Below are 115,343 nucleotides of genomic sequence, written 5' to 3' on the forward strand. Positions count from 1 at the left end.
ATGCTGTATGTAACGATGGCCAGCGCCACCACAAATACAATCAATTTTTTCCGCAAACCAAACTTCACACGACTTTCCATACAATTCCTCCTCTAATGCCATTTTTCTACGATCACATCAATCAGCTTTGATAACTCTTTAAATGTTTCACGATAAATTGCGGTCGAACCACCGTAAGGATCACTTACATCCCCGTCTTGGTCTAGCGCATATTCCTTCAGTGAGAACGTTTTATCTGCTACATGAGGATATGCTTGAAGAAGACCATTTTTATGTGATACGGTCATCGTTAAAATTAAATCGGCCCATGCTAAATCATCTGGCGTAACGGCTGATGTTGTGTGTGGCATCCACATATTTTCCTCTTGTAGTACTTGTGTCGTACCTGTAGACATCACACCTCCTGGCATTGCGTAAATTCCTGCTGATTTTACTTCAACACCTTCTAATTTTTTGGCTGCTAAAATCGCGGCAGCCATCGGACTTCGACATGTGTTTCCCGTACAAATGAAATAAATATTCATTGTCTTCTCCACCTTTCTTTCATCGTTCTAATTACATTGATTATAAGCTATTTTAAGTCAAAAATCACAAAAAAGAGGCCTTAACAGTAGGCATATGAAATGGCAACTGTCAAAACCTCTCTTTTTCTATTCTAAGGATTAGCCTTCGTACCAATGACCGCCTGCTGATTTTTCAAGACGGTTCATAATCGCTGAACCCATATCATTTTTATCCGTTACCGTCGCCAAAACGACATCGGCATTGGTCGCATTACACGCGCGCAGTGCATCATATAAATGGGCCGCCATCTGCTCATGTGTCCCATCACCGAATGTGAAGAACCAATCCGCTTCAAGTTTTCCAAAATGGTCGGGTGCAAGAAGTGCTACCTTTTTGCCGTCCGCATGAAGCGCTGCTAGTGCCTCTTTTACTTCTACTTCATCGTTATCGATTAAAAGCACAGGTGCATCTGGCGCGTAATGTGTATATTTCATACCTGGCGCTTTTGGGGCACCGGCTTTTTGCTCGATATGCGTTGGCTCATTGACTGGGCCAATGACCGCTTCGAACATTTCTTTCGTAATACCGCCCGGACGTAAAATCGTTGGGGTATCGAGTGTTAAATCGATAACCGTTGATTCCACACCAATGCCTGTCGCACCGCCATCTAAAATCAGTGGAATACGACCTGTTAAGTCTTCCTCAACATGAACGCCCTCGGTCGGACTTGGTTTCCCACTTGTGTTGGCACTTGGCGCAGCCACTGGTTCATCCAATTGTCGTAATAATCGTAAGGCAACAGGATGATTTGGCATACGAATGCCTACTGTATCAAGACCAGCTGTTACTTTTTCAGATAGCGCACCAGGCTTCACATGACAAATGACCGTTAATGGACCCGGCCAAAATGCATCCATACATTTTTTCGCCTTTTCTGAAATGTTATCAACATAACGCTCCAGTTGGTCAAAGGCGCCAATATGCACGATTAGCGGATTATCCGACGGACGACCCTTCGCAGCATAAATTGCGGTTACGGCCGCATCATTCGTCGCAATACCACCAAGGCCATACACGGTCTCGGTTGGAAATGCGACAACCTCGCCTGCTTTTAATAACGCCACTGCTTCGTCAAAAGCAGGGTCTTCTGTTACGCCATCTACGATTACTCGTTTCGTTTCCATGTTGTTGATTCCTCACTTACTTAGTTAATTCGCAAAATACCATACGGTCCTGCCCAAACATATCTTTCACAACTTCGACTTTTGCATGTTCAACATGCTGACGGAAGAAGCCGGCTACTGCATTCCCTTGTAGATAGCCAATCTCAACGCCAATTAGTCCAGGTCGATTCATCAGTGCTGGTAGATTCTCTGCTAGCTTACGATATAAAATCAATCCATCTTCCTCTGCAAATAATGCAGTATGTGGCTCATGCTTAATGACGGAATCATCCATGACAGCCACTTCTGACTGTGCGATATAAGGTGGATTCGACAATACGACATCCCATTTTTGATGTGCAATCGGCGCCGTTAAATCCCCTTCTAGAAACTGAATATCCGCCTCTAGTGCCTCAGCGTTACGCTTTGCTACCGCTAGTGCTGCCGCTGAAATATCCGTTGCTGTCACATGAAGCTTCGCACATTCTTTCTTCATTGAAATCGCAATCGCACCACTGCCTGTGCCGATATCTGCCACCTGAATATCATCATGACCAAATAATTTACGCATACGCTGCAATGAATAATGAACAAGCTCCTCCGTTTCCGGACGTGGAATTAAGACATTTTCATCGACATAAAATGAACGACCGTAAAATTCCTCATGATGTGTAATGTACTGTACAGGCATACCACCAATATGTGTATGCACAGCCTCTTCAAATTTTTGCAGGTCAGCCGCCGCTACCTCATCTTGCATCGCCATCACTAAATGCGTATAATCCACATCCAACACATACTGCATCAGCAGCTGACCGACACGCGTCTCACAATTTGCTTCCTCTAAAATAGAAGAAGCCCAATCAAGGGCCTCAAAAACTCGCTTAGAATCGTTGTTCATTTAGAGCATCCAATTTTTTAGCTTGTTCTTCCATAATTAATGCATCGATAACGTCATCTAGTTTACCGTCAATAATTTGGTCTAATTTTTGGATTGTTAATCCGATACGGTGATCCGTTACGCGGTTTTGTGGATAGTTGTACGTACGGATACGTTCTGAACGATCACCTGTACCAACAGCTGATTTACGTTCTGCATCGTATTTTGATTGTTCTTCTTGTTGTAATTTATCGTAAACACGTGCGCGAAGGATTTTCATCGCTTTTTCACGGTTTTTAAGTTGTGAACGCTCATCTTGCATTGCAACAACAACGCCTGTTGGAATATGTGTCATACGAACAGCTGATGCCGTTTTGTTGACGTGCTGACCACCGGCACCTGATGCATGATAAATATCAACGCGGATATCTTTATCTTGTAAATCAAGTTCAACTTCAGCAGCTTCTGGCATTACAACAACCGTTGCTGTAGATGTGTGCACGCGACCTTGTGATTCTGTTTCCGGAACACGTTGTACGCGGTGTGCGCCACTTTCGTATTTTAATTTAGAGTAAACATCGCTACCTGAAATCATAATAACGATTTCTTTATAACCACCAAGCTCAGTAGGGTTAGCAGAAACGATTTCTGTTCTCCAACCTTGTGTTTCAGCATATTTGCTGTACATACGGAATAGTGAGTTTGCGAATAAAGCCGCCTCGTCGCCACCCGCTGCACCACGAATTTCCATGATAATGTTTTTACCATCATTCGGGTCCTTTGGAATTAATAAAATTTTCATTTTTTCTTCTAAATCAGGAATTTGCACTTCAAGTTCTTTTAATTCCTCTTGTGCCATTTCCTTCATTTCAGGATCATCTTCCATATCAATTAAATCTTTCGCATCTTGGATTTGTTCTTTAATTGATTTATATTCACGATAAACAGTTACGGTTTCTTGAATATCCGATTGTTCCTTTGAAAATTGGGCTAATTTTTTTGAATCAGATACGATATCTGGGTCACTAAGAAGCTCGTTTAAACGTTCATAACGGTCTTCTACTGCTTGTAGGCGATCAAACATATACTTTCACCTATTCCTTTCTGTTCTATCTATTATTTATTTTTCATTAAAGTTAAATTACTTCCTCAATTAGTATAAAGAAAAAGAGTAACACATGCTACTCTTTTCAAAAATTGCACTTTCTTCATTTTACTACGAAAGCGTCTTTTTAGGTCATTATTTTACTTCATCTAATTGCGTTGCACCGGTTGGTACATAGTGATGATGACGACAACGTGGCTCGTAGGCTTCTGAAGCACCTACTAAAATAACGGGATCATCTGCTTTCGCAGGCTCACCATTAATTAAGCGCTGTGTACGGCTTGCAGGTGACCCACAAACACTACATACTGCTTGTAGTTTCGTTACTTGCTCCGCAATCGCCATTAAGAATGGCATTGGCCCAAATGGAACCCCTTTAAAGTCTTGGTCTAAACCAGCTAAGATAACACGGAAGCCGTGATCTGCAAGTTTTTGAACCGTTTCGATAATATCTTCTCCGAAAAATTGTGCTTCATCGATGGCGATTAAATCGTACTCATCATCAATATAAGACCACATTTCCTCTGTTTTTTCGATTGGATGTGCAATAACTGTCGTACCGTTGTGACTTACGACCGCTTCCTCGCTGTAGCGATTGTCAATCTTCGGTTTGAATACCGCAATCTTTTGTTTTGCGAATTGGGCGCGGCGCACACGGCGGATCAGTTCTTCCGATTTTCCAGAGAACATACTGCCGCAAATTACTTCAACCCAGCCATTTTGAGACATAACGTACATGGTGTATAGGCTCCCTTCTAAAAATATCTACTCTCTATCATAACAAAAAAGAGCTCACGTACTGCTCTTTTTTTAATAATTATTTGTTATGTACGAACGAAAATCTTTAAGTAATAACGGAATTTATACTACACGATTTTCGTATCGCAGGCAAGAAAAATACCTGCTACGCAACATGTGCATAGCAGGCATATTTTCTACTTAAATAAAAATTATTTAAGGTTGTATTTTTTGTTGAAGCGATCAACACGACCGTCAGCAGATGCGAATTTTTGACGACCTGTGTAGAATGGGTGACATTCGTTACAGAATTCGACGTTAATAGTTTCTTTTACTGAACCTACAGTGAAAGAGTTACCGCATGAGCATGTTACAGTTGCTTGTTTGAAATCTGGGTGGATACCTTGTTTCATAGTTAATGTTCTCCTCTCGCCCTGAACCATCTGGAACAGAGTTAGTATATACGGTTGCCTTACACGACCCATTGAAACGCCGTATATGCAACACACAATATTTGCATTATGAAAATATGATAACAAATTTCTTTAGTCAATGCAATGATTATTTCTTTTCTAAATTAAGCCGCGACCATTTCGTTGCTCTTTTGATTTATTGTTCAGTGATTCGAAAAACTCCACATTCGATTTTGTTGAGCGTAGTTTTCGTAAAAACTTCTCTGTGAAATCGGATGAATCTGAAAACGTTTTACGAATCGCCCATAATTTATCAAGCTGGTCTTTTTCAAGAAGTAGTTCTTCTTTACGTGTTCCTGAGCGACGAATATCAATCGCTGGGAATATACGACGCTCTGCTAATGAACGATCTAAATGAAGCTCCATATTCCCCGTACCTTTAAATTCCTCATAGATGACCTCATCCATGCGCGAACCTGTATCAACAAGTGCAGTCGCTAAAATCGTTAAGCTACCGCCCTCTTCGATATTACGCGCCGCACCGAAGAAACGTTTCGGACGGTGGAATGCTGCCGGGTCAATACCTCCTGACAGTGTACGACCACTTGGTGGCACAGTCAAATTGTATGCTCGCGCTAAACGCGTAATCGAATCCATTAAAATAATGACGTCACGTTTATGCTCGACAAGACGCATCGCACGTTCAAGCACAAGCTCGGCTACTTTCACGTGATTCTCTGGTAGCTCATCAAATGTCGACGATACGACGTCTGCATTTACAGAACGCTCAATATCGGTTACTTCTTCTGGACGCTCATCAATTAATAAGACGATTAACTCCGATTCCGGATGCAATTCTGTAATGGCGTTCGCAATTTCTTTTAATAAAGATGTTTTCCCTGCTTTTGGCGGTGCAACAATTAAGCCACGTTGACCAAAACCAACAGGTGCCACTAAGTCCATAATGCGCGTTGATAATTTATTTTTTGTTGTTTCAAGCTTAATTTGACGCTCTGGGTATAGCGGTGTGAGTGCGGGGAAATGCACACGTTCTTTCGCTGTTTCAGGGTCCTCTCCGTTCACCGCATCTACATGTAGTAAGCCGTAGTAACGTTCGTTTTCTTTCGGTGGACGTACTTTCCCTGCCACCTTGTCACCGTTACGTAGGCTGAAGCGACGAATTTGTGAAGCGGAAATATAAATATCCTCCGAGCTAGGCGAATAATTAATGGGACGCAAAAAGCCGAAGCCTTCTTGTTGAATGATTTCTAACACGCCATCCATATAGAAATAGCCTTCGCGTTCTGCGCGCACTTTTAAAATCGCGACAATTAATTCTTTTTTTGTGAGCTTGCTATAGTATGACACTTTATATTCGCGTGCAAGCGCATAAAGCTCTTTTAGCGTCATATTTTCAAGCTGTGACATTGTTAAATTAGCCATCTTGAGTACACCACTCTTACATTGAATTTTTCTTTATCGAAATGTGTATAGTTTTGGTAAATTTTAGTTGTACATATACTTCCCTATTATACGATTTACACACCGAAAAAGAAACTTATCTTTGCATGCAAAAAAAGAGGTCGCCCATACAGGCAACCTCTTTGTTATCGTATATAAAATTAAATTAGTCTTTGATGTAAAGATCTGGTTTTTTATCTAAACGGTGACGTCCTTCTACGAAGCGAACAGTTCCTGATTTAGCACGCATAACAACTGATTCAGTTGTACAGTGACCACCTTTAAATTGAACACCTTTTAAAAGTTCGCCATCTGTAACACCCGTTGCTGCGAAGATTGCGTCATCACCTTTTACAAGGTCATCCATGTTTAACACAGTGTTTACTGCGATACCCATTTTTTCGCAACGAGCTACTTCTTCGTCATTAGACGGTACTAAACGACCTTGGAAGTCGCCGCCTAAGCATTTAAGTGCTACAGCTGCGATAACGCCTTCTGGAGCTCCACCAGTACCGAACATAATATCCACGCCAGTTTCATCAAATGCAGTGTTGATAGCTGCTGCTACGTCGCCATCGTTGATGAATTTAATGCGAGCACCTGCTGCACGAATTTCATCGACGATACCTTGGTGACGTTCGCGTTTTAATAAAGTTGCTACAACGTCCTCTACATTTTTGTTTTTCGCTTTAGCTACTGCTTTTAAGTTGTCTGTCACAGAAGCATCGATGCTAACCATGCCCGCTGCTTCAGGACCAACTGCGATTTTTTCCATGTACATGTCAGGTGCATGAAGTAAGTTACCACGGTCTGCAATTGCTAATACTGTTAAAGCATTCCCGCTACCTGCAGCAACGATGTTTGTGCCTTCAAGAGGGTCAACTGCGATATCCACTTGTGGACCGTTTTTATCAGAACCCAATTTTTCACCGATGTAAAGCATTGGCGCTTCGTCCATTTCGCCTTCACCGATTACAACAGTTGCGTCCATAGGAATTGAGTCGAATACTTGGCGCATTGCAGTTGTTGCTGCGTCATCCGCTTCCATTTTAAGACCGCGACCCATCCATCGAGCTGATGCGATTGCTGCTGCTTCTGTTACACGTACTACTTCCATTGATAAACTACGTTTCATGTTTTACTGTTCCTCCCGTTTGCCACTCTATACCGAGTGGTTGTGGTTTAAAAACCAAATCTATTGTAGCACAGTTTATATACAATTTATGTGTTTTTTCACAATGTTAGCAAATGAAAAAATATTTCATCAGTCTTTGATTTCGACTTTACGAATATCTGCTCCAATAGCGGTTAATTTCTCTACAATATGACTATATCCGCGCTCAATATGATAAATATCATGAATAATTGTTTCACCATGTGCAATTAAGCCTGCAATAACAAGTGCCGCACCTGCACGCAAATCTGTAGCAGTAACTGTAGCACCCGTTAGCTCAGTTGGACCCGTAATAATTGATGTACGCCCTTCAACTTTGCCTGTTGCCCCCATACGATTGAGCTCTGCAATGTGTTTAAAGCGCGCAGAATAAATCGTATCCGTAATGACCGCCATCCCGTTCGCCTGCGTTAAAAGTGCCGCAAATGGCTGCTGAAGGTCTGTTGGGAATCCAGGATACACAAGTGTCTTAATATCGACAGCCTTCATCTGTTCGACTTTCGGAATCGTAATGCTTTCCTCGTCTTCAATTACTTCAATGCCCATTTCACGCATTTTTGCCGTCAATGAATCGACGTGCATTGGAATGACATTATCAATGACAACCCCATCGCCAATCGCCGCAGCCAGTAGCATGTATGTACCTGCTTCAATACGGTCTGGAATAATCGTATGGGTCGTACCATGTAAGCTTTCCACACCGTCAATACGAATGACATTTGTCCCAGCGCCTTTAATACGCGCACCCATGCTTGTAAGCAGTGTCGCAACATCAATGATTTCAGGCTCTTTTGCCGCATTTTCAATGATTGTTTGTCCTTCTGCAAGAACTGCTGCGAGCATAATATTAATCGTTGCACCGACACTTGAAACGTCCAAATAAATTTTTGCACCCGTTAATTTTTCAGCACGTAAATAAATCGCGCCATGCTCATTTGTCACGGTCGCACCAAGTGCCTCGAAGCCTTTAATGTGCTGGTCAATCGGGCGTGGTCCAAGATAGCAACCACCCGGTAAACCAATGACAGCCTGTTTAAAGCGGCCAAGCATTGCACCCATTAAATAATATGAGGCACGTAGTTTTTTTACATTGCCATTTGGAAGCGGCATATCGATCATCTTCGTTGGATCGACGGTCATATCGCCGTCCTCAAATGTCACTTCACCGCCAATTTCTTCTAGTAACGATTTTAAAGTCCACACGTCTAAAATCTCTGGTAGGCCCTCAATCGTCACTTTTGAATCTGCTAAAATTGTAGCCGGAATTAAAGCTACTGCACTATTTTTGGCACCGCTCACTTTAATCGTTCCTTTTAAACGGTTGCCACCATTTACTTTAAATACGTCCATAGAAGTCAAAATCTCCTTAAATACAAATTTGTCCCGAAACCACACGCAAACAAGCGCGCAGCTTCAGGACTAAATTGTTATAAATTATTGGAACAAATTATTTGTCTTTGTTAGCCCAATCTTTCATGAATCCGTCGATTCCTTTGTCAGTAAGTGGGTGTTTAAATAATTGTTTTAATACTTTGTAAGGTGTTGTTGCAATATGTGCACCTGCAAGAGCTGCTTGTGTCACGTGTTGAGGGTGACGGATTGATGCAGCAATGATTTGTGAATCGATTTCATGAATCGCGAAGATTTCAGCGATTTCACGAATTAATTCAACACCATCGATACCAATATCATCAAGACGGCCGATAAATGGTGATACGTAAGTTGCACCAGCACGAGCAGCCATTAATGCTTGGTTCGCTGAGAAGATTAATGTAACGTTTGTTTTAATGCCTTCTTTTGTTAAAGCGGCACAAGCTGTAAGACCAGCTTCAGTCATTGGAAGTTTTACAGTGATGTTCGGGTGGATTTTAGAAAGTTCTAAGCCTTCTTTAATCATACCTTCTGCATCTAAAGAAATAACTTCGCCAGATACTGAACCGTCAACTAATTCAGCGATTTCTTTTAAACGGTCGTGGAAAGAGATGTTTTTTTCTTTTGCTACTAATGATGGGTTTGTTGTAACACCTGAAAGGATACCCCATGCATAAGCTTCTTTGATTTCGTCAAAGTTTGCTGTATCGATGAAAAATTTCATTGTGGATTGTTCCCCCTAATTTATAAAACGATGGCTAGTTGCCAAATTATATGTGATTATGCTTGTTGATTACTACCAAAGTCACGGATTTTGCCGATAACTGTTGCTTTAATTGCTTCACGGCCAGGACCCATATATTTACGTGGATCGTAAACTTTTTTGTCGTTTTCTAACACTTCACGAATTGCTGCTGTTTGTGCAATTTGGTTTTCAGTGTTTACGTTAATTTTAGCAGTACCTAAAGAAATCGCTTTTTGGATGTCTTTTAATGGAATACCAGAACCACCATGTAAAACTAATGGTAAATCAGCTAATTCAGAGATTTCTTTCATTTCTTTGAAGCCTAAGTTTGGCTCACCATGGTAAGGACCATGAACTGAACCTAATGCTGGAGCTAAGCAATCGATTGCTGTAGCTTCAACCATTTTACGGCATTCTTCAGGATCCGCGTACATGATACCGCCGATAACGCCATCTTCGTCGCCACCTACTGTACCAAGTTCCGCTTCTACAGATACGCCATGTGCATGCGCGTATTCAACAACTTTAGAAGTAATTTCGATGTTTTCTTCGAATGGGTGATGTGAAGCATCAATCATTACTGATGTGAAACCAGCATCAACTGCTTCTTTACATTTTTCGAAGCTTGAACCGTGATCAAGGTGAATCGCTACTGGTACGGTAATTTTGTAGCTTTCGATTAAGCCTTTTACCATATACACGACAGAAATAAAGCCGCCCATATATTTACCCGCACCCTCAGATACACCTAGGATTACTGGAGATTTTTCTTCTTCTGCAGCTTGTAGAATCGCTTGGACATATTCAAGATTGTTAATGTTGAATTGTCCTACCGCGTATTTACCCTCTTTTGCTTTTTCTAGCATTTCTTTCATAGAAACCAAAGCCATAATATGAATCCTCCTCATGAAATCAAGCATAATTTATTTATTATTCTTAAACAGTACAATCATATCAAAAAGTGACACAATTTACTACTTTAAGTCGTTATCTTTTAACAATTCATTAATTGTTTCGCGCACTTCGATAATTTCAAATGGCTTCTTGAAAAAATGAGCTGCACCAAGGCTTTTCGCCTGATCTACAAGCTCTTGCTCGCCATATGCTGTCATCATCATGATGACGAATTTTTTGTTCAAATCAGCCGCATGCTGAAGAATTTCTACACCATTCATTCCAGGTAATTTCATATCCGTAAGTAGCGCATCAAAATCTTCATTTTTGATTAATTCAATTGCTTCTAGCCCACTGCCTGCTGTTTGAATTTCGTAGCCTTCATTTTTTAATACTTCTTGTAGCACAATGCGAATCCCAGGTTGGTCATCGACGATTAAAATTTTTTTCATAGCTTCCCTCTCCCTTTCCTTCATAGTATCATATCTTCCCTTTACAACTGTTTAAAAAAATCCTTATAATGAGCATCATGAGGTGAAAAAAATGTTAAAAATGTTAACAACACAATTAACGGGCTTATTACAACGTATTGCTTCTGACCAGGAGGAAACGATTGAGGAGGCTGCGCGCCTACTTGCACAAGCAGGCATTACAGATGGCAAGGTATATTTTGCCTGCTTTGGTGAGATGAAAGCACTTGAATATAATGCGGCACATGCCGAGGAGCCATTTGCGAAAATGACGCCTTGGACAGACGATGCTGCTATCACAGATATGGACCGTGTACTTATCGTGACGCGCCATGCTAATGACGAAGAAGCACTTACACTTGCTCAAACGTTATACGATCAATTTATTCCATTCGCGGTCATTACAAGTGAAAAGGAAGCAGACGCTGGAAAAATGGCGGACCTTGCGTATGTGTACGTGTCACTAAAAATGAAACAAGGATTAATTCCAAATGATATCGGCGAACGCATCGTTGTGCCGCATCTTTTAGCAGCGCTTTATCTTTACGAAGCCATTAAGGTGCACTATGACGACATGCTATTTAATGACGAAGAATAATGTACCGAGCCGCCTCTGTGCGGTTTTTTTTATGTGCAATGAAAAATCGTTCATTCCCTCAAGAAGCGTGTTTTGGCTACGACATATTTTTAACTAAGCGACACGTACAGGTCAAAGAGCACGTTGTTTTTGTATATATTTGCGCAGCGGCTATCCTATGACAAAAAAGCAACATGATTTTTCCTATTTTTTTGCGCGTTGACAGATGCTTTTTTAATAAAAGGCTCCCTTAAAAGGGATAAAAACCGGGCGTTTTTGTCCCAAAATGCGCTTTTTCGGGTTCAAAAAGTGGTTGCCATTCTCCTTTTTACTAGTAGTGAATAAATGACAGCCGATTTTCTTGAAATATCGATTTTTCTCGGTCGTGCTGTGTTGAAACTGCCCCTCGGAGCGCCCGAATCGACCCTTTTTTGGTGATTCAGAGCGATTTTCGGCACTTTTTCAGGCTGCATCTTTTGAATAAATGACAGGTTTTTCGTAAACATCTCTGCTTTTTAGCGAAAATGCCTAATTATTTGCGCGAATGGCACATATTTTTAAGTAAGTTGTAGCCAAAACACGCTTCTTAGCAAAATCTTTCATTTAAAAGAGGCTGGGACAAAATACATCATGTTGCTTTTTTAACGTTCGCAATGAAAAACCGGAACCGCGCCACCGCGCGATTCCGGTTTTTCTTATGCTCATAGGAGCGTTTCTTTTTACACGTATTTTACAACTTCGTATACGCGATATTTTTTTCTTCTAGCATATCACGGTAAAACGTATCCTCGCCGATCAGCACAATATTATCTGTGAACGCTTCGATTTCATCTAGTAAGTGCGTCGTTAACAGTACCGTACACGTCGCTGATAATTCATGTAGTACATGCTGAATTTCGGTACGTGATTTTAAATCAATGCCTACAGTCGGCTCATCTAAAATTAAAATCGTTGGCTTTGCGAGTAACCCAATAATTAAATTCACCTTACGCTGCGTACCACCGGACAATTTTTTTACGACGGTTTTGCGCTCCTGCTCTATCGAGAGCTTTTTTAAATAATACGCGATTAATTCATCATCAATCGTTTCTTTCAATAGACCTTTAAAGAACGCCAGATTTTCATCGACGGTCATATGCTCCCACAACGCAATTTCCTGCGGCACATAGCCAATACGTTTTTTTCGTTCATTCGCACTCCACTGCACACCATCATATAAAATGGTGCCAGCGTCAGGCTTTTCAATACCTGCAATCATTTTAAGTAGCGTGGATTTCCCGATACCATTTTGGCCAATAAAAAGTGTCATACCAGCCGTCGGAATTTCAAGTGAACACTTTTCATATACGGCTTTTTTTCGGTAATGTTTCGTGACATTTTGTAGCGTAATCATGCCACCCCTCCTAACTGTAGCAAGATGATAATAACAGCAAGCGTCATCGCGAAAATAAGTGCCATAAATAATTGATGACTCCATGTGCGCACATGCGTCAGTAGCAATGCGACGCCAATTTCAAAAACAACGGCGGCCGCAAGTAATACGAAAATGGCTGTAGCAGATACCGATAGGCCAATCAGCATCATCAGACCAAGTGCTCCGACAACTAATACGAAGCTATGCGCCGCGACATACACCATATAAAACTTGCGATAATTCGTCTCATAAATACGCACCCTCGCCAATGCTTGTGGCTGGCAAAGTGCGCGATTAAGACCAATTTGTGCGACACCAACAAGCAGCATCACAATAATGACAGCTGCTAAGCCAAGTGACTGCGGCGATGAGTCGACTAATGAACGCATCGTTAATTGCCCCTTTGGCTCCACCTTTTTATATTTTGCGAAAACATCTTCAAGCGCGATGTTTTTAACTTTTAAATGCTGTGCGACGATATATGGTAGCTGCTGTTTATAAGCGGTTTTACTAATTGTTTCTGTTACAATATCGCCAACCATATTATGTTGTACATAAAGCGTTAATACGCCGCTTGTCTGTCTTGCTGCTAAGCGTTTTTCATAGTCATCTGGAATGATCACAACCGCAACAGCACGCTGCTTCGCTACTTCATCCTCAGGATAGCGCTCCTCTGTTGATAAATTTGTGACGTGGAAGCGTGGCTGTTTTTTTAATGCTGTCATCAATTGTTTTGACGATTCACTATCGTCAAAATTTTGCACAGCAACGGGTAATTCAATGAGACGATTTTGCTCTGCAATCAGCAGTTTTAGAACGCCTCCTAATACAAGAAAGGCCGCGAATAAAATCGCATAAGTGCGCCAGTTTTTAACAACAATCAATTGAAAGAAAGACTTCATGCGCGCCCCCTCCTTCCAATGATTACAAGCAGTAGCACGAGTAATATACCGATACTAAGCCAAATCGACAACGCGTAATCGATAACATAATTGTTCATAAACAACTGCAACAGCGCATCAAATAATGGCGCAAATGGGTTGTAATATAGCCATGTGCGCTGGAAGTATATCGTCGGAATAATCGCACCTGAGCCGAGCATAATGAATAGCGTCACAATTATTTTCACGATGCCCGCTAAACGGTTTGCACACAATAAGTCAATGACGACATACACGAATGCCATTAAGACGACAAGGCTACTAATTGTGATCACTAAATACGATAGATTATACGTTTCAAATGCGGGCTGTACGAAGTGATACAGCGCAAATATACTAATAAACGCAAACGCAAGTGTATAAACCGTTGCGAGTGCATAGCGCGCAAGTAAAAGTTTTTCCTTTGCAAATGGATACATTTTTAGCCGGTCGCGCATTGCTCTTGGCATATTCATCTGGAAAATTGTGAGCAGTGCTAAAAAGAAGCCTAGCAATACGAGTACATACGCCGATACGACATAGTAATCGGCAAACGGAATCGTTTCTATTTGATGGGCATCAAAAATTGCGCCACGATTTAAGCCATTCGCTAATAAATCCATCATCATCGCAATAATTTCATCATTCGAGGCATCGCGGTAAAAATGACCATACGTCAAAATTCCTGCCTCTGAGACCATCAAGCGGTCATATACAGATAAAGTCAGTTGATTAATAAGAAGTCCTTGCAGCGAGCGATCATCGTATGTCACGACCTCAATGGGCAATGAACCATTTTTATAAAATGCCTTAGTCATGCCTTCTTTCAAAATGATATAGCCATTAATTTTTTTATCGCGCACGCCTTGCTCTGCTGCCTTTTCATCGTATTCCTTTAAGTGAAAGCCATTCGCGAAGCCATCACCTTGTTGTATGGATTTTAAAATCATACGTGTCTCTGCTGTTTCATCGTTATCTACGACGCCAATATGAATCGTTGACTCAGCTGACTGTTTTTGAATGCCGACAATCGTCGCAAGTATAATAAAACAGGCAAACACTAAATACGGAATGATGTACCACTTTTGCAATAAAAAAGAGTGGTACGCTTTCAGTATCTTCATAAAAGCACCACCCTTCTTCTTATTTATTCAAATGATTAAGCGCCAAACTGACTAAATAGCATCTCCATATTCGTTTCAATTGAATCTTGAAGTTCTTGTAGTTCAGCATCTGATAATGTATTTAAATCAACAGCGCCGTCTGCTTTCACATTTAATTTTTCTTTTACATTTGTTGTTGTATCAATATTAATTTTAATTGGTTCGCCGTCCACATCAAAGCTAATTGTCCCTTTTGATGTTTGTTTATTATTCTTCACATCTGAATCAAGCGTACCTTCATATTTTGCGTTGTACGTTTCACCTGTTTGATCTGTAATCGTAAAGTCGATATTATTCGTACGTTTATTACCATCTAATTTTTCGTCGTTTTTCATGTTAATGGCAAACTCTTCGCCTTCAGTAATTGATGTCACTGTGTAATCATCTTTTACTGTGCCTTTACCTTTTGATGTACCTTCTAAACGGAAGCTTTCAACCGCTTGGTCACTACTTTTAAGCTCTGCTACTACTTGTACATCATCGTCCACTTTTTCTGTCATCGTAAATAGCATGTTGTTGTCTTCTTTGCCATCTGCACCTGACCAATTGATATCACGTTTTACGATTGTTTTACCGTCTAGGAAGTTTTTCGCAACAATTTTACCAAATTTCTCATCATCGATGTCCTTCAGTAAATCATCAATTGATTCCTCGTATGATTTTGTTGTTACGCTTGTGATAGATGAACCAAACATTTTTTTGATTTTTTCATCTTTCTTCAGCTCAGCGCCAACATTTTTTAAGACACGTTTAATATCTGCATCTTCTAATGTCATCGTTACTGTATTTAGCTCTTCTTTTTTACCGAATACATCTGTCGTTTCTTTTCCTTTTTCAAACTGCTCATCTTCTAAAGAATCCATTACGACTTTTAAATAACGGTATTGCATTTCTTCCGCTTCTTCTTGCGTCATATTTGATGCCATTAATTCATTTAAGTTCAGCATGCTCGGATCGAAATCCTCTGGTGCTGGCTCGCCTGCAATGCGTTCATATACTTTTTTCATATCAGCATTTTTAACCATTAATTTATCATTGAATAATGGTGCTGCAATGTACTGTGCATCTTTGTCAGCTGTCCACTCAAATTTATCTATTTCTGTACCCGCAAAAGTTGGTACAAATGATAATTCTGATTGTTGATTCTTTTCGTCATGACCTGCGTTAAATACAAGATTTGTTGATTCGACCATTGATGCCGGAACACCAAGTGATGATAGTAATGAGTCTGAAACTTCTGCACTCAATTTAACCGATCCACGGTATGATTCATTAACCATTTCATCTTGAAGTGCTACCTCATTTTTGAAACGTTCATCGAAATAGCTACCCCATGTTTCCATTGATTGCTTTTCACTTAATAAATATTTGTTCTTTGGTGTATTTGTCATGTAATAATAAATGCCGCCTGCTGCTGCTAATAATAAAACAAGTACACCTATGATAATCCCTACTTTTTTACCCATATCCACACTCCTTTTCTCTTTAATTCCATTATATAGGAAATTAACATCTATCTCTATGGTCTGTATTTCCTTCATTGTTTTAACACTTTTTCACTATATTTCACTATTTAAATATAGAATAGGTGAAAAAAATGAGGGCTCCTCAAGAGGTAGCCCTCATTTACTAGTACCGATTATTTTACAGAAGCACCAATGAAGTCACGGAATAACGGTTGTGGACGTTGTGGACGTGACACGAATTCTGGGTGGAATTGTGCCGCCACGAAGAAGTCTTTTTCTGGTAGCTCAATGATTTCTGCTAAACGGCCATCTGGTGATAAGCCTGAGAAGACAAGACCAGCTGCTTCCATTGCTTCACGGTATTCATTATTGAATTCATAACGGTGACGGTGACGTTCGTACACTAAATCTTCTGCATAGATTTCACGTGCGCGAGAGCCTTCTTTTAATTTACATGGGTATAAGCCAAGACGTAATGTCCCGCCAAGATCTTCTACGTCTTCTTGGTCTGGTAATAAGTCGATGATTGGGTATTGCGTTTCAGCCAACTCCGTTGAGTGCGCGCCTTCTAAGCCTAGAACATTTCGTGCAAATTCAACGGCCGCCATTTGCATCCCTAAACAAATACCTAAGAATGGTACATTGTTTTCACGCGCAAATTTGATTGCTTCAATTTTCCCTTCGACACCACGGTCACCGAAGCCACCTGGTACAAGGATGCCGTCTACATCTGACAGTAATTCGTTCACATTTTCAGCGTTGATGTGTTCCGCATTGATCCAGTCGATATCGATATCGGTATCATGCGCGTAGCCTGCGTGTTTTAATGCTTCTGCTACAGAGATGTACGCATCTTGCAGCTCAACATATTTCCCAACAAGTGCGATTTTTGTTGTTTTCGAAAGGTTTTTCACGCGTTCCACAAGTGCTTTCCATTCGGTCATATCAGCAGCTGGTGCTTGGATACCGAAGTGGTCAAGTACGATTGAATCTAACCCTTGTGCTTGAAGTGCTAATGGAATATCGTACAAGCTTTCTGCATCGACACATTCCACGACTTCATTTGATTCGACGTCACAGAATAACGCGATTTTATCTTTCATGCCCTGTGGTACAGAACGGTCCGAACGTAATACTAGTACGTTTGGTTGAATCCCTAACGAACGTAATTCTTTTACTGAGTGCTGTGTTGGTTTTGTTTTTAATTCGCCTGACGCTGCGATATACGGTACAAGTGTACAGTGTAGGTAAAGCACGTTGTCACTACCTAGATCACGTTTTAATTGGCGAATTGCTTCTAAAAATGGTAGTGATTCGATATCACCAACCGTACCGCCGATTTCCGTAATCACGACATCCGCATTTGTTTCACGGCCTGCGCGTTGGATACGGTCTTTGATTTCATTTGTGATATGAGGAATAACTTGTACCGTACCACCATTGTAATCACCGCGACGTTCTTTACGTAATACTGAGGCGTATACGCGACCAGAAGTGACCGTTGAATGTTTGCCTAAGTTAATGTCGATGAAACGTTCATAGTGACCTAAGTCTAAGTCCGTTTCTGCGCCGTCATCTGTAACGAATACTTCCCCATGTTGATACGGGCTCATTGTCCCTGGGTCAATATTGATGTACGGGTCAAATTTTTGTGTTGTGATTTCTAGGCCACGGTTTTTTAATAAACGGCCAAGTGATGCTGCAGTGATCCCTTTACCAAGTGATGATACAACGCCGCCTGTTACGAAAATATATTTAGTCAAAATAATTCCTCCTCAGTAATTCTTTCTTTCCCAAAGCACTAAAAATACCTTTAGAAAAAACAAAAAAACGCTCCGCCCGCAACTAATTGCAGGGGGAGCGTGAATTTACACGGTCATACTCCTTTTTTAAGGAGCCCATATAAAAGGTTAAACGTTTTGTTATTTAATGTCAAGAGTGAAGATTATTTTTCGTCTTCGTCCTCTTCGTCTTCGTAGTCTAAATCGTCTTCATCGTCTAAATCGATGTCTTCTTCAACAACGTCAAGGCCAGCTAATTCGTCGTCCTCTTCGTCTTCGTTTAAATCGCGATCAAGATCGTCATCTGATTCATCGTCGAAGTCATTTTCGTTATCTTCTAACACTAATTCTTCGTCGTCATCTTTGTCGATTTCTAAATCAATTTCTTCATCTTCATGGTCGTGAACTTTTACAGTTGGAGCAGTTTCTTCTTCAACTTGGTCAATTGCGTACCATTCACGTAGACCCCAGCGGCTTTCACCTAATACTAGGAAACGACCGTCGATGTTCATATCTGTATAGAATTGTACGATTGCCTCTTTTAGTTGCGCTTCTGTACGCGCGCCTAAAGCAATAATTTGGTCAGTAATTTCGTTAAATGGAATCGCTTGGCCTTTTTCAACTAAAATACGATGTGCTAAGTTAATTAATGATTCTTGGGTTAATTGTTCTGATGTTAAATCACGAAGGTTCAATTCGTGCACGTCCTTTCTCTACTTAAACATACTAATTATTATATACATATTGTGCTCTGTTACGCCACATTCAATTGTCTTTTTTCTGACGTTTGACACTACGATAAACGTAGTAAAATAAATATAGGGCTAAAATTAAAAGTGGAATCGCGCCCAATTGTTTATTATACAACAAATACGTCGCAATGGCGCAAGCGATTATAATTAAATAGTGTATGATTCTCTCCATATACCTTGGTGCTCCTCAGCATAGCTTTTCCCTATATTATACAGAAAAAACCATAAAAACACGTCTATGAACCTTCTTTTATTACATATTTCGACGATATTTACCGCCAACTTCATATAAAGCATTTGTGATTTGTCCCAAACTTGCGTATTTAACCGTCTCCATTAACTCATCAAAAATATTATTTCCTGATTTCGCAACTTCTTGCAGACGTTTCAGCATTTCAGCAGATTTCCCTTCATGCTTCGCTTGGAATTTACGTAAGTTCACAATTTGCGTTGTTTTTTCTTCTGTCGATGCACGCGCAATCTCCATATTATCGAATAATTCTTCATCATTGGCATTTGGATTTAAGTACGTGTTCACACCGATAATTGGTAGCTCACCAGAATGTTTCAAATGCTCATAGTACATTGATTCTTCTTGAATTTTTGCACGCTGATACTGCGTCTCCATTGCGCCAAGCACGCCACCACGGTCATCAATACGGTCAAATTCTGCAAGTACCGCTTCTTCCACTAATGTCGTTAACTCATCAATAATATAGGAACCTTGTAATGGATTTTCATTTTTTGAGAGGCCATGCTCTTTCGTAATAATTAACTGAATGGCCATCGCGCGGCGAACAGACTCTTCAGTCGGTGTTGTAATCGCTTCATCGTATGCGTTTGTATGCAGTGAGTTACATTGATCTTGCAGTGCCATTAATGCTTGCAGCGTCGTACGAATATCATTAAAATCAATTTCCTGTGCATGGAGGCTACGACCTGACGTTTGTACATGATATTTCAATTTTTGACTACGCTCATTCGCACCGTATTTATCACGCATCGCAACTGCCCAAATACGACGTGCCACACGGCCAATCACTGTATATTCTGGGTCTAAGCCATTTGAGAAGAAGAACGATAGATTCGGCGCAAAGTCATCAATATTCATACCACGGCTTAAATAGTATTCCACAAATGTGAAGCCATTTGATAACGTGAACGCTAGTTGTGAAATTGGATTCGCACCTGCTTCTGCAATATGGTAGCCAGAAATCGACACTGAGTAATAATTACGTACATCGTGGTCGATGAAGTATTGCTGAATATCGCCCATCATACGTAGTGCAAACTCTGTCGAGAAAATACATGTATTTTGCCCTTGGTCTTCTTTTAAAATATCCGCTTGTACCGTACCACGCACGACATGTAAGGTTTCTGCTTTTACCGCTGCATGTTCTTCTTCTGTAAGCCCACGTCCAAGCTCTGCTTCCTTCTGCGTCACCTGCTGATCAATCGCTGTGTTTAAAAACATCGCTAAAATAATCGGCGCTGGTCCGTTAATTGTCATCGATACCGATGTTGACGGTGCACATAAATCAAAACCGGCATACAGCTTTTTCATATCCTCTAGCGTACAAACACTCACGCCTGATTCACCAATTTTCCCGTAAATATCTGGGCGCTCATTCGGGTCCTCTCCGTAAAGCGTCACCGAGTCAAAGGCCGTTGATAAACGTTTGGCATCATCGCCCGCTGATAAATAGTGGAAGCGTTTATTCGTACGCTCTGGTGTGCCTTCACCTGCGAATTGACGTTTTGGATCTTCTCCCTGACGCTTGAATGGGAATACGCCTGCTGTATACGGGAACGAGCCTGGTACGTTTTCGCTATACGCAAACTGTAAAATTTCGCCGTAGTCCTTCATTTTTGGTAGGACGATTTTCGGAATTTTTGTACCCGATAAAGACTCGCTCACTAAAATCGTGCGAATTTCCTTATCACGTACTTTTGTCACCATAACATCCCCTGAGTAGCTTTCTTTTAGCGCCTCCCAGTTATCTAAAATCTTCTTCGATTGTGGTGTCAGTTCAATTTGAAGCGCTTTCAATTTTTCCGTTAAAATCGCTTGTGTCGGTGCATCATCCACTAATGAAATCGCACCCTCTAGCTGGAAGATTTTACGCGCAATATCGACCTGCTGTGCGGTTGTCTTTTTGTAGCCACGTACCGTATCGGTAATTTCACGTAAATAATAGCGGCGGTCATTCGGGATAATAACATGGTCCTTTTGCGTTTTTACAAATTCACTATAAGATGTTTCCCAGTTAAGACCTGCTTTATCACGTAGCACATGCAACAGTGCCGCAAATAATGAATTCGTTCCCTTGTCGTTAAATTGACTCGCAATTGTACCATAGACGGGCATATCGTCTGGTGATTCATTGAAGCGATTATGACTACGCTGATATTGTTTTTTCACATGCGTCATCGCATCCTCTGACCCTTTACGCTCAAATTTATTGATGACAATCAAATCGGCAAAATCAATCATATCGATTTTTTCTAGCTGTGTTGGCGCACCAAATTCACTCGTCATCACATACATCGATAAATCCGATACTTTTGTAATGGCCGCATCCCCCTGACCAATACCGCTCGTTTCTACGATAATTAAATCAAAGCCAGCTGCCTTCACTACGTCTAATACATCATCGAGATTATCTGAAATCTCTGAGTGTGACTCACGCGTTGCCAGTGAGCGCATATAAATACGATTATTAAAAATGGCATTCATGCGAATACGGTCACCAAGTAAGGCCCCGCCTGTTTTTTGCTTTGTCGGGTCAATCGACACAATCGCAATACGTACATCTGGTAGTTCTTGTAAGAAGCGACGAATTAATTCATCTGTGAGAGAGCTCTTACCTGCACCACCTGTACCTGTAATACCTAAAACTGGTGTGTTTTTTGAACGTCTGCGTGCCTCCGCCATAAATTCCTCAGACGCTTTATTTTCAGCAATCGTAATCGCCTTTGCAAGCGCTAGTTGATTATCTGGTGACATAGCATCAAGCAGGGACACATCTTCTTGCTCAACCGTTTTGAAATCACTGTTTTCAAGCATTAAATTAATCATACCTTGAAGGCCTAATGTGCGCCCATCCTCTGGTGAGAACAGATGATTGACACCATATGCGTGAAGCTCCTTCGCCTCGGACGGTAAAATAACCCCGCCACCTCCGCCAAAGATTTGAATATGCTCAGCGCCTTTTTCTTTCAGTAAGTCATAAATATATTTAAAGTATTCGACGTGACCACCTTGATAAGAAGAGACCGCAATCCCTTGTGCGTCCTCTTGAATCGCTGCATCGACAATTTCTTCTACAGAACGATTATGCCCTAGGTGAATGACTTCTGCACCGCTTGCTTGCAAAATACGACGCATAATATTAATTGTGGCGTCATGCCCATCGAATAAACTTGATGCTGTCACAAAACGTAATGCATTTTTCGCTTGGTATACCGTTGCTTCCATAATAGAACTCCCCCTTTTAGTAAAAAAAGAGACTACCCGCTGATGCGTCCTCTCTTTATAGAAAATGTTCTCTATAGGATCGAATACAACTAACGAATAGCCTCAACATGAATCATATCTGTACTATCAAAATTATGCTTTTTGTAATGGACGCGTATTTTCTAAACCACGCGCAATAACCATACGTTGAATTTCTTGTGTACCTTCATAAATTTGAGTGATTTTTGCATCACGCATGAAACGTTCCACAGGATATTCTTTTGTATACCCGTAGCCACCGAATACTTGAACCGCTTCAGTCGTTACGTTCATTGCTGTATCCCCAGCCATCAATTTCGCCATTGCTGACGCTTGACCGTATGGTAGTCCTTCCGTTTCTAACCACGCTGCTTGGTAAGTTAATAGACGAGAAGCTTCGATTGCTGTCGCCATATCTGCTAGTTTAAAGCTAATGCCTTGGTTTGCAGAAATTGGTTTACCAAATTGAACACGTTGACCAGCATATTCTACTGCTGCATCAAGTGCGCCTTGTGCGATACCAACAGCTTGTGCTGCGATACCGTTACGGCCGCCATCTAATGTTTTCATTGCAACTTTGAATCCTTCACCTTCAGCGCCAAGAATATTTTCTTTTGGCACACGGCAATTTTCGAAGATGATTTCCGTAGTAGCAGATGCACGAATACCCATTTTGTGCTCTTCTTTCCCTACTTTGAAGCCTTCGAAATCCGATTCAACGATGAATGCTGTTGTACTACGACGATCTTTCGGGTCTAGTAGTGCAATTACGATATAAATATCTGCTACCCCACCGTTTGTGATGAAGATTTTCGAGCCATTTAAGATATAGTCATCGCCATCTTTCGTTGCGATTGTTTTCATACCACCTGCATCACTACCTGAACCTGATTCTGTTAAGCAATACGCGCCAATTTTTGCACCTTCAGCCATCGGGCGTAAGTATTTTTGCTTTTGCTCTTCAGTACCAAATTTGAAAACAGGCCAACCTGCTAATGATGTATGAGCTGATAACGTAACAGCTGTTGAGCCACAAACGCGTGCTAACTCTTCAACTGCGATACAGTATGCTAAAAAGTCCATACCTGCACCACCGTACTCTTCAGGCCATGGAATACCTGTTAAGCCAAGCTCTGCCATCTTATCGAAAATCTCGCGATCAAAACGTGCTTCTTCGTCGCGCTCTGCTGCTGTTGGTGCCACTTCATTTACGGCGAAGTCGCGTACCATCTTACGTAACATTTCGTGTTCATCTGATAATTTGAATTGCATGTTGTTTTCCCCCTATTTCTAAATAACTAATTTTGCAGCGTGTTCTAACCTTAATCTTCAATGCAAGCTCGAACACAAATCTATGGTGCTACTTCAATCATGATGGCGTCTCCTTGTCCGCCACCCGAACAAATCGCTGCGATGCCGATACCGCCACCGCGACGCTTTAATTCTTTTGCGAGTGTTAGCACGATGCGCGCTCCACTAGCGCCAATTGGATGCCCAAGCGCAACTGCGCCTCCATTGACATTCACCTTTTCAGGGTCGAGACCCGCAAGTTTATTCGCTGTTAATGCCACGACTGAGAAGGCTTCATTTAGTTCAAATAATGCAATATCTTCTAATGTCTTGCCTGTCTTTTTAAGAATTGTTTCAATGATTAGGCCCGGTGTTTCTGGGAAGCGCTCCGGCTCAATTGCGATTTCTGCATGACCAATAACAGTTGCTAATGGTTCAAGCCCTCGCTTTTGTGCCTCGTCCTCTGCGACAACGACAACGGCCGCTGCACCATCATTAATCCCTGGTGCATTGCCGGCTGTCACTGTGCCATCCTTGCCAAATGCGGGCTTCAGCTTCGCCAGTGACTCCGCTGTTGTCCCTTTACGTGGTGCTTCGTCTGTATCGACAACGACGGGCTCACCCTTACGCTGTGGAATCGTTACAGGAACGATTTCTTCCGCGAAAATACCGGCCTCAATCGACTTCACAGCAAGCTGCTGACTACGCGCCGCAAATGCATCTTGCTGCTCGCGCGTAATCGTAAACTTATCTGCTGTCTCATTGCCGTAAACACCCATATGCACATGATCCGGATGGAATGCACAGGTTAGGCCATCGTGAAGCACGCCATCGACTAGCTTGCCATCTCCCATACGTAATCCCCAGCGTCCTTGTGGTAAGTAGTACGGTGCATTGGACATCGACTCCATACCACCAGCAACGATAATGCGCTCGTCACCTAAGCGAATCAGTTGGTCTGCTAACGTAATACTGCGTAGACCTGACGCACATACTTTGTTGATTGTCTCGGTCTTTACCGTATACGGAATGCCTGCTTTATGCGCTGCTTGTCGTGACGGGATTTGACCTTGCCCCGCTTGAAGTACCGTCCCCACGATTACTTCGTCGACTTCTTCCGGTTTAATATTCGTTTGCTCAAGTGCACCTTTAATGGCGATACCACCTAAGTCGCTCGCCGTTAAACTACTAAGTGCACCTCCGAATTTACCGAATGGTGTTCTTGCTCCTGCTACAATGACTGATTTCACTATTCAACACCTCTTTACTTAGAATAAAGTTGGACCTAAATCATGAAACGGACAGAAGAAAAACGCGGAATCCCACGTTTTCCCTAACGATTAATTTAATAAGCTTGCTTCTTCTACGCCCGCTGCTACAGGTTCTTCAGCAGCAGGTGGTGCATCACCGAAAATCGATTTTTCTAGTAATTCTGCTACGTCGTATGTGCCAACAGAATCCTCTACCTCTTTCGCCTTCGTACCATCTGATAACATCGTTAAGCAATATGGACAACCAGCTGAAATTACCGTTGGATTTGTTGCAAGTGCTTGCTCTGTACGCGCGACATTGATACGGTTGCCGACATGCTCTTCCATCCACATCAGACCACCACCAGCGCCACAGCACATTGCCTCGTCACGATTACGTTCCATTTCAACAAGCTCTACACCTGGAATCGCTTTTAAGATTTCACGCGGTGCATCGTATACATTGTTGTAACGGCCTAAGTAACATGAATCATGGAAAACGATTTTTTCGTTTACTGCATGTTGCGGCTTAATACGACCTTCTTGTAATAATTTGAATAAGAACTCTGTATGGTGATAAACTTCACCACTCCAGCCGAAGTCAGAGTACTCATTTTTGAACGTGTTATACGCATGTGGATCGATTGTAATAATCTTCTTCACTTCTGCTTTATCAAACTCTTTAATATTCGCTTCAACAAGCTCTTGGTATAAGAACTCATTACCTAAACGACGTGGTGTATCACCAGAGTTTTTCTCTTTGTTACCTAAAATTGCGAACTTCACGCCTGCTTCATTTAACAGATGAGCAAATGATAAGGCGATTTTTTGTGAACGGTTATCGAATGATCCCATTGACCCTACCCAGAATAAGTATTCAAATTCTTCGCCAGCTTTTTGAGCTTCTTTCACAGTTGGGATGTGAAGTTCTGGACGAGCTTCGCGCCATTCTTCTTTTTGCTTACGGTTGATACCCCATGGATTCCCTTGACGCTCGATATTGTTCATTGCGCGCTGTGCATCCGAGTTTACTTTACCTTCTGTCATCGTTAAGTAACGACGTAGGTCGATAATTTTTTCTACGTGCTCGTTCATTACCGGACATTGGTCCTCACAGTTACGGCAAGTTGTACATGCCCAAATTTCTTCCTCTGTGATAACATCGCCGATTAATGACGGGCTATAAATATCTTCAATTACTGCACCTTCAGCGCCCGCTGCAGCTGCTAATTGATTGCCTTTTGCATTGTTGAAAATAAAGCTTGGTACCCACGGCTTTTGCTGTGTTTGTACCGCGCCTGTAAATGTTAAGTGGTCACGTAATTTTGTCATCAAATCCATTGGTGATAACATTTTACCTGTGCCTGTTGCGGGACACATGTTTGTACAACGACCACATTCCACACAAGCGTATAAGTCGACGAGCTGTAAGTCAGTGAAATCGGTAATTTTACCAACACCAAATGACGCTTCGACTTCTTCTTCGCCTTCTGCCTCATCATCTTCTTCAAATGCGCTGAAGTCGATTGGTTTTAGCTTCCCTGGAGGCGTTAATGGATTTAAATATACATTCGCCGGTCCTGCGATTAAGTGCGCGTGTTTTGATTGTGGAACATATACTAAGAATGTTAGAAGCACTAATAAGTGAATCCACCACATAATATAAAATACTGTGATTGCTGCGGCTTGTGGTAAGAATGAGAATATTGCGGCAATTGCAGATGCAACTGGTTCCGTCCATACCCAAGTCGTTTCACCGTGCCAAATGAGGCCCATACCGTTACCAACTAATACAGAAACCATTAGTGATCCGATAAAAATGAGCACAAGCCCCGCTTTTAGACCGCGTTTTAAACGGACAAGTTTTTCAATGTATCGACGGTAGAATGCGCCGATTACCGATACTAAAATCATTAGTGTAACGAGCTCTTGGAAGAACGTAAAATATGGATATAACGGTCCAAGAGGTAAATGTGATCCTGGTGCTAAACCTTTCCAGATAAAATCGATTGCACCAAATTGAACTAAAATGAAACCGTAGAACATCATAACGTGAAGAATACCACTCTTCTTATCCTTCAACAGTTTCTTTTGTCCAAACACAAACACCCAAATTTTATTCAGGCGCTCTTTCACATTGTGATCGAATTCCTCTTTCTTACCCATCTTAATGAATTCGATTCTTGTCTTAATTAGGTATGCAAATAAATACACACCATACGCGATAACTAGAATCGCCAAAATCCAGTTTGCGATTAATAATGGACTCATGCCTTTTCCCCCCTAAAGACTGATTTTCCTTTTTGTATAGTATTTGGTTACATTTGGAATTAGTAATATTCTACTTTATGAATCATCACTCAGTCAATAATTTTCCGCAATATGTTTTATTTTTTCGTAAAAATACATATTTTTCTTTAAAAACAATATTAAAAAAAGATATAAGGTATGCACGTTATGTGATACCTTATATCTTTTTTGTGGTTTTATTGGAATATTTTACTACAAAATGAATTTTACTTTTATGGATAGATGTACATCGACATCTACATGTAATATTACTTTTTGTCCTTTTTCTTACTAGTCGTAAACACATTTGCACTACGAACATACTCATTGTTTGGTACACCAAGACGTGCATTCACAACAAGTGCTGCTGCGAATAAATAGTCTGATAGACGGTTTAAATAGCGCTGTACAACAGGTGATACATCGCCCTCTTCGGCATTTTTTAGTAGTGTCACTGTCAGACGCTCTGCGCGACGTGTCACTGTGCGTGCGATGTGTAAGGTTGCTGCTGCTGGTGAACCCCCTGGCAAGACAAATTTTTGAAGCTCTGGTGCCTCGCTCATTAACACATCGATACGCGCTTCCATCTCTTCAATCGGCTCGTCTGCTAATTTATAATGGCGCTCTTTCATAACATTCGCTAAATCGCCGCCACCATCAAATAATTCATTTTGGATTTTTTCTAAATCATCTAATAAATCCTTAAATTTTTCTGCGTCTAATTCCGTCATTGCCTTCCCGATAATCGCATTTAATTCATCAATTGTGCCATATGCTTCTACGCGGAAATCATCTTTATCAACGCGTCCTCCGATAATGCTCGTTTTCCCTTTATCCCCTGTACGTGTATAAATGTTCATTGTGCCAGCCCCTTTTTTAAAATTTCTGGAATGCCATACCAAATACGCGTAATCGTCGTCGCCTCTTTAAAAAGCAATTGATACAATCGACCACATGTATCACGTAATTGGCGTTGTTCTTTTTCAAGCGGTACAACACCGCGTCCCATATCCGTTAAAATGACAACCAACTCGTCGCTTTGTGCATCGAGTAAACGGATTTTTTCAGCAATATCGGACGCAACTTGCTCCTCTTCTTCTTCGAGATGCGCCTGTAAAATTCCTTCTATGTTAGCAAGAACTATATTGCCCGCGACCTTTTCAGGTAGTTCTCGCTCATACCACGTCGCATCAATTAATTGTTTGACGTAGGCTCGTTTGCCATTAAAGGCGCCACCGATAATGATGTGCATCGTTGTCCCTCCTCAAAAGCCTGACGCGTCGCCCATGCGAGTACAAAGCGTGTGTCATGCCCTACTTGCCAATCCCAAAAGGCACTTGGCTTTGGCCCAAATTGCACAAGGATCGCACGAATCGTGCCACCATGCAGCACCGCATATTGATGCCGCTTCGCCTCTAGTTGTTCCATACCCGCTCGTACGCGGCGATAAAGCGATACCAGTGTTTCTCCATTTGGCGGCGCTAATTGCTCCGGCCTATTAATCCAGTTGCGATACGCCTCATTATTTTTTAATTGCTCATACGTTTTCATCTCAAAATCGCCAAAATGACTTTCACGAAATGCCGCAATACAATACGGTTTCGCCTGTGGAAAATACTGCGCAGCCGTTTCAACTGTACGTTTTAAATCACTGCAAATCACTTGTGAAATGGTGTCATTTAAAATAGGAAGTGATGTCTCCGCAATCGATTCATCTGTCCAGCCAACATAGCGATGCGCGATATTCCCTGGCGTTCTCGCATGACGTACTAACTCAAGCACAACAGCGTAATCCATAACAGCGCCTCCGTTCCCTCGATGAATGCACCGTATAAATCACCAGATGCTCCGCCAAAGTTTTTCTTCGTCCACATTTTATAACATACTACAGCGATTAGTGTAATGCCGACAAGTACTGCCGGAATCCATGTGTGTGCCCAGTACATAATGAGCGCTGTGCCGATAAGTAATGACACTACGGTAAACAGTAAATACTGCGTTAAGTGAATATGTGTGCGGAAGAAAAAGCCGATGCCCTTATCTTTTGATGGCTTCGTCCATACAAGGTAAAAGCCGAGTGCTGTGCGCGCTAAAAAAGGCACGAAAATCAGCCAATAGCTTGCGAGGATGCCTTGTGTTACGAGCTCTGTCAAAAAGATAATCTTCGTCAGCACTAAAAATAACAGCGCCATTGCACCAAAGGCACCAACGCGCGGGTCATCTAAAATTTCCTGACGCTTCTTCACATCCTGATACGAAAAATACGCGTCGCCCATATCTGTAAAGCCATCTAAATGAAGCCCACCCGTCCAAATAATAAAGGCCATCGCCATCAGGAAGCCAATTAGAAGCGAACTGCTATTTGTTAGCTGCAAGCCTTCAAAAATAAGCGCAACAACTGCTCCCATAAAGGCACCTAGCCACGGTAAAAACTGAAACATGCCCGTTACCGTTTTATGATTCAAATCGATATTTTTAGTTACTGGCACAATCGTAAAAAACTGAAAAGTCAGCAATACACTAGCTAAAATAGTTTTCAAAAACGTCTGCCCCCTTCCATATTTTTTTATAGCCATATTCCATTTCAATCGCAATCGTTGCCTCCGCCGCAAACCATTGATGCAATTCACCAAGCGTTTGCGTATAGACACGCGTTTCATCATAATGTGGAACCGGCGAATCAAGCATCTCATTTGAAACGATGACGAGTGGAATGCCCCTTTTGCGAAGTGTCCAAAGAGCCTCCTTCATCGCCTCAATTCGAGCCTGCAACCTCGCTTGGTCCTGCCACGCATTATCGTCATAGCACTCATTGCCAAGCCATGTCGTCGCACAGTCCCAGAGTACAACCGCATTGTCTGGGATATGTGGTGGCAGTGTCGAAAAATTAGTCGGATGCTCAATTGTTTGCCAGCCCTCACCAGCGCGAAGCTGTTGATGATGCGCAATGCGTCGCGCCATTTCATCATCAAATGCTACACCGGTCGCAATGTATACGAGTTGATGCGTTGGCTCACATAATTGCTTTGTTAGCGCTTCTGCAAAATGACTTTTGCCGCTACGCACGCCACCGGTTATAAAAATAAGGGGTGCTACTGCTGGCTCCATGCAATCATCCCCTGTTCAAAGGCTTCCATTTGTGGGCGCGCCTTGATACCAACGCGGAACCATGAGCCATCCATTCCTCGGAAATTTTTCGAATGACGTAGCACAAGCCCACGCGCTAGCATAAAGTGATAAAATGCCTCGCTTTTTTCAACTTCCGCAAGCTGAAAACTCATATAATTCGTTTGGCTATTCGTCACAACACAGCCCTGTCCCTCTAAAAACGTGCGTAATGTTTCACGTGAAACCGCTACTTCACGAATTGATTTTTCTCGGTAATTATGTAATTTAAGCATTTCGGCACCAAGTGCACTTGCGACACCGTTAATATGCCAGTGTGATGCAAATCGTGCTAGCGAGCGAATAAGCGACGCATTGCCTACCGCATAGCCTAGACGTAACCCCGGCATTTTATACATTTTTGTCATCGACCGGACGACAAGCACATGATCATAGTTAGGTGCATCTGTAATAAATGTGTGCTCCTCCCCAATCCAATCTAAAAATGCTTCATCGAGCACAACAAGTGTCGCTGTTCTCTGTGCCCAGTCAATCATTTGCTGAATCTCCTCACGCGGTGGTAGCACACCAGTCGGATTATTTGGCGTACATAAATAAATTGCGGAAGCATATGGGATTTTTTCCTGTAAGGTCTTCATCGGTAATTGATACGTAGCGATGTCCTCAACAAGCACACGCTCAAATTCAACATGATGCGGTGCAAGCGTCGCCTCGTATTCAGAAAAGGTCGGATGCACGACAAGCACCCGTTTATTCGCTAATACATTCCCAAGCAACGCAAAAATTTCTGCCGCGCCGTTGCCAAGTAAAATCGCCTCTTTCTCAATCCCATGATACGCCGCCACTGCACTTAAAAATGGTTCGCCATCTGGATGGGGATACGCCGTAATGACCGGCAATAGTTTATCGATATCTAAATTTAACGGAAACGGTAAATGATTCACATTTTCACTGAAATCAATTAACGTCTCAGGTTCCTTCAAATTCATTGCCTCATATACTTGTTGTGGATTTGCTCCGTGATTAGGTAACAATGAAAATTCCTCCTATCATGATGCCAATCAATAAAAATGCGATTGTTGTCACCTGCATTTGTACAACCGCCTCATCAATATGTTTTGCTGATAATACAACATGCGGCTCGCCCATCTCCTGACGATGAGAAGCGATGCCACCATAGTAATTTAAACCACCTAATTGAATGCCTAGCTGATAGGCTGTTGCCGCTTCTAAATAACCACTATTGGGACTTGGATGTTTTTTTGCGTCCACATGCCACTTCTGGAATCTTTCTTTAAACGGTAAACCATAATGATTTTTCGTAACAATTAATAGTAAAAATCCAGTAATTCGGCTTGGGATAAAGTTGGCGATATCATCGACTTTCGCCGCAAAAAATCCGAAGTCTCTGTATGTCTCATTTTTATAGGCAATCATCGAATCTAATGTGTTAATGGCCTTGTAGCACCATAGACCAGTGGCCCCAAATAATAAGGCGTAAAATAGCGGCGCTGTCACGCCATCACTCGTATTTTCAGAAACGGTTTCGACAACACCTCGCGTAATATTGGCTTCATCTAAATGCTTGGTATCACGTCCGACAATCCAGCCAAGCTTCGTACGCGCCTCGTCTAAATCACCGGCAACGAGTGGCTTATAGACATCTTGTGCCGCCTGCTTTAAGCTTTTCTGCGCAAGCCCAAGTGCTATTAATATACTTTCGGCTGCGACACCTAAAAATACATGCAGCTGATAGCTACCATAGACAATGAAAAAAGCGATGAGCGTCGTCACAACAATCGTCATCACCGCTGCCATCGCTCCTTTTACTTTACGCTGATTGCCGTGATTTAACTTTTTCGTTAACCATGCAATGAAATTCCCAATTAAAATAACAGGATGCTTTATATAGCGTGGCTCACCGTAAATGCGGTCGATGATTACACCGATAACGCAGGCGATAAGATGATTCAAAATCATTGAATCCACCCTTTCGCACGCTTATAGTCATCTAGCGCAATAATCATCGTTTCATACACACCACGACCAATTAATTTGCCGATGTCTGTAATCGTTCCCGCATACTCATAATTTTGCCCGCTTTGCGTTGAAGCAATTAGCACACTATCTGTTGATGTTCCCGTCGCAATCGTCCCTGTTTGGGTATCATAAATTTCGCCATCTTGCATCGCCTTTACTTTCGCCTCAATGGTCGTCATCATCGCCTGCATGAATGATTCATCACTTAATACCCCATTGATAATGACCCATAAATTAATCGTGCCAACACGCTGTGGCTCCGCATGTAAATGGCCGCGTGCCGCATCGACAGCATTGCCGACACCGGCTGTGACCATCACAAAGATTTCATGGTCTTCCTCTTTATAACGGCGAATCACCGCATGCTTTACATCTACCGCTGTCATCATCGCAACGGTTTGCTCAATTGGTAAATGATGATTTTTAATATAATTTTTCATTTCTGCATGTGCATCATCACACATATACTGCGCATCGACAGTGCGATTTAAAAAATGACGGAACCAGCCAAAACCCGGATTATGCAGTGCCGCAGATAATGTACGAAGCGGTTTTGTAGCCTTTAAATGAACAAATTCATTTTCCACTCGGAACTGCTCGAGCGTCACGCGATTTTGTGCTATTTCAATATTCGGCAGCAGTGCCATTTGCGGCGTCGCTAGCTGTGGATGTGCAAAGCGTGCGACCGCCGTATGATACACTTGTGCAATCTCGTCTTCAGTCAAGACTTCCGCAGGCGCACCGTATGCGCGTACGCGTCCATTTTCTAGTAATAGAAGCTCATCGCAGTACAACGCCGCTAAATTCATATCATGAAAAATCGACACAACCGTTAACTGTCGCGTTGCTACCTCATGCTTTAGCATGTCCATAATTTGACGTTGATGTTCTAAATCTAAATGATTTGTCGGCTCATCTAGCAGTAAAAGCTCCGCCTGCTGGGCAAGTGCCTGTGCAATAAAGGTCCGTTGCTGCTCGCCGCCTGATAAATATTCCAGCTCCTCATCGCGGTACTTTGCGACACCCGTTTGAGTCATTGCCTCCGTTGTCGCTGCCTCATCTTCTGCTGACCACTGTGAAAATAAGCCGCTTTGATGCGGGTAACGCCCAAGCGCGACTGTTTCCGCGACGGTATGGGAAAAAGCATGAGCATGAAGCTGTGGTAGCACGGCCATCTTGCGAGCTAATTCCTTTTGTTTGTAGCTTGTTCGAGGCTTGTTATCGATTAAAATATCACCGGCAGTTAGCGGTAAAATGCCACTAATCATTTTTAAAAGCGTCGATTTCCCGCTACCATTTGGCCCTAAAATGCCGAGCATTCGCCCCTTCTGTAATGAAAAGCTCACATCTCGAACAATTTCTTTTTTATCATAGCCCCCTGTTAAGCCGTGAATCTCTAACATGTTTAACGCCCCTTTCTACGTTGTCTAAAGAAAATATAAGCAAATACTGGCGCACCAATAAATGATGTAATGACGCCAATCGGTAATTCCGATGGTGCAATAATCGTGCGCGCTACTAAATCACAGACGATAAGTAGCGTGGCACCATTAATAATTGATAGCGGTAGTAAATGACGATGATCTGCACCGAAAAGTAGACGTGTCATATGCGGTACAACTAAACCAACAAAGCCAATTGTCCCTGACACCGCTACGGCACAGCCTGTTAAAATCGAGCCGCCCACTAAAATCATCCACTTGCTGCGCTTCACATTGACCCCTAAATAATGCGCGCGCTCCTCGCCAAATAATAAGGCATTTAGTTCCTTGCGATTCATCCATAGCATCAAGGCACCAACAAGTAAAAATGGCCAAATCATTTTAATATACGGCCAGCCACGCATCGATACGCTCCCCATGAGCCAGTTTAAAATCTGACGCAGTTCCTCACCAGTTAGTGCAATCATAAGTGAAATAACGGAGCTTAAAAAGGCACTAATAATAATCCCTGTTAAAATCAATGTTTCCATTTTCATCGAACGATCGACAAGGCGTGAAAAGCCAAGCACTAACACCATTGCGACCATTGCACCAATCATACTAAAAATCGGTAATGTGTATAGGCCAAGCGCGGATGACGAAATACCGAAGAAAATCGTCATCACCGCTCCGACCGATGCCCCAGAAGAAACCCCCAGCGTATATGGATCAGCCAGTGGATTTTTCAATAAACCTTGAAAGGCAGCACCTGCCATAGCAAGTGCTGCCCCTACAAGACCGGCTAAAATCACACGTGGCACGCGGATTTTCCATATAATATTTGCCGAGGCTGCATCCGCTGATGATGGATTCCACAATACAGATAGTGGAACCTTCACCGAGCCAATACTAATCGCAAACCATGCTGCTACAACTAATAGCGCAAAGGATACGGTATACCCGACAACATGTTTTTTCATTATTTAAATGCCTCAGGATAGACAGCTTTCGCGATTTCTTCTAAGCCATCTGCTAAACGTGGACCTGTACGACTTGTTAAATTGTCATCGACTTGCACAATTTGGTCTTCTTTCACCGCTGTAATGGTATCAAAGCCATCACGTTTTTTAATTTTCTTCATGATATTTGGTACGTAATCATACTTCACGATAATGACATCTGGGTTGCCTTTTACAATCGCTTCTGGGTCGATTTTATACCAATTTTCGCCGCCATCTTTGGCAATATTATTCGCACCAATTAAGTCGAACATTTCTTGCATATACGAGTTATTGCCCGCTGTATAAATGTCTGGTGCATCTGATGTTTCGACAAATACAGAACGTTCTTTCACATTGGCATCTTTAATTTTCTGTTGTACATCCGCTACTTTTTTCTGCATATCTGCAACAATTTTTTTCGCTTCAGCTTCTTTATTTGTCACCTTACCGATTAGTTCGATATTGGCATACGTTTCATCAAATGAATTTGCTGTTGGCACAACAAATACAGTGATTCCTGCATCACGTAGCTGCTCTAAACCTGCTTCAGCCGTACCTAATGATGACGCATCAATTAACACGAAATCAGGTTCTAACGAAATGATTTTTTCGATATTTGGATTCATATCGCCAACCATTGTTTTTTTAGTCGCTTCTTTCGGATAATCATCATTCGTTGTAACACCTGTCACCTTATCTCCTAAGTCAAGTGCGAATAATGATTCCGTAATGCTTGGTGATAATGTAATAATTTTTGAAGGCTCTTGCTTAATGCTAATTTCTTTACCTGTCGCATCCTTCACTGTTAATGGGTACGCATTTTGCTGCGCTGACTGTGTTGTTTTTTCCTTGTCATTTGTCTGATCTGCTGTACCGCAGCCTGATAATAATATTGCTGAGACCGCTAATGCGGAACCCCATGACATCCATTTTTTCAAAATCCATTCCCCTCTCATTTCCCGAGAACATAAAAAGGCCCCCTGTACATACAGAAGCCCCCTAAAAGTTGACTATCCTCGTAGCACATTCAAGAACATAGTAGGTAATCTGGCTTTGGATTGCTCCGTTACAGTGGCGGGACCGCATGAGATTTCCACTCATTTCCCCTACTATCTCTGTGTGTTTAATTGCCCCTATTATACAAAACTTCAAGGAGTTAAGAAAGCATATTCGGAATAGTGTGTCATTTTTATGTAATTACGCACTGATTTCGTGCTTACTTTATTTTAAAATGTAATTTAATTTCTTTTTAAAAAATATTTTAAACAAAAAATGAAATTTTATTACTTTTAGATTACATTATTTGTAAATAAACGAAAGTGATTCCATCCATGTTAGGGTTTTCTTTTTTTAAATAATTCGGAAAAAATGTCATTACCCATTCAGACATTCATCTGATTACAACACTGCTTTCTGCTAACCCAGAAAATAAAGTACTTGTGCTTATTTCAAATTCTGGTGAAAAAACGCAAATCGAGCAGCTAGAAAACATTGCGAAGAGCCTACAAATTCCTGTCATTGCGGTGACCGGCAATCAAGACTCCGAGCTTGCAAAACAAGCCACGGTGACACTTTTACACAGTGCATTAGAGGTTAGCGGTAAAATCCGCACAGCCGCGACAGCGTCACTTATCGCGCAGTTGTATGTCGTTGATATGCTCTACTATTACTTTTTAACATCGAATTATACGAAGTATTCGGAGCCTATTTTACGTACACATGATGCAACCAATTTATTTTTAAATTGAACTACCCCCACTTAGCCGTTTTTACGAATGCGCTTGAAGTGGGGGATTCCTACGAACAGTGCTTGCTTGTTCCGACAGCTCGAACAGTGGCTTCACTTCTTTAGTAGGCGAGCCCCGTAGTCCCTACGGTTGTTGGGTTAACAGCGTGAGTCCTTCGGCTAAAATGTTCCGACTTGCGTTAAGGTCTCGGTCTAGCGTTTCACCGCAAGATGGGCAAACCCACTCGCGAATGTCGAGGGACTTCTTGCCATCTCGATGCCCACAGACATGGCAAAGTTGGCTCGATGGATAGAAGCGTGAAATCTTTACGATTTCTCGGCCATACCACTTCGCTTTATACATCAGTTTTTGCACAAACGAAAACCAAGAAACGTCATTAATGGCTTTTGCTAGTTTATGATTTTTCAACATGCCTTTGGTGTGTAAGTCTTCTAGGCAGATGATGTCGTACTGGCGAATGAGTTCCGTTGATAACTTATTTAAAAAATCTTCCCGCTGAAACGCGACACGTTCACGCAAGCGCGCGACTTTACGACGTTGCTTTTGGTAGTTCATACAGTCACGTAAAACGCGGTTCTCTTTTTTTGCTTGTTCGTAGCGACGTGATAACTTGCGTTGTTCCCGCTTTAGCTGCTTCTCCATCTTCACCGTAAAGCGTTGGTTATCCACTTTACGTCCATCAGACAGCATCGCAAAATCGGTGATACCTAAATCAATCCCGACAGATTGATTGGTTTTCGGTAACGGCTGAACGTCCGGTACTTCACATGCAATCGATACGTAAAAATGGCCACTTGCATGATATTTGATCGTTGCGCGCATGATACGTCCTTCTATCTCACAAGACTTCGCAAACTTCACAAGCCCAAGTTTCGGTAGTTTGATGTGGTTACCGACAATCGCGATATTGTTATTTGTATTTTTGGTTGTATAGCTTTGTACGGGATTTTTTTTGCTTTTGAAACGAGGGTATTTATTCTGTTTCTTAAAAAATCGATTGAAGGCATCGATTAAATATTCATAAGAGGCTTGTAATGCCACACTGTCTACGTTTCTCAGCCAAGCTGTTTCATCTTGTTTCTTCATCTTCGTGAGGACTTTAGACATCAAGCTACGATTTAAGCTTTTGCCTTCTTCTTTATAGGAAGTGTTCCAAAGTTCAAGAAAATGGTTATAGACAAAACGACAATGACCGTGCGTTTGATGGATGCGTGCTTGTTGGTCCTTATTTGGATATAACCTAAATTTGTAGGCTTTATTTTGTGACAATACGTTCACCTCTTCCGTTAATTATTTTTTGCTTTGAGATTGAAGCTATTTTTTAATCGTTTCGATTGAAGTACCGTCAGTAGAAATCCGACAGGCGTTTTTAGAGCAAAACAGTTCTAGTCTTTCCATACCCTTTTTCAATCAATAGCAAGCCCTATTAACGAGTATTTTAACGAGCATCTCTTGAAACGCGCTGTTCGCCAAAAGCATAGCATGCATCGCCCACCTACTCACTTCGCTCCTTGAGGTGAGCGTCTTCTGCTACAGACATAATAAAAAAGTGACTGAGACAAAACACGTCATTTTCTTTTTTTAACGTTCGAAACGAAAAACCGGAACCGCGTCACAGCGCGATTCCGGTTTTTTTATGCTCATGGGAGCGGCTTTACACGTATGTCAAAGCCTCTTTTTATTTAGCTAAATTACATTTTTTCAGGAGCAGCTACGCCTACTAATTTAAGCGCATTTTTAATTGTTTGTGCTACTGCTGTGATCATTGCAAGACGTGCTGCAGAGCGTTCTTTATTGTCAACATCTAATACTTTTTCAGCATTGTAGAAGCTGTGGAATGTAGCAGCTAATTCTTGTACGTAGTTTGTGATACGGTGCGGTGCGCGAGCGCGTGCAGCATCTGCTACCACTTGTGGGAAATCCCCAACTTTTTTCAGTACATCGATGTCTTTTTCTGTAGATAATGTTTCAAGCGCATCTGTTGAAGGTGCGAAACCTTTTTCTTCTGCTTGACGTAGGATTGAGCAAATACGTGCATGTGCATATTGTGCGTAGTATACAGGGTTTTCGTTTGATTGCTTCACAGCTAAATCTAAATCGAAATCTAAGTGTGTATCACCGGCGCGCATTGCGAAGTTGTAGCGTACTGCGTCTAGACCTACTTCTTCTACTAATTCACGTAATGTTACTGCGTTACCTGTACGTTTAGACATTTTCACTTTTTCGCCGTCACGTAATAAGTTAACCATTTGGATAACTTCTACTTCCAGCATGTCGCGGTCATAGCCTAACGCTTGAATTGCAGCTTTCATACGAGGAATGTAACCGTGGTGGTCAGCACCCCAGATGTTGATGATTTTATCGAAGCCACGTTGTAATTTATCTTCGTGGTATGCGATATCTGGTGTTAAGTAAGTGAATGAACCGTCTGTTTTACGTAATACACGGTCTTTATCATCACCGAATGTTGTAGAGCGGAACCATACAGCGCCGTCTTCTTCGTATACGTGACCATTATCTTTTAATGTTTGGATGGCTTTTTCAACTTTACCATCTTTGTATAAAGAAGTTTCAGAGAACCATACGTCGAAATCAACGCGGAAGTCTTTTAAGTCTTTTTGAAGTTTACCGAATTCATGTTTTAAACCATGTGTACGGAAGAATTCAAAGCGTTCTTCGTCTGATTTATTTAAGATGTCTTCGCCAAATTCATTTGATAATGTTTCCGCAATCATGACGATGTCTTTACCGTGGTAGCCGTCTTCTGGCATATCTGCTTCTTGACCTAATGCTTGACGGTAACGAGCTTCTAATGATTTTGCTAATTTCGTAATTTGGTTACCCGCATCATTGATGTAGTATTCACGAGATACATCATAGCCTGCTGCATCTAAAATATTACATAATGAATCCCCGATTGACGCACCACGCGCATGACCTAAGTGAAGATCACCAGTTGGGTTCGCAGAAACGAATTCTACTTGTACTTTTTGGTGTTCACCTGCCTCAGAGTGACCGTATGCTGCTTGTTGGTCTAAAACAGTTGTGACAACTTTTGTTAAGTAGTCTTTTGCTAATGTGATGTTCATGAAACCAGGACCCGCGATATCGATTTTTTCGATATTTGTGCCAGCTGTTTCTAAATTATCTAAAATAGCCTGTGCGATATCACGAGGTGGTTTTTTCGCTAATTTCGTCATTTGCATCGCGATGTTTGTTGCGTAGTCACCGTTTTCTTTACTACGTGGTGTTTCTAAGTGGATATTTAAAGCACTTGGGTCTTCTACAAGCTCAGCTTTTGTAATAGCTTTTAATAAAGCGTCTTTAACTGACTGTTGGACTTGTTCTACTGCGTTCATTATTTTCCCTCCGTATAGCTATATTCTAACGTATAATCACCGACTGAATTTCCGCCTACGATTAGTTCGTAGTGTACCAAAAGTGTACCTTCTGCTGCTTGTTCTGTAAGTGGTTTATTATCGATATGATGCGTGCGTACAATGATTGGCATTGTCCCAAAATCCGCTTCGTAATGGCCTCGTTGGTCAAGCCCCTTCAAAAATGGTAAGCGCATTTTTATGTCTCCGTTACGCATAATAATACCATCGGATTCATCAAAACGTAACGTTGTACGCATCTTTTTATCATTTAATAGTTCTTCATATTGAATGTACACTTTTTTACCGTCTTTCAACATATAAGAAGCGTCCACAAAAATTTCCATGATTTCAGGTAGTTCACCTTCATGTTTAATGGTCGTCTTAAATTTTAGTTGAATCGGCATCGCATTATTACTCAAAAAAGCTCCTCCGCTCTTTGTTAATATAACCTTATTATTATAGGCTAAGATATAAGTTTTTTTCAAGGATGTAGAGAAATTTCACTGCGCCTAAACGACTCTAAATAATTTAGTGTATAATAGAACCACTATTAGCTAGGAGAAATCAAATGATACTGAGCCTTATTATAAACTTTTCAATTTTATTTACGTTTATCGTATTAGCTTATTTTTTATATGAATTCTTTGGCGGCTTTAAAAAAGAATATCAGCCTTATTATCCTATTCTCGTTGGATGTGGCGCAGGAATCATCGCAATTTTAGTAATGAAAACTTCCTTACATTTATCCAGCGAAGTGATTGGTGATACACGCTCTGCCGTCTTGTTATTGGCGATTATTATCGGTGGTCCACAGGCAGGGTTTATTACGGCTGTAATTGCGGGGCTCTTCCGCATGATTTCCGCTGACTTTTCAATGAATACGATGATTTTTGGTCTTAATACGATAGTTGTCGGTAGCGTCATGTCACTAATTGCGATGAAAATTCCGATTACCTCTAAAAATGTACATGCCTATATTTGGCCATGCGTGCTAGAATTTTTATTTTTCATTATTATTGTGACACCCGTCACTTGGGATGATCCATCACTTTGGACATTAACATTCATGAGTGCCTTTGCCTTTTATGCAACCTATGGCGTGTTATACATTTTCAAAAAACAATTCGCTTATACACGCGCTGTTGAAAAACTGGCTGATACAGATTATTTAACAGGTGTCCCAAATAATCGTATTTTCCGCGAAGAAATAAATCGCCTGACAAACAACCGTCTGGCATTTGCACTTATTTTAATTGATATTGATCGTTTCCGCGCAGTTAATCATCATTATGGTCATTTATACGGGGATGAAATTTTAAAGCAACTCGCAAAAATTTTAGATGATTACGCACAAGAACATAATAGCCTTTTAACACGCGTAAGCGGCGAGGAATTTTATTTAATTTGTTATGATGCAGCGCCCGCTATTGCATTAAATTATGCATCTGAGCTACGTATGCTCTTACGCGAGCGTGCATTTATTTTATCTAATTTCGAAGAAGTACATGTAACTGCATCGTTTAGTATCGTCAACTACCCAGACAATGCAATCACAAGTGAATCACTCGTCAGATTAGCAGACGATATTCGCCAATCTCAAAGTAATTCAAAACAATTAAATTCCATTCTTCATGCCAATCAACTAAAAAAAGAACATTAAAAAAGCTTCCAATATCGCCATTGTCCGTTAGGCGCATTGAAAGCTTTTTCTGCTTGTTTTATGTTTAAGACAAGGCATCTGGCTTGGGTTTAGGGTTTCAAATACCTGCATAAACACAAAGTATACAAGACTGCTGTCCAAAGTCTAGTGTTAGACTTTATATTTTAGTGTACTTCCTTTTTAGGTTAGTTTCAACCTTGGGGGAAGAACTTCATATTTTGGTCACTTATGCGAGCTCATTACGTAATTGTTCATCGCTACGATTCCACATTGCCTCATCAAAGCCTCTTAAGAAATCAGCCAAAACGTGTTTTGACTTCTCGTCCATATTGTCGACCATAATTTTACGTTTCATTGATTTGTCCATGCGATTCACGTGGTCTGCTAAAATTTTATAGCCACGACGTTTTTCGCGATTGACGACCATTTCACAAGCTGTCACCCCCGCATAGTAGCCGCCTTCTGGTTTTTGTTCAATCGTTACCCAGACAAGCCAGTAGTTTTTACCACCCTCTGAGTCTTCACGATTGGTTGTAAATTTAATGCCTTTTTCAACAACGCTACGCGCATGCATCGCACCGATGTCAACAGCAGCAGTGCCCTCTTCTACATCAATAATAACAGGTGATACATTTTCTAATGATAACGAACCAATCCCGTATCCTTTATGCCCATCTGTAGGTGCATTTTTTATAATATTAAATTCCATTTTTTTCTTTTCAGCCATTCCAAAAATCCTCCGTTCTGATATGATTAACTAAGATTCACTATATCATTATAAACGAGGAGTGTCACAAATGCCTGTAGTAACGATTAAAATGATTGAAGGTCGTAATGATGACCAAAAACGTGCGCTTGTAACAGAAGTTACGGATGCAATTTCTCGCACAGTTAACGCACCAAAGGAAAACATCACCATCATCATTGAAGAAATGAAAAAAGAGCATTATGCAAACGGTGGCGTACGCGCGTCTGATAAATAGTTTGAATAATCTAACAAGCAGAAATCGCAGTAAAATGCGATTTCTGCTTTTTTATGATTATTTTTTTCATTACGTCATCGCCTATCGCCGTTCAAATGAAACCAAAAGGTGCCTATAGCACAAAAAAGTACGTACCGAAAAAAAGGATAGGACAAGAATTTGACGGCGACTCCTAGGGAAGCCCTAGCCCTTAGCATGAGTGGAAGACCCCGCAGTGAGCTTGCGAGCGAGGAGGCTTCCGCCATGCCCCGGGAAAGCGTCCGTCAAATTCAGTTGAAAAATATTGTCTTTTTCTTTGTCTCACTTTCGTGGGTCAGTTCCTTTAAACGATTCCTTTTTTGCTATGACTTTAATTGTCGTAATTGCGCCGTCAATCGGTGAAACTCCTCATCAAGCTCCTCATACTGCGCGTCCTTTGCTGTCAAAAAGCTTAGCTGACCGAGCACATCTTGTAGACGATTTTCGAGTTGCATACGCTCTTTATCATCTGCTGTCTCTACGTCCTGTGCTGGTGTAATTAATTGATGATTTTCAATAAAGAAACGTGTTGTCGTCGTTTTTTCAACAAAGTAGGCATCATGCGATACGACGATAATCGTACCATTATAGTCGCCCAACACCTGTTCAAGCTGCTCACGTGATTCCAAATCTAGATGATTCGTCGGCTCATCTAAAATAAGCACATTTTTCTTTGCTAAAATAAGGGCCATCAGCTTACATTTCACACGTTCCCCCATACTCATTCGTGCAATCGGCTCCTCCCACTGCGCACTCGTAAAACCGAGGTGAATCATCAGTGTCTGTACAAGCCCACGCTCTTCAAATGTGGGGCGCTCAAATAGTTCACTCGGTGTTTGATCGTCTGGCAAATCAAAAACCTGCTGTGTTAAATAGCCAATGTCTGCAGCCGGCGAACGCCAAATTTCACCGTCATAGCTTTCTTGATTCAACAGCATACGTAGTAGTGTCGTCTTGCCCGCACCATTTGCGCCAACGAGTGCAATACGCTCACCGTAGCCAATCGTCGCATTCACATCATTAAAAATGACCTGCTCACCAAATTTTTTCGATACATGCTTCAGCTCTAGCAAATGCTTTCCTGTTGGATCACTTTGCTGAAATTCAAATTGCACCGCGTACTTCTTTTTAGGTTGTTCGATCTGATGCTTATCAAGCTCTTTTTCGAGGCGCTTTTGCTTCGATTTCACTTGTGCATCCATACGCTTGGCCTTCACACGATAAAATTCCTTCGCAAATTCATGCTTCGTTGAATCGGCATGCGCTTGCTCACTCCATGAGGTGATTTTCGCCATTTGATGTTCAATACGCGCCACCTCTTGTTGCTGCTTGTCATATTCTTTTTGCTGACGTAGAAGCTTTGCCTCGTACTGCTCACGATACGCCGCATAATTGCCCTTATAACGCGTTACCTGTTGCTCCTTGATATGCCAAATTTCATTTACAACATCATTTAAAAAAGCACGATTATGTGATACGACAATGACTGTGCCGCGGTAGCGCTTTAGCTGCTTTGTGAGTAGTGCTAGGCTCGCTGCATCAAGATGATTGGTTGGTTCATCGAGTAATAAAAGCTGTGGCTTATTTGCAAAGGCTTCTGCTAAACGTAACTTCAGCTTTTCCCCACCACTTAGCTGCTCATAACTACGTGCTGGCACCTGCCAAACTTGCTGTACATTTTTCGCCACCTCTCGCTCAAACGTCTCCTGCTCCTGCTCTACTAAAAAGGTCGACGCTTTTTTGAACCATTCTATATGCCCCTCTGTCGGCTGTATTTTCCCTGCTAAAAGCTTTAATAATGTTGATTTCCCTGCACCGTTTACGCCAACGATGCCAATGCGCGCACCTGCCTTTATCGATACAGTATTATTCGTTAAAATTTCTTTATATGAAAGTTGATGTATACGACATAATTCTGTCATGGGGTTGTCCTCCTAAAGAGGGACTTTTCACTATATAAAAATCCCTCCAAAAAATTTTGGAAGGATTAGTCAGAGAGTGTTTCCTGAAATTCAGGCATACTCCGCCACTCTAGCGGTTGTATAAGAAAGCCATGCTGATGACGTTTCTCTGTATAAATTGAATTTGGGCAGACTAATCCTATTTTTTACGCAAAGTTTTGTTCACTTCGTTCGTTAAAAAATAAGACTACTTCATCGGCCACCCTCATTCCTTTCGTTTATAGGATAGTGTTATTATACACCGTTTTAATTATTTTTAAACTGATTTAGTTTCGTCATAAACGTAAAAGCATGCTCGAACTCTTCATCTGTAAAGTTTAATTTTGCTTTTACGGTACGTACTTTTACTATTTGCTGCTCGCGTGAAAGCTCGTCGAAATAAAGCAGAGACGATACTAATTCTAAGAAGCGCGCACTTTGTGTATTCAGCTCTTCAATGATTTGCGGCAACCCGCCCGCTTCCTTACAAAAGCTCTCTGTAAATGTCGTTCCTTTATCCGTTACCTCATAACGATACTGTTGATAAGAGCCTTTATCTTCCTTGCGTTCTGTTAAAAAGCCCATCGTGCATAATTCTTCCACACGCATCGTTAATTCTTCGGAATAAGGTCCATACATATGAAAATGATATTTTTCATGGAATGGATAATTCAATTTTTTCGCGATATAGACGATTTTTTGTAACTTCTTTCGACCTGTTACTTCACCGGCTAATGATACAACACGTACGACATTGGCATGTTCTTCTAACACAAGTCGCTCCCCTTTCAAACTATCGATTTAATACTTCTAATATTTGTTTACGTAGCATACGCTTTTTGCCATTTTCTAATAATACGTCTTCTGGAAAATAAATTTTATGATCAAAGCGTCGTTTCCCTGAAATCGACTCAACCACCTCTGAACTACGAGATAGCTCAGATAATTCACCATTCGAGCGCAGTAAATGAATCGGCAAGCGCCCCTCTTCTTCACCTGGACGGTAAAAATCATACGGTAGGTCTGATGTCGAATCATGCACTAAATAATAATTCGCATTCAGACCGGCCTTTTTATATAATTCCTCTAACTCTAAAACCTTTTTAAAATCTGCACCTGGGTCATACTCAATATATTTGAATAGACGACGATTTAAAAATCGACTACTTAAATCACTTAAAATCGCATCTTCTTCATGCGTCCAAAAATGGAAGTACGTCATAATGATAGTTTCATCTAGCTCAATATATTGTTGAAGCTCAATATTACCATCAAAAAATGATTTAAATGGCGTTGGTTCTACTTTAAATGTGTAGCCCTCATGATATAACTCCTGCGCACGCTCTAATGTCTTACGCAAAATCACCTCTGCGCTGCGTGATACCGGGTGGAAATAAACTTGCCAGTACATTTGATAGCGGCTCATAATATAGTCCTCTACGGCATGCATACCACTCGATTTAATAACGATTTGGTCCTCGCGCGGACGCATAACACGCAAAATGCGCTCCATATCAAAATGACCATAACTAACACCAGTAAAATATGCATCTCGCTGTAAATAATCCATGCGGTCTGCATCAATTTGACTTGAAATTAGACTGACCACCTGTTGATTCTCATATGTTTTTTCAATAACATCTGACACTTTCTGCGGAAAGTCCTCTGCGACACGACGAAGCACTTCATTGACTTCTGTATCCCCTAAAATAATGGCACGTGTATACGCCTCGTGGTCCAAATTAAAAACATGTTCAAACGCGTGTGAAAACGGCCCGTGACCGAGGTCATGTAAAAGTGCCGCACATAGCGCCACAAGACGCTCTGAATTATCCCACTCTGGATAATCGACAAATACATCATCGACAACACGACGCGTAATTTCATACACCCCTAATGAATGGCTGAAGCGGCTATGTTCCGCACCGTGGAATACTAAATAGGTTGTACCGAGTTGTTTAATTCGGCGTAGGCGCTGGAATTCACGCGTTGCGACTAAATCCCAAATCACCTGATCTCGCACATGCACATAGCGATGGACGGGATCTTTAAATACCTTTTCTTCTGCTAGCTTTTTCGTTGCATAACTCACACGCATTACCCCCTTATTCCATTGTACGACCATCTCTATTTTCGAAACAAGATGGCTTTTGTCCTTTGTCTTTTAGAGAAAAAAATAGAGCAGGTCGACTGCGCAACCTGCTAAAATACTTATTTTTCTTCTGCTTCTACTGGCGTCCATTTATCGACAAAACCTTCTGGAAGCTTTTTCTGTGATTTTAATTTTTTGATGATTTTCGGCATTAATTCTTCTTCTGTATGTGCCGCGCATGGACGGTTATTAACGATCGTAAATGTTTTACGAAGTCCCGGCCCACAATATGATTGGCATTTGATGTCAATCTCTGCATCCGGATCGATTTCCTTTAATTTTGGAATCAACGTTTTTAAATTAACGGCCTGACATTCATCGCAAACTCGAAATTCGTTTGCCATTCGTAAATGCAACCCTTTCTATACTTAAATATATACCCATTTTAGTGTACGGAAATCTACTGTGACATTCAAGTGTCTAAAAATTTACGATTCGATTAACAATTTTTTATTACGCTCAAAAACGCGCTTTAAATAATACATATATTGTTCCATCTCATCTTCCACGAAAGGCCCCATACGTAATTCATCTGAATGTGTATACAAAAATTGCTGCAAGCGTGCATTTACCTCTTGTACCGTCAATGACTGGCCAATGATTTCCGATAATGATGCCATCACTTCTGGACGTACTTTTGGATACTCAAACTTTGTTGGCTCCTGCTGAAGTGCACGTTCATAAAAATCACGAATCAATTCAGCTCGTTCGCCACCACTTCCCTCAACAGATAAATAAATCTGAACGGCAATCCCACCGCGAATACGACGCTGTGCAATGCCCGCAAATTTTTTACCATCCACGCTTAAATCATATGACCCCGGGCAATAAGAGCCGACGATTTCATATGCTTCAATACGCGCTGCAATTTCTGGAAATAGCGCTTTAATCAAATCCACCATCATGTCATAGCCTGTATTAATATCGATATGTCCTTCTTTTTCGCTAATGACAATCGAAATATTAAGCACACCCTCATCTAATACAACCGCTAACCCACCTGAGTTGCGCACGATTGGATGATAGCCGCGCTCTTCTAGTAAATCCATCCCTGCTTGTACATACGGCAGACGATGATCCTGGATACCCATTACGACTGATGCACTGTGCACCCATGTTCGTACTGTCGCAGGTGAAAGCCCTGCACCGATTAAATGGCAAAGCGTATCATCCGCCGCAAATGATTCTAATGGAGAACGACCGATACCACTAACCGATTGATCGATGTAGCGCCATGTTTTTTGCGTTAAAAAATCCTTCATAATTGTTATCTCCCGTACTCATAATCTAATTCTTACTCAGTGTACACGAATTCGTCATTTTTTGAAAATGTCGTTACCTGTTCAACGGACGAATTTCAGAAGTTGTGCTAAAATTGCATGGAAGAAGATTCTTACTTAATAAGGAGTGTTACACATGATCGAAGCAGCACAAACATTAGATGGCTGGTATGTATTACATGATTTCCGCGCAATGAACTGGACAATGTGGAAACAGATGGATGAGGACTTCCGTAAAGAAGCTACCGATGAATTTATCGCATTCCTTGCCGAATTAAATAAAGCAGATGAAGCAAAAACAGGTTCTCATGCCTTTTATTCAATCGTTGGTCAAAAAGCAGATTTCGTGCTTATGACATTACGCGAAACAATGGAAGAATTAAATGAAATCGAAACAAAATTTGCGAAACTTACAATTGCTGATTTCACAATCCCAACATATTCTTACGTATCCGTTGTTGAGCTTTCAAACTATCTTGCAAAGGCAAAAGCTGGCGACGAGCCTGCTCAAGATCCATATCAAAATGAACATGTACGCGCTCGCCTATATCCTGAGTTACCTCGCTGGGAACATATTTGCTTCTACCCAATGGATAAACGTCGTGAAAAAGGCGCCAACTGGTACATGCTAGAAATGGACGCACGCCAAGCAATGATGCGCTCTCACGGAATGATCGGACGCAGCTATGCAGGCAAAGTGAAACAAATCATCTCCGGTTCAATCGGCTTCGATGACCACGAATGGGGCGTTACCCTATTCGCAAATGACGTACTACAATTCAAGAAATTAATTTATGAAATGCGCTTTGATGAAGTATCTGCTCGCTATGCAGACTTCGGCGAATTCTTCGTTGGTAATATTTTAAATGAAGAAAAATTACGCAACTTATTAGCACTTTAATCGCACGAAAAAGAGGCTGGATATCCAGCCTCTTTTTTATACCGTATATTTCTTCGATAACTCATAGCATTTATCAATAATATGTTTTTCTACTTTTTCATCATTTGGTAAACGAGACTCCGCATAATGCGCGAGCTCCATTGTAAAACCAATCATCGACGCGTGCTCAGCATGCTCTAGCACCGCTAAATCGGTTAAGTCTGAACCAATCGCAACATAGTTTTTTTCAGATACACCTAATTTTTGTAGTGCATGCCATTTATTGATGCGCTTTGGTGTAATGAGAAGCTGGGGATTTTCTTGCCCCTTACTTTGAACATTAAAACCCTGCTTTGATAATTCTAAGCGCATGTCTTCGATACCATCTGCAGCTAAAATTGTTATATGTGAAATAGGCCCAACTTTTTTAAGCGAGACATTTTGTCCAAGCTTTGCCGGATCAACTGTCGGTGCAATCGCATGATAGTCGCCACCTGTATAACAGTAATCCCACTCACCCTCCATTAAAAATGTCGCATCATATTTTTCAATTAATTGTTGTATTGTTTCGAAATCCATTTGATCAAATGTTGATAATTGCTCTAGTGCACCTTCTTTACAAATAACCGCGCCTTCTAAGCTAATCATTGCTTCATTATGAAAGCGTCGATCTAGCTTCAGCAACATATTGCGCACTGCTCCTGTTGATGTAAAAATCAATTGATGTCCATTATCCTTCAAAAAATCAAACATATATTGTAAGTTCAGTGATACGGGTTGGTTATCGTAAGAAATGGCTTGGTCTAAGTTAAAGACAAATTGCATACGTTCCACTTCTTTCTGTATTAATATGGGCTTAGTGTATTAATACCCTCCATATAGTGAAAACAAGCCTCTTTTATACGATTCGCGAAAATAGCATTAGTTATGACGAGAATCATTATGTCATTTTAATATTTTTTATAGAAAAATCGTTTATTCCAATGAATATGTATTACCTATATCATCATTTTTCCACATAATCATGCTAAAAAAGGAACATAACTTTTAACGTCAATTAAAAAAGGAATCACCAATAATGTGATTCCTGCTTATCTACCCTTATTCTTTAATATGCTTGGCTGACATCACAATGGCAATCCAACCAACTAAAAAGGCTACGCCACCAATCGGTGTAATCGCACCTAATACCGTAATTTTTGTAAGCGCCATAACATACAGGCTACCAGAGAATAAAATCGTTCCGATAAGCATAGCTGTTCCGGCAACACGTAATGATTTTACATTGCCGATGATATTTTTACTCATTAATACACCAATGACCATAATCGCTACTGCATGGAACATTTGATAATGCACACCTGTTTCCCAGATATCCTCATAACCGTTTTTCACAAGCAAATCTTCTAGTGCATGTGCGCCGAACGCGCCTAGTGCAACGGCTAAAAAGCCAAATACTGCACCGATAATTATATTCTTTTTCATTGTTTTCTCCCTTATCTAAAAATCAAATAGCGAATCACCATTCGCATCTTCTTCATGGATTTTCTTCGTTGGTAAGCTAGGAGCCGCCTGTTGAATCACGGCAGGCTCTACTGGTACATACTGCATTTGTTGAACAGGCTGCTGTGGTACTACCGTTTGAGTAGGCGCAGCGGTATGATTATCTGCTAATGCTACATCACATAATGCACGAATTGCGGCTAACTCCTCACGAATTTTCGCATCACTACCAGTTGCTACACCTGCATGTTTTTGAATTTCTGTAATAATCGTTTCATAGGAAATCATACAACTATCCTTTCTGCTTCGGTGCGAATTTTAAACAATCCATACCAGATGAGTTTTTTACAACAACGGAAGGTACGGCTCTCGATTTAAAGCCATATGCACGACAAGCACGTGGTGATGCTTGGTCCCACGTCACCTGGAAATATTGGCATTTAAAACAATTGGGCTTCATCGGAAATCCTCCTTATGATTTTGTTAAATCAAAATCGATTGGTGCCGTACCAAAAGATGCTAGTTGCTCATTAATTTGTGAAAATGGTCGACTGCCAAAAAAGCCTCGATGCGCACTTAACGGACTTGGATGCGGCGCTTTAATAATCGCATGACGCGACGTATCAATAAGGCGCTCTTTTTGCTGTGCTGGGCGGCCCCATAGCACAAAAATAATCGGCTCCTCGCGCTCAGATAGCTTTTCAATGACACGATCTGTGAACTGCTCCCAGCCTTGATTTTTATGTGAATGTGCTTCATGCGCACGCACAGTCAGCACCGTGTTCAGTAGTAACACACCTTGCTTGGCCCATTTCGTTAATGTTCCTTGCTGTGGAATCGGCACACCAATATCTGCATGCATTTCTTTGAAAATGTTTTGCAGACTCGGTGGATGCTTGACGCCTTCCTTCACAGAAAAGCTCAAGCCATGCGCCTGACCTGGTCCATGATAGGGATCCTGTCCTAAAATTACGACTTTTACCTCTGGATAATCTGTGTAACGAAAAGCATTCCACATATCTTCCATCGGCGGATAGACGGTCTCGTTAAAATATTCCTGCTTTAAAAATTCACGTAGTTGTAAATAATACGGCTTGTCGAATTCTTCCCCTACAACTTGCTGCCATGTATTATCAAAAATTTGCTTCGTCATAACCTACTCCTCAAATTTGACCTCTACTTTATAGTTTACTAAACCAAACATATTTTTCAACGATTCCTCTGCATTGTCTTGGGCTTTTGTTAAAAGCCCCTCTGCCTCTACTTCTTTTAGCATTTCTTTCTGTGCCTGATTTGCTAAATCATAGCCCTCTTTAATCGTCGCCTCGTCGCGGAAAATCCCTTCGCTCGAGAATACTTTTACTTTATCTAATGCGAGTGATGGTGTGCCTAAAATTGCAGGCTTTGGTAGCGTAATCTCTAATGTTTTTTGTGATTCATCCACACGCACTTGTTTTTCTGTTAGCTCACTTAGATCAACGCCTGCTCGCACCGTTCCTGGCACGACAACGAGCACCTTTTGCTCCGTTCCTGGAATGGCGATGCTAATTTCTTGTCCAAAAATTTTATTATTCGTACGTTCAATTAATACTTTTGTATAGGCTTCTGCTGTGGTTAGCTCATTCAAATCATTCATGCGCTCAACTAATACAGCGGTTTCAATTTTTTCGTTACTTCCTGTTAGTGCTTTCCAAATGGCAAACGGCGCAATAATCGCCGCAATAAATAGAACAATGGCTGACGTCACTAAAACGCGGCCTTTTTTCATGTGTTTATTCCTCCTAAATACAATCTCTGAATTATTATAAGAGAGTTTTACGTTTTTTGCATACTCTGTAATCTGACCTTATAAAAAAAGCATTTTTTGACCATTTTCAAACAATCAGTTTCGGCGCATAATAGACAGTACTTACTATTTACTGAAAAATATGATAATGAAGGAGTTTTCCATTATGGCATTACCAAAAACCTTAACAATTGCAGGCTCAGACGCTTCAGGTGGCGCTGGTCTTGAGGCAGATTTAAAAGCATTCCAAGAGCATAACACATACGGCATGGCTGCAGTATCGGTTATCGCTACAATGGACCCTGATAATAACTGGGCACACGGTGTCTATACATTACCAATCGACGTCCTTGAAGCACAACTAAAAACAGCGTTTTCAACGACGATTGACGCTGTAAAAACAGGCATGTTATCAACTGAAGAAGTAATTATAACAGCCGGTAAAGCAATCGCAGAAGCTGGTGTCAAAAACGTCGTTATTGACCCTGTGATGGTTTGTAAGGGTGAGGATGAAGTGCTGAATCCTGGAAATGTGACAGCAATGGTACAATATTTATTACCACATGCGCTTGTCACAACACCAAACCTTTTTGAAGCCGGTCAACTTGCAGGTATTAAAACACCAAAGACCATTGCTGAAATGCAAATTGCCGCTGAAAAAATCACACAATTAGGTGCGAAAAATGTTGTTATTAAAGGTGGCCGTGGTATTGCACATGACCAAGCTTTCGACTTATTCTATGATGGTGAAAAGCATTACTTATTAGAAACGGCAAAAATCGATACAACGTATAATCACGGTGCTGGTTGCACATTCGCAGCCTCTGTCACTGCAAACTTAGCGCTTGGCCTATCTGTCAAAGAGGCTGTTTTTGAAGCGAAGGAATTTGTCGCAGCAGGTATTGAGCATGGCTGGAAATTAAATGAATTCGTCGGCCCCGTTCATCACGGTGCTAAATCACGCTTTGGTGCGCCAAAAGTGACGCTAACAGAATTAGAACCAATCACTTATTAAGCTATCCAAAAAGAAGGAATCGCCAACGCGTAAGGATCTAAAAATCTGAGGCAACATAAAAAGACACTTTCAAGGAGAAAAATCTTTGGAGGTGTTTTTTGATGGGCAAAAAATAGACGTATTCATATGAAATAAAAGTTAAAGGCACATCATATGAGTATCAGCAAGTGGTCAAAGAAAACGGCGTTATCATGAGTATGTCCTGCAAAGGCACGCTCGCTGATAACGCCGCTTTATTTTAAAGTGCTTTTGACAACAAATGACGTTGTCCATCAAGAATAGCTCAGCTACGAAAATAATAAACGACTTTTGGTAATTCTAACGCAGTTGACTACCTAAAAAGATGATGAATCAAGAATTTGACGGCGACTCCTAAAGGGCTCAGATCCCGCGAGGAGGCTTCTGCCATGCCTCAGGAAAGCGTCCGTCAAATTCAACTGAAAAATATTGTCTTTTTATTTGTCTCATTTCCGTGGGTCAGTTCTTGGCGCGATTCCTTCTTTTTTATTCATAACGTCGCCGTTTCCTTTTACGTAATTGGAGACGTATCTTGCTAAAGCCTGATGTTGCAATAACCGCAATCGATAAGCCAATACCAAAAATGGCTGTGATAAAGGAAATCCATTCAAAAAACGTATAGCTTTTTAAATACGACAATTTGTACGGCTCTTTCCATTCGTCGATAATCAGGTTCATGCCATAAATACCTGAGAGGACCGTAAAAATCGTTAGCATAAATAATAGACTATTTTGTCGACGTGTCGATGTACTCTCTTGATTACGATATAAACTCTCAAGTGTTTCCTTCGCCTCGGTATATTGTTGCTCGATTTTAAACACTTCTTGCAGTTTATTCGCTAGCTCAATACCTGTCGAACGACTGCTCACTTCCTGGAAATAATACGACGCCGAAAACTGATCAATTTGCTCCATCAGCTGCTCTGTATAATCCTGGTCATGCAATACGCTTACTTCACTATATAAATACGATAATTTTAATAATGTGAGCTTGTAAAAATAATGCAAAATCAACTGATAATATTCCGTGCCCATAAAGCGAGACTGAGCGATTGCCTGCATTTTTTTAGGAATATGAGGCAGCACAATCGACATATACACATGCTCGGTTATAAGCTTTTCTATTTTAGGTGAAAACCGCTTATTCATTCGTTTATCTAAATAATTTTCCATATACTCATCATTCTCAGCCGAAATATAAGGGTTGCCATGTTCATCAAGCCCATCAAGTTGACTCAAACGATAGAGTTCCGCTGTCGACAAGGATTCCTCTGGCTCAATATAACCAGCTAAAAGCATTCGTTCGTCTTCAAAAAAAGGTAGGCTACCAAAATAGCCGCCACGTACTGCATCATGGTTAATAAAGTCATGCATAAACACACATAAATCATTTAGCATATACTCACTAACACTTTTAAAAATTTGGTCATGACGACGAATCTGAATGCCTGTCTCATCTGGCATCTTTGGCTCTAAAATACGAATATGATGCATGAAATCCACTACTTCATCAAAAGTGTAGTCTCCTTTTAGCTCAATACGAAAAGAGATAAAACCTACTTGAAATGGGCATGCGATAATATCGACACTCAGGACGTTAAATTGATACGCTTTTTGATGAATGTGCAATGTAGCAAATTGTTCTACTTTTTTTGAGTAGCGCAGAAAAGCCTGTGATTTTTCTTTTTTCGGAAAAATACGTCGTTCAATATACGGCAAAAAATACTGGTCCATTTCTTCGTGAAGCACACAAATGTCCCCATAAAACGCCTTTTGAAGCTGTAAATTATCTAACGTAAAAAACGTGTATCCCTGCTCTTTTAGCGTATCGTACAATTTATATTTAGATCTCTCATGATATGAAAATGGCATCATACAAGTAACATAAGTTGTTGAAATCCCCATAACCTCACCTCCCATTTACTGTTTTTAACACTTTTCCCGAGCTTACAAATCGCCAAACTGCGACAACTTCACTATAATTAGAAATAGATTTGAAACGTCGGAAGGAGATTTACAATGGAAACAGTTGAGATTACAAAGCTACAAGAGCTAATTAACTCTTTCGCAAACGAAGATGTATATATTCACTTAGAAACAACAAACGGTGCTTACGCAAGCCACTTTGATGAAAAAGTATTTAATGCGGGTTGCTTCATCCGTAATGTTGTCGTGCAATACGAATTAGGAAAGGTAACACCTGAGGCACCTCACCGCGTTGGCTTAAAGCTAGCAAATGGTGGTTGGATTTATGCTCAAGGGATTACACATTTTGAGTTAGATGACCAAGGCCGCCTATTGATGGCTGGCCATGATTATGAGGGCAAATTAGCAGTGGCGCTTGAAATTAGTAAAACGCCTTTCGCTTATTAAGGGAGGATTTTTTCATGTTAGAACAACAAGAAAGCCAAATTTTAGTCGTATTCCCACACCCAGATGACGAAGCATTCGGTGTCTCTGGTACGCTTGCGCAATATGCTAATGCGGGTGTGCCGATTACATACGCTTGCTTAACATTAGGTGAAATGGGTCGTAATTTAGGAAACCCACCGTTTGCAACACGCGAAAGTTTACCAGAAATTCGCAAAAAAGAATTACAAGCCTCTTGTGATTCAATCGGAATTCAAGACCTTCGTATGATGGGCTTACGTGATAAAACTGTTGAGTTTGAAGATGATGAAAAAATGGTTCAAATGATGACAAAATTAATCGATGAATTACAACCATCATTAGTCATTACATTCTATCCAAACTATGCCGTACACCCTGACCACGAAGCAACATGTAAAGCGGTTGTACGTGCCATTCGTCGTATGCCTGTTAATGAACGACCTCGCCTCTATGGTGTCGCGTTCGCTAATGATACAGTAGAAGGCCTTGGCGAACCAGACATCGTTAATGATATTCGCGATGTCTATGAACATAAATTAGGTTCAATGAAAGCACATGCCTCTCAAACTGGCTGGATGCTACAAGAGGAAGAAAAACGCCGAGAAGAAGGCGATACAGCGGAAAGTAATTGGTTTACTGACGAGTCGATGTATTCGTATAAATGGGACCAAGATTTCGAAGAATCGTTTTAATATCGGTTTATAAAAAAAGAAGGAATCGCCAACGCGAACTGACCTAAAAATCTGAGACAATATAAAAAGAAACAGACACTTTCAAAGAGAAAAATCTTTGGAGGTGTTTTTTGATGGGCAAAAAACAGACGTATTCATATGAAATAAAAGTTAAAGGCACATCATATATGAATACCAGCAAGCGGTTAAAGAAAAAGGCGTTATCATGAGCATGTCTCGTAAAGGCACGCCCGCTGATAACGCCATCATTGAAACGTTCCACGCCAGTTTAAAATGCGAAACGTTTTATCTTGAAGGCTTTTGAGAACAACAAATGACGTTGTCGTTCAAACTGTTCAAGCTTACATCAACTACGATAATCATACGCGAATTTTAGCAAAGTTAAACCACCTTTCTCCAGTTCAGTACCGGAAAAAGGTGGCAAAACAAGAATTTGACGGCGACTCCTAGGGGAATAGCATGAGTGGAAGACCCCGCAGTGAGCTTGCGAGCGAGGCGGCTTCCGCCATGCCCCAGGAAAGCGTCCGTCAAATTCAGCTGAAAGAATGTGTCTTTTTCTTTGTCTCACTTTCGTGGATCAGTTCCAACGTGATTCCCTCTTTTTTTATTCTACCATTCTCGTACGACACGATTTAAACGGAACCACTGGCGCATAATTTTTGAATGCGTCAGTAATTTCTTACGCCAATTATTTTCCTGTGCGGAAATAATCGCTTGTAAAAAATGTGTCATCTGGCCTTCACCTAATTCTGTCGGTGAAATTAATACCTGCATTTGATAATCAATATAGCCTTGCTTGGCAGCGAAAGCGATTAATTGTTGCATTTCCTTCGTCAATGCAACACGGTCATCTTTTTCATAAAATTTTAACACACGCTCAAAAGTTTGCTGTGCTTTTTGTTGTACATCCATTGCTAAACCTCTCCAACACGACGAAGCATTCCTTTTTGCAAACAAAAATCAATCATAAATTGCTTCGTACCATAATGCTCAAAAACTAGTTCAATCTCATTGCCATTAATTCGTTTAATATAGCCTTTACTATATAAATGATGTTCAATTTCCATGCCGCGATGCAAGTCACTACGTTCTGTAATTGCATCCTCTGGAATATCGCGTGCCACTTTTTTTTGCTGGTAGGATTTATTGGTCACTACTGCCTTACGCTCAATTGCTGGCTCCTTAAAATCAAAGTCTTTTACCTTCTCACCTTGTAAGATAGCCTTTACATCATCTAAGAAGACAGAGGGGGCCGTTTTTTCTTCATTATTTTGCTCATAGGTTAATAGCTCTAATCTCGTTTTGGCACGCGTCATACCGACATAAAACAAGCGCACAGCCTCTTCCATCTTCGCTTCTTTACCGTCTTTGTATTCCTTAATATCATCTGGCGCTGGAATAATGCCATCCACAAGGTCTATCATATATACCCGGTCAAACTCTAACCCCTTGGCACTATGGAACGTCGACAATGTCACCACCCCAGGGCGCTTCTCGCTTGATTGACGCATAATTTCCTCAAGACGTGTCAGACGCTTCGCGAATGCCGTTAAATCCGGTAATCCCTCCGCAATATACTCGAGCTGCGTGACGATACCAAGTAAACGATCCTCATTTAATTTCAAATGCTCTGCCGTACGCTGCAAGCTCTTCTCATAGCCTAAGTCATGACGAATCATTTGAATGGCGTCCTTTGGTGGCAAATCTTTTAATGTACGAATTTTCTTTTTCGCCTTGCGAAGTGCCTGCTCCTGATAAGGCGCATGCACATTTGTCGCAAGCTGATCGAAAACAGACGTCGTACGGTCATTTTTATTTAGCAACTGTGTGATTTGCGCTTTTTTAATATAGGCATTCATTTTCGGGTAAATGCGCTCTAAAATATCCGCTCGCTTATCATTAAATGTCAGACGCATAAAATTTAAAATATCTTCAATAATGAAATGACGGAAAAACTTCACATCGACTTCCTTCATATAAAATGGAATTTGATGCTTTTCAAGCGCATCCACAAGTCGGATAGCAGATGTATTATTACGATACAATACCGCAATTTCCCCCGCATCTTGTGTACGTTCAATTTCCTCTACTACATAATTGAGCTGTAACGTATAACGGCGCATATTATGAATGATTGGTGGCCGCCCATGCCCATTTTCAGTAAACATTTTCTTATCATAGCGCTTTTTATTGCGCTTAATAAAATGGTCTGCCACATCGGTAATTTCCTTTGTCGAGCGATAATTTTGTGCCATCGTCAGTACGACTGCATCTGGATAGACTTTTGGAAACTCGAGTAACTTTTCTACATCTGAGCCTCGCCAAGAAAAAATCGATTGGTCATCATCTGCTACAATACACAAATTATTATGTGGTGCCGCTAAAATACGGACAATTTCATGCTGAATAACAGAATTATCCTGGCCCTCATCGGTTAAAACATATTCAAACTGCTGCTGATAATGTGTGCGAATTGCTTCGTCATCGCGTAAAATCTCATAGCAATATGTTAGCATATCATCAAAATCTAAGAGCACATTGACCCCATCACGGCGCTTGAATTCCTCATAGCGAGTTAAAATTTCTGCCGCATCCGTTAGACTACAAGGAGCTTCCTTTAAACGCTCACCTTCTAGCATACGGTTTTTCACATAGCTAATATACGTCAACAGCTCATCCATCTCATCTTCTGTTGGCTGCGTTTTTCGCTTTTCTGTAAAGAGATTACGTAAAATGATTTTTTTATTCCACTGCATATCCTTCGTACCTTCAATTAAACGGAACTGACGACCGGTTTTATAAAAATATTGCCGCACAATTTGATAAGCCAAGCTATGAATCGTTGAGAAATGAATACGTTCATGCGTCAATGTGCCAAAAAAGCGTTCAAAGCGCTCACTCATATCACGTGCCGCCGCTTTACTAAACGTCATTGCTAAAATGCGCTGTGGTGCGATTTTTTTCTCAAGTAATAAATAGCCAATTTTCATATTTAATGTCGTCGTTTTCCCAGAACCAGGTGATGCGAGTAACAACAATGGCCCGTCCGCACATTGTACGGCCTTACGTTGTACATCATTTAGATCCACACCCGTCACACGCTCCATCGTCTTAAAAAAATCCATGTATTACTTCCTCCGTTCAAAAATCATCTATCCTCTATTATACACATTTCTGCTTTTGACAAGGCAGTAGGTGCTTTCAAAAAACGTGGCCACCTCACTACAACGCTTTTCTTCTGCATAATGAACGAAATATTTTGAATTGACTAAAAATTGCGTACTTTATTAGGAATAGTATGTTAAAATGAACAAATATAATTTTACCTAGGAGGCAATACTATGGAAGCAACTGAAAAACGCGTTCAAGTTGAGAATGTGTTAATCGCACATCAATTATTAAAAGATGTCGTCAAACACACCCCGCTTGAGAAGGATGATTTCTTATCAAAAAAATACGATTGTACCGTCTATTTAAAACGTGAGGACTTACAACATGTACGTTCATTTAAATTACGTGGTGCATTCTATAAAATTAAAACAATTGAGGAGACTGCCCGTGAAAGTGGCGTCGTATGTGCATCAGCAGGAAATCATGCACAAGGCGTTGCTTTCGCGTGTGCCCATCTAGGCATTCACGCGCATATCTTTATGCCAACGACTACGCCGAATCAAAAAATCGAGCAAGTACGCATGTTTGGACGCGACTATGTTGAAATTATTTTAGCAGGTGATACATTTGATGCCTCTTCTAAAGCGGCACAGGAATTTTGCGAAGCCGAAAATCATATCTTCATTCACCCGTTTGATGACTTAGATGTTATTGCGGGTCAGGGCACCGTTGCCGTAGAAATTATGAATGATATTGAGGAGCCAATCGACTACATTTTCGGTAGTATTGGCGGTGGCGGACTGATTTCTGGTGTCTCAACATATATTAAAAATTTGTCTCCTAAATCTCAAATTATTGGCGTCGAACCTGCAGGAGCTGCCAGCATGAAAGCAGCACTTGCTGAGCATTATCCAGTCGAGCTACCAAAAATTGATAAGTTCGTCGATGGCGCTGCTGTACAATGTGCCGGTGAACTTACATCAAAAATTTGTGAGCAATTGGTCGATGACATCGTTGTCGTGCCAGAAGGTAAAGTGTGTACGTCTATTTTAGAGCTTTATAATAAGCAAGCCATCGTCGCTGAACCAGCGGGCGCATTATCCGTGTCTGCACTTGATTACTACAAGGATCAAATCAAAGGCAAAGCCGTTGTTTGTATTATTAGCGGCGGTAACAATGATATTGGTCGTATGCAGGAAATCAAAGAGAAGTCATTGATTCATGAAGGGCTACTTTATTACTTCATCGTCAGCTTCCCACAACGTGCCGGCGCACTTCGCCAGTTCCTAACAGAGGTGCTTGGTCCAAATGATGATATTACAACATTTGAATATACGAAGAAAAACAATAAAGAAAGCGGCCCTGCATTAGTCGGCATCGAGTTAAAACATCCTGGCGACTACAATGCGCTGCTCGCACGCTTTAAATCAAATGGCTTTGACTATATGGAAGTTAATAATGATAGCACTTTATTTACATTACTCGTTTAATCCATCCTATGAATGAAAATAGAGGCTTTGACATACGTGTAAAAACAGCCGCTCCTAGGAGTATAAGAAAAACCGGAATCGTGCCATAGCGCGGTTCCGGTTTTTCATTGCGCACGCGAAAAAAAGGAAAATGACGTGTTTTGTCCCAGTCTCTTTTGTTATACAAAAAAACACTTTCAAAGATTTGTACATCTTTGAAAGTGTCTGCATTTTTCACGTCGATAATAAGGCGCGGTCCGATACCATTTTTTCACCACGAATACGCTGGAACTCATTCATTAAATCTTCAATTGTTAAGTTCTTTTTATCCTCAGGTGATACTTCTAAAATGATTTGACCCTTATCCATCATAATTAGGCGATTGCCTAAATCAATCGCTTGCTGCATATCATGCGTAATCATTAGCGTCGTTAATTGATCCTTTTCAACAAGCTCTTTTGTTAGGCCAGTAATCAATGCGGCGCGTGACGGATCAAGCGCGGCTGTATGCTCATCTAGCAGTAAAATATCTGGCTTTGTAAAGGTCGCCATTAAAAGCGATAATGCCTGACGTTCACCGCCTGATAGCATCCCAACCTTAGCATTTAGACGATTTTCTAAGTTTAAGTGAAGTGACTCAAGTGCCGTTAAGAAAATTTCCTTACGTGCCTTGGATACACCACTACGCAGGCCACGTGGTTTATTACGCGAATAGGCTAGAGCCAAATTTTCTTGAATCGTCATCGTCGGTGCAGTACCCGCCATTGGATCCTGGAATACGCGACCAATGTATTTTGAGCGCTTATATTCAGGGAGCGCTGTGACGTCCTTATGATTAATTGTAATCGAGCCCACATCTGGTGTGAGTGCGCCTGAAATCATATTCATCATCGTTGACTTACCCGCACCGTTACTCCCAATAATCGTCACAAAATCGCCCGCTTCAAGCGTTAAATTAATATGATTAAGTGCGATTTTTTCATCGGGAGTGCCCTCGTTAAAAATTTTATGAATATGTTGTAAATTAAGCAAGTGGCTTCTCCCCTTCCGGCATCGTAGCGACTTGTCTCATCAGCTCAGCTCGACGTTTTGCACGACGTTTTTTCTCTTTATATTTACCCATTGCATATGGAATAACAAGTGCGATAATAACGACGATTGCTGTAATTAACTTTAAATCACCTGTATCTAGGAATTCCACTTGTAACGCAAGTGAAATGACGACGCGGTAAATAATCGCCCCGAAAATAACTGCAAGTGTTGCACGGACAATCGTTTTCTTACCGAAGATAGCTTCTCCGATAATCACCGATGCAAGGCCGATAACAATCATCCCAATCCCCATACCAGCATCCGCAAATTTATTTAGCTGTGCGATTAATGCACCTGATAATGCCACTAATGCATTCGATAATCCTAATGCAAAAATTTTCACACTATCTGTATTCGCTGAAAAGCTACGAATCATTTTCACATTGTCGCCTGTAGCGCGTAATGCTAAGCCGAACTCTGTTTTTAAGAACCAGTCTAAAATAAATTTAAGAATAAAGACGACGATAAACATCACAATCACGATACCCCATGTACGAGGTAAGCTCGTTAAGCCTGTTGCGGCTAAAAGATTGTTAAGTGTGTCATCAATGCCTAATTTTGACCAAAAATTATGTAGCATCGTGAATACGGTATCTGAATTCGATAATGGAATATTTGGTCGTCCTACAGCATTTTCTGTCGTTAAGCCCATAATTCGAAGATTAATCGAATACAGTGCAATCATCATTAAAATCCCGGCTAAAAGCTCATTAATATGTGCTTTCGTGTGTAAAATCCCTGTGATGCTACCAGCGACAAAGCCCGCTAGTAGTGCACATAATGTTGCAAGTAATGGATTATAACCAAATGTAATCATCGTCGCGGCTGTTGCAGCGCCCGTTACAAAGCTACCGTCTACTGTTAAGTCTGGAAAATCTAAAACCCGGAATGTAAGGTACACGCCAAGTGCCATAATTGCGTAGATAATCCCCTGTTCAACAGATCCAAAGAGTGCTGTAAACATACTGAATCATCTCCTATTTATTCAACTACCTCTGCATCCCAGTCTTTATCGATGTCGATGCCTAATTTATCTGCAGTTTCTTTATTAATTTCGAATTTTAAATTTGCTGGGTATGCTGCTGGAATATCGGCAGGTTTTTTACCGTCCTCTAAAATCTCAGCCGCCATTTCGCCCGCTTCTTTACCAATATCATAATAGCTGAAGCCGTAAGCACCTAAACCACCACGTGCTACAGAATCAAGCTCACCAACCATAACTGGTTTTTTCTTTGCTTCTGCTACGTCTAATACAGACTCTAATGCTGAAACTACTGTATTATCTGTGATAATGTAGAATGCATCTACTTTATCAACTAATGATTCCGTTGCTTGTTTTACTTCTGCTGAAGTAGAAGCTGATGCCTCAACGATTGTGACACCGTTCTCTTTTGCTGCTTCTTTCGCACGATCTACTTGCACACGTGAATTTTGCTCACCTGAGTTAAAGACCATGCCGATTTTTTTCGCCTCTAATTCCTCCGCTAAAAACTTCACTGTATTTGGAATCGCATCTGGATGTGTATCTACTGTACCGGTTACATTGCCGCCTGGTTTTTCCATTGAATCGATTAGTTCCGCACCTACCGCATCTGTTACAGATGTAAATAAGGTTGGAATATCTGACGTTGCTGCCGCCACAGCTTGTGCAGATGGAGTTGCATTTGTGAAAATAACATCTGGTGCTGCTGCGACTAAGTTATTTGCCGCTGTCGTATTAATACTCGCATCACCCTGTGCATTTTCCTCCTGATATTTCACGTCAAGACCCGCTTCATCAAGCGCTGCTTTAAAACCTTTTGTTGCTTCATTTAACGAAGGGTGCTCCACATATTGTAAGATGCCAACATTATATGTTTTGTCACCTGACTCTGCTTTTGAACTGTCATCTGCTGCTTTATCCCCGCCACATGCAGCTAGTGCTAACGCTGCTGTCGCTGTTAATGCTAGTAAGCTAAAACGTTTCTTCATCCCTATTTCCCCCATGTTCTATGTAGTCTTATTTGCTATTATTGCAACTGAAAATTAAATCGTCAATAAAATTATGAATATTTAGATAATTTTATACGTTAAACAGTTACGCTTTAAAGTATTAAAGCATAAAAATTTAGTTTTAACAACACTTTTATGGCATGAACATTTTACGTCTTTTTTGACTTTCTTTATAAAAATCGCTAAAATATACTTCTGACCGTGGTTCGAGACCATCCCACGTAAAAAAACTAAGGAGCGAAAAAAATATGCAAAATACAATGCAACGATCGTCTTCTAAAGTACGATCTATCGCAATCAGTGGCATCATCGCAGCACTCTATGTTGCCGTTGCCATGCTCGTTGCGCCTTTTGGTTTTACGCAGATTCAATTCCGTGTTGCCGAAATGTTCAATCATTTAATTGCGTTCAATAAAAAATATATCGTTCCTATCGTGTTAGGTGTTTTCATAACGAATTTATTTTCACCGCTTGGTTGGTATGATTTAGTATTCGGCGTTGGTCAAACAGTGATTTCACTTGTTGCCGTTATTTTAATCAGCCGCTATATTAAGGGTGAAACAGCGCGTATGATCGCGACGATGCTTGTCTTTACATTCACGATGTCGATTATTGCGTTTGAGCTACATTTAGCCTTTCAACTTCCCTTCCTGCTAACATGGTTTACATGTGCAGTTGGCGAATTCGTTGTGCTACTTGCTGGTATTCCAATTATGAAAGCCCTCAACAAACGCTTGAACTTTAAGGAATTGATTTAAAAAAAGAAGGCACTCCCCACACTAGGAGATGCCTTCTTTTTATTATGGTGTCAGTTGGTAATCCTTCATATCATCACGTAATTTGGCCTTTAAGAATTTCCCAACCGATGTTTTTGGAATTTCTCGTACGAACACAATATCATCTGGCATCCACCATTTTGCTACTTGTGTCGCTAAAAAGGTTTTAAGCTCATCCTTCACAGAGGTGTCATAACCTTCTTGTAATACGACGCATGCAAGTGGTCGCTCCTGCCATTTAATATGTGGAATTGCAATGACTGCTGCTTCAAATACCGCATCATGTGCCATTAGCGCATTTTCAAGGTCCACTGATGAAATCCATTCACCACCCGATTTAATTAAGTCCTTCGTACGGTCGGTAATTTTAATATTCCCCTGTGGCGTACGCACCGCAATATCACCTGTATATAACCAGCCATCGCGATACGCATCAATCGTGCGCTCATCGTTATAATATTCACTTGAAATCCACGGGCCACGAATACGCAGCTCCCCCATCGTTTGGCCATCCGCTGGCACTTCGCCGTCCTCGTTAATGATTTCCGTTTCAATTAAAGGCACTGTTAGGCCCTGTGTAGATAAGGCGGCGATTTTTTCTTCTTCGCTCCAATCATCCATTTCAGATGTTAAAGCCGCCACAGATACAATCGGTGACGTTTCTGTCATACCGTACACCGTTTTATATGGAATGCCAAATTTATGCGTGAATTTTTGAATCAGTGCGGGCGGTGATGCAGAGCCCCCTGCTGCGACCATTTCAAGTGATGACATATCTCGCGGTGTTTTTTCAAGTTCCTGTAGCACACCCATCCAAATTGTCGGAACACCTGCAGTGAATGTCACACGTTCTTCTTCAATTAAGTCAATCAATGTGTGCGACGTAAAGTTGGGCCCTGGTAACACCAGCTTTGCACCAAAGTTCACCGATGCAAACGGAATCCCCCATGCATTTACATGGAACATCGGCACGACCGGTAGTGCCACTGAACGCTCAGATAAGCCAAATGAATCGACTAACCCTAAATTAATGGCGTGTAGCACAAGCCCTCGGTGTGTATACACGACGCCCTTAGGGAAACCTGTTGTAGCACTTGTATAACACATTGCGGCTGGTAAATTTTCATCTAAGTCTGTCGGGAATTGATAATCATCCGGTGCCTCAGCTAGTAACTTTTCATATGAATAAAGCGCACTAAACTGGCTTTCTGGTAAATCATCTGAGTCACTCATCACGACAATCTGTTTAACCGTTGTTAGTTTCGGTAGAATACGTTCAATCGTTTCAAATAAATCAATATCGACTAATAAAATTTCGTCCTGTGCATGATTAATAATGTATTCTAAGTGCTCATCTGCCAATCGAATATTAATCATATGTAGCACTGCACCTGTACATGGCACTGCAAAATAAGCTTCTAAGTGGCGATGCTGATTCCACGCAAAGCTCCCTACCTTCATCCCTTTTGTCATCCCTATTTTTTCTAATGCTGAAGCCAACTTACGTGTACGAGTCGCGAAATCTTTATACGTTAAGCGGTGAATCTTGTCCGCTGATGTACGTGATACGATTTCTTTATGCGGAAAGTACGTCTCGACCCGTTTTACAAAACCATTTAATACTAGTTGTGTATCCATCATCGTTAACCATCCCCCTAAGCATTGTTGTCAAGATTACCAAATCCTGTATAAAATAGTGTATAAAATTATTCGTTAAAAATCCAGAATTTTTAGAAAATATTTTATTTTTATAGAATTTTAATTAACTTATAGAGAAAATTTACGTTTTTTCTTTTGAGCCGTTTATCTTACGTTATAAAACGGGAACAAAAAACTATAGCAAGACAAAGGAGAGGTTTTTATGATGAATTATTTTGTTGTTGAAAATGCTGTACGTTTAAAGAATCAAGTTGATTTATTATTGAAAGAAGGCTTTGAACGAGACCAAATTTATGTTTTTTCACGGTATGAGGATCGCGCTGATGATATCGCCAAAGCATTACATATTTCACAGGTTGGCGTAGCCGAACAAGGTGTTATGAACAGTGTTAAAAATTTATTTACGTCCCGAGAATCTGAACTACGAACACAGCTCATGTCACTTGGCGTTACCGATGAGCAGGCAAACGCACTCGATGTACATTTGGATGCGGGGAAATTAGTCGTTGTGGCGACAAAATAAACAGTACTTTTAAGCAATCAAAAGAGGCTTTGACATACGCATAAAAACAACCGTTCATAATGAGCATAAGAAAAACCGGAATCGCGCTGTAGCGCGGTTCCGGTTTTTCGTTGCGAACACTAAAAAAGGAAAATGACGTGTTTTGTCACAGCCTCTTTTTCAATTTATCGTTATGAAGCTGTGCGATATAATTTACGGCGTAATTTTTCAAGCATATCGACTGTCATTTTATCTAAATCATAGGCTGCTTTAAAGCCCCATTCCGCTTTTGCAGCACTATCATCTAAAGAGTTTGGCCAACTATCTGCAATTGCCTGACGCGCTGGGTCGACATCGTAGTCCATCGTGAAGTTTGGCATTACTTTTTGAATTGATGCGGCGATTTGCTCTGGTGTAAAGCTCATCGCTGTAATATTGAATGCATTACGGTGAACGAGTGTGTCACTATCTGCTTCCATTAAATCAACAATCGCTTGCAGTGCATCTGGCATGTACATCATATCCATATACGTACCTTCCGCAATATAAGATGTATAGTGACCTTTCTCTACAGCTTGATAATAAATGTCGACTGCATAATCTGTCGTACCACCACCTGGAGGCGTCACATTTGAAATTAAGCCTGGGAAACGGACACCGCGCGTATCCACGCCGAAATGCGTGTAATAGTAATCACATAGTAATTCACCCGCTACTTTATTGACGCCATACATCGTCGTTGGACGTTGTAGCGTATCTTGCGGTGTATTGTCCTTTGGTGTTGATGGACCAAATGCGCCGATTGAGCTTGGTGTGAAGAATTGTAGGTTTAATTTACGAGCCGTTTCAAGAGCGTTCATTAAGCCACCCATATTTAAGTTCCAGGCAAATACTGGATCTTTTTCAGCAGTGGCAGAAAGAAGAGCAGCCATATGCATTAATGTATCTGCGCCAAAAGCGTTTGCGATGTCATACATGCGTTCAGCATCCATGACATCAAGCACTTCAAATGGCCCCGAAGAGCTTACCGGTTTGCGAATATCTGTCGCAAGAACATTTTCTGTCCCATACTCCACACGCAACTTCTCTACTAGCTCTGAACCGATTTGACCACAAGCACCTGTTATCATGATTTTCTTCATTTCTTTTCCTCCTCTTACAGCTTACAAATGTATTTTTGGAAAACACATATATAAAATAAAAACAAATGTATTTTCTAGGTGTACAAAAATATCTTTACAAACGCTGTTTTATCAATGTTTTTTGTTTTTTATATTATATAATGTATTCTTTAAGAAAACAATATTTGTATTCTCAAAAAACACATATTTTAAAAGACATAAGCATTTAGACGTAAAACAATTTAGTTTTAAAGGTAGGTAAATAGCATAGTATACATTAAGAAAACGCTTTCTTTTGGCAGGTATTCAACGTCACACTTTAGACATATTTTCGTTTTTTACAAAAAAACGAGGCTGGGACATACGTATAAAAACAACTGTTCATATGAGCATAAGAAAAACCGGAACTGCGCTGTAGCGCGGTTCCGGTTTTTCGTTGCGAACGCTAAAAAAGAAAATGTCATGTTTTGTCCCAGCCATGCTTGTACTACATGTTATTTCTTTTTCATCCAGTCTGGTTTACCAAAGCCTTTAAATTCTGTATCGATTGTTTTTTCGAAATCTGCTGATTCAACTACGGCTTTAATATCTTTTGATAACTGTGAATTCTCGTCTGCCTCGCGTACTGCGACAACATTACGGAATTGATCTGGCATATCTTCTAAAAATACCGCATCTTCTAAGTTTAAGTTGGCTGCTAATGCGAAGTTTCCTGGGACACCCGCTAAATCAGATGTTTCGATTGCGCGTGGTAAGCCAGCCGCTTCGATTTCTTTAAACTCAAAGTTTTTCGGATTTTTCGTAATATCTTTTGTTGACGCGACTAATGGATCTACATCGTCGCTAATTTCGATTAAGCCTTGTTCTTTTAATGATTTCAGCGTACGTGCTAAGTTTGATGGGTCATTTGCAATTGAGATTTTAGCGCCTTCTGGTAATTCATCAATCGTTTTATATTTTTCAGAGAAGAAGCCCATTGGAGCTGTTGGCACGATAATTAATGCTTTTAATTTTGTATCATTTTCTTTATTGAAGTTTTCTAAGTATACAGAGTGCTGGAATAGGTTGGCATCAATATCGCCGTTATCTAATGCATTGTTTGGTTGGATATAATCACTGAATTCTTTTAATGTTACTTTGTAGCCTTTCTCCTCAAGACCTGGAACAATGGCCTTTTTCAGCATATCGCTATATGGACCGGCTGTTGCACCGATTGTAATTTCTTTTGACGTTGTTTCCTTGTCTGTATCTTTCGCGTCACCGCTACCACACGCCGCAAGTGCTGCGGTCACAATAACTAACAAAACTGCTACTAACCACTTTTTCATATTCAAATCCCCCTATTTTCTATTCACTTTTTTTGCTATCGTATCGCCCAAGATTTGTACAGCCTGAACGAGAATAACTAAAATAACAATCGTCGCAATCATAATCGTATCGTCATAGCGATAGTAACCGAAGCGAATCGCTAAGTCTCCGACACCACCGCCGCCGATTGTACCTGCCATCGCAGAGTACGCAATCAGGCTAATGATTGTCATCGTAATGCCTTGAATAATCCCTGATTTTGCTTCTGGTAATAATACTTCCTTGATGATTAACCAAGGAGAGGCACCTGCTGCGATTGCCGCTTCGATAACCCCTTTACTAATTTCTTTTAATGATGTTTCGACAAGTCGTGCGAAAAATGGAATGGCCGCAACAGATAACGAAACACTCACAGCGAGTGGACCTGTTGTGTCACCAATAAGCACTTTAGTTAACGGAATAAGTGCGACTAATAAAATAATGTATGGAATCGAGCGCACAAAGTTAATTACAAAACTTAACACATTATTGACGATGCGATTTACCTTTTTGCCGGAGTTACGTACGGCGAAAAAACCATGACTTGTGATGAATAATAATAAGCCAAGTGGCAACCCAATAACGAGTACGACTACTAATGAAATGCCAACCATTAATAGCGTTTGGCCAAAGGATGTCCAAATGTCTGGGAGCATCGATGTAAAATGAGCGAAATCAAACATATTACTGCACCTCCACTGTTACGCCGCGAGATTCCATATACGTGATGGCGCGGTTAATATCTTGTCCGTCACCGATTAATTCCATGATGAAGATGCCGAGTGGACGCTCTTGTATGTACTCAATCGTACCGTGAAGGAAATTTCCTCGTACTTCAAATTGCTGTAGCATATCGGAAATAATTCCTTGCCCTGCGGTATCGCCCTTAAATAATACTTTGACGATAGTGCCATTAAATGTATGCATAATTTCTGATGGAATATCAAAAGACACAACACTGCCGATAAATTCCTGCGTTAATGGATTTGTTGGATTGGCAAAAATATCGTACACACTGCCATGCTCGACAACACGTCCGTTTTGCATAATTGCCATGCGATCACAAATCTCTTTGACTACTTCCATCTCATGCGTGATTAAGACGATGGTGATACCAAGCTCACGATTAATTTTTTTCAATAATTTTAAAATGGCTGTCGTTGTCGTCGGGTCGAGTGCGGATGTGGCTTCATCACATAATAAAATCGTTGGTTCGTTCGCTAACGCTCTTGCGATACCTACACGTTGCTTTTGACCACCTGATAGCTGACCGGGAAAAACGTCCTTCTTATCAGACAGCCCAACCATTGTGAGTAGTTCCTTAATGCGTGCTTCGCGTTTGTCTTTTGCGACATTCGCAGCCTTTAATGAAAACTCAATATTTTCACCGACTGTCTTTTGGTCAATCAAGTGGAAATGCTGAAAAATCATACCGATTTTTAGGCGTGCCTGGCGTAGTTCTTTACCTGATAGTGTCATTAAATTTTGGCCATCAACTAAAATCTCACCATCTGTTGGCTGCTCCAATAAATTGATGCAACGTAATAATGAACTCTTCCCGGCACCTGAATATCCGACTATTCCGAATATTTCGCCGTCATTAATTGTAAGATTGACATTATCTACACCGATAACTTCTTTTTTCTTTGCTCGATATACTTTTGAGACATTGTTTATTTCAATCATGCGCATACCTCTTATTCTTGTAAAATTACTTTTTCAGAAAACAAAAAAGCGCCTTTCCTCTGAAAGACGCTTTCTATAATAAACGCTATTTATCTTTCAGAAATACATTCTGTAGGAATTAGCACCTTCCCATAATGGGGGTTGCTGGACATCATCGGGCCTATCCCTCCGTCGCTCTTGATAAATCCTAGTTATTTAGTTGTTTTTATGATTATGTCATCAATAGTATTTCTTTTTACGTCCATTGTCAATATTTTTTCAGAAAAAACTTAATTTTTCAAAATATCTTGATATAGCTCTGGGCGACGGTCATCATACACAGGAATTTTTTTGCGTACCTCATCGACCTTATCAAAATCAACATCGACAATCGCTAGCTCTTCCTCTGCATCACCCGTCCATAATACTTCACCCCACGGTTCAATCACCATTGAGTTGCCGTTAAAGTTTTCCGGCTTATGACTTGTACGATTTACCGCAACGATAAAGCATTGATTTTCAATCGCACGCGCTTGTAATAATGTTTTCCAATGATCAATGCGAGGTGTTGGCCACTGTGCCGAAACGAAAATGACCTTCGCACCGTTTAGCGCATGGAGGCGTAGCCATTCTGGGAAACGAATATCATAGCAAATGACACCCGCCGCATCTAAGTCACCTAATTTGAAATTATTTTGTCCTGAGCCCGCTGCTAAATATAAATGCTCATCCATCAAGCGGAATAAATGTGCTTTGTCGTATTCACCAACCTGCTCACCGTCTTTATTGAATACAAGCATCGTATTATAAAATTTGTCGCCTTTTTTCGTTGAAACAGAGCCACCAACAATGTGGATGCCTAGCTCCTTCGCAAGCTCACTTAAAAATTTCTTTGCGCGCTCGCCATTTGGTTCTGCTAGCTCGTCTAATTTTTTCAGTGCATAGCTTGAATTCCACATCTCTGGTAAAACGACGAGTTCTGCACCTTTTGCATGTGCTTCGCGTACTAATTCATTTACGCGTGCATAGTTTTTTTCTACATCGCCTGTTGCGACTTTAAATTGAATACAGCCTAATTTCATCACGACACCACCTATAGACATTTTTCTGAAAAAGGTCTACTATGAGAATAATTTTCAGAATATTTCTTTCTATTATACAATAGATTATTTTTGGAGGCACCTACATGAAATTATCAAAAAAGATGCAACAACTTCCTGAGCAATTTTTCGCGAAGCTATCAAAAAATGTGGCAGAGGCAGTGGCAGAAGGACGCGATGTCATTAACTTAGGACAAGGGAACCCGGACCGTCCAACACCAACACATATTATTGAGGCGATGCAGCAAGCAACCGCTGACCCTAGCATGCACAAATATTCACCATTTCGTGGTACAGTAGAGTTTAAAGAGGCAATCGCCACATTTTATAAACGTGAATACGATGTTGATATTGACCCTAATACGGAAGTCGCCATTTTATTCGGTGCCAAAGCAGGCTTAGTCGAATTGCCAATGGTTATGCTAGATGAGGGTGATACGATGCTATTACCTGACCCAGGGTACCCTGATTATTTATCCGGTGTAGCCCTAGCCAATATCCAATTTGAAACGATGCCACTAACGGCTGACAATCAGTTTTTACCGGACTACAATGCATTAACTTCGGCACAAAAACAGGCTGCAAAGCTTTTGTATATCAACTATCCAAACAATCCGACAGGCGCTGTTGCAACACCCGAATTTTTCGCTGAAACCGTCGCATTAGCCAAGGAGCATGATATTGCAGTGATGCATGATTTCGCCTATGGTTCACTTGGCTATGATGGCATTCGTCCACCAAGCTTCCTGCAAACCGCGGGCGCTAAAGAGATCGGTGTTGAATTTTATACGCTATCAAAAACGTATAATATGGCCGGCTGGCGCGTTGGCTTTGCAGTCGGAAATCGCGACATGATTGCTGGCTTAAATCTTATTCAGGACCATCTCTATTGCAGTCTATTCCCTGCTATCCAGCATGCCGGTGCCGTGGCGCTAACCTCCTCACAGCAATGTGTGACGGAGCAACTAGCGATTTACGAGGCACGCCGTCATGCTTTAAAAGAGGCTACCGCAAAAATCGGCTGGGACATTACCATTCCAGCGGGTAGCTTCTTTGCATGGCTACCTGTGCCAAAGGGTATGACAAGCGAAGAGTTTGCGGATGTACTGCTTGCTAAAGCCAATGTTGCCGTTGCGGCTGGTAATGGCTTTGGTGAGCACGGCGAGGGCTATGTTCGCGTCGGTTTACTCGTTGATGAGGCCCGTATTCACGAAGCAATGGAGCGCATCGCCACACTTAATCTATTCGCTTAAGAGGTGACACTTGTGGTTATCATTTCATTAATTATTAGTGCCTTTGTTGGCTTTATAAGCATTGCGACACAGCGCTATGTTCTAAATCAGCTTGGCAATCAAGATAAAAAGAAAGTTGTTTTCATTTATGGTTTTGGCACAACGCTTGGTGTCTTTTTAGCATTCATGGTCATGCTACGCCTAAAATTACCGGTAAATTCATTTTTTGAATTTATCATTCAAATTTTACTCGTGGCCGTTATTGCCATTGTCGCCGGTAAAATTATGTACGCCGTTTCACCAAAGGCGTATAAGGACATTAAGGCTAAGGAATAAAAAAGAAGAAATCTCATTTGAAAGTGAGAAAAAAAGGGCAATTTCCTTCAACTGAATTTGACGGACGCTTTCCTGGGGCATGGCGGAAGCCTCCTCGCTCGCAAGCTCACTGCGGGGTCTTCCGCTCATGCTAAGAGATAGGGCTCCCCTAGGAGTCGCCGTCAAATTCTTGTTTCACTACCTTTTTCGGCATTCAGCTGGGATTTAGCTTTGCCAAAACATGCGTATTATCGTAGTTGAATAGCTCAATGCTGGCGTTATCAGCGAACATGCCTTTACCGGGTATGCTCATGATAACGCCTTTTTCTTTGATTGCTTGCTCATACGATGTCCCTTATACATCTAGCATTTCGTTCCTTGCATGTTTACTAACTTCATATTTAATGACCTTCAGTTTTTTTCGTGCGAATACACTTGGTTTTTGCCCATAAAAAAAACACTTTCAAAGAGCTTACCTCCTTTGAAAGTGTTTTTCTTTTTAGATTCATGAAATAACGCCCAATTCTTTGCCGACTTTTTCGTAAATGGCAATGGCATCGTCAAGCATTTCCTTCGTATGCGCCGCAGTTGGCATATTACGCACACGTCCTGTCCCTTTTGGAACGGTTGGGAATACGATTGATTTCGCATAAACGCCCTCTTCAATAAGGCGTTTTGAGAATTGTTGTGTCAGTGTTTCATCACCGATAATACATGGTGTGATTGGCGTTTCAGAGTGTCCGATATTAAATCCTAACTTTTGAAGGCCTGCTTTTAAATAATCGCCATTGTCCCATAGCTTATCATGAAGCTCTGTTGAATCGATGATCATTTGAACAGCCGCTGTAATCGCTGCAACGTCTGCTGGTGGTAGTGCTGTTGAGAATAAGAATGGACGAGAGCGTACTTTCAGCCAATCAATAACATTTTGTTTTCCTGCTACGTAGCCACCGACAACACCGATGGCTTTTGATAATGTACCGATTTGGAAGTCGATTTCATTTTGTAGACCAAAATGTTTAACCGTTCCTTTCCCCTTACCCGTTACACCTGAGCCATGTGCGTCATCAACATACGTAATTAAATCGAATTCTTTTGCGATTTCGACGATTTCTGGTAGTTTCGCAATGTCGCCATCCATTGAAAAGACGCCATCTGTGATGACCATGATTTTGTTGTACAAGCCCGATTCAGTTGCTTCTTTGGCCTTATTTCGAAGGTCTTCCATATCCGAGTGATTGAACGCGATGATTTTCGCTTTTGATAAACGACAACCATCAATGATAGAGGCATGATTTAATTGGTCAGATAAAATAGCATCGTTTTTATCCATCACAGCAGAAATCGCCGCCATATTACAGTTGAAGCCAGATTGATAGCTAATCGCCGCTTCTGTTCCTTTAAATTCAGCGAGTTTTTCTTCTAGCTTCACATGTAAATCAAGCGTCCCATTAATCGTACGTACTGCACCGGCACCTACGCCATAGGTTGCGATTGTTTTTTGCGCTACCGCTTTTAAATCTTCGTTTGTCGCAAGGCCTAAATAGTTATTTGACGATAGGTTAATGAGCTGCTTACCGCGAATGGTAATGACCGGACCGTTTGCACCTTCTACAGGGTCAATTTCATTGTATAAGCCTTGTTCTTTTAATGCTTGTAAGTTTTCATCTACGAATGTATTTAAAATTTTTGACACACAAATCATCCTTTCCCGTTCAGTTGCTCCTATTCTAACATACTTTTCTGACAATGTTCATTTCAAACGTACATTTTTTTATTTGTGCTTTGAAAAGTTATTATAAATACTACATTTGTCTTTCTCAAAAAAACATTAAAAAAGCATCTCACGATTGTGAGATGCTTTTATCTAGCTTAACGTGCCCATTTCGGTCCTTTACCCTTGCCTTTATTTGGCTTGTCTTTCTTTTCTTTAAACAATACTTCATATGTGAAGTCTACTGGTTTAATGTCACCAGGATTTGCTGCATATGTCGTAATCATTTTGACATTGCCCTCTTTTAACATATTGTTTAATTGAAGCGCTTTTGTTTCTGTGACATCGTAAGGGTCTACTTGTTCTACTTTTGTTTTACCGTTTTTCTTCGTTTGGATGAATGTCGTTAAGAATTTAACATAGTCTTTATTGAGCGCTGATTGCGTCGTTAAGCCAGTCGTTGAATCCCCCTTAATCGACACGCCTGCCTCATCAATTTTAATATCTTTGACGAACCAGCCTTTTTCTTCTGTACCCCAGTCTGTTAAGTAACGGAATGATACTAAAACATTTTGGCCTTTGTATTTTGATAAATCAAAGGCTTCATTTTGCCATGTTTCTACTGAACCAGTGAAGCCAGGTACATTTTCTTTGATTTTTGGATAACCCTGCTCATCAACATCTGTACGTGTATTGATATTTGATAAGCTCTCCCACGTTTGGCCGTTATCCGTTGATACTTGAACAACACCATAATCCCATGCATCTTCAATCGCATATAGATTTTGGAATGTTAGCGTTGGATTTGTCGCTTTCGTTAAGTCTGCCGCAAAAATCATTTCATGATCTGCTTGTGAGCCCTTACCGCCCCATAAAACATTGCCACTGCCTGTCACAGGATCTGTCACAGTCGTCCATTCAAGTGGTAAGAAGTCTGCACCGTTGAAGCGTAAGCCCTGTACTTCTTTTGTAAAGTCGAATGATTTAAAGTCGCCGCCCCATGCCGGAACGCCTTCTTTTTCATAAGTTTTAGCTGATTCATAATCAACCGTTTTGCCACGTTTTGTGCCAGCGCGGTCTACCGGCAAGCTACGTAAATCTACGCTATCAATATCATATTTCGAGCTTACTGACTTATCATCTAGCGCCACAGCTGTTTGGAAATCTTGATATACTTTTGTAAACGTCGTACCACGTTCACGCAGCGCATGGTCTACACTTTCCATGCCTTGACGCTCGCCATCTGTTGCGATTTCTTTAATGAAATCATGACCGAATTTGTCATATAAATATTGTGTGAATAAGTATACTTGACCATAATCGGCAATCGTTTCAGGTCCTGTTGTAGCAGTCGCATGCTCATCCCAGTTCACAAGTGAATTTTCTGGGTGATCTAAGAAGAAGTTAATCGAGCTATCTGGACCACCATAGCCACCTAAGTATTCAGAGAATGTCGAGAAACCTTCATTCAACCAAGATTCTTCTGATGGGTCATGGTCTGCTTGAATTAAATGCTGTAATTCATGAATTGTTGTACCATAAAATGTTTCTTCTAAGCGCGTATCCCAGCTATTTGTATCAATTGTCACGATGTTACGGTTAATATAGTTTTCAATTGTTTGCCAATAGAAGCCCGCTACAAAGAATGGATAATCTGGATTGTTCCAGCCCTCATCTTGCACGTTATCCACAAGGATGATGACCTTGTCTGAGCCTTCATAATAATCTGCTGGTAAACCAATTTGTCCTGGCAGTCTCGCTTTTGAGCCATCTAATACATCTGGTGTACCGAAGAAATCCGTTACTTTCGGATAAATATTTGACTCAAACTCATCACGAAGTTTGTCCACCTGTGCTTGCGTCACAACATCTGCTTCACGTGGATTGTCTGGTCCATAAGACAAGTCATGTGCTACCCAAATTTCCACATTGTCGCCCACACTACGCATCGTAAAATCTTTTAATGAAAGATTATTCGTTAAGAATTTTTTCGTTCCACCGTCATACGTAAAATCACTATCATTATCCGATGTTGCTTTTGTTTGTGCTTCATCAGCTTGCGCTTGAAGTCTTTTTTTCAGTTTTGCGTTAAAATCTGCATCTTTTGATAACTTGTCTAAATATGGGTCAATGGAGATGACATCCCCGTAACGTTCTGTATCGAAGTTCTTCAAGTCTTTGTCTGTTGTTGCCGCACTTGCCCCTGCAACTGGTGTTAATAAAGATGTTAATAATGCACCTGCTAATAATAACGATCGCCACTTTTTACCTTTTTGCACATAAAGCCCACCTTTCGAGTAATGTTTCACTATATTATTTTATCATTTCGGAATTTTCTGAAAAATAAGCTAATATATGTGTTTTTTAAAATTATTTTGTATTTCTTTCGACTTGCGAAATATAAATGAACTGTAGGTGAAAAGTTATCCACATGTGGATAAAATGAAAAAATGTATAAGGAAGATTATCTGTGGATAACTTTCCTTATACATTATTTATACATTAGTGTCGGTTCTTTAATAAAATGCGCTAATATACGGCGGCTTACTGGCAGTACAACTTGAATGATTGGACCGAGTGCAAATACCATAATAATCGTACCGATACCTACTGGACCACCCATAATATAACCAAGCCCTGCCGCGAAAATCTCCATCGCTGTACGCGCAACCGTAATGCTGACATGTAATTTTTCAACAGCAATCATCATTAAACTATCTCGGGGACCTTCGCCAAGATTCGTTGATACATAAACACCGCATCCTACTGCGATACCAACAATACCAAGCACAAAACAACCAAACTGCGTTAATGGTGTATGTGCTGCTGGTAAAATGCTATTAAAGAAATCTAAAAATACGCCGCAAAAAATCATATTCATAAACGTGCCAATTCGTGGCAGGCGTTTTAATAAAATCGCTGTTAAAGCGATAATCACGAGGCCAATAATGATCGACCAAGCACCAACTGATAATCCAAAGTGATAAAACATGCCGATGTGTAAAACATCCCATGAACCAACACCATAGCGCTGTCCACGAATCGTTAGAGCGATGCCCAAACCGATAAACATAATCCCAATGAAGAAAAATAGCCAGCGGATTGCGAACTCTTTTCTCACACGACATCCTTCTTTCTATATAAAAAAGCTGCGACAAGGAATATTCCATGTCGCAGCCATATGTTCAACTGCAACTCGACAATTGTATCAAACGATGACTTAAATATCAACGGTAATATCAACAATTTCGGCCTTTGCAGCTGTCACTAGATTGTCGGGTGTTAAGCATAATTGCATCCCACGTTTTCCGGCGCTCACTAATACTTCATCCACTTGCTTTACAGCTTCATCCACAAACGTTGGATAATGTTTCTTCATGCCAATTGGTGAACAGCCTCCACGAATGTAGCCTGTATTTGCCAATAAATCTTTGACATGAAGCATTTCTATTTTTTTCTCATGTACGGCCTTTGCAGCTTTCTTCAAATCGAGCTCCTTAGCGACTGGAATCACAAAAACATAGAGCTGACCTTTTGTTGATTTCGCAACGAGTGTTTTAAACACTTTTTCAACTGGCTGCCCAACTTCCTTCGCCGCTGTCACACCGTCTAAATGGTCTTCATTCACTTCATATTCCTGCAAATGATACGGGATTTTTTGTTGATCTAGCAGTCGTACTGCATTGGTCTTATGAATTTTTTGCTTTGCCAAAATCGTACACTTCCTTCATTACGCAATGTGATAAAACATTGGTTCATCAAATCGGAATCCACTACGAGCCATCTGTACTTGGAATTGATATTTCGACGCCGCCTGTTCAAATAAGCGATTACGAACCGTTTCTTTATACTGCTGCTCGGTTGGTTGCACTGTTAAACTGTCCACATTTTTCTTAGATGTAGCATCGATGCTGTCTGAGTTAGTAGTGAACTGTGTTTTTTGTGCGATATAGTCAGCTGCAGACTGAGCTACTTGCAAATCCTGTGCTGTTGGGTTGTCGCTCGATAAAGCGGATTGCTGCACACGCTTTAAAATATCGATTGCTTCCTCGTCGCTTGCCATTGCGACTACGTCATGAATTTCAGGATAATTTGGTGTCGTCTCCTGCAATTCACGAATAGCTTGCTGCAAGGCTGGTTTTGCCTGGTGCTCTTTTTTCCCTGTTAATAAATCGACTAATTCGTCGAGTGCCGGATTTGATTTTGGCTGAAAATATTGCGCATTTTTCTTATATGCCTCATCTGCATTTTTTTGCTTTAATACACGTTTCCGGTTTTCAATCTCCGTATAGCGATTATTTAGGATTGCTGCTAATTTCATATCGTCCACCTCTTTCCACTATTCAGATGTTTTTTTCATCTTACCACTACTTGAAAAAAAAGTGACCCAGGAATGCGCAAATTACTTGTCGTCGTTGTTAAACAGCCCTTTTAGCGCATCTGAGAATGGGTTATTTAAAGGCTCTTCTTCCTTGTTTTGTTGCTTCATATACTTATTCACATCACGTTTTGAAACTTTGGTCTTACCAGCGTCTTTTTTGCGTTTTTCAAATGCTGATAATTTTTCACGATACCCACATTTACAAGTAAAAATTCGTCCGTCTCCCTCACCACGTAGTTCCAACTTCTTATGACATGTAGGACAACGAGCATTTGTTAGCTGTGAAACTTTCTTTTTGTAGCCACATTCACGGTCCTGACAAATCAGCATTTTACCGCGTTTGCCATTCACTTCTAATAGAAGCTTGCCGCACTCTGGACAGCGCTTCCCTGTCACATTATCATGCTTGAATTTACGGTCGCTCATCTTAATTTCCTTTACTGATTTTTGCGTAAATGAAATCATGCGATCCATAAATTGTTTTTTCTTCGCCTTGCCTTGTGCAATTTTCGTTAATTCTTTTTCCCACTCTGCTGTTAAGGCAGGTGATTTCAAATCTTCTGGCGCTAAATCAAGTAATTGACGACCTTTTGATGTCGCATACAAGTCATTCCCCTTTTTCTCGATAACAAATGATTTAAAGAGCTTTTCTATAATATCGGCACGTGTCGCCACCGTTCCAATACCGCCTGTTTCATTTAATGTTTGAATTAATTCTTTTGATTCCCCTTGCATAAACTGCGCTGGATTTTCCATCGCCGCAAGAAGCGTTCCTTCATTGAACGGTGCAGGTGGCTTCGTTTGACCTGATGTTTGTGCAACAGCACGCACCTCTAACTTGGCACCTTTTTGGTAATCGGGTAATGATACCGTATCATCCTCATCATGGTTATACACCGCGCGCCAGCCCTGGTCACGTACAGTATTTCCTTTTGCCGTAAATAATTCATTACCTACTTTTAATGTCACAACTGTTTGATCATACACATAAGGGCCATAAAATACTGCTAGGAAGCGTTTGACGATCAGATCATATAGCTTACGTTCTTTATCAGATAAATTCGGTAAAATAACCGGCTCCTCTGTTGGAATGATGGCATGGTGGTCCGACACTTTCGCATCATTAATGACACCTTTTTGTGCTTGCACCGTTGTGTGACGTAATAGCGCATTGGCCGCCTGACGTGAATCGCCACTAGTCGTCGCCTTAATACGCTCTTTAAATGTTCCTTGAATATCCGCTGTTAAATGCTTCGAATCAGTACGCGGATAGGTCACGATTTTATGGTGCTCATATAAATGCTGTAGCGTTGATAACGTTTCTTTTGCTGACCAGCTCCAGCGTTTATGCGCCTCTTTTTGTAGCTCCGTTAAATCAAATAATGTTGGTGCATATTTTTTCTTCGGCGTTGTTTTGACATCGACAATTTCGCCTGAATGAACCGAATCTAAGCTTTTTAAAATACGGTCCACTTTTTCTTTATCAAATGACTGTGCTTGGTTTGAACCTTGCTCATGCCATGTGAATGTTGTTTTATTCGTTAGGGCTTGTAGACCGTAGAATGTTTTTGGTTTAAAGTTTTTAATTTGCTGCTCACGTTCATAAATCATCGCCAGTGTTGGTGTTTGCACACGACCACATGATAGCTGTGCATTATGCTTTACCGTTAAGGCACGTGTTGCATTAATCCCAACGACCCAGTCAGCCTCGGCACGCGCAACTGCCGCTTCGTATAGTGCATCATATTTATGACCATCTTGTAGCTTCGCAAATCCTTCTTTGATTGCTTTATCCGTTACAGAAGAAATCCATAAACGTTTAATTGGTTTTTTCGATTTTGCTTTCACTAAAATCCAGCGCGCAACTAATTCACCCTCACGCCCTGCATCGGTTGCGATAATAACTTCGTTAATGTCACCGCGATTTAATAAACTTTTTACTGCATTAAATTGCTTCGTTGTTTGACGAATCGGTACTAATTTAAATGGTTCCGGCACGATTGGTAGATCGTCCATTTTCCACTCTTTATATTTGTTGTCGTATTGCTCAGGGTCTGCGTGTGTCACAAGATGACCAAGCGCCCATGTTACGACATATTTATCGCCTTCTAAGCTACCATTGCCTTTTTTCGTACATTTTAGGACGCGTGCAATGTCGCGACCAACTGACGGTTTCTCAGCGATAACTAATGATTTTGCCATATCTCTCATTCCTTTCGATGCTTTTATTATAACGGAATGTAGACGATGTTTGCGACCTTACAATGCCTCATAGAGCTTTTCGAGCTGCTGTGTAAGATGCGCATCCTCTGTATGCGTAAGTTTTCGTTCTAAGAATGTAATTTCGCGCTCAATCGCTTGCGCACGCTGTTTATCCTTCGCAAAGTCATAAGGCCCATCATGCATCGTGACACATTCATGCTCAATCCATGCTGTACGCGTGAATAATTTCTCTAAAAAATAGCGGTCATGACTAACAGCGATAACGGTGCCATCAAAGTTTTCAAGCGTTTCTTCAAGCACCTCACGCGATTCAATGTCGAGATGATTCGTCGGCTCATCAAGTAAAAGTAAATTGACCTTTTGCTGCATGAGCTGCGCAAGACGTAGCCGCATTTTCTCGCCACCACTTAAGTCCTTCACCTTTTTAAAAACGTCATAGCCATAAAATAAAAACTGCGCGAGTATATGACGTGCCTCGCCCTCTGTCACTGCGACCTCATCACGAAAGGCATCGATTAGCCGGTCCTCTGGCTGAAATGTATCAAACTGCTGGGCAAGATAGCCGATTTGCACATTGCTGCCGAGCTTTACACTTCCGTCGTAAGCTTCGCGCTCGGCGAGTAATAGTTTTAAAATCGTCGACTTACCTGTGCCATTATCGCCTACAATCGCCAATTTATCCTGCCAGTAAATGCTAAAATTTGCTTCAAAAAATAAAACCCGATTCCCCGCACAGGCGGTCACATCTTCAAAAGCTGCAACCTCCTTACCACTCCTAGACTCTGCTTGCAGTGCAAGATTCATTTTCTTCGCAACTACTGGCTTTTTCACGACTTCAATACGTGCTAGTGCCTTTTCCATCATTTTTGCCTTGCGGAATAAATCCGGGTTTGGTGGTGATGCCTCGTTCGCCCATTGACGTAATCTACGAATAGATTCCTTCATTTTTTTTATCTTTTTTTGCTGTTCATTGTACTGCGAAAACTGCGACGCAATATGCGCCTCTTTTGCGGCCACATATGCATCATAATTCCCTTGGCTAACAAAGGCTTCGCCGTCTTCAAGCTCAATAATTTGCTCGGCCACTTCATTCATAAAACGACGGTCATGACTAACGACAATCACAGTGCCGTCAAATTGCTTCACATAATATTCAAGCCATTCAATCGCACGTAAATCTAAGTGATTCGTCGGTTCATCAAGCAATAAAATCGTCGGCTCACCAAGCAAAATATGCGCGAGCATGACTTTCGTTTTTTCGCCGCCGCTTAGTGCCTCGAACGGCTTATCTAAAAATAGGGCGATGCCTAAACCATTCGCAACGGTCATCATCTTCGACTGCATTTCATAGCCACCAAGTTGCATAAAGCGCTCCTGTAGCTCACCGTATTTTTCGAGTACACGGTCATCCATCTCTCTAGCCATTTGTGCCTCGAGCTGTTGCATCGTTTGCTGCATATTTTGTAAGTCATGAAACGCATGCAGTAGCACCTCTTCGACTGTCTCTATTCCGTATTGTGGAATTTGATGAAGGTAGCCGATTTTGCTATCCTTTGGTGTAATAATGCGCCCACTGTCGATGCTATCTACCGCCGCAATCAGGCGTAGAAGCGACGTTTTCCCTGTGCCATTGCGTCCGACGAGTGCGACGTGCTTCCCTGTAGGAATCGTGATATCTAGGTCTTTAAAAAGCGTATTACCGCCCACTGTTTTTGTTATGTTTTCTACTTTTACTGTCATTGTATTTTCCTCCATACAACGCAGCTGAGCATACAAAAAAGGACTGCTCATCAACGAACAGTCCTTTCATTTTATGAAAAGAATGAAGTTCATCAGCTACGTTTTAATTTGATGTTGTGTTAAAAAAGGGCGTACGAATCCCGTTAGCATCAAATTTGAACGTAATGACACGTGCAAAATAAAGCGCATTATCTAATTGTGCAGATGTCATATAAGCTGAGTTTTTCATTCTTTTCACCTCCGATTCGAAATAGTTGCCACTATTGTAGCATGAACTTTCTGAAAAGTATAATTTTAATCACCAAAGCCAAATACTTTTTGCTCTTCTGTTTCATATTTACGGCCTAAATTCTCGCTATCACGACTAATTTCAAGTGTCACAATATACTTCACACGTTCGTCATCTACTGTTTCTTTGTGCTGCGCTGCAACCTCAACATGGTCTAACTCATACGTTTTGGCGTACGCTTTTAAATCCTCTAATGACTCGGCCATATCGTCCTCGTCTTCAATAAAAATGATTAGCTCGACTTCTTGTAGTTGTTTTTCAATCATCTTCGTCACCTCTTGCCTCGAGTATAACAGAAAGAGGCCCTCACTGCGTGATGCAGTGAAGGCCCCTTTTAGATTAATGCTGATCGATTGTTTCTTTCGGTAAAATCTTGCTCATTTCACAGTATTTTACGAACACGCGCGCAAGCTCTTGTAGACGTTCTTGTACATTTTGGTCCGTAATATTATTATCTGCATCAAAGTGAGAAGAATGTGTGTACACATAGTTTGGTGTTACTAAACAACGGAAGTAATCAAGAATCGGTTTTAATTGGTTTTCAACAACGAGGTGATGCTGATACGTTCCGCCGTTCGCTACGATTGATACTGGTTTATAGCGCAGTGCTTTCGGATGTAAGAAATCAAAAGCATTTTTCAAGACGCCTGGAATGGAACCTTGGAAAATAGGTGTTGCGAAAATATAACCATCTGCTGATTCAATTTTCTTCACCATCTCTTGTAGGCCTTCGTTGTATTGCTCGAATGGACGACCATCAACGATTTCGTGTTGATAATCTGAAAACGTTAAGATTTCAAGCTCTAAACTTGAATCGAATTGTGCAATATATTTTTGAACTTGTTCTAAAATAGCACCTGTTTTACGACCAAGCACTGTACCATCAACAAGTAAGATTTTCATAGGTGTAACCTCCAAAGAATTTCATTATTTACTCGTATTGTATCAGTGATAATCATTTTCAGAAAGACTTTCCGAATAAATTCAGTCTTTTGAATGAAGCTTATAGTGCTGCTACGACGCCTTTAATAAGCCCTGTAAATTTCTTATTTACTTGTGCTGCTACATCGATTACTTCTTGATGATTTAATGGTTGGTCAAGAACGCCAGCTGCCATATTCGTTAGGCAAGAAATTCCTAGTACACGCATTTGTCCATGACGTGCAATAATCGCTTCTGGTACTGTCGACATACCAACCGCATCCGCACCTAATGTACGAATCATACGGATTTCAGCAGGTGTTTCATATGTTGGACCACTCCACCAAGCATATACGCCTGTTTGTAGATCAAAGCCTTGCTGTGCTGCAACGTCTGCTGCAAGCTTGCGTAAGTCCTTGTCGTATAAGTTCGACATATCTGGGAAGCGTGTGCCTAGCTCATCATTATTTGGTCCGATTAATGGATTTTGACCTGTTAAGTTAATATGGTCTTCAATTAACATTAAGTCACCCGGTTTAAAGTCTGTATTTACTGCACCACATGCATTTGTGACGATTAATTGCTCGATGCCTAGTGCTTTCATGACGCGCACAGGGAATGTTACTTCATCCATTGAGAAGCCTTCGTAGTAGTGAAAACGACCTTTCATCGCTAGGACAATCTTGCCTTCTAATTCACCAATGACAAGTTCATTGGCATGGCCGATAGCACCTGATTTTGCGAAGTTTGGAATGTCTGTATAAGGGATGACTGTGGCATTTTCAACCTCATCTGCTAATGTACCAAGGCCTGAGCCAAGAATAAGACCTACTTGTGGCTGCACCGTAATTTTTTCTAAAATAAAATCGCGTGTTTCATTAATTTGCTCGATAGTATGCATAGGATTCTCTCCGTTCTATTATTTATCTTTTTTAGTTTACTAAATATCTGCCCGTATTGTGAACTCGAAACAATTGTAATGCGGAATTAATTGAACGTATGTTACAATTAACAGCAATGACAACCTAAGTAAAGAAGGAGCTTTTTTAAATGGCTACAAAATCAGAAATTGAATATCAAATTTTAGAGTTAAAAAGCGACTATATCCGTCAACAAGGTGATATCGAAAAAATCGAATCAACGGGGCATCATGAGCAACTAGAAAAAGCTGAGCAACGCCTGACAGATATGGAAAACGAATTAGCATTACTAAACAAACAGCTTCAAGAATTACAATAAATTTCACGTTAACACAGCTCCAAAATGCTTCGGCGTTTCGGAGTTTTGTTTTGCATATAATAGGAGGAAATAGTAGCAACATGGCAATTTTAACAGTAGATAAACTTGGTCACTCATTCGGGGACCGTACATTATTCAAAGACGTATCATTCCGCATTGTCGAAGGCGAGCACGTTGGTCTTGTCGGCGCAAACGGCGTTGGTAAATCAACATTAATGAGCATCATCACAGGTCAAGCTGTCCATGATACAGGACGCGTAGAATGGCTACCAAAAACACATTACGGCTACCTTGACCAACATACCGTATTAACACCAGGAAAAACGATTCGTGACACATTAAACGACGCATTCGCTATCCTATTTGAAAAAGAGCAAGAGCTAAATACAATCGCTGAAAAAATGGGCGATGCCACACCAGAAGAATTAGAGCAATTACTAGAAGATATGGCAGAAGTACAAGATATGCTTGAAGCGGGCGACTTCTACACACTTGATATGAAAGTAGAAGAAGTAGCACGTGGTCTTGGCTTAGATGCAATTGGTCTTGACCGTGACGTCGCTGCCCTATCAGGTGGTCAACGTACAAAGCTATTACTTGCGAAGCTTTTACTTGAAAAACCAAAAGTATTATTACTAGATGAACCGACCAACTATTTAGATGAAGAGCATATCGATTGGTTACGTACGTATTTAAAAGATTACCCACATGCATTCTTATTAATTTCACATGATGTGGAATTCATGAATGATGTAGTAGGCGTTATTTTCCACCTAGAATTCTCTAAATTAACACGCTATACAGCATCTTATGAAAAATTCTTAGAGCTTGCAGAAATCAATAAACGTCAACATATCGACGCCTATGAAAAACAACAAGAATTCATCAAGCAACAAGAAACCTTTATCCAAAAAAATAAGGCGCGTTTCTCCACAACAGGTCGTGCCAAATCTCGTCAAAAACAATTGGATCGTATGGAAATCATCGATCGTCCAGAAACGGCGTCAAAACCGACATTCCGTTTCGAAGAATCACGTAGCTCAAGCCGCTATGTAGTCGAAGCAAAAGATTTAGTGATTGGTTATGACAAACCACTACTTCCACCACTTACATTCGAAATCGAACGTGGCGAAAAAATCGCGCTTGTTGGGATGAATGGTGTTGGTAAATCAACCTTACTAAAAACAATGCTTGGTAAAATCCCTGCACTCGATGGGAAAGTTGAGCGCGGTGACTTCCTATTCCCATCTTACTTCGAACAAGAGGTAAAAGCCGGAAAAGAAACACCAATCGACGTTATCTGGAATGCGTATCCTAGCCTGACACAAGGTACGGTTCGTTCATTACTAGCAAAAACTGGTCTAAAAAGTGAGCACATCAACCGCCCAATGAGCCAATTATCAGGTGGCGAACAAGCGAAAGTTCGTATTTGTAAATTGATGATGGATGAGTCAAACTGGATGCTATTTGATGAACCAACAAACCACTTAGATATCGATGCAAAAGAAGAGCTAAAACGTGCAATGAAAGAATATAAAGGCACAATCGTTCTCGTATCACATGAGCCTGAATTTTACGAAGGTCTTGTAACAAAAGTATGGGATGTTGCAGAATGGTTCTCTACTGGCCACCAATAATTTTTTTGAGAATTACCCTTGTGGTAATTCTCTTTTTTTATGGATACAAGTGGCATCAGATGGAAAATGAGCGTAGACTAGTACATAAGGACGGTGTTTTATTTTGACAAATGATATAGCAGACAGTACAGCGCCCAGACGCACAGCTGGGCTCAAAAAAATCGCATTAAACTTCTTAGGCATTACCGCGGGAGCACTTATTATGGCGATTGCACTTGAAAATGTTTTAATCCCCAATCAACTCATCGATGGCGGCGTAACCGGTATTGCCATGATGATTTCACACATGACCGGCCTCTCACTTGGCCTCTTTTTATTCATTTTAAACTTGCCATTTCTTTATTTTGGCTACAAACAAATCGGTAAAAGCTTTGCCATTTCTGTAACGTACGGCATCCTCATTTTATCGCTTGCTACTACATTCATTCCACATCACGGCGCATTCACAAATGATACGCTACTCGCAACGGTACTCGGCGGCATTATGCTTGGTATTGGTGTCGGCATTGCGATTCGCTCAGGCGGTTGCTTAGATGGCAGTGAGACGCTCGCCATTATGTTCAATAAAAAATCTCCATTTTCAGTTGGTCAAATCATTTTATTCATGAACTTATTTATTTTAGGTAGCGCGAGTTTTGTATTCGGACTCGACCGCGCGATGTATTCACTTATCGCCTATTTTATTGCATTTAAAACGATTGACCTCGTATCGGAAGGCTTTAATCAAACGAAATCAATTTGGATTATTAGCGACAAACCGGACCTACTCGGCGAAAAAATTATGTTCCGCTTAGGTCGTGGCGTGACCTACTTAAACGGCCGTGGTGGCTACACAAATGATGAAAAACAAGTGATTTTCTGTGTCATTAGCCGTTTAGAAGAAGCAAAACTTAAATCGATTGTAAAAGAAATCGACCCCACGGCATTCCTCGCATTTAGTAATATGTCGGAAATTAGTGGCGGTAACTTTAAAAAACAAGATATTCATTAAAAGAAATACGACCAAAGAAATTTCCGATTCTTTGATCGTATTTTTTTGTCCATTTTGTGAAAGAAAACGCTTTCAAAATTGGTATAGTCTGATGAATACCGTCATGACGGTATTTGTACGTATTTTCTGATAAAGAGGTTCGGTTGCAACCTGTACCATTTAAATACGTCCTATCTATGAATACAGCGTTTTAAACCTGTATTTACGATAAATATTCTCTTTTTACCACGAATATTCATCTTTTATTCACAATTTTCAATTTGACTTATCAATATCTTACTGATAAGATATATGTATACTAAACGAACGAAAGTAGGAATTTACATGACTGTTACAATTTACACACAAACAAGCTGCACATCATCTAAAAAAGCCTTACAATGGTTACGTGACAACGGGATTGAATACACTGAAAAGCGTATTACATCGGATCCACTATCATTATCTGAGTTCAAAACAATTTTGAGCATGACAGAAGATGGCACAGATGAAATCATTTCAACAAACTCAAAAGACTATAAAAACCTGAACTGCGATATTAACGCATTATCGATTCAAGAGTTATATAGCATCGTAAAAGAACATCCAAAAATGCTGCGTAGTCCTATTCTTGTAGATGCAAAACGTCTGCAAGTTGGCTATAACGAAATGGATATCCGTCGCTTCATTCCTCGTAAAGTACGTGCTTACGAATTATTTGAAATGCAACGCCTTGCGAACGATTACTAGACGTCAGAAAATTTGGAGATGATTAAAGTGATAGATCGCCATAATAACGGCATCACAGCGCTTTTTGAAGTAGCGGCTGCAATCGAACGTAAATGGGCAAATGAATGGAATAGCCATAATAATCTGGGGTTATCTAAAACACATATTTTATTATTGGATCTACTCGATTCCAAAGGTCCGCTACGCCCTTCCGATTTGGCAGAGACGTTACATGTAACTACTGGTGGCGTAACTGTCCTGACAAGTAAGCTATTAAAGGCTGAATACATTAAAAAAACGCAAAATCAATCCGACCGCCGCGCCTCTCAATTAGAGATTACAGCGGAAGGAAAACAATTATTAGAGGAAGCATACGAACATATCGAGGCACTTGTGAATCGCATGTTTGGCATGCTTACTGCTGATGAATTAAAAACCTTGCAAGTCATTTTTATGAAATGCCTGCAAGCTTAAAAGTCATGTTGACGCATTTCTTTTTGTGTGGGAAGAAATGCATAAACGTCACGCATTTTTGCGTGGCGTTTTTTTACGCAAAAAAGAAGACTAGGACGAAACACGTCATTTTTCTTTTTGAGCGTTCGCAACGAAAAACCGGAACCGCACAATAGTGCGATTCCGGTTTTTCTTATGCTCATAGGAGAGATTGCTTTTACATGTATGTCAAAGCCTCTCTATATATAAACCTTAATCGGGTCTCGACCACTTCAATCATCGAGCCTTAGAAGGATTGCGAAATACAGCTGTCTGACAAAGCTGCTGTTCTATGTGCTAAATTGATGAGTTTTGACGTAGCACCAATGTTGACGACATCGTGCTATGTATTAAGAATTTGTGCTACTACTGCTTCTCGGTCAGTAGTAGATTTTATGGAATAATGGCGTTTTTCTTTATCCGGATTCATCGACTAGTTTCTCGGGTCAAATCGCTTCTTCCGACGCGGCTAGTCGCCGCTTGTCAGAAGCTTTATTTGCCCTTCGAATCTGAACGAGTCGATTCATCACTTATTCTATCCGGATTCAAACACCAGTGCCTCGGGTCGTTTCGCACTCTCTGTCGCGACTAATCGTCACTTGTCGAGCGCTATAAACGCCCATCAGCACTAAACGGCGTTTTCATCACTTAGGTTAAGCCATAATTGCTGATGTTGCGGCTTCGTCTGATAATACCATTTCTTTTAGGCGTGCTTTCGCGCGGAATAGGCGTGATTTTACTGTACCGATTGATACTTTCATAATGTCAGCGATTTCGATTAAAGAAAGTTGGTGTACGTAAAAGTAAAGTAATGTATTTTTGTAAATACCGTCTAATTGGCTGATTTTTTCTTGTACGACCTTTGCGACATCTTCCTTTTCGATTAACTCCTCCGTAGATAGGTCATCGTTTGGAACTAAATCAAGCACTGGCACGTCAAGTGTATCAGGTTGGTTCATCATGTATTTGCTGCGGCGTACATTTTTACGGTAACGGTCGCGGAATGTATTCATGCAGATTGTTGTTAACCAGGCTTTTAAATGATCAACTTGTGCAACATATGATTCGTAGCGTACGACTTTCACCCAAACTTCTTGCATTAAATCTTCTGCTTCTGCTTTATTGCGTGTAAGTTTTAAGCAAAGATGATAGATGTAGCGATTGTATTCCTCATATACTTCATTTAGTGTAGTTGTTTGTAAAGTTTCCATAACGTTAAACCTCCTAAAGTTTTATTTGTCTATTTATAGCTGTGTACCAGCTGTATCGTTAAGGTTATGTGTTGTTGTTTACATTCTTATTATCGCGAAGTTTTACCTTACGCTCCATCGACTTAACTTTCATTTACCTTACAATCATGTAAGGTTTGGAACTTTTTCGTGTAATGTACCCCGAAAAGCGCATAAAAAAAGACTGCTACGCTATGTAGAAGCCCTTTTTCATCTTATGAACCTTTCACGATTGTCACCTTTGTCGCATGTGTGCCTTCTACTTCATTTACTGTAAAGGTTAAGCCAAATGCTTCAAATACATCATTCGGTCGTGGCAGTCGCTGCATTTCCTCCAGTATTAGTCCCCCAACAATATCATGGTCGAATGGTATTTCTGCGTGTAGTAACTTGTTCACCTGCTCGATTTCAATGCGGTCACTACAAATCAATACCGATTCGCTTGCCTCGTAAATAAGCGGACTATCACGGTCGGTTTCATCCTCAATTTCCTGTCCAATCATATCTTCAATCATATCCTCAGTCGTCACAATTCCTAATGTGCCACCGTATTCATCTAGGACAATCGCTAAATGCTTTTTAGCTCCCGTCATCCGTTTAAACACTTTTTCTACATCTAAATTCGCCACGACAAATAATGGTTCTGTATCAAGAAATTCTGTGAGCGGACGCTGCGGCTCAATCGACCACTCAACGAGCTTTTTCGATAAAAACAGCCCAACAATATGGTCAATATCCCCGTCATACACCGGGTAACGTGTGTAGCCATTATTTAAAATCACATCGCGCACCGCATCAAAGTCCGCTGTAAGCGGCAGTGCGACAATTTCCGTTCGATGCGCACCAAGCACGTCCTCGACATCCTTATCAGGAAAATCGAGTACTTCTTTTAAACGCTTTCCTTCTATTGAATCATAGGCGCCAGATGTTTCAGCAATATCGATAACTGCACGCACCTCATCCTTCGTCATCTTCGCCTCCGTTACCTTGCCACGAGTCAAAATACGAATAAAAATATTTGTAAAACCTTGTACAATGATTGCAACCGGTGTACATATTTTTACTAAATAATAAATTGGCATCAACACAGGTTTTGAATAGGACATCGGCTCCGCATAGGTCACTGCCATTGTTTTTGGTAGCACTTCCGCAAATAAAATGAGGACAATCGTTAAAATGGCTGTTGCGAGCGATACTTTCCAGCCGTGATTTAACGCGATAATTGTCACAATCGTTGGCAGTAAAATATTGACGACATTATTTAAAATTAACACCGTCGTAATCATACGGTCCGGCTTCTCAATAATTTTTAACATTTGAATCGACCGCGCATCCCCGTTTGCGGCTCGTAATCTTACTTTCATTTTATTAATTGCCGTTAGCGCAGTTTCTGCTGCCGCAAAATAGCTCGACAGTGCGAGTAGTATCGCTAAAAATACAAACTCCATTTTCCGTCCTCCTCCACTCGTATTACTTCTGTTATACCACTTTTCTTAAATTATACGCGCTAAAAGACTTCCAATTGTTGCTATGATATAATTTGTAGTGCAAATAGAAAATAATAAAGCGAGGGATTTTCAGTGACTCAATTAGAAAATTTAAATCAATATTTTACAGAAAATCGCGAACGTCATCTTGACGAAATGAAAGCTTTTTTAGCCATTCCAAGCATCAGCTCTCTTTCAGAACATAAAGATGATATGTACAAAGCAGCGAACCACTTATCTGACCTATTAACAGCTGCTGGTATGGAAAATGCGACTATTCACGATACAGCGGGCCATCCTGTCGTAACAGCTGACTGGTTACACGCTGAAGGTGCACCAACAGTTCTTGTATACGGTCACTATGACGTACAACCAGTAGACCCTGTTGAGCTTTGGGACAGCATGCCATTTGAACCTGAAATTCGTGACAATATCATGTATGCTCGTGGTTCTTCAGATGATAAAGGCCAAGTATTTATGCACGTTAAAGTGCTAGAGGCTATGCTTGCATCAGACGAAAAACTTCCTGTAAACGTAAAAGTTATTTTCGAAGGGGAAGAAGAAATTGGTTCTGTTCATTTAGACCAATTTATCGCAGACCACAAAGATTACTTAAAAGCAGATGTTGTATTAATTTCAGATACTTCTTTATATGCACCTGGTAAACCAGCTGTTGTGTATTCACTACGTGGCTTAACTGGTATTCAAATTGATGTTCGTACAGCAAAAGGTGACCTTCACTCAGGTATGTACGGTGGTGGTGTGCATAACTCAATCCACGTATTAGCGGATATTTTAGCGTCATTCCACGATGAAAACGGTCATATCGCGGTTGAAGGCTTCTACGATAACGTGTTACCTATCTCTGATGACGAGCGCGCAGCCTACGCTGAGCTTGGCTTTGATGCAGAGCAAATGAAAGAAGAGGCTGGCGTCAAAACATTATTCGGTGAAGAAGGCTTCTCATATCTTGAACAAACATGGGCTCGTCCAACACTTGAAATTAACGGCGTATTTGGTGGCTTCTCTGGCGAAGGTGTGAAAACCGTTCTTCCTGCACAAGCTGGCGCAAAAATCACATGTCGTCTTGTACCAAATCAAGATCCACATGAAATCGTTGCACTACTTCGTGCGCATGTAGCGAAACATCAACCAGAAGGCGTTGATATCGAAATTACTGAATTCGATAAAGGGAAACCATTTATCGCACCATTTGATCACCCATATGTACAAGCTGCTGGTCATTCTTATGAAACACAATACGACCAAAAAACAGCATTCATCCGTTCAGGTGGTTCGATTCCAATCGTTTCTACATTCGATGAAATCTTAGCTGCACCCGTTATCATGATGGGCTTCGCGCTATCAACTGAAAACTTCCATGCACCAAACGAGCACTTCCACTTAGAAAACTTCGATAAAGGCCTACGTGTCGTATCTGATTATCTAACTGAAATTGCATCAATCGAAAAAATTTAATTAAAAAATCATGATAATAAAAGAAGGAATCGCGCTTTTGCGCGATTCCTTCTTTTTTGTGGATTATTCGCCGAAGAATGTAACGATTTCTTCTGCTGTTTTACGTGTTTTCTTCGCAGGAACTTTGTCAAAATAGCCTAGTTGAACCATCGCAATGACACGTTCACCTGGTTTTGCACCAATGGCTTCTGTGAATTCCGGGCTGTCTAACCATGTTGGGTTTTTCCAAATTGAACCGATACCACGGTCCCATGCAAGTAACATCATGTTTTGGATGAAGCAGCTCGCTGCCGCAAAATCCTCTGTACGCTCATGCTGACGTAAATCCTCTGGTACCACCACAAATGCATACGCACCTGGTGATAAGAATTTCGTCATTTTATGCTCGATGTCCTCTGCCGTTAAATGCGCGTGATTTGGGATTGTCACATCACGAATGATGTCCAATACTTTTGGTAATCCTTCACCAATACCAAGAATAACGCGCCATGGTTGACGATTTTTATGATTCGGTGCCCATACAGCATCGTTGATGATGTCTAAAATATCTTGCGCATCTACAGGTTGTTTATTAAATACACCAACTGAACGGCGCTCTAAGATGGCTTCTCTTACTGATAATGATTGACTATTCACAATGACTCACTCCTATGAAATCTATTCGATTCAACGATACCACAACGTTCGTTATTCATCTACTTTCTTTTTCCAAAGCTTACCTGGCCAGAATGCAGCACGACCAAATTTCATCGTAAGTGCTGGTACAAGAAGTGGTCGAACGATAAACGTATCAAGTAAGACACCGATTGCGGTAATAATACCAAATTGAACTAATACTTGAATTGGTAATGTCGCAAGCACCGCGAATGTACCCGCTAAAATTAAACCAGCGGACGTAATCACACTACCTGTATATTTAACACCTTCTGATACCGCGGTTTTTAAATTCTTATGCTTACGGCGCTGCCAAACTTCTGACACCATAAAGATGTTGTAATCGACACCAAGTGCAACCGAGAATACGAATGTATATAGTGGAATCGAGCCTTGAATAGCGTCAATGCCCATACCATAATGTAGCACAATCCAGCCAAGACCAAGCGCTGAGAAGTACGATAGGATAACGGTTGCAATCAAGTAAAGGGTTGCGGTAATTGAGTGCAAGTACACTAATAATAGCAATGCAATTAACGCGATAATAACAGGCATAATGATTTTTTCATCATCCTCAATTACTTTCATCTCATCGTATTGAGAGGCTGTTTCGCCGCCAATCCACACGCGGTCCTTCGCATCACTTACCCCTGCATCTTCAAGAAGTGCAATGGCTTTGTCTTTAATTTTAGGAATATTATCTAATGATTCTGCTGCATATGGATTGTCTTTAAAATCCAATTGATAAAGCTGAATTGCCTCGTCTTTTTCACCGACACGTTTTTCATCAACGCTCGCAGCAAAGTTTAATTTCTCTAAATCTTTTTGGAGATCGATATCCTTGCCATCTGTATCGACGATGATTTGTACTGGCGCAAGCTCACCTGGAGAGAAGTTTTTCTCTACTAATGTGTAACCCTCGCGAGACGTCATGTCTTCTGGGAATGATGATAAAATATCAAATGTGAATTTAATTTTCGGTGCAAATGCAGCAAGCGCACCTAATAAAATAACCGTCACAATAATAATGGTCATCGGTTTACTTGTAACCAGATTCCCGATTTTTTGACTAAATTTATGCTGTGGACGATGTTGTTTAAATGGTTTATTACGTTTTTTAGCACGTGCCTCTTCCATTTCTACTGTACGTGGAACGAATGGCCAAAACGCAGCACGACCAATGATAACAAGTAATGCTGGTAATACAAGCAATGCTGTTAAGCCCATAATTAGGACGCCAAAGCTAAATGGTACAGCGAAGCGCTCAAATGTACCGTAGTTAGCAAGTGCAAGCGTTGCAAGACCCGCAACTACTGTTAACGCACTCATTAAAATAGCGCCACCTGACTCTTTAACAGCCTGTGCCATCGCCTTCCCTTTATCCTCAACCTCTAATAAAATTTCACGATATTTTGAAATCAGGAATAAACAATAATCGGTGCCGGCACCAAATAACAATACCGTCATAATGGACACTGCCTGTGCATCCTTATCAATCCAACCATGATCAGCCATAAAGCCAAGTGCTGGACTAATGACACCATAAGCAAGACCTACCGCAATAATTGGAATGATAGCAAGTAATGGCGAACGGTAAATTAAAATAAGTAAAACAAGTACTAAAAGCACCGTCGCAATCATCAACTTCACATCGGCACTCGCAAATAAGCCGGTTGCATCTACTGAAATCGCTACTGGACCTGTGTAACGTAAGTTTAGTTCATCATTGCCCTCATACTTACCTTCTAATGACACATCATCCTTCACTAATTTCGTGATGTCATCTAATCCTTTTTCAAAGGCTTCTGTATTCGCGCCCTTTTCAAAAAATACAGGTGTCACAAGCGTTGAGCCATTTTCTGAAACGCTTTCTAATAACGCTTGTGGTGGTGTTTTATGAAGTGGTGGTACAAGTGATTGTGCATTCACTGGATTTTCGTCCAATTCTTTATACAGTGCCTGCACTTTCTCTAAATCCTTTTGTGTAAGCCCCTCTTCACGATGCCACACAAGTAATAATGGCGTTCCCGAATCATCCGGGAATTGTTCTTCTACAATTTTTGCAGCTTGTTTTGACATCTCTGTGTCTTTTAAGTTTTCACTCGACACATTATCGATGCTATTAATTTGTGGCCAACTAAATGACACTACTGCTACAAGTAAAATCCAAAATAGAAGTGATAGCCAGCGCCCCTTCTTACTTGCAACTAAATTGCCCCATAATTCTAATGGATGCTTCTTCATGTAAAAAACCCTCCTTTTTTCTTCTAACTAATTATATATACTCGATAGTTAATTATTCAAGTATGTTCACTAATTAACTTTTCCCACTTCATGGTATAATTATGTAATTATTTTTAGAAAAGAGGGGTCCCCTTGATGTCAAAGACAACTGGGCGAACAATTGGTAGACCAAAAAAAGATTCGCAAAATATACCGATGCAACAAAAAATTCTAATCGTTGCATCAAAAGAATTCATGACTCATGGCTATAAAGCTGTCTCAATGGATAGCATAGCAGAAGCTGGGAATGTTACGAAGGCAACAATTTATTATTATTACAATTCAAAAGCTGCACTGTTCACCGAAACGATTATTCAACTGATGAGTCGCATAAAAAAAAGGACCGAGTGTGTGCTTGCAGACGAACGCTATTCGTTTAAAGAACGCTTAATTAATTTACTTGAAGTGTATGCCAATGCCACAGCAAATGTCGATATTAATAATTTTATTCGCGAGGCCTTCCCTAGCTTGTCGCCTGCACAACAGCAAAGTGTTCATGCATCGGAGGAATTTATGCATGAAGCGATTCGTGATGCATTCGAACGAGAAATGCTACTTGGAACGATTCCTAAAAAAGATGTGACATTTATTTTGCATACCTTTTTAGCGCTAATGAATGTTGGACGTTATACTGATTATGATGAAACACGTCTCTTTGAAACACCTCGCCAAGGAGCAGAAGAAATCATCCGATTTTTCTGGGCTGGACTGTTTTCTTAACTACATGAGAATCGCAAAAAATTGCGATTCTCCTTTTCTATTTTAGGGGCCAAATTCAGTAAGACACCTTAGTATTTTTTTGCTACAATGAGGTTATATACGTTTGTACGGAAAGGATGTTTAGACATTGACACAGCACGCTGAAAAAGAACTTTTACAGCCGACGATGCTTTGCGACCAAAAAGGGAATTTAAATCCCCAAGCAATCGGCTATGCTCGACAACCATTGATTACAAGTAATTTGAAGGGTCATTTTATGCGTAAGAAAAAGTGGAATTATTGGTGTGTCTTTGGCGATGAAATTTTATTTTCAGCGACGATTAGCCACCTCGATTATGCGGTCGTGTGCTTTGTCTACTTCCTAGAATATGAAACACAGCGCTTTTTCGAAAAAACAATTACATTGCCACCACTGAGTCATCATGTAAAAATGTCTGAGGAAGTACTACAAACTGTCACCTTCAATAATAGTGAAATGAAAATCAATATTTTACATACAGCTCAGCATGAAACGAAGCTAAGTGTGTATGTACCTGATTTTGATGATGATATACTCGAAGCGGAGCTGACAATTAGCCATCCAAAGGACGATGAATCGCTAAATGTAGTTATTCCATGGAACCGCAAAACCTTCCAATTCACAGCGAAGCACCATAACCTACCAACTACTGGCTATGTCAAACTCGGTGATAAGAAGTATCTCTTTGAGCCACTCGAATCATTCGCTGTTCTCGACTACGGGCGTGGGATATGGCCGCGCGTGGCAACATGGAACTGGGGAATGGCCTCCCAACGACTGGGCTTCCATCGTGTTGGCTTAAATCTTGGTGGTTCATGGACAGATGGCACCGGTATGACAGAAAATGCACTGTTCATTGATGGGCATATGACGAAAATTCATGAGGATGTATTATTCGCCTATGATGCTGCCGATTATATGAAGCCATGGAAAGTAAAGACGCGTTTTTCAAAAGATGTGGAGCTAACATTCACCCCATTTTTCGAGCGTGTCGCCGAATCAGATGCGAAGCTTGTGACGTCAGTAGTTCATCAAATGGTCGGTTATTACAATGGGCGCGTCAAAATGGACAACGGCGCCTACTTTCATATTCAACAGCTACTTGGCACATGCGAGGAGCATATCGCTAAATGGTAATAACAAGAATCGCTTATTTCTACTAAGCGATTCTTTTTTATTTTGTAGCTGCGAATGAAAACCCCAACTGGCGTGTTTTGGATACGACATATTTTTGAATAAGTGTCAGCCATCCGTCTATATACATACGAAGTTATTAATCATTTGTTTAAATAAAGACTTTTGCAAGATAACTACTAAAAGTTTGGCGGTAATTACGATAACTTTTCAATTGAGGTCGCTCAAAATAGGGCATTTTTATCCCATTTTATGCCTTTTTGGGTTCATTTTGAGCCTCTGCCGGAAAATAGCGCCATTTAAAAGATCGAGGTTTTTCTAGCATGGTCAATTAAAAAAAACTACCCAAAAACGTAGAAAATGGGGCGCTTTTAAGCCTCTACGGGTTGAAAACGGCCTGTTTCAATTCTTATGATTACTAATTATTTGCTTTTTCATATTAACTGAACCGATTTAATAGAGGCATTACGCATGGTTTTTATGGTAATACGAATGTTTTACCGGGCTATTGGCATACCTTGTCACATAATTAACAATAAGTCGTAGGCAAAAGACGCTTTCGCGTGTGATAAGCCATTTCTCTCGGTTCATATCGCCAAAGCTAGCGAAAACTTTTGTTGTCGAAAAAAATGGCGTATAGTAAAGGGTATGACTTTTTGATGGAGGGATTTTTCATGCAGCATCCAGAATTTGAACAGGAGCGCAGTCATTTAGCATACGTCAAACACTATATGGCAAATGTGCTCGAAGAATCGGCGCGTGACGTTGAAACGGCTCAGGACAATATTCGTAAATCGATGGCTGACTTAGAATATTTAGATTCAAGCTCGAGCTATTTAAATATTTTAACGAATGCTCGCTTCTTTGATATGGCACGTAATCAAAAGGAAGGCTTAGAGGCTATTATGCAAAAGCCTTATTTTGCACGCATTCATTTTCAAAAGGAAGGCGAAGCAGCTGAAAAATTATACATCGGGAAAACATCGCTATTTGATAAAGAAACACAGGAGCCTGTCGTCGTCGATTGGCGCTCCCCTGTTGCGAATGTTTATTATGATGGGCGTTTAGGTGACGTAACCTATGACGTCAATGGCGAGGAAATGAACGGTCATTTATTTTCAAAGCGCCAATATAAAATTGAGCATGGCAAATTACTCGAAGTACGTGATATTGATTTAACGACGAATGATGAATTACTACAAGACGCATTAGCAGGAAAAGCCGACGTGCGTTTAACAGAAATTGTCTCGACGATTCAAGCAGAGCAAAATGAAATTATTCGAGCGCACCTAAAACAGCCAATTATCGTACAAGGTGCTGCCGGATCTGGAAAGACGACAATTGCACTTCACCGTATTTCGTACTTTTTATATACGATGGGTGAACATTTCAATGCCTCACAGCTCATGATTTTAGCACCAAATAATTTATTCATCGACTATATCGCTGATGTTCTACCAGAGCTTGGTGTCGGAAAAATTCGTCAGTCTACCTTCGCAGATTATGTGCGTGATGCAACAGGTCTCAAGCTGAAGTTAGAGGATCCTAATCACTATTTAGAACAACTTGTGGCGCTTAATAAACGTAAAGTTGACCTGAATATTCCGCGTCTAAAGGGCTCGCTTGAATACCGCGATATGATGCAACAATATGTTGATGAACTGGCGAAGGAAATGGCGGTATTATTTGAAGATGTTTACATCGATAAATACCGTATTTTACGTGCTAGTCATTTGCAGGAGCTATTCCTTGAGGATTACGCGTATTTGCCAATTGAAGAACGTGTTAAAAAAATGAAATCGGTGATTCAAAGCCATGTACGCCAAAAGAAAAAACAAATTTTATATACTTTAAATAAGAAATACGATGACATCATCGGTAAGGCGCTCAATATTTTTGATGCCGAGCGCCGTAAAAAAGAAGTAACACGTTGGATTGATGAGCGCGACCGTCGCATTCCATCGATTGAAAAAGAAACCAAAACGACTGCTTCTAGCTATATGAAGCGCTTCTCAAAACATAATGTCAAAAAGCTATATCGCGCCTTTTTGACAGAGGATGCTGTACAGCAAATGGTCGCACCGCACTGGACTAAAGCGCAGCGTAAAAAATTCCAACTTGCGCACACAAAAGAAAAATGGACCAACGAAGACCTTGCGGCGCTGTTTTTCCTACATGCGAAAATCAAAGGCATTAAAGAGGAGCATAAAATTCGCGTTGTCTTTATTGATGAGGTGCAAGATTATAGCCTCTTCCAGCTGGCTGCATTAAAAGAAGGCTTAGACACCGATATGTTTACGATGGTTGGCGACCTTGCACAAGGAATCCATAGCTACCGTTCGCTGACGGACTGGGGGCCTGTACGTGATTTATTCCCGCGTGCAAGCTACAAGACCCTACAAAAAAGCTATCGTACGACGATTGAAATTATGGCTGTAGCGAATAAGATTTTATCAAAAATGGACGAAGATTTACCGCTTGTTGAGCCTGTTGTGCGACATGGTCTCGAGCCACAGTTCCACGCTCAAAAAGCCTTTGATGCTGCGCAAATCGGTGAATTATTTACCGATATCCAATCGCGTCATCAATCCGTTGCGCTTATTTGTAAAACGACTGATGAGGCACAGCGCTTTTCAGAGGAATTACAAGCTGCCGGTATTCACGCGCAGCTACTCGATGAGGGCGCCGCAATCGATCAGCAGGCGCTGCTTGTTGTACCAAGTCATTTATCAAAAGGGCTTGAGTTTGATGCCGTCATGATTGTATGCGATGACAAAGGCTTCCGTGATACACCGCTTGAGCGTAAATTATTATATGTCGCAACGACACGCGCGATGCATGAGCTTCACTTAATCGGAAAATCAATGACGGATTTTTTATTATAAAACAAAAAAGAGGCTGGGACAAAACACGTCATTTTTCTTTTTAGCGTTCGCAACGAAAAGCCGGAACCGCGCTACAGCGCGATTCCGGCTTTTCTTATGCTCATATGAACGGTTGTTTTTATACGTATGTCAAAGCCTCTTTTGATTGTTATTTTACAACGTAGTAATCAACTTGCCCTTTTACGTGAAAGCCTGCTTTTTTATATAAATTCAGTGCTTCGTCGTTATCTGTTTCAACATCTAATAATACTTCGGTTTGATTATTTTTTACAGCTTCATTTTGTGCCCATTTTAATAAATTCGTACCGATACCTGAGCGGCGATAGCCTGGCTCTACAGTGAAGGCTGTCACCCATAGCTCGTGGTCACGTACAGTTGTTGAAATCGTCCCAACTGCTACGCCGTCTTCAATATACATCGCAAGCTGCATATGATCATTTTTTTCTGTTTGCGCGACAAGCTGTTCGGTTTCTTCAGCCAGGTCACCAAATCCTGCTTCCATCATATGCTGAAGTGCTAAATAATCCCCTTGCTCATATGGGCGAATATCGTCATCCTCTGGGAAGACAAGTGCCTGCTCGGCTGCTTCCGTGCTTAGTGTTGCCTCTGATGAATTGTATTCATAGCCCACACTTTTTAAGAACCCTTCCGCTGCTTCACTTGGATACGTTGTTGCCATTTCACCTGTTGATTCACGTTCAGATAGTCCGTGCTTAAAGCCTGCTACAAGCTCTGCTCCAATACCCATACGACGATATGCTGGGTCAACAACTGCTGCCCATTCATACGAATTTAAGCCGAATAAATCAAGCGCACTTAATGCGCCGATTAATAAATCTTTGTCATCATCATAGACTAAGACAAAAAAGCCACGTTGCTCGGCTGCTTGCCAAAATGGTGCGTGCATTAACACGCTATAATCTACGTCGTCCTGTGCTGTTGCACGTGTTAATAATTCAGTTACTTCTTGTTTTGTTTGTTCATCTAACGGATAAGAGGCTTTCATTGCGAAAAGCTGCATAGTTAGAACCACCTTCTATTATGTTTTTGAAATTGTTTTGTAATCTTTTGTTATCAAAATAAATACTTTTCTAAAATACATCACGGGTATAAAATATATAAGGTTTGGAGGCAGATACATGACACAACGTTTAACTTGGGTCGATGCCATCAAAGGATTTTTAATGATTCTCGTGGTTATCGGCCATTACCCTGGTGAAATGGACCATCCCATTTTAACGTATATTTATTGGTTTCACATGCCCGCATTCTTTTTACTGAGCGGCTTGTTTTTCCGTCCCGTTTCAAAAAATCAAACAATTGGCAAGTCGATTAAAAAACGCATGTTGCAATTGATGATTCCTTACGTATTTTTCGTGTCACTTATTACGATTTTACGCTATATTTTAGCATTCGCAACCGGAAATGATTCGTTGGATTACTATCTCAATGATTTCTATTCTATCGTAATTGGTGGACGCTTTGCACGTGGTTGCTACGCTGTTATTTGGTTTATCACAACACTTGTAACGGTTTATGTGCTCTTTATGCTCATGACCCATTATTTAAAACGATGGCTGCAAATTACTGTACTGATTAGCTTCTACATACTCGCACAGCTAGAGAGCCACTACGTCATTGATATAGTAGGCGGCGCAGCAGATGCCGCTTCGCAAGCCATTTTTGTGCCGTGGAATCTAGATGTGGCCCTTATGGCGATTGTTTATTTTGCGATTGGTTACTATGCACGCGATTTACTAAAGCACATTCCACTCGCTCTTTATGTAATCAGTCTTGGCATCGTACTATGGGCAATGCGCGCTGTCTGGATTGGGGCGCTTGATTATCATGTTAGTATGAAATTTATTCACTACAATCATCCTGTGCTTGATATCGTTATTCCAATCGCCTGCATTATCGTACTACTTGGTACATTCCAGTTTATTACGAAATTTATTCGCCTGCGTGTACTAGAGGTCGTTGAGCGGCATTCACTCATTATTATGTATGCCCATATTTCATTTGATAAAATTTTTAATAACTTTTTCGATTATGGCATCGTTGGCTATACGCTCGTGAGCTTTATTCCGTCGATTCTTATATCATGGCTTTTCATGCGCTTTATACCATATGCGTCGTTTTTAACAGGGAATTTGCGCGCGGATCGACCAGCCTATTTTAAGAAACGATTGTTTATTGTGTAAGCTATTGTTTTATAACGAAAAGAAGGAATTGCAAAAGCGCAATTCCTTCTTTTTTTCTGAACTATTTCCCTTGCATGACCATATCGTAATAGCGCCCTTTGGATGCGAATAATTCCTCGCGTGGGCCACCTTCGAGTAGCTTGCCATGCTCTAAAACGAAAATGAAATCGGCATTTTTCACGGTATTTAAACGGTGTGCAATGACAATGCTCGTACGCCCTTTCATGAGACGATCGAGTGCTTCTTGAATCGCCATTTCGGTCACCGTATCAATGCTACTCGTCGCCTCATCGAGAAGTAGAATTGCCGGGTCTGCCACGAGTGCTCGTGCAATCGACAATAATTGCTTTTGCCCCTGACTAATGTCGCCACCATCCTCGGTTAGTACATGATCATAGCCGCCCTCTAATTTTTCAATAAATTGATGTGCATTCGCCTGTTTTGCTGCCTGTTCAATTGCTGCATCACTTGCATCTAAGCGACCATAGCGAATATTATCTCGAATCGTTCCTTCAAATAAAAATGGATCCTGTAACACAAAGGCCATCTGTGCGCGCAAATCCGTTCTACTAATCGTCTCAATCGCGCGCCCATCGATTGTCAGCTCCCCGTCATCTACATCGTAAAATCGTGCAATCAGCTGCATAATTGTCGTTTTCCCAGCGCCTGTCGCACCTACTAGCGCAGCTGTTTTCCCCGCTGGAATATCAAAGCTAATGTTCGAAAGTGTTGGCTTCTCTGTTGCCACATCATAGCGAAACGTCACATCATCAAATTTGATATGTCCTGCCAAGCGTTCTTTTAAAGGTTTTGCATGCGGCTCTTTTTCGACTTCTTCATCGAGAATCTCAAAAACACGCTCCGCCCCTGCAATCGCAGATAATACATTGTTAAATTGGTTCGCTAAATCATTTAGTGGACGTGTAAACTGCCGCGCATATTCGGTAAAGATGACAATCGTACCGACGGATAAATGCCCGTTGACCGCTAAAATCCCACCGGCACCTGCAACAAGCGCGAAGCTCGCATTATTTAAAAAGTTCATGACTTTTGGAATCCCACCAGAATAGACATTCGCCCAATAGCCAACATGCCGTAGCTCATCCGCCTTCCCGGTGAAGTCCTCAATCATACGCTCCTCCTGTGAATAGGCTTTGACAATTAGTTGACCTGAAATCGACTCCTCGACCATACCATTTAAAGTACCAAGACGCTGCTGTTGGCCTTTAAAAAGTGGACCTGTACGACGTGTAATCCAGCGCGTCGCAATAAACATCACTGGAATAATAATCATTGTAATGAGCGTCAGTAGCGGACTCATCGTCAGCATCACAACAACCGTCCCCGTCAGCACTAGGACACTTGAAAACACTTGAATGAATGTACTATTTAAGGTCGAGCTGACATTGTCCATATCATTCGTCATGCGGCTCATTAATTCCCCGTGCTGCTTACGGTCAAAAAAGGAAATCGGTAACTTTTGAAATTGATTAAAGAGCTCCGTGCGCATGCGGTAGACGGTTTGCTGTGCAATGCCAATCATCCAATAATTTTGTAAGAACAACGTAATAGACAATACGATGTAGCTAATCGCAATAACCGCAATAATGGTCGCCATACCACTAAGCTCACGCGCAATAATATGCGCATCAATTAAGCGCCCAATTAAAAACGGGCCTAGTAATTGTAGTCCTGAGCTAAGGACTACCATTAATAACACAATGAGCAATAACGCGCGCTGTTCATCTACATAATGCCAAATACGTTTTAAAGTAGCGCCCATATTAGACGCTTTATCGCGCTGTTTTTTCTTTTTTTGAAGCATGTCCTTCGTCAAAATGGGCTCGTAGCCAAATGGTTTAAACATGCGCGCTCGCCTCCTGTTGTGATTCAATAATTGCCGCATACAAAGGAGATGTCTTCGAAAGCTCATCATGCGTACCCGATGCCACAATCTTTCCGTCATCCATTAAGAAAACGCGGTCTGTTGCTTGGGCTGTATGTACCTTTTGGGTTACGACAATCATCGTCGCCTGCTCCTTCTGAAGCGCAGCCCAGAGTTTTTCCTCCGTTTGGATATCAAGTGCACTCATACTATCGTCAAACAGTAAAATCGCAGGCTTTCGAATAAGCGCACGCGCAATCGCAATGCGCTGCTTTTGACCACCTGACAGATTGACACCTTTTTGACCAACACGTGTTTGATAACCGTCATCAAATGCCATAATCGCATCATGAATTTGGGCCTTCTTACACGCTTCCTCAACTTCCTCAAGCGTTGCATCCTTTTTGCCCCACACGATATTATCAAAAATTGTTCCAGTAAAAAGTAGCGAGCGCTGTGGTACGAAGCCAATCTTTTCACGTAATGCTGCTACTGGCCACTGTGCAATTGGAACGCCCTCAACCGTCACTTGTCCCGCCGTTGCATCATATAATCTAGGAATTAGCTGTAGCAATGTACTTTTCCCTGAACCTGTCGCCCCCATAATCGCAATTTGCTCGCGTGGACGCAACGTAAAATCGATATCTTTTAAAATCTCTTTTCCTTCTACATACGAAAAATTTACACGTTCAAAGGTTACCTCAGCATCATTTTCCTTTGTCGGATTAAGTGTTGTCGCAGTGGTTGCCTGTTCAATAGCAAGTACCTCCTCCATACGATCAGCCGATGCTTTTGCACGTGCAAATAATACGATAATAAATGAAAACATACTAAAGTTTCCGGTAATGCGTAGTGCATAGTTGATAACAGCCACTAGGTCCCCGACTGGCATCGAGCGAGCTTGGATCTGCTCCGCACCAAACCAAATAATAATAAGTAGCGCCGCATTCATCACAACGAGTAAAATCGGCTGTACAATCTCCATTAATTGAAGCGCACGCGACGTGTTATCACGTAACTTTTGCGCGATTTTGACGAAACGAGAAGATTCGTACAGGCCACGCATATACGCTTTAATCAAACGTGTTGCTTGTAAATTCTCTTGAATGACGCGATTGACGCGGTCAATCGTGCGCTGTACACGCTCAAAGCTCTGACCGCCCTTTTTGACCATATACCATAAAAATAATAATAAAAATGGTACGGGTGCAACGAGGTAAAGCGCTAACTCCACATTTACGAAAAATACTAAAATCAAACTGCCAATAACAACAAGTGGCGCGCGAAGCATAAAGCGCATGCTCATAAAGAATACCTGCTGCACTTGCGTAACATCATTTGTTAGACGTGTAATCAGTGCTGATGTTGGAAATTTCAAAAAATTAGGCATCGATAGTGACTGCACTTTTTTAAATAACGCAATACGCAAATCATAGGCAAAGCTCTGTGCGGCATGTGCTGAGAAAAAGGAATTCGTAATCCCAGCCGCAAACGCGAGTAAACCAAGCCCCATCATAATGCTTCCCCACGTCACTACATAGGTCATGTCACCTTTCATAATGCCTTCATCGACAATTTTACCAATGATAAGTGGTTGAATAAGCTCCACAGCTAGTTCAACAAGCATGAACGCGAGTGCGATGATTGCTGGCCATTTATACGGCCCCATATACGCTAAAATTTTTTTCATCGCAATCTTCCTTTCTATTTATTTCGATAATCGTATTTTCTCACAAAAAAACAGGCTCCGCCATCAAGTTGACCATAAGCCTGTAAATCATTACTTCTCTAACGCATTTTTCCGTGATTGTCGGTCTCCTTCTATTGATAACCATGTCACAAATAATAACATGACAACGACGCCTACAAATTGATAAAGCTCAAGCGTACGCCCAAGCCATACAATCGATACAGCTGTTGCGGTTAGCGGCTCCATACTTGATAACACGCTCGTTTCAACAGGTGTAATATACGTCATGCTTCCGAGAAATAGCACAAAAGCAATCGTACCAAAGAAAATAACGCCGAGCATCATTAGTAAAATTTGAGGCTGCATGAGCACTGCCCACTGCTCCCATTGCCAAAATCCTGAAATAATCCCAAGAACACTACCGCCGACAATCATCGACCACGCAACCACTTGCATAACGCCCCATTCATTCATGATTTTTACCGGGTACACCGTATAAAATGCGAAAGCGAAGCCAAGTGCCACACCCCAAATTAAAGCACTGTTACTTACGAGTAATTCATTTAACTGCCCATTTGTTAGTAGTAAAAACAAGCCAACAAGTGTCCCGATAATGCCTAAAACCTGATAAATGGGTGGTAGCATTTTATTAGCAAAAGACACATATAAAATAATAAAAATTGGCGCTAAAAATTGTAATAATGTTGCAAACACTGCATTACTACTATTAATGGTTGCTACAAATGTATATTGTACGCCTAACATACCAATTAAGCTAAATAATACCAATGACGTAGCCCAATATTTATTTTTCCAAATCGCTGTCACATTTTGACCACGCCACTTAATGAATGATAATAGCGCAATTCCAGCAAGTAATAGTCGGATTGTTAGCATGAAGGACGCATTTATTGCCCCTTCATGTAAAATCCACTCCATCATTGGTCCTGTAGCGCCCCACAACATAGAGCCAATTAAGACCATCAAAATACCTTTTAGATGTTTATTCATACAATACTTTTTACCCCTTAATTTTTATTTTTATAGAAGACAATAATCCTATTTTAAATTTCAAATATCCTTCTCTTCTCACTCTTTTTCCCCTATCTTGTAAAGATTATTGCCAATTATCTATCCATTAGTAATGACTTACAACTCATTTTTCTTTATAATAGAACTTATTAAAGTACTTTCAAGGAGTCGTTGCGTACATGAATGAAGTCGAGAATATTTTTCAATATGCTAATCCGATACTAAATCACATTCACAGTCCTATGATGACATTGGACCATGAAGGAAATATTATTTCATGGAATACCTATTGTGAAAATGTATTTGGATACAGTACAGATGAGGTATTAGGTAAATTTCCACCAATTTTTAATGATGAACAAGACAAGGTGGAAGAACAATTTACTACTATTTTACGCTCACACAAAGAACTTACGCTAAATAATTTCACATTATTAACAAAAGATTCAGAAATGCTGCAAATGTCTCTTTTTGCAAAAGCATTAACAATTAGAGACGAACGCATTATTATGGTTCGTTTCCTTAATGCTTTTTCATCAGAAGAAAGTGCTGTAGCAGAACTTAGCTGCCTTCGCTCAGGCTTAGAAGAATCATTTATGGTTCTCTCTCTTGACCATGAAGGTCTCATTAACTTTGCCAACCCACTTTACTTAAAATATAGTAAATGGACGCCAAAACGTATTTTAGGTAAAACATTGTGGCAAATGTTCCCTCAAACAGATGTGGGTACAGAACAAGTAAATGAAATTTGGAATGTCATTCATAGCGGCAAGATTTGGCAGGGTGAAGTAGAAAAAATGACGAAAGACGGCACATCTTATTGGGTTGAGCTAATTGCTATCCCTGTCACTACTTCTGGCAAAACACCTGATTATTATCTTGTGTTAGCAAAAGATATCACAGAGAAAAAATTACTACAACAGCGTTTAGAAAAAATTGCCTATGTAGACCAAGAAACCGGCTTAATGAATCGATATCGCTTAGAGCAAATCGTCAATGAAATGATTGATCAAAAACAACATTTCACATTCGTTTACTTGAGCATCGATAAATTCTATTCATTAAAAGAGTTATACAATGAAGAAATGGAAAGCATCCTACTACAAGAATTTACAAATCGTATGAAAATGTACTTCCAAGATAGTGTAATGGCCCGTATCACAATCAATGATTTTGCTGTTTTAACACCGCTTGGCGAATGGTTCATCCAAGGCTTCCTAGCGTACTTAAAACAACATCCAATTTATATTGATGGCATGGCATTGCCGCTAACAATTTGTGGGGGTATTTCAAAATATCCAGAGGACCAACAAACATTTAACCACCTATTAAAAGCATCTCATGCAATTATTGATAAAATTCATACAGAGGGCGGTAGCACCATCGCTAGCCTTTCAAATGATGACCATAAAGCACTTAGCAAGCGTGCAATGATTGAAAAACGCTTAATGATTGCGCTCGATCAAAAGGATTTAAAAGTATTATACCAACCACAATTAAACTTAGAATCAAATAAAATCGAAGCTGTTGAGGCCCTTGTACGCTGGGAAGATTCTGAACTTGGTATTATCCCGCCAGATGTTTTAATCCCGATTGCAGAGGAAACGGGTCTGATTAATGACATCGGTACATTTATGCTTGAAAAATCATGTGAGCAAGCCGTTGCATGGAAAAACAGCGGACACACGATTCGCGTCAGCATCAACTCATCTGTTCGTGAGTTCCGAGATAAAAACATGGTGAAATTAATTCGTGAAGTGCTAGAGCGCACAAACTGCCCTGCTTCTCTTTTACAAATTGAAATTACCGAAAAATTCGCATTAGAAGCTGAAGCAGAATCATCTATCATTACACAAATGAAACAACTACAAGCAGATGGCATTCGCTTTGTACTCGATGACTTTGGTACAGGCTATGCATCATTCCGTTATATGCAGCTTCTACCACTTGAAGAATTTAAAATTGACCAAACGTTCATTTCAACACTGACATATCAAAAGAAAACACAAAAATTGATTCACGGTATGATTCAATTTGGCCATTCTTTAAATATGCGCGTCGTTGCAGAGGGCGTTGAAAATAAAGAGCAATTGGAATTACTTAGCGAATATGGATGTAATGCGGCCCAAGGATATCATATTGGCCGCCCATCTGAAGTCGCAACAATTGAACCATTATTTTAATAAAAAAAAACCACTTTTAGCTAATTTCGGCTAATTGTGGTTTTTTATTTTTGATAGTGTACAATTAAGGTACAAAAGCTACAGGGGGGTTCAGTGTGCAATGGTTTCCAAAGACTAAATTAGGGAAAGTTAATTTAGCTCTACTTATCGTACTTATTGTTTTAGTAGGTTGTTTCTTTGTCCTATTAAATAGTAATCAAACAGGGCAAAATCTCGCTGGTGCTGTACAAAAAATTAGCGAAGAGCCCACAAAACCAAAAAAACAAGAAGTTAACAAGGTCGTCGTTACATCTCTTAAATCCCCAGTTAAAGGAATTTTATACAATAAGGAAGTTTCTCGTGCGGAGAACTACACACTAATGTATCCTTTAACAGGGGTTGAAAAAGTAGACGATGCAATTCAGAAAAAGATTTACAAAAAACGTGATAGATTCACAAAATCAGATGCTAAGAAATTAGTCCTATCAGTTAATACGACAACGTCTAATAAAAAGGTAAGCTTTATCATAAAACAAAAAGAACTTCAAAAAGACCGTACTGTTATCACAACAGCGCAAACCTTTACATATGATCGCCATACGAAAAAATTGGTGTCGATTCAAGATATCATTAGCACAGATGTCCGTCTTAACCGTATGTCAAAGGAAGTGCGTATCAAGTTACAGCAGAAGAATAAGAACTTAGCGATTTCAGCAAAAAAAATCGATAAATTAACCGAGCCAAGCTGGTCAAAATTCAACGATTTCTCATTAGATGGCAACAATTTAAAAATTTATTATCAACCACATACTTTCACAGACAAATTAACATCTGTGACGATTCCATTAGATCGTCTAAATCAAAAATACGATGTACCGGTCTTTTCATTAAATACACATGGTAAAAAATATGTGGCACTTACATTTGATGATGGTCCGAATAAAAATGTGACACCGCGTATTTTAAAGACGCTTAAAAAGCATCATGCAAAAGCGACGTTTTATATGCTTGGAAAATCTGTAAGTGAAGCTTCTGATACTGCGAAGGCAGTTGTAGCGGGTGGTCATGAAATTGGCAATCATTCCTATGGACATGAAAACTTATCGAAAATGACGGCCGCAAATGCACTTAAAAATATTGAACATTCGAATACATTAATTAAAAAAGCAACTGGCATTGAGCCGTTAACGATTCGTCCGCCGTATGGTGCACGTAATCATGGGCTTGAGCAGCAATTATCACAGCCAACTGTTTTATGGGGCGTTGATACACTCGACTGGAAAACGCGTAATGCCGCTTCTACCCTACAAGCAGTTAAACAGCATCTATATCCTGGTGCCATCATCTTGATGCATGACATCCACCCAACAACTGCTGATGCATTAGATAGTATCTTGACGTACTTGGAAAGCAAGGGCTATACATGTGTGACCATCTCTCAGCTAGAAGGTAAGGCACAGCCTTAAATAATAAAAAAGCGGCTTTGACATACGTGTAAAGCCGCTCCTATAAGCATAAGAAAAACCGGAACCGCGCTGTGACGCGGTTCCGGTTTTTCGTTGCGAAGTCTTAAAAAAGAAAATGATATGTTTTGTCCCAAGCCTCTTTTTTTCTAACTAGCAATCAATTTGAGCGCGCTGTAATCGTCCACTAAAATCGATATAAACACTTTTCAGCTCTGTATATAACTCAAGCGCACTCGCCCCTGAATCACGATGACCATTCCCTGTCCCCTTCGTGCCGCCAAACGGTAAATGAACTTCTGCTCCCGTCGTACCGGCATTCACATAGACGATTCCTGTATCTAAATCACGCTGTGCACGAAATACCGTATTGACATCCTGTGTATAAATCGAGCTCGACAAGCCGTATGTCACACTGTTGTTAACGGCAACTGCCTCTTCTAAATTCGCTACTTGAATTAAGCCGATGACTGGTCCAAAAATTTCTTCCTGTGCTAGACGAGAATCCGGGCGTACTTGATTAAATAATGTTGGTGCATAGTAGCAGCCCAAATCAAAATCATCACCCTCTAAAATATGGCCTCCTGTTAATAATTTCGCACCATCTAGCTGCGCAAGCTCAACATAGCTATGAATTTTATAAAGGGCTTCCATATTAATAACCGGTCCTACTTTATTCGCCTCATCTAGCCCATTGCCAATTGTTAATTTCTCGATTTCTGTAATGAGCTTTTGCTCTAGCTGCTCGGCAACCGCTTCATGCACAATGACACGGCTACATGCCGTACAGCGCTGACCAGCCGTACCAAATGCACTCCACACAATGCCTTCTACTGCTAAATCAAGATCCGCATCATCCATGACAATAACTGCATTTTTGCCGCCTAATTCAAGTGACACTTTTTTCAAATGATAGCCACCAAGCTCTGCCACTTTACGTCCCGTCGATGTAGAGCCCGTAAAGGAAATGACATTAATATGAGGATTTTGTACAAGCTCTGTTCCAATGTCTCCTCCTGAGCCAAAGACAATATTCACAACACCTTTTGGTAAGCCAACCTCATCAAAGATTTTCGCCATCTCATAGGCAATCATCGGTGTTTCAGAGGCCGGCTTCCAAATGACCGCATTACCACTAACAATCGCAGGGAATGCCTTTAATAAGGGCACGCCAATCGGGAAATTCCATGGTGTAATTAATCCTACGACGCCAACTGGTGTGCGCACGCTCATCGCAAATTTATCTGTCAGTTCAGATGGTGTCGTCTCACCAAGTAAACGGCGTCCTTCCCCTGCCATATAAAAGGCCATATCAATGCCTTCTTGAATTTCACCACGTGCCTCTTCAATGACCTTTCCCATCTCCTCGGTCAAAATACGTGCGAGCTGCTCCTTTTTTTCCTTTAATTTATAACCAATATCGAGTAAATAATCTGCCCGTTTTGGCGCTGGTACTTGTCCCCATACTTTTTGAGCCTGCTCTGCTGTGCGTATGGCAAAGTCTAGTGTATGTAGCGTGGCCATCGGTACTTCTGCAATTGTGTCACTTGTTGCAGGATTTAGAACATCTAAATATTTTTCCTCTTCATTGATGTAAAATGCCCCATCAATATAATGCGCTAATTTCATACACAATCCTCCCAAATGTCTTTTTTTAAAATTAACAGAAAATACAGTTTTTTTGAAGTATCTAACGATGGATTTTTTAAATTTGAAACTTTTCCGGTCACAATGCGTATATAAATAAAATAGCATTTACGGGAGGAACACATATGAAGAATGATGAAATCGATTTTAAAATCCACGGCGATGATATGCAATTTGTTGAAATTGAGCTAGATCCAGGTGAAACGGCTATTGCCGAAGCAGGTTCAATGATGATGATGGAAGATGGCATCCAAATGGAAACGATTTTTGGGGATGGCTCACAAGCAAGTGGTGCTGGTGGCTTTATGGGCAAATTAATGGGCGCTGGTAAACGACTAATTACTGGTGAAAGCCTCTTTATTACTACATTCACAAACCAAGGTCATGGTAAGCAACACGTCTCATTCGCAGCGCCTTATCCTGGTCGTATTATTCCAATGGATTTAAGCCAATATAATGGTAAAATCATTTGTCAAAAGGATGCCTTTCTCGCGGCAGCACGTGGCGTGTCTGTTGGCGTTGAGTTCCAGCGTAAATTAGGTGCGGGCTTCTTCGGTGGTGAGGGCTTTATTATGCAAAAGCTAGAAGGTGATGGCCTAGCATTTGTTCATGCGGGCGGTACTATTATCCGTAAAGACCTGCGCCCAGGCGAGCGTCTACGTATTGATACAGGTTGCTTAGTCGCGATGACGGACCGTGTAAATTACGATATCGAGCGTGCAGGCGGTGTCAAAACATCGTTATTTGGTGGCGAAGGTTTATTCCTTGCGACGTTACAAGGACCCGGTTCTGTCTGGATTCAATCAATGCCATTTAGCCGTTTAGCAAGTCGTGTATTCGCCTCTGCACCTGTATCACAAGGCGGTGGCGGTCAATCAAGTGGTGAAGGCGGCATCGGCGGTCTATTTGATTTATTTAATAAATAACTACAACAAAAAGAAGTGACTGGAACAAAACACGTCATTTTTCCTTTTTAGTGTTCGCAACGAAAAACCGGAAACGCGCCTAGTGCGATTCCGGTTTTTCTTATGCTCATAGGAGCGATTGTTTTTATACATAAGCCACTTCTTTTTTATGGCCTAATCCCACGTATTAAAAATAATTTCGCCTAGATTACGCGGTTTCCAGTGCTCAATTGCCACCAATTCTTCCCCGTCTAATGCTTGTAGTTCTTTACCTGTCGGGTATGTCAACAGCGTATCCTCATCTAGCAATGTGTAATGCTCACTAAGTGCTGTTAGTTGCTCTGGAATATCACAAAAATCAAGTGGATCATCATCTTTTGCAAAGCTCACTAATGGATA

The 115,343-nt window shown here is 40.9% G+C and carries 106 protein-coding genes, 2 pseudogenes and 3 riboswitches (2 of these 111 cut by a window edge); of the genes and pseudogenes, 27 read left to right on the forward strand and 81 right to left on the reverse strand.

Annotation, left to right across the window (positions count from 1 at the left end):
• From QI30_RS12170 to QI30_RS12230, 13 genes are all read right to left on the reverse strand, one after another.
• Positions 1-80, reverse strand: the start of a protein-coding gene (locus QI30_RS12170) for a methyl-accepting chemotaxis protein (protein ID WP_126990936.1). The gene continues 1,204 nt to the left of window position 1, outside the view; the window shows 80 of its 1,284 coding nt (coding positions 1-80); the start codon lies at positions 78-80; its stop codon lies beyond the left edge, outside the window.
• 12 nt (positions 81-92) lie between these two features.
• On the reverse strand, positions 93-524 hold the full coding sequence (locus QI30_RS12175; protein WP_020189093.1) for a low molecular weight protein arginine phosphatase: 432 nt from the start codon (positions 522-524) through the stop codon (positions 93-95).
• Positions 525-662: 138 nt separating this feature from the next.
• Complete coding sequence (locus tag QI30_RS12180) at positions 663-1,688, reverse strand: L-threonylcarbamoyladenylate synthase (RefSeq protein WP_126990937.1); 1,026 nt, start codon at positions 1,686-1,688, stop codon at positions 663-665.
• Between the two features lie 16 nt (positions 1,689-1,704).
• On the reverse strand, positions 1,705-2,568 hold the full coding sequence (prmC, locus tag QI30_RS12185; RefSeq protein ID WP_126990938.1) for a peptide chain release factor N(5)-glutamine methyltransferase: 864 nt from the start codon (positions 2,566-2,568) through the stop codon (positions 1,705-1,707).
• The gene (prfA, locus tag QI30_RS12190) at positions 2,552-3,631 is read right to left on the reverse strand and encodes a peptide chain release factor 1 (protein ID WP_020189090.1); all 1,080 of its coding nucleotides are present in this window, start codon (positions 3,629-3,631) and stop codon (positions 2,552-2,554) included. The genes prmC and prfA overlap by 17 nt, the downstream gene beginning before the upstream one ends.
• 156 nt (positions 3,632-3,787) lie before the next feature.
• Positions 3,788-4,390, reverse strand: coding sequence for a thymidine kinase (locus tag QI30_RS12195; RefSeq protein WP_020189089.1), 603 nt, complete (start codon positions 4,388-4,390; stop codon positions 3,788-3,790).
• A 212-nt stretch (positions 4,391-4,602) separates the two neighbouring features.
• Positions 4,603-4,803: a 50S ribosomal protein L31 gene (rpmE, locus tag QI30_RS12200; RefSeq protein WP_020189088.1), complete on the reverse strand. Its 201-nt coding sequence runs from the start codon at positions 4,801-4,803 to the stop codon at positions 4,603-4,605.
• A 159-nt stretch (positions 4,804-4,962) separates the two neighbouring features.
• Complete coding sequence (gene rho / locus QI30_RS12205) at positions 4,963-6,246, reverse strand: transcription termination factor Rho (protein ID WP_020189087.1); 1,284 nt, start codon at positions 6,244-6,246, stop codon at positions 4,963-4,965.
• 184 nt (positions 6,247-6,430) lie between these two features.
• The gene (gene glpX / locus QI30_RS12210) at positions 6,431-7,399 is read right to left on the reverse strand and encodes a class II fructose-bisphosphatase (protein WP_020189086.1); all 969 of its coding nucleotides are present in this window, start codon (positions 7,397-7,399) and stop codon (positions 6,431-6,433) included.
• Between the two features lie 129 nt (positions 7,400-7,528).
• Entirely contained in the window at positions 7,529-8,788 is a 1,260-nt protein-coding gene (locus QI30_RS12215; protein WP_020189085.1) for a UDP-N-acetylglucosamine 1-carboxyvinyltransferase, read from the reverse strand.
• 97 nt (positions 8,789-8,885) lie between these two features.
• Positions 8,886-9,533, reverse strand: coding sequence for a fructose-6-phosphate aldolase (fsa, locus tag QI30_RS12220; RefSeq protein WP_020189084.1), 648 nt, complete (start codon positions 9,531-9,533; stop codon positions 8,886-8,888).
• A gap of 56 nt (positions 9,534-9,589) precedes the next feature.
• Entirely contained in the window at positions 9,590-10,444 is an 855-nt protein-coding gene (fba, locus tag QI30_RS12225) for a class II fructose-1,6-bisphosphate aldolase (protein WP_020189083.1), read from the reverse strand.
• A gap of 84 nt (positions 10,445-10,528) precedes the next feature.
• Positions 10,529-10,900 (reverse strand): response regulator, encoded by a 372-nt coding sequence (locus QI30_RS12230; protein WP_020189082.1) that lies wholly within the window; start codon positions 10,898-10,900, stop codon positions 10,529-10,531.
• Between the two features lie 91 nt (positions 10,901-10,991).
• On the opposite strand from QI30_RS12230, the gene QI30_RS12235 reads away from it, so the two are divergent.
• On the forward strand, positions 10,992-11,516 hold the full coding sequence (locus tag QI30_RS12235; RefSeq protein WP_126990939.1) for a DUF2529 family protein: 525 nt from the start codon (positions 10,992-10,994) through the stop codon (positions 11,514-11,516).
• Positions 11,517-12,225: 709 nt separating this feature from the next.
• Here QI30_RS12235 and QI30_RS12240 read toward each other — a convergent pair.
• The 20 genes from QI30_RS12240 to QI30_RS12335 all read right to left on the reverse strand — a co-directional run bounded on the left by QI30_RS12240 (position 12,226) and on the right by QI30_RS12335 (position 35,842).
• Positions 12,226-12,888, reverse strand: coding sequence for an ABC transporter ATP-binding protein (locus QI30_RS12240; RefSeq protein WP_126990940.1), 663 nt, complete (start codon positions 12,886-12,888; stop codon positions 12,226-12,228).
• Positions 12,885-13,811, reverse strand: a complete 927-nt coding sequence (locus QI30_RS12245; protein ID WP_126990941.1) for a hypothetical protein — start codon at positions 13,809-13,811, stop codon at positions 12,885-12,887. The genes QI30_RS12240 and QI30_RS12245 overlap by 4 nt, the downstream gene beginning before the upstream one ends.
• On the reverse strand, positions 13,808-14,953 hold the full coding sequence (locus tag QI30_RS12250; RefSeq protein ID WP_126990942.1) for an ABC transporter permease: 1,146 nt from the start codon (positions 14,951-14,953) through the stop codon (positions 13,808-13,810). Before QI30_RS12250 ends, QI30_RS12245 begins: the two co-directional genes overlap by 4 nt.
• Before the next feature lie 35 nt (positions 14,954-14,988).
• Positions 14,989-16,458, reverse strand: coding sequence for a DUF6583 family protein (locus QI30_RS12255; protein ID WP_126990943.1), 1,470 nt, complete (start codon positions 16,456-16,458; stop codon positions 14,989-14,991).
• 173 nt (positions 16,459-16,631) lie between these two features.
• Positions 16,632-18,221, reverse strand: coding sequence for a CTP synthase (locus tag QI30_RS12260; protein ID WP_126990944.1), 1,590 nt, complete (start codon positions 18,219-18,221; stop codon positions 16,632-16,634).
• A 182-nt stretch (positions 18,222-18,403) separates the two neighbouring features.
• Complete coding sequence (gene rpoE, locus QI30_RS12265; protein WP_126990945.1) at positions 18,404-18,943, reverse strand: DNA-directed RNA polymerase subunit delta; 540 nt, start codon at positions 18,941-18,943, stop codon at positions 18,404-18,406.
• A 301-nt stretch (positions 18,944-19,244) separates the two neighbouring features.
• The gene (icmF, locus tag QI30_RS12270) at positions 19,245-22,469 is read right to left on the reverse strand and encodes a fused isobutyryl-CoA mutase/GTPase IcmF (RefSeq protein WP_126990946.1); all 3,225 of its coding nucleotides are present in this window, start codon (positions 22,467-22,469) and stop codon (positions 19,245-19,247) included.
• 132 nt (positions 22,470-22,601) lie between these two features.
• The gene (locus tag QI30_RS12275; RefSeq protein WP_020189073.1) at positions 22,602-23,759 is read right to left on the reverse strand and encodes an acyl-CoA dehydrogenase; all 1,158 of its coding nucleotides are present in this window, start codon (positions 23,757-23,759) and stop codon (positions 22,602-22,604) included.
• A gap of 80 nt (positions 23,760-23,839) precedes the next feature.
• Complete coding sequence (locus QI30_RS12280; RefSeq protein WP_044527189.1) at positions 23,840-25,030, reverse strand: acetyl-CoA C-acetyltransferase; 1,191 nt, start codon at positions 25,028-25,030, stop codon at positions 23,840-23,842.
• A gap of 87 nt (positions 25,031-25,117) precedes the next feature.
• Complete coding sequence (locus QI30_RS12285; protein ID WP_126990947.1) at positions 25,118-27,298, reverse strand: (Fe-S)-binding protein; 2,181 nt, start codon at positions 27,296-27,298, stop codon at positions 25,118-25,120.
• Positions 27,299-27,585: 287 nt separating this feature from the next.
• Positions 27,586-28,176: a cob(I)yrinic acid a,c-diamide adenosyltransferase gene (locus QI30_RS12290; protein WP_126990948.1), complete on the reverse strand. Its 591-nt coding sequence runs from the start codon at positions 28,174-28,176 to the stop codon at positions 27,586-27,588.
• Entirely contained in the window at positions 28,173-28,568 is a 396-nt protein-coding gene (locus QI30_RS12295) for a bifunctional adenosylcobinamide kinase/adenosylcobinamide-phosphate guanylyltransferase (protein ID WP_020189069.1), read from the reverse strand. The genes QI30_RS12290 and QI30_RS12295 overlap by 4 nt, the downstream gene beginning before the upstream one ends.
• Positions 28,511-29,113, reverse strand: coding sequence for a histidine phosphatase family protein (locus tag QI30_RS12300; protein ID WP_126990949.1), 603 nt, complete (start codon positions 29,111-29,113; stop codon positions 28,511-28,513). Before QI30_RS12300 ends, QI30_RS12295 begins: the two co-directional genes overlap by 58 nt.
• Complete coding sequence (gene cobS, locus QI30_RS12305; protein ID WP_233600575.1) at positions 29,086-29,856, reverse strand: adenosylcobinamide-GDP ribazoletransferase; 771 nt, start codon at positions 29,854-29,856, stop codon at positions 29,086-29,088. The genes QI30_RS12300 and cobS overlap by 28 nt, the downstream gene beginning before the upstream one ends.
• Positions 29,837-30,424 carry a bifunctional adenosylcobinamide kinase/adenosylcobinamide-phosphate guanylyltransferase gene (locus QI30_RS12310; RefSeq protein WP_126990950.1) on the reverse strand — a complete coding sequence of 196 codons (588 nt, stop codon included), beginning with the start codon at positions 30,422-30,424 and terminating at the stop codon, positions 29,837-29,839. The genes cobS and QI30_RS12310 overlap by 20 nt, the downstream gene beginning before the upstream one ends.
• A complete protein-coding gene (locus tag QI30_RS12315; protein WP_126990951.1) occupies positions 30,409-31,476 on the reverse strand; it encodes a pyridoxal phosphate-dependent aminotransferase in 1,068 nt (355 codons plus the stop codon). The genes QI30_RS12310 and QI30_RS12315 overlap by 16 nt, the downstream gene beginning before the upstream one ends.
• The gene (gene cbiB, locus QI30_RS12320) at positions 31,466-32,422 is read right to left on the reverse strand and encodes an adenosylcobinamide-phosphate synthase CbiB (protein ID WP_126990952.1); all 957 of its coding nucleotides are present in this window, start codon (positions 32,420-32,422) and stop codon (positions 31,466-31,468) included. Before cbiB ends, QI30_RS12315 begins: the two co-directional genes overlap by 11 nt.
• On the reverse strand, positions 32,419-33,885 hold the full coding sequence (locus tag QI30_RS12325) for an adenosylcobinamide amidohydrolase (protein ID WP_126990953.1): 1,467 nt from the start codon (positions 33,883-33,885) through the stop codon (positions 32,419-32,421). The genes cbiB and QI30_RS12325 overlap by 4 nt, the downstream gene beginning before the upstream one ends.
• Positions 33,886-33,887: 2 nt before the next feature.
• Entirely contained in the window at positions 33,888-34,883 is a 996-nt protein-coding gene (locus QI30_RS12330) for a FecCD family ABC transporter permease (RefSeq protein WP_126990954.1), read from the reverse strand.
• Positions 34,883-35,842, reverse strand: coding sequence for an ABC transporter substrate-binding protein (locus QI30_RS12335; RefSeq protein WP_126990955.1), 960 nt, complete (start codon positions 35,840-35,842; stop codon positions 34,883-34,885). Before QI30_RS12335 ends, QI30_RS12330 begins: the two co-directional genes overlap by 1 nt.
• 64 nt (positions 35,843-35,906) lie before the next feature.
• Positions 35,907-36,033, reverse strand: a riboswitch (adenosylcobalamin (AdoCbl) riboswitch).
• Between the two features lie 277 nt (positions 36,034-36,310).
• Between QI30_RS12335 and QI30_RS12340 the strand changes: the two genes are divergently transcribed.
• Complete coding sequence (locus tag QI30_RS12340) at positions 36,311-36,652, forward strand: MurR/RpiR family transcriptional regulator (protein WP_255411573.1); 342 nt, start codon at positions 36,311-36,313, stop codon at positions 36,650-36,652.
• Positions 36,653-36,775: 123 nt separating this feature from the next.
• Here the strand turns inward: QI30_RS12340 and tnpB are convergent, their stop codons facing one another.
• The 3 genes from tnpB to QI30_RS12355 form a co-directional block, all read right to left on the reverse strand.
• Positions 36,776-37,921, reverse strand: a complete 1,146-nt coding sequence (gene tnpB, locus QI30_RS12345) for an IS200/IS605 family element RNA-guided endonuclease TnpB (protein WP_126990957.1) — start codon at positions 37,919-37,921, stop codon at positions 36,776-36,778.
• Between the two features lie 422 nt (positions 37,922-38,343).
• On the reverse strand, positions 38,344-40,011 hold the full coding sequence (gene argS / locus QI30_RS12350; RefSeq protein WP_126990958.1) for an arginine--tRNA ligase: 1,668 nt from the start codon (positions 40,009-40,011) through the stop codon (positions 38,344-38,346).
• On the reverse strand, positions 40,011-40,451 hold the full coding sequence (locus tag QI30_RS12355; protein ID WP_020189056.1) for a DUF1934 domain-containing protein: 441 nt from the start codon (positions 40,449-40,451) through the stop codon (positions 40,011-40,013). The genes argS and QI30_RS12355 overlap by 1 nt, the downstream gene beginning before the upstream one ends.
• Positions 40,452-40,600: 149 nt before the next feature.
• On the opposite strand from QI30_RS12355, the gene QI30_RS12360 reads away from it, so the two are divergent.
• Entirely contained in the window at positions 40,601-41,692 is a 1,092-nt protein-coding gene (locus QI30_RS12360) for a GGDEF domain-containing protein (RefSeq protein WP_126990959.1), read from the forward strand.
• A 226-nt stretch (positions 41,693-41,918) separates the two neighbouring features.
• Here the strand turns inward: QI30_RS12360 and QI30_RS12365 are convergent, their stop codons facing one another.
• Positions 41,919-42,419 (reverse strand): YwhD family protein, encoded by a 501-nt coding sequence (locus QI30_RS12365; protein WP_020189054.1) that lies wholly within the window; start codon positions 42,417-42,419, stop codon positions 41,919-41,921.
• Positions 42,420-42,489: 70 nt separating this feature from the next.
• Here QI30_RS12365 and QI30_RS12370 point away from each other — a divergent pair, with 70 nt between their 5' ends.
• Positions 42,490-42,675: a 2-hydroxymuconate tautomerase gene (locus tag QI30_RS12370; protein ID WP_126990960.1), complete on the forward strand. Its 186-nt coding sequence runs from the start codon at positions 42,490-42,492 to the stop codon at positions 42,673-42,675.
• A gap of 341 nt (positions 42,676-43,016) precedes the next feature.
• On the opposite strand, the gene abc-f (QI30_RS12375) is transcribed toward QI30_RS12370, so the two are convergent.
• The 5 genes and pseudogenes from abc-f (QI30_RS12375) to QI30_RS12395 form a co-directional block, all read right to left on the reverse strand.
• Positions 43,017-44,615: a ribosomal protection-like ABC-F family protein gene (gene abc-f / locus QI30_RS12375; RefSeq protein ID WP_126990961.1), complete on the reverse strand. Its 1,599-nt coding sequence runs from the start codon at positions 44,613-44,615 to the stop codon at positions 43,017-43,019.
• 285 nt (positions 44,616-44,900) lie between these two features.
• Entirely contained in the window at positions 44,901-45,407 is a 507-nt protein-coding gene (locus QI30_RS12380; protein ID WP_126990962.1) for a YwgA family protein, read from the reverse strand.
• Between the two features lie 19 nt (positions 45,408-45,426).
• Complete coding sequence (locus tag QI30_RS12385) at positions 45,427-46,725, reverse strand: HD domain-containing protein (protein ID WP_126990963.1); 1,299 nt, start codon at positions 46,723-46,725, stop codon at positions 45,427-45,429.
• A gap of 185 nt (positions 46,726-46,910) precedes the next feature.
• Positions 46,911-47,129: pseudogene (locus QI30_RS12390) on the reverse strand (DUF1450 domain-containing protein); the annotation flags it as partial.
• A gap of 84 nt (positions 47,130-47,213) precedes the next feature.
• Positions 47,214-48,047 carry a lipoate--protein ligase family protein gene (locus QI30_RS12395; RefSeq protein WP_126990964.1) on the reverse strand — a complete coding sequence of 278 codons (834 nt, stop codon included), beginning with the start codon at positions 48,045-48,047 and terminating at the stop codon, positions 47,214-47,216.
• A gap of 154 nt (positions 48,048-48,201) precedes the next feature.
• On the opposite strand from QI30_RS12395, the gene hemQ reads away from it, so the two are divergent.
• A complete protein-coding gene (hemQ, locus tag QI30_RS12400) occupies positions 48,202-48,966 on the forward strand; it encodes a hydrogen peroxide-dependent heme synthase (protein ID WP_020189047.1) in 765 nt (254 codons plus the stop codon).
• Between the two features lie 36 nt (positions 48,967-49,002).
• On the opposite strand, the gene QI30_RS12405 is transcribed toward hemQ, so the two are convergent.
• From QI30_RS12405 to QI30_RS12430, 6 genes are all read right to left on the reverse strand, one after another.
• Positions 49,003-49,770 carry an HAD hydrolase family protein gene (locus tag QI30_RS12405; protein ID WP_126990965.1) on the reverse strand — a complete coding sequence of 256 codons (768 nt, stop codon included), beginning with the start codon at positions 49,768-49,770 and terminating at the stop codon, positions 49,003-49,005.
• A 276-nt stretch (positions 49,771-50,046) separates the two neighbouring features.
• Complete coding sequence (locus tag QI30_RS12410) at positions 50,047-50,430, reverse strand: DUF423 domain-containing protein (protein ID WP_126990966.1); 384 nt, start codon at positions 50,428-50,430, stop codon at positions 50,047-50,049.
• A 15-nt stretch (positions 50,431-50,445) separates the two neighbouring features.
• A complete protein-coding gene (locus tag QI30_RS12415) occupies positions 50,446-50,736 on the reverse strand; it encodes a YwdI family protein (RefSeq protein ID WP_020189044.1) in 291 nt (96 codons plus the stop codon).
• Positions 50,737-50,740: 4 nt separating this feature from the next.
• Positions 50,741-50,908 (reverse strand): hypothetical protein, encoded by a 168-nt coding sequence (locus QI30_RS12420; RefSeq protein WP_020189043.1) that lies wholly within the window; start codon positions 50,906-50,908, stop codon positions 50,741-50,743.
• A gap of 12 nt (positions 50,909-50,920) precedes the next feature.
• The gene (locus tag QI30_RS12425; protein WP_126990967.1) at positions 50,921-51,601 is read right to left on the reverse strand and encodes a uracil-DNA glycosylase; all 681 of its coding nucleotides are present in this window, start codon (positions 51,599-51,601) and stop codon (positions 50,921-50,923) included.
• A 3-nt stretch (positions 51,602-51,604) separates the two neighbouring features.
• On the reverse strand, positions 51,605-52,216 hold the full coding sequence (locus QI30_RS12430) for a DUF4230 domain-containing protein (RefSeq protein ID WP_126990968.1): 612 nt from the start codon (positions 52,214-52,216) through the stop codon (positions 51,605-51,607).
• Between the two features lie 184 nt (positions 52,217-52,400).
• Here QI30_RS12430 and thiD point away from each other — a divergent pair, with 184 nt between their 5' ends.
• Positions 52,401-53,249, forward strand: coding sequence for a bifunctional hydroxymethylpyrimidine kinase/phosphomethylpyrimidine kinase (gene thiD, locus QI30_RS12435; protein ID WP_126990969.1), 849 nt, complete (start codon positions 52,401-52,403; stop codon positions 53,247-53,249).
• A 504-nt stretch (positions 53,250-53,753) separates the two neighbouring features.
• Here thiD and QI30_RS12440 read toward each other — a convergent pair.
• Positions 53,754-55,172: a hypothetical protein gene (locus QI30_RS12440; protein WP_126990970.1), complete on the reverse strand. Its 1,419-nt coding sequence runs from the start codon at positions 55,170-55,172 to the stop codon at positions 53,754-53,756.
• Between the two features lie 114 nt (positions 55,173-55,286).
• On the opposite strand from QI30_RS12440, the gene QI30_RS12445 reads away from it, so the two are divergent.
• From QI30_RS12445 to QI30_RS20980, 3 genes and pseudogenes are all read left to right on the forward strand, one after another.
• On the forward strand, positions 55,287-55,640 hold the full coding sequence (locus QI30_RS12445) for a YojF family protein (RefSeq protein ID WP_126990971.1): 354 nt from the start codon (positions 55,287-55,289) through the stop codon (positions 55,638-55,640).
• A 14-nt stretch (positions 55,641-55,654) separates the two neighbouring features.
• Positions 55,655-56,350, forward strand: a complete 696-nt coding sequence (gene bshB2 / locus QI30_RS12450) for a bacillithiol biosynthesis deacetylase BshB2 (RefSeq protein WP_126990972.1) — start codon at positions 55,655-55,657, stop codon at positions 56,348-56,350.
• 166 nt (positions 56,351-56,516) lie between these two features.
• Positions 56,517-56,800 (forward strand): annotated as a pseudogene (locus QI30_RS20980) (IS3 family transposase); the annotation flags it as partial.
• Between the two features lie 159 nt (positions 56,801-56,959).
• Here QI30_RS20980 and QI30_RS12460 read toward each other — a convergent pair.
• Both QI30_RS12460 and QI30_RS12465 read right to left on the reverse strand, forming a co-directional pair.
• Entirely contained in the window at positions 56,960-57,262 is a 303-nt protein-coding gene (locus QI30_RS12460) for a hypothetical protein (RefSeq protein ID WP_020189036.1), read from the reverse strand.
• A 2-nt stretch (positions 57,263-57,264) separates the two neighbouring features.
• The gene (locus tag QI30_RS12465; RefSeq protein WP_126990974.1) at positions 57,265-59,475 is read right to left on the reverse strand and encodes an ATP-dependent helicase; all 2,211 of its coding nucleotides are present in this window, start codon (positions 59,473-59,475) and stop codon (positions 57,265-57,267) included.
• Positions 59,476-59,691: 216 nt separating this feature from the next.
• Between QI30_RS12465 and ilvA the strand changes: the two genes are divergently transcribed.
• Complete coding sequence (gene ilvA, locus QI30_RS12470; RefSeq protein ID WP_126990975.1) at positions 59,692-60,951, forward strand: threonine ammonia-lyase IlvA; 1,260 nt, start codon at positions 59,692-59,694, stop codon at positions 60,949-60,951.
• Between the two features lie 213 nt (positions 60,952-61,164).
• Here ilvA and QI30_RS12475 read toward each other — a convergent pair whose 3' ends face one another.
• The 3 genes from QI30_RS12475 to QI30_RS12485 are packed head-to-tail and all read right to left on the reverse strand — an operon-like array spanning position 61,165 to position 63,993.
• Positions 61,165-61,962 carry an ABC transporter ATP-binding protein gene (locus QI30_RS12475; RefSeq protein WP_020189033.1) on the reverse strand — a complete coding sequence of 266 codons (798 nt, stop codon included), beginning with the start codon at positions 61,960-61,962 and terminating at the stop codon, positions 61,165-61,167.
• Complete coding sequence (locus tag QI30_RS12480) at positions 61,955-62,986, reverse strand: ABC transporter permease (protein ID WP_020189032.1); 1,032 nt, start codon at positions 62,984-62,986, stop codon at positions 61,955-61,957. The genes QI30_RS12475 and QI30_RS12480 overlap by 8 nt, the downstream gene beginning before the upstream one ends.
• 17 nt (positions 62,987-63,003) lie before the next feature.
• Positions 63,004-63,993 carry an ABC transporter substrate-binding protein gene (locus QI30_RS12485; protein WP_020189031.1) on the reverse strand — a complete coding sequence of 330 codons (990 nt, stop codon included), beginning with the start codon at positions 63,991-63,993 and terminating at the stop codon, positions 63,004-63,006.
• Between the two features lie 216 nt (positions 63,994-64,209).
• Positions 64,210-64,254, forward strand: a riboswitch (PreQ1 riboswitch).
• Between the two features lie 8 nt (positions 64,255-64,262).
• Between QI30_RS12485 and QI30_RS12490 the strand changes: the two genes are divergently transcribed.
• The gene (locus tag QI30_RS12490) at positions 64,263-64,772 is read left to right on the forward strand and encodes a QueT transporter family protein (RefSeq protein WP_020189030.1); all 510 of its coding nucleotides are present in this window, start codon (positions 64,263-64,265) and stop codon (positions 64,770-64,772) included.
• A gap of 42 nt (positions 64,773-64,814) precedes the next feature.
• On the opposite strand, the gene QI30_RS12495 is transcribed toward QI30_RS12490, so the two are convergent.
• Positions 64,815-66,431, reverse strand: a complete 1,617-nt coding sequence (locus QI30_RS12495; protein WP_020189029.1) for a long-chain fatty acid--CoA ligase — start codon at positions 66,429-66,431, stop codon at positions 64,815-64,817.
• Positions 66,432-66,651: 220 nt separating this feature from the next.
• On the opposite strand from QI30_RS12495, the gene QI30_RS12500 reads away from it, so the two are divergent.
• Positions 66,652-66,972 carry a general stress protein gene (locus tag QI30_RS12500; protein ID WP_020189028.1) on the forward strand — a complete coding sequence of 107 codons (321 nt, stop codon included), beginning with the start codon at positions 66,652-66,654 and terminating at the stop codon, positions 66,970-66,972.
• Between the two features lie 170 nt (positions 66,973-67,142).
• Here the strand turns inward: QI30_RS12500 and QI30_RS12505 are convergent, their stop codons facing one another.
• From QI30_RS12505 to QI30_RS12525, 5 genes are all read right to left on the reverse strand, one after another.
• Positions 67,143-68,093, reverse strand: a complete 951-nt coding sequence (locus QI30_RS12505; protein WP_126990976.1) for an L-threonine 3-dehydrogenase — start codon at positions 68,091-68,093, stop codon at positions 67,143-67,145.
• A 473-nt stretch (positions 68,094-68,566) separates the two neighbouring features.
• Positions 68,567-69,400, reverse strand: coding sequence for a MetQ/NlpA family ABC transporter substrate-binding protein (locus tag QI30_RS12510; RefSeq protein ID WP_020189026.1), 834 nt, complete (start codon positions 69,398-69,400; stop codon positions 68,567-68,569).
• A 12-nt stretch (positions 69,401-69,412) separates the two neighbouring features.
• Entirely contained in the window at positions 69,413-70,102 is a 690-nt protein-coding gene (locus tag QI30_RS12515) for a methionine ABC transporter permease (protein WP_020189025.1), read from the reverse strand.
• 1 nt (position 70,103) lies between these two features.
• Positions 70,104-71,105: a methionine ABC transporter ATP-binding protein gene (locus QI30_RS12520; RefSeq protein WP_020189024.1), complete on the reverse strand. Its 1,002-nt coding sequence runs from the start codon at positions 71,103-71,105 to the stop codon at positions 70,104-70,106.
• Positions 71,106-71,191: 86 nt separating this feature from the next.
• A riboswitch (SAM riboswitch) is annotated at positions 71,192-71,292 on the reverse strand.
• An 82-nt stretch (positions 71,293-71,374) separates the two neighbouring features.
• Entirely contained in the window at positions 71,375-72,166 is a 792-nt protein-coding gene (locus QI30_RS12525; protein ID WP_126990977.1) for a carbon-nitrogen family hydrolase, read from the reverse strand.
• A 104-nt stretch (positions 72,167-72,270) separates the two neighbouring features.
• Between QI30_RS12525 and QI30_RS12530 the strand changes: the two genes are divergently transcribed.
• Together QI30_RS12530 and QI30_RS12535 are read left to right on the forward strand one after the other, a co-directional pair.
• Positions 72,271-73,437 carry a pyridoxal phosphate-dependent aminotransferase gene (locus QI30_RS12530; protein ID WP_126990978.1) on the forward strand — a complete coding sequence of 389 codons (1,167 nt, stop codon included), beginning with the start codon at positions 72,271-72,273 and terminating at the stop codon, positions 73,435-73,437.
• Positions 73,438-73,449: 12 nt separating this feature from the next.
• A complete protein-coding gene (locus QI30_RS12535) occupies positions 73,450-73,752 on the forward strand; it encodes a hypothetical protein (protein ID WP_020189021.1) in 303 nt (100 codons plus the stop codon).
• A 484-nt stretch (positions 73,753-74,236) separates the two neighbouring features.
• On the opposite strand, the gene QI30_RS12540 is transcribed toward QI30_RS12535, so the two are convergent.
• The 11 genes from QI30_RS12540 to QI30_RS12585 all read right to left on the reverse strand — a co-directional run bounded on the left by QI30_RS12540 (position 74,237) and on the right by QI30_RS12585 (position 85,900).
• Positions 74,237-75,436: a glycine C-acetyltransferase gene (locus tag QI30_RS12540; RefSeq protein ID WP_186439481.1), complete on the reverse strand. Its 1,200-nt coding sequence runs from the start codon at positions 75,434-75,436 to the stop codon at positions 74,237-74,239.
• A gap of 167 nt (positions 75,437-75,603) precedes the next feature.
• Complete coding sequence (locus tag QI30_RS12545) at positions 75,604-77,724, reverse strand: immune inhibitor A domain-containing protein (protein WP_126990979.1); 2,121 nt, start codon at positions 77,722-77,724, stop codon at positions 75,604-75,606.
• Between the two features lie 212 nt (positions 77,725-77,936).
• Entirely contained in the window at positions 77,937-78,566 is a 630-nt protein-coding gene (locus QI30_RS12550; protein WP_020189019.1) for a YczE/YyaS/YitT family protein, read from the reverse strand.
• Between the two features lie 99 nt (positions 78,567-78,665).
• Complete coding sequence (gene ybaK / locus QI30_RS12555) at positions 78,666-79,157, reverse strand: Cys-tRNA(Pro) deacylase (protein ID WP_126990980.1); 492 nt, start codon at positions 79,155-79,157, stop codon at positions 78,666-78,668.
• Positions 79,158-79,175: 18 nt separating this feature from the next.
• Positions 79,176-79,766, reverse strand: coding sequence for a hypothetical protein (locus QI30_RS12560; RefSeq protein WP_126990981.1), 591 nt, complete (start codon positions 79,764-79,766; stop codon positions 79,176-79,178).
• A gap of 81 nt (positions 79,767-79,847) precedes the next feature.
• Positions 79,848-82,028 (reverse strand): DNA topoisomerase III, encoded by a 2,181-nt coding sequence (locus QI30_RS12565; RefSeq protein ID WP_126990982.1) that lies wholly within the window; start codon positions 82,026-82,028, stop codon positions 79,848-79,850.
• A 57-nt stretch (positions 82,029-82,085) separates the two neighbouring features.
• Positions 82,086-83,789 carry a ribosomal protection-like ABC-F family protein gene (abc-f, locus tag QI30_RS12570; RefSeq protein WP_126990983.1) on the reverse strand — a complete coding sequence of 568 codons (1,704 nt, stop codon included), beginning with the start codon at positions 83,787-83,789 and terminating at the stop codon, positions 82,086-82,088.
• A gap of 103 nt (positions 83,790-83,892) precedes the next feature.
• Entirely contained in the window at positions 83,893-84,018 is a 126-nt protein-coding gene (locus QI30_RS21125) for an RAxF-45 family protein (protein ID WP_020189014.1), read from the reverse strand.
• A gap of 65 nt (positions 84,019-84,083) precedes the next feature.
• Positions 84,084-84,344: a hypothetical protein gene (locus QI30_RS12575; protein WP_126990984.1), complete on the reverse strand. Its 261-nt coding sequence runs from the start codon at positions 84,342-84,344 to the stop codon at positions 84,084-84,086.
• A 73-nt stretch (positions 84,345-84,417) separates the two neighbouring features.
• Positions 84,418-84,981: an NADPH-dependent FMN reductase gene (locus QI30_RS12580; protein WP_126990985.1), complete on the reverse strand. Its 564-nt coding sequence runs from the start codon at positions 84,979-84,981 to the stop codon at positions 84,418-84,420.
• 100 nt (positions 84,982-85,081) lie between these two features.
• Positions 85,082-85,900: a purine-nucleoside phosphorylase gene (locus QI30_RS12585; protein WP_126990986.1), complete on the reverse strand. Its 819-nt coding sequence runs from the start codon at positions 85,898-85,900 to the stop codon at positions 85,082-85,084.
• Positions 85,901-86,049: 149 nt separating this feature from the next.
• On the opposite strand from QI30_RS12585, the gene QI30_RS12590 reads away from it, so the two are divergent.
• The 5 genes from QI30_RS12590 (at position 86,050) to QI30_RS12610 (ending at position 90,048) form a co-directional block, all read left to right on the forward strand.
• Positions 86,050-86,238: an SE1832 family protein gene (locus QI30_RS12590; protein ID WP_020189010.1), complete on the forward strand. Its 189-nt coding sequence runs from the start codon at positions 86,050-86,052 to the stop codon at positions 86,236-86,238.
• An 80-nt stretch (positions 86,239-86,318) separates the two neighbouring features.
• Positions 86,319-87,875: an ABC-F family ATP-binding cassette domain-containing protein gene (locus tag QI30_RS12595; RefSeq protein WP_020189009.1), complete on the forward strand. Its 1,557-nt coding sequence runs from the start codon at positions 86,319-86,321 to the stop codon at positions 87,873-87,875.
• A 103-nt stretch (positions 87,876-87,978) separates the two neighbouring features.
• A complete protein-coding gene (locus tag QI30_RS12600; protein ID WP_020189008.1) occupies positions 87,979-88,866 on the forward strand; it encodes a YitT family protein in 888 nt (295 codons plus the stop codon).
• A gap of 324 nt (positions 88,867-89,190) precedes the next feature.
• Positions 89,191-89,595: a transcriptional regulator Spx gene (gene spx, locus QI30_RS12605; RefSeq protein ID WP_020189007.1), complete on the forward strand. Its 405-nt coding sequence runs from the start codon at positions 89,191-89,193 to the stop codon at positions 89,593-89,595.
• A gap of 27 nt (positions 89,596-89,622) precedes the next feature.
• A complete protein-coding gene (locus tag QI30_RS12610) occupies positions 89,623-90,048 on the forward strand; it encodes a MarR family winged helix-turn-helix transcriptional regulator (protein ID WP_020189006.1) in 426 nt (141 codons plus the stop codon).
• A 671-nt stretch (positions 90,049-90,719) separates the two neighbouring features.
• Here the strand turns inward: QI30_RS12610 and QI30_RS12615 are convergent.
• Together QI30_RS12615 and QI30_RS12620 are read right to left on the reverse strand one after the other, a co-directional pair.
• The gene (locus tag QI30_RS12615; RefSeq protein ID WP_020189005.1) at positions 90,720-91,277 is read right to left on the reverse strand and encodes an RNA polymerase sigma factor; all 558 of its coding nucleotides are present in this window, start codon (positions 91,275-91,277) and stop codon (positions 90,720-90,722) included.
• Between the two features lie 233 nt (positions 91,278-91,510).
• Positions 91,511-92,743, reverse strand: a complete 1,233-nt coding sequence (locus tag QI30_RS12620; protein ID WP_126990987.1) for a hemolysin family protein — start codon at positions 92,741-92,743, stop codon at positions 91,511-91,513.
• 132 nt (positions 92,744-92,875) lie between these two features.
• On the opposite strand from QI30_RS12620, the gene QI30_RS12625 reads away from it, so the two are divergent.
• Complete coding sequence (locus QI30_RS12625; RefSeq protein ID WP_020189003.1) at positions 92,876-94,261, forward strand: dipeptidase; 1,386 nt, start codon at positions 92,876-92,878, stop codon at positions 94,259-94,261.
• A gap of 63 nt (positions 94,262-94,324) precedes the next feature.
• Here the strand turns inward: QI30_RS12625 and QI30_RS12630 are convergent, their stop codons facing one another.
• Both QI30_RS12630 and QI30_RS12635 read right to left on the reverse strand, forming a co-directional pair.
• Positions 94,325-94,897, reverse strand: coding sequence for a nitroreductase family protein (locus QI30_RS12630; RefSeq protein ID WP_020189002.1), 573 nt, complete (start codon positions 94,895-94,897; stop codon positions 94,325-94,327).
• Positions 94,898-94,948: 51 nt separating this feature from the next.
• Positions 94,949-97,159, reverse strand: coding sequence for an MMPL family transporter (locus QI30_RS12635; RefSeq protein ID WP_126990988.1), 2,211 nt, complete (start codon positions 97,157-97,159; stop codon positions 94,949-94,951).
• A gap of 135 nt (positions 97,160-97,294) precedes the next feature.
• Between QI30_RS12635 and QI30_RS12640 the strand changes: the two genes are divergently transcribed.
• The 3 genes from QI30_RS12640 (at position 97,295) to helD (ending at position 101,956) form a co-directional block, all read left to right on the forward strand.
• A complete protein-coding gene (locus QI30_RS12640) occupies positions 97,295-97,918 on the forward strand; it encodes a TetR/AcrR family transcriptional regulator (RefSeq protein ID WP_020189000.1) in 624 nt (207 codons plus the stop codon).
• A gap of 127 nt (positions 97,919-98,045) precedes the next feature.
• Entirely contained in the window at positions 98,046-99,074 is a 1,029-nt protein-coding gene (locus QI30_RS12645; RefSeq protein WP_126990989.1) for a DUF2804 domain-containing protein, read from the forward strand.
• Positions 99,075-99,745: 671 nt separating this feature from the next.
• Entirely contained in the window at positions 99,746-101,956 is a 2,211-nt protein-coding gene (gene helD / locus QI30_RS12650) for an RNA polymerase recycling motor HelD (RefSeq protein WP_126990990.1), read from the forward strand.
• 148 nt (positions 101,957-102,104) lie between these two features.
• Here the strand turns inward: helD and QI30_RS12655 are convergent, their stop codons facing one another.
• Positions 102,105-102,977, reverse strand: a complete 873-nt coding sequence (locus QI30_RS12655; RefSeq protein WP_126990991.1) for a GNAT family N-acetyltransferase — start codon at positions 102,975-102,977, stop codon at positions 102,105-102,107.
• A gap of 118 nt (positions 102,978-103,095) precedes the next feature.
• On the opposite strand from QI30_RS12655, the gene QI30_RS12660 reads away from it, so the two are divergent.
• On the forward strand, positions 103,096-104,160 hold the full coding sequence (locus tag QI30_RS12660) for an acyltransferase family protein (protein WP_126990992.1): 1,065 nt from the start codon (positions 103,096-103,098) through the stop codon (positions 104,158-104,160).
• 61 nt (positions 104,161-104,221) lie between these two features.
• Here QI30_RS12660 and QI30_RS12665 read toward each other — a convergent pair whose 3' ends face one another.
• The 3 genes from QI30_RS12665 to QI30_RS12675 form a co-directional block, all read right to left on the reverse strand.
• Positions 104,222-106,027, reverse strand: a complete 1,806-nt coding sequence (locus QI30_RS12665; RefSeq protein WP_126990993.1) for an ABC transporter ATP-binding protein — start codon at positions 106,025-106,027, stop codon at positions 104,222-104,224.
• Positions 106,020-107,735 carry an ABC transporter ATP-binding protein gene (locus QI30_RS12670; protein WP_126990994.1) on the reverse strand — a complete coding sequence of 572 codons (1,716 nt, stop codon included), beginning with the start codon at positions 107,733-107,735 and terminating at the stop codon, positions 106,020-106,022. The genes QI30_RS12665 and QI30_RS12670 overlap by 8 nt, the downstream gene beginning before the upstream one ends.
• Positions 107,736-107,825: 90 nt before the next feature.
• A complete protein-coding gene (locus QI30_RS12675) occupies positions 107,826-108,746 on the reverse strand; it encodes a DMT family transporter (RefSeq protein ID WP_126990995.1) in 921 nt (306 codons plus the stop codon).
• A 200-nt stretch (positions 108,747-108,946) separates the two neighbouring features.
• On the opposite strand from QI30_RS12675, the gene QI30_RS12680 reads away from it, so the two are divergent.
• Together QI30_RS12680 and QI30_RS12685 are read left to right on the forward strand one after the other, a co-directional pair.
• Positions 108,947-110,950, forward strand: coding sequence for a sensor domain-containing protein (locus QI30_RS12680; protein WP_020188992.1), 2,004 nt, complete (start codon positions 108,947-108,949; stop codon positions 110,948-110,950).
• A gap of 95 nt (positions 110,951-111,045) precedes the next feature.
• Complete coding sequence (locus QI30_RS12685) at positions 111,046-112,395, forward strand: polysaccharide deacetylase family protein (RefSeq protein ID WP_126990996.1); 1,350 nt, start codon at positions 111,046-111,048, stop codon at positions 112,393-112,395.
• A gap of 150 nt (positions 112,396-112,545) precedes the next feature.
• On the opposite strand, the gene QI30_RS12690 is transcribed toward QI30_RS12685, so the two are convergent.
• Complete coding sequence (locus QI30_RS12690; protein ID WP_020188990.1) at positions 112,546-114,021, reverse strand: aldehyde dehydrogenase family protein; 1,476 nt, start codon at positions 114,019-114,021, stop codon at positions 112,546-112,548.
• 143 nt (positions 114,022-114,164) lie between these two features.
• Between QI30_RS12690 and QI30_RS12695 the strand changes: the two genes are divergently transcribed.
• Positions 114,165-114,965, forward strand: a complete 801-nt coding sequence (locus QI30_RS12695) for a TIGR00266 family protein (protein ID WP_126990997.1) — start codon at positions 114,165-114,167, stop codon at positions 114,963-114,965.
• Between the two features lie 153 nt (positions 114,966-115,118).
• On the opposite strand, the gene QI30_RS12700 is transcribed toward QI30_RS12695, so the two are convergent.
• Positions 115,119-115,343, reverse strand: partial view of a hypothetical protein gene (locus QI30_RS12700; protein WP_126990998.1) — the 3' portion only. 219 nt of this gene lie beyond the right edge of the window; the window shows 225 of its 444 coding nt (coding positions 220-444); the start codon falls outside the window, past its right edge; it ends in the stop codon at positions 115,119-115,121.

The sequence above is a fragment of the Candidatus Kurthia intestinigallinarum genome (assembly GCF_003991225.1).
Lineage (GTDB): Bacteria > Bacillota > Bacilli > Bacillales_A > Planococcaceae > Kurthia > Kurthia populi.

Coding starts and splice junctions, on each gene's coding strand:
- QI30_RS21125 (WP_020189014.1), bottom strand. CDS start 84,018: ATGAAAAACTCAGCTTATATGACATCTGCACAATTAGATAATGCGCTT.
- QI30_RS12525 (WP_126990977.1), bottom strand. CDS start 72,166: ATGAAATTAGGCTGTATTCAATTTAAAGTCGCAACAGGCGATGTAGAA.
- QI30_RS12485 (WP_020189031.1), bottom strand. CDS start 63,993: ATGAAGAAACGTTTTAGCTTACTAGCATTAACAGCGACAGCAGCGTTA.
- QI30_RS12245 (WP_126990941.1), bottom strand. CDS start 13,811: ATGAAGTCTTTCTTTCAATTGATTGTTGTTAAAAACTGGCGCACTTAT.
- bshB2 (WP_126990972.1), top strand. CDS start 55,655: ATGTTAGAACAACAAGAAAGCCAAATTTTAGTCGTATTCCCACACCCA.
- QI30_RS12325 (WP_126990953.1), bottom strand. CDS start 33,885: ATGTTAGAGATTCACGGCTTAACAGGGGGCTATGATAAAAAAGAAATT.
- QI30_RS12510 (WP_020189026.1), bottom strand. CDS start 69,400: ATGAAAAAGTGGTTAGTAGCAGTTTTGTTAGTTATTGTGACCGCAGCA.
- QI30_RS12445 (WP_126990971.1), top strand. CDS start 55,287: ATGGAAACAGTTGAGATTACAAAGCTACAAGAGCTAATTAACTCTTTC.
- fba (WP_020189083.1), bottom strand. CDS start 10,444: ATGGCTTTGGTTTCTATGAAAGAAATGCTAGAAAAAGCAAAAGAGGGT.
- QI30_RS12530 (WP_126990978.1), top strand. CDS start 72,271: ATGAAATTATCAAAAAAGATGCAACAACTTCCTGAGCAATTTTTCGCG.
- QI30_RS12620 (WP_126990987.1), bottom strand. CDS start 92,743: ATGGAGTTTGTATTTTTAGCGATACTACTCGCACTGTCGAGCTATTTT.
- QI30_RS12310 (WP_126990950.1), bottom strand. CDS start 30,424: ATGGAGCCAGCAGTAGCACCCCTTATTTTTATAACCGGTGGCGTGCGT.
- QI30_RS12395 (WP_126990964.1), bottom strand. CDS start 48,047: ATGAAGGATTTTTTAACGCAAAAAACATGGCGCTACATCGATCAATCG.
- abc-f (WP_126990983.1), bottom strand. CDS start 83,789: ATGACAGTAAAAGTAGAAAACATAACAAAAACAGTGGGCGGTAATACG.
- QI30_RS12215 (WP_020189085.1), bottom strand. CDS start 8,788: ATGGACGTATTTAAAGTAAATGGTGGCAACCGTTTAAAAGGAACGATT.
- QI30_RS12520 (WP_020189024.1), bottom strand. CDS start 71,105: ATGATTGAAATAAACAATGTCTCAAAAGTATATCGAGCAAAGAAAAAA.
- QI30_RS12515 (WP_020189025.1), bottom strand. CDS start 70,102: ATGTTTGATTTCGCTCATTTTACATCGATGCTCCCAGACATTTGGACA.
- QI30_RS12300 (WP_126990949.1), bottom strand. CDS start 29,113: ATGGATTACGCTGTTGTGCTTGAGTTAGTACGTCATGCGAGAACGCCA.
- icmF (WP_126990946.1), bottom strand. CDS start 22,469: ATGGAAGCAACGGTATACCAAGCGAAAAATGCATTACGTTTTGTGACA.
- cbiB (WP_126990952.1), bottom strand. CDS start 32,422: ATGATTTTGAATCATCTTATCGCCTGCGTTATCGGTGTAATCATCGAC.
- QI30_RS12250 (WP_126990942.1), bottom strand. CDS start 14,953: ATGAAGATACTGAAAGCGTACCACTCTTTTTTATTGCAAAAGTGGTAC.
- QI30_RS12425 (WP_126990967.1), bottom strand. CDS start 51,601: ATGACGAAGCAAATTTTTGATAATACATGGCAGCAAGTTGTAGGGGAA.
- QI30_RS12175 (WP_020189093.1), bottom strand. CDS start 524: ATGAATATTTATTTCATTTGTACGGGAAACACATGTCGAAGTCCGATG.
- QI30_RS12585 (WP_126990986.1), bottom strand. CDS start 85,900: ATGCATACTATCGAGCAAATTAATGAAACACGCGATTTTATTTTAGAA.
- QI30_RS12540 (WP_186439481.1), bottom strand. CDS start 75,436: ATGATTTGTGTGTCAAAAATTTTAAATACATTCGTAGATGAAAACTTA.
- QI30_RS12565 (WP_126990982.1), bottom strand. CDS start 82,028: ATGGCAAAATCATTAGTTATCGCTGAGAAACCGTCAGTTGGTCGCGAC.
- QI30_RS12655 (WP_126990991.1), bottom strand. CDS start 102,977: ATGCAGCTTTTCGCAATGAAAGCCTCTTATCCGTTAGATGAACAAACA.
- rpmE (WP_020189088.1), bottom strand. CDS start 4,803: ATGAAACAAGGTATCCACCCAGATTTCAAACAAGCAACTGTAACATGC.
- fsa (WP_020189084.1), bottom strand. CDS start 9,533: ATGAAATTTTTCATCGATACAGCAAACTTTGACGAAATCAAAGAAGCT.
- QI30_RS12180 (WP_126990937.1), bottom strand. CDS start 1,688: ATGGAAACGAAACGAGTAATCGTAGATGGCGTAACAGAAGACCCTGCT.
- QI30_RS12635 (WP_126990988.1), bottom strand. CDS start 97,159: ATGAAGAAGCATCCATTAGAATTATGGGGCAATTTAGTTGCAAGTAAG.
- QI30_RS12575 (WP_126990984.1), bottom strand. CDS start 84,344: ATGATTGAAAAACAACTACAAGAAGTCGAGCTAATCATTTTTATTGAA.
- QI30_RS12365 (WP_020189054.1), bottom strand. CDS start 42,419: ATGGCTGAAAAGAAAAAAATGGAATTTAATATTATAAAAAATGCACCT.
- QI30_RS12370 (WP_126990960.1), top strand. CDS start 42,490: ATGCCTGTAGTAACGATTAAAATGATTGAAGGTCGTAATGATGACCAA.
- prmC (WP_126990938.1), bottom strand. CDS start 2,568: ATGAACAACGATTCTAAGCGAGTTTTTGAGGCCCTTGATTGGGCTTCT.
- QI30_RS12430 (WP_126990968.1), bottom strand. CDS start 52,216: ATGAAAAAAGGCCGCGTTTTAGTGACGTCAGCCATTGTTCTATTTATT.
- spx (WP_020189007.1), top strand. CDS start 89,191: ATGACTGTTACAATTTACACACAAACAAGCTGCACATCATCTAAAAAA.
- QI30_RS12615 (WP_020189005.1), bottom strand. CDS start 91,277: ATGGAAACTTTACAAACAACTACACTAAATGAAGTATATGAGGAATAC.
- QI30_RS12640 (WP_020189000.1), top strand. CDS start 97,295: ATGTCAAAGACAACTGGGCGAACAATTGGTAGACCAAAAAAAGATTCG.
- QI30_RS12275 (WP_020189073.1), bottom strand. CDS start 23,759: ATGCAATTCAAATTATCAGATGAACACGAAATGTTACGTAAGATGGTA.
- QI30_RS12500 (WP_020189028.1), top strand. CDS start 66,652: ATGATGAATTATTTTGTTGTTGAAAATGCTGTACGTTTAAAGAATCAA.
- QI30_RS12505 (WP_126990976.1), bottom strand. CDS start 68,093: ATGAAGAAAATCATGATAACAGGTGCTTGTGGTCAAATCGGTTCAGAG.
- QI30_RS12465 (WP_126990974.1), bottom strand. CDS start 59,475: ATGGATTTTTTTAAGACGATGGAGCGTGTGACGGGTGTGGATCTAAAT.
- QI30_RS12405 (WP_126990965.1), bottom strand. CDS start 49,770: ATGCAATTTGTCTTTAACTTAGACCAAGCCATTTCTTACGATAACCAA.
- QI30_RS12560 (WP_126990981.1), bottom strand. CDS start 79,766: ATGAAATTAGCAGCAATCCTAAATAATCGCTATACGGAGATTGAAAAC.
- thiD (WP_126990969.1), top strand. CDS start 52,401: ATGGCATTACCAAAAACCTTAACAATTGCAGGCTCAGACGCTTCAGGT.
- QI30_RS12595 (WP_020189009.1), top strand. CDS start 86,319: ATGGCAATTTTAACAGTAGATAAACTTGGTCACTCATTCGGGGACCGT.
- QI30_RS12665 (WP_126990993.1), bottom strand. CDS start 106,027: ATGTTTAAACCATTTGGCTACGAGCCCATTTTGACGAAGGACATGCTT.
- QI30_RS12330 (WP_126990954.1), bottom strand. CDS start 34,883: ATGAAAAAACATGTTGTCGGGTATACCGTATCCTTTGCGCTATTAGTT.
- QI30_RS12690 (WP_020188990.1), bottom strand. CDS start 114,021: ATGAAATTAGCGCATTATATTGATGGGGCATTTTACATCAATGAAGAG.
- prfA (WP_020189090.1), bottom strand. CDS start 3,631: ATGTTTGATCGCCTACAAGCAGTAGAAGACCGTTATGAACGTTTAAAC.
- QI30_RS12670 (WP_126990994.1), bottom strand. CDS start 107,735: ATGAAAAAAATTTTAGCGTATATGGGGCCGTATAAATGGCCAGCAATC.
- hemQ (WP_020189047.1), top strand. CDS start 48,202: ATGATCGAAGCAGCACAAACATTAGATGGCTGGTATGTATTACATGAT.
- QI30_RS12235 (WP_126990939.1), top strand. CDS start 10,992: ATGTTAAAAATGTTAACAACACAATTAACGGGCTTATTACAACGTATT.
- QI30_RS12440 (WP_126990970.1), bottom strand. CDS start 55,172: ATGGGGATTTCAACAACTTATGTTACTTGTATGATGCCATTTTCATAT.
- argS (WP_126990958.1), bottom strand. CDS start 40,011: ATGAACGCAGTAGAACAAGTCCAACAGTCAGTTAAAGACGCTTTATTA.
- QI30_RS12295 (WP_020189069.1), bottom strand. CDS start 28,568: ATGCACATCATTATCGGTGGCGCCTTTAATGGCAAACGAGCCTACGTC.
- QI30_RS12420 (WP_020189043.1), bottom strand. CDS start 50,908: ATGAAGCCCAATTGTTTTAAATGCCAATATTTCCAGGTGACGTGGGAC.
- QI30_RS12255 (WP_126990943.1), bottom strand. CDS start 16,458: ATGGGTAAAAAAGTAGGGATTATCATAGGTGTACTTGTTTTATTATTA.
- QI30_RS12460 (WP_020189036.1), bottom strand. CDS start 57,262: ATGGATGTACAACAAAAAGCACAGCAAACTTTTGAGCGTGTGTTAAAA.
- glpX (WP_020189086.1), bottom strand. CDS start 7,399: ATGAAACGTAGTTTATCAATGGAAGTAGTACGTGTAACAGAAGCAGCA.
- QI30_RS12480 (WP_020189032.1), bottom strand. CDS start 62,986: ATGTTTACAGCACTCTTTGGATCTGTTGAACAGGGGATTATCTACGCA.
- QI30_RS12290 (WP_126990948.1), bottom strand. CDS start 28,176: ATGAACATTTATACACGTACAGGGGATAAAGGGAAAACGAGCATTATC.
- QI30_RS12695 (WP_126990997.1), top strand. CDS start 114,165: ATGAAGAATGATGAAATCGATTTTAAAATCCACGGCGATGATATGCAA.
- QI30_RS12415 (WP_020189044.1), bottom strand. CDS start 50,736: ATGATTTCCTATGAAACGATTATTACAGAAATTCAAAAACATGCAGGT.
- QI30_RS12490 (WP_020189030.1), top strand. CDS start 64,263: ATGCAAAATACAATGCAACGATCGTCTTCTAAAGTACGATCTATCGCA.
- QI30_RS12240 (WP_126990940.1), bottom strand. CDS start 12,888: ATGATTACGCTACAAAATGTCACGAAACATTACCGAAAAAAAGCCGTA.
- QI30_RS12495 (WP_020189029.1), bottom strand. CDS start 66,431: ATGATGGATACACAACTAGTATTAAATGGTTTTGTAAAACGGGTCGAG.
- QI30_RS12360 (WP_126990959.1), top strand. CDS start 40,601: ATGATACTGAGCCTTATTATAAACTTTTCAATTTTATTTACGTTTATC.
- QI30_RS12675 (WP_126990995.1), bottom strand. CDS start 108,746: ATGAATAAACATCTAAAAGGTATTTTGATGGTCTTAATTGGCTCTATG.
- helD (WP_126990990.1), top strand. CDS start 99,746: ATGCAGCATCCAGAATTTGAACAGGAGCGCAGTCATTTAGCATACGTC.
- ilvA (WP_126990975.1), top strand. CDS start 59,692: ATGGAAGCAACTGAAAAACGCGTTCAAGTTGAGAATGTGTTAATCGCA.
- QI30_RS12410 (WP_126990966.1), bottom strand. CDS start 50,430: ATGAAAAAGAATATAATTATCGGTGCAGTATTTGGCTTTTTAGCCGTT.
- QI30_RS12285 (WP_126990947.1), bottom strand. CDS start 27,298: ATGAGTCCATTATTAATCGCAAACTGGATTTTGGCGATTCTAGTTATC.
- QI30_RS12230 (WP_020189082.1), bottom strand. CDS start 10,900: ATGAAAAAAATTTTAATCGTCGATGACCAACCTGGGATTCGCATTGTG.
- QI30_RS12680 (WP_020188992.1), top strand. CDS start 108,947: ATGAATGAAGTCGAGAATATTTTTCAATATGCTAATCCGATACTAAAT.
- QI30_RS12590 (WP_020189010.1), top strand. CDS start 86,050: ATGGCTACAAAATCAGAAATTGAATATCAAATTTTAGAGTTAAAAAGC.
- QI30_RS12660 (WP_126990992.1), top strand. CDS start 103,096: ATGACACAACGTTTAACTTGGGTCGATGCCATCAAAGGATTTTTAATG.
- abc-f (WP_126990961.1), bottom strand. CDS start 44,615: ATGACAGAATTATGTCGTATACATCAACTTTCATATAAAGAAATTTTA.
- QI30_RS12580 (WP_126990985.1), bottom strand. CDS start 84,981: ATGAAAATCTTACTTGTTGATGGTACAGTGCTTGGTCGTAAAACAGGT.
- rho (WP_020189087.1), bottom strand. CDS start 6,246: ATGGCTAATTTAACAATGTCACAGCTTGAAAATATGACGCTAAAAGAG.
- QI30_RS12195 (WP_020189089.1), bottom strand. CDS start 4,390: ATGTACGTTATGTCTCAAAATGGCTGGGTTGAAGTAATTTGCGGCAGT.